Here is a 115,343-nt window from a genome sequence, read left to right on the forward strand (position 1 = left end):
ACTGAAGCAGGCTCATAGCGTGAAGAAGCCAGGAGAAGACCTGATTCACCATTCCGACCGAGGTTCTCAATATGCCTCCAAGGAGTACCGCAGTCAGCTAGAAAGCTACGGGATAACGCCCAGTATGAGTCGTAAAGCTAACTGTTATGACAATGCCTGTATTGAGGCATTTCATAGCATTTTGAAGCGTGAGTTCATTTACAGCAACCCAAAATTCAAGACGAAACAAGAAGCCCAGCAGAAGCTGTACAGGTATCTTGAGTTCTTTTACAACCGGACAAGGTCGAATAGCACAATTGGTTACATGTCTCCCGCCGAATTTGAGCAGCTATACTACCAGCGGGTGGCATAACTTAGGGACGTCCACTTTCTTGACAGAAGAGCAAAAATACATCTATTCAATGTCAAAATAGCTTGCCACCAATGGCAAGCTATTTGGCTTTTTTTTAAGTTAAATTGGCAAAAGCTAAGAATCCGCCCAAAGGTACAATCCAGATGAGCGGGATACAATTCCAGATCAATGATACTCTGTATCGCCGACGCGAAAAGGTAACCCATCCGCCAATTATTGCTGCGAGTAGTCCAACCGGATAAAGCAATATGGCGATAAAAATAAGCCAAGTTGTCACATTGCTGATCGCATCAGGATCGTCAAACATCATGACAGACATCCCCGCGATAAACAGCCAAACAAGTACAAATATGACGTAAACAATTTGTGACATAATTAATGTCCACAACATCTTGTTACGATTCAAGAAAATCCCCCCAATTCAGAACTTATGTATGATGAATACAACTCCTCAATCAGCATTATTTTACCATATTCCAAGTATGATTTCGCCTAGTTTCGACAATTTTCTTCAAATCCACCTCACACGAGAAAAGGGTCTGGAGCAGATATCCCTGCATCCAAACCCTATTTACTTTCAAACCTCAATTAAATATCATATTTTTCCCATAGAAAATCTCATCCATTTCCCACTTAACACTCTTCTCAATCTCTAGTTGCTCTTCTCTGCTCAGCGTATCCTTCGTGTACCCGAATAAATAGTTGTTCAGATCAAACTCTCGAAGCTTGCATTTGGTATGGAAAATATTCTCTTGATACACATTCACATCAATCATCTGATATATATCCTGGATCTCCATCGGAATATAATTTTGAATGGAGCTGATTTCGTGGTCGATGAACAGTTTGTGGCCGCTGATGTCACGGGTAAACCCTCTGACTCTGTAATCGATCGTCAAAATGTCGTTATCGAAAGAGCGGATAAGAAAATTCAACGCCTTCAGTGGCGATATTTCTCCACAAGTAGAAACATCGATATCTGCTCTGAATGTACTAATACCTTCATCTGGGTGATATTCGGGATACGTATGTACGGTGATGTGACTCGTATTGAGATGCATGACGACCGCATCAGGCAACGGTCCTGGCGATTCTTCGAACGATTCGTTCGGTTCCTGCTCGATCGGTCCTTCCGATACCAGCATGGTAACGCTAGCACCTTGGGGTACATAATCCTGCTTGGCGATATTCAACACATGGGCCCCAATAATGTCGGCAACGGTCTTCAATAAGGAAGTCAGACGGTCCGCATTGTATTGCTTGTCTATATAAGCGATGTAGGCTTCGCGCTCTTCTCTCGTTTTGGTGAAGCAGATATCGTACATGTTAAAGCTCAGCGATTTGGTTAAATTATTGAAACCATGCAGGGTAACCATCTGCTCCGAAGTTAGTTTCAAAAGTGTTCTCCCCCTAATTGTCATGCCATAAACAGCTAATCTTAGGATGGTACGTACGTGGCGTTTTTATCCATGTGAAAGTCATTAAATCCGCCACTGATCATGCTTTCAAATCTTGCCAAGGCATTGCTAGCCCACGCCAACGCTCTGGGACGAATTGAGTATCATTCACATAAATAGCTACTAAAAATACCGACACATCTTCAACCTTATCTACAATGAGTATTTCTTTTATTTCAGACGCTTTCGTAGGTACAATATGATTTGTGACATGCTTAAACTCATGCAAAGGAAGGAACATCGCCTCACTCTTCTTATACGAACATCTCGCTGGAAACCGCGGTGAGCTTCCTGAGTCATACTTAGATAAAAACACGCTGGATGCATGCTGATCTAATATGGCATACGCATCAAACTTCAAAACGGCAAACCCTTCCTCCGGCTCCCTCCGCGCATAGGTGTCCATCATTTTCTGGCAATCCCTTAGGGTTGGCCAAAAAAATACATGTCGATCTAGACTTGCGCGAAATTGCTCCTGCGTCGTTGAAGGATCAATCATAATATCTGGGATCCTCAGATGAGCATTGATCTTCACCGAATAATCATCATAATTCACCTTACACGCCTCTGATCTACGTTCACCAGTGGAATGCGGATTGAGGTGATGACTGGACCATAAAGTATCGAAATGTGCTATCGTCTGCAAATTACTTACTCTTGTAAAGTGGTAGAGGTACTTTCTGCCCTTGGCTTTGGTGATATCCGCAATAAGTGAATCTGTCATTGGCTTACGCTCCGAATTGGGGGTTAACTTTATTAGTTGATCGCTTATTTTTCTCAAATGAAGTCGATATCATGTCTCTCCAGTCCATATTGTATGGCCTGCAGCAAATACGAAAAAAAGCATTCCGTTCCTCAAACGAGGGCGGGCTGCTTTTTACGCGCCGAAACGCTTTATTTCTCTCGGATTATTTTGCACATAATCGTTATACGTCTCTCGCCAGAAATCTTCGTCTAACTCCTCAATCGATACTTCCAAGCTCATAGATTTACCCATCTGAACGGCATGATAGCGATAAGCATGGAAGAAATTACGTTCAATGGTGGTATAGGCAATGCCTATTGTCTCAATAGATCGTTTAGCTAATCCCATACCGACAATCGTCGAGACACAAGCAGCCATACATCTCGTAAGCAAATAGGCAATTACACCTTGCCAGCCTGTCAGCATGTAACCAACAATCGTTGAAATGATCGTGGGCAGAAAATAGCCATAGATCCGATTGAAGGCTGCCCCTAATTGAACGAAAGGAAATAAGATGAGGCCACTCGCGTTAAAATAGATCCCTGCTAACATGGCAATCAAAGTGAATAATCCGATTTGCTCAGGGCTTAACTGAAGTATGAAACACAACAACCCTGTTACAAAGCCTAATGCCGCGGACATTAAACTAATGTCTTCGGTTGTTTTTAAAATTTGCTTTGGCCTTATGTCAGGAAATAATCTTGCCATAAGACCAAAGCTGGTCGGCACATCAAGCCTAATCATTAGACCTTGAGGTGTATGAATAGTCATATCATTTAAGCTCTTTTCTTCCGGGTGACGACATCGAAGATAACCGCGATCGCCAAGACTGCCCCACGAATCATATATTGGTAGGAAATACCAATTCCCATCAAATTCATCCCACTCGATAAAGAGGCCATTACAATTGCCCCGATAATAGAGCCTGTCACTTTACCAACGCCGCCTGCTGCTGAAACACCGCCAACATAGGCCGCTGCAATCGCATCAAGCTCGAATAGTGTACCTGCTGTCGTTGTTGCGGATTGCAACCGAGCTGTAAAGAGGATACCGGAAAGCGCTGACAGCATACCCATCGATCCAAAAACGATGTAAGTGATCTTTTTCACACTAATCCCGCTTAAATTCGCTGCCTCTGGATTACTGCCGACGGCATATATATGTCTGCCTAGCACCGTGGAAGTTGTCAAGAAGTGATACACAGCAACAACGACCATGACAACAATGACGGTCCAGGAAAAGCCGTTATATCCAGCAAGAATCCAGGTAATATACGCAATAATCGCCGAAACGAAAATGACCTTCACCGTGAATATATTCGCAGAAACCACTTCGAAATTGTATTTAAGCTTATTATTTCGTTTTGAGAATTCGCTGTAAATATATAGAACGATCATGACTGCGCCAAGTATCAAGGAAAGTAGATTCAAGCCTCCTACCTTCGCAATCGCGGGAATAAAGCCGTTCCCAATGGCATTGAAATGCTCATCCTTAACAATAATCGTACCCGTTTTCTCCGTTACACGCAGTAGGGCTCCTCTGAAAATCAACATCCCCGCGAGGGAAGCAACAAAGGATGGAATACCGAACTGGGCTACCAACAAACCATTAAATAACCCTACAATGATGCCGAGTACCAAAATAATAGGAATTGTGATGTAGAAGGGAACTCCAGCTTGAGATAAGAGCACAGCCGAAATTGCACCCAAGAACCCAGCAGCAAATCCAACGGATAAATCAATATGTCGGATTACAATGACAAGTGTCATTCCCACAGCTAGAACCGCAATATACCCCGTTGCGTCTATCAGATTACTTATGTTTCGCGATGACATGAACAAGCCATCCGTCATGATGGAGAACGTTAGCATGATGATGAACAAGGCAATATACATTCCATATTCTCGAATATTCACCTTTATTAGCGATTTCGCTTCACTATAAAATTGCACTGGTCTTCCTCCTATTGCGTCGCAAGCTTCATAATCATTTCTTGATCCGCTTCCTCGATGGACAGCTCGCCCTTTATTTGACCTTCGGCCATGACATACACACGATCACTCATGCCAAGCACCTCACTGAGCTCCGAAGAAATCATAATGATACTCATCCCTTCGCTGATCAGTTTGTTCATAATCGTATAAATTTCAAATTTGGCTCCCACATCTATGCCGCGTGTAGGTTCATCCAAGATCAGTAAGCTCGGATTCACAAATAACCATTTGCCGAGTGATACTTTCTGTTGATTTCCCCCGCTCAAATTACCCACAATTTGTTCAACGGAAGGCGCTTTAATGTTCATTGACTGCTTATAATGATTAGAAATCTTAACTTCTTCGTTATTGTTGATGATGCCACTTTCAGAGATCTCATCCAAATTGGCAACGGAAATGTTTTGCTTAATATCTTGGATGAGGAACAATCCGTCCCCTTTTCGATCCTCCGTCACATACGCAATGCCTGCCTTGATGGCATCCTTCGGATGGTTAAATGTTTGTTTGACACCTTCCATTAGGAGCTCACCGCGGAGCTTATAAGCCTTGGGATTTCCAAAAATACTTTGCGCCAGCTCCGTTCGACCAGAACCCATCAAGCCAGCAATACCAACGATTTCACCCTTTTTAATGTGCAAATTCACATCTTTCACGACGTCACGACCCAGCTGAGGATCATAAGCCGTCCAGTTTTGGATTTCGAGAATGTTCGTACCGAAGGACTTTGTCGTTCTTTTCGGGTAAATATCGTCAATCTCACGACCTACCATGTTTTTGATAATGACATTTTCCGAAATTTCGCCTAGAGCAGCGTCTAACGTACAGATCGTTCTCCCATCTCGTAAAACAGTGATATGATCGGCAATCGCCGTTACTTCTTTGAGCTTATGCGAAATCATAATGCTCGTAATGCCTTGCTTTTTCAGCTCTCGCAGCAGATCGAGCAAGTTCTCGCTTTCCTTCTCATTGAGCGCAGCTGTCGGCTCATCGAGAATGAGCAGCTTCACATCCTTGCTTAATGCCTTGGCTATTTCAACGAGCTGTTGCTTCCCAACACCCAAATCCTTCACGAGAACTTCCGGGTTCACATCCAGTTTTACTTTATGAAGCATTTCTTTGGCTTGACGTATCGTTTGATTCCAGTCGACCATCATGCCTTTTCTCACTTCGTTGCCTGCATAAATATTCTCATACACGGTGAGGTCCGGGAAAAGTGCTAACTCTTGATAAATAATGGCAATGCCCGTCTTCACACTGTCACTGATTTTGGAGAAATGCTGGACTTTACCCTCGAACACAATATCTCCTGTGTAAGTTCCGTGAGGGTAAACACCGCTAAGCACCTTCATCAAGGTCGATTTGCCTGCGCCATTTTCACCTACCAAGCAATGAATCTCGCCTGTATTTACTTTAAAATTGACATTCGCAAGTGCCTTCACACCCGTGAATTCCTTGGAAATATTGTTCATTTCTAACATATATTCACTCATCATCAAGCGCTCCTTAGCCAAACGACTCTTGGAATAGAGGAATAGTGATAGACGTATCTATCACTATTCCGTCCAAGCTATGTGATCTTACACCTACAAACCTTTGAAATCGGCTGCTTGGTAGTACGCAGAATCAACGAGTGCGGATTTCACGTTCGCTTTATCAACGACGATAACATTCGTTTGTTTCGCTTTTACATCAATTTTACCGTTGTTGTAAGATCCGGTTGTTTCAGGTGTTTTACCATCAAGGATAGCTACAGCCATACCCATCGCGTCTTTAACTAGTGTACGAACATCTTTGAACACAGTCATGGATTGTTTGCCGTCAATCACGTATTGAATCGAAGCTTTCTCAGCATCTTGACCTGTGACGACGAACTTAGTTACAGCTTTATCTGCTCCAAATACATCCGCGATAGAACGAGCTGTGCCATCGTTTGGTGCCAGAATTGCAACATCGCCCTTCATGTCAGCTGCAGCAGCTGTCAAATGCGTTTGAGCTTTGTTTTTCGCTTCATTTGCATCCCAGTTTGTTGTTACTTGACCAATAATTTTACTCATTTGCTCACGAGTCAGCTTTGCCGTACCTTTCAGAGCAACAGCTTCACTGGAGTTTGCAATTTTGAATGTACCATCTGCAATTTTCGGTTGAAGTACTTGCCATGCACCTTCGAAGAACAAGAAGGCATTATTGTCAGATGCTGCGCCTGCATACAAGTACAACGGTTGACCTGGCTTAGCTTTATCAACCAAGTATTGTGCTTGTGCTTTACCTACAGCAATACTATCGAACGTCACATAGTAGTTAACAGCGTCTGTTTTTGTAATTAAACGGTCATAAGAGATAACTTGGATACCAGCCTTTTTGGCTGATTCTACAGCCGCTGCTGCAGCGTCACCGTCTTGCGGACAAATGATTAACACTTTGATTCCTTTTGCGATCAATGCATCTACATTTTCTTTTTCTTTCGCTGAGGAGCCTTGGCTGAATAAGATTTCCGTTGTATATTTCGAACCTTTCAATGCGTCTTTGAAGCGCTGTTCATCTTGAACCCATCTTGGCTCGTCTTTGGTAGGCAATACAATCCCAACACTTACTTTAGAGCTCGAGTTCCCACATGCTGCAACCATCACGGCTAGAAACATAACCACTAACATCAGAGAAATCGCTTTCACACTTCGTTTCATTTGTAATACCCCTCTCATTTGTTTTGGCTGTGCGCCAACTACAAACTGAGTATATCACCGGGATTTTCCAATGTAACCGCTTTATATTAGCACTTTTTTTAACATTGCTATACTATTTTGTTATTTGCTCCTGTTTCACATTTTTATATACTTCTTCTCGCAAGTGGAAACCATCTGCAATGATCGTAGCATCCATATTGGATTTATCGACAGCGATCGGTTCAAGTAAAATCGAAGGAACGTCAATCTTCTTATTGTTGACTTGTTTATCCGCATGGACATTTTCGCCTTTCGCCATCTTCACAGCAAGCTCGGCAGCCGTTTCAGCAAGCTTTTTAATCGGCTTGTAAACCGTCATCGTTTGCGTGCCTTCGACGATCCGCTGCGCGGCAGCAAGCTCTGCATCTTGCCCAGAAACAGGAATTAGACCAGCCATCTTCTGCGCCTTTAACGCTTGAATAACCCCGCCTGCTGTCGCGTCATTCGCGGCAACAACCGCATCCACTTTATTCTGATTCGCAATCAATGCCCGCTCCATGTTCGCCAGAGCATTCGCAGGCTTCCACTCTTTTGTAGCCTGATCAAATACAATGTTGATGTCCCCCTTCTCGACGAGAGGCTTCAGGATGTTCATTTGCCCTTTTTTGAACATGTGCGCATTGTTGTCTGTGTCCGCTCCTTCGATTAGGACATAGTTCCCCTTCGGTGCCTTCTTCACAATCGCTTTGGCTTGCAGTTCACCTGCTTTCTCATTATCGAAGGAGATATATAAATCAACATCCGAGCCCACGATCAAACGGTCATACGAGATGACTTTGATGCCTGATTTGTGTGCTTTCTCCACAATGGCTGCGGATACTTCTGCGTTATGCGGAACAACGACAAGTACATCTACACCTCGCGAAATCAAGTTCTCCGCTTGAGCAAGCTGTAAAGCATCATCGCCGTTCGCAGCTTGGACCTCGATACGTGCGCCTAACTTTTCTACAGCAGCTTTGAACAAATCTCGGTCCTTTTGCCAACGTTCTTCGAGCAAGGTATCGATGGATAATCCAACAACCACATTCTTGTCTTTTTGAACAATCCGATTGGGGCTTGGCTTACTATCGATCTGCTGGCTAGCTTTATCGGTTGGTGTAATGCTCACTCCAAAAAACGAACAAGCGGATAACAATACGGCCATCATGGCGGCAATGCCAACCACTTCGGTCTGCTTCATAGCATATTTCAGCGCAAACCCTCCTTAAAATTTTCGTGAGATGGCTTCATAAGCACTAACTTAAAGTTTTCGTCAGAAAACTGGCTTCGTAAGCATCAACTTAGCTGTGCTTCTTGTTCGACGGTCGAATTAACATTTTCCGATAATCGGTCGGTGAATGTCCAACTAGCTTTTTAAACACTCTGCTGAAATAATTCGGATCGTTATATCCCACTTCAAACGTGATTTCTTTGAGACTTTTATCTGTTTCCTGCATCAATTGTTTGGCGGTTTCAATGCGATATTCCGTGAGAAAATCAATATAATTCATCCCGAAATGCTCTTTAAATAGTTTGCTGACATAAAAAGGATTCCGATCCACCGTGGCAGCAATCCGATCCAGTGACAAATCCTCATGTGCATGCTTTTGTATGTATAGCTTCAACGTTTGTAGTACATCCGTTTCAACAACATCCCCAACCTGCACTAAGTTATGGATTAACAACCGGGATTCCGCCTTTAGCTGCATATAACTTGTCGTTGAATAGGGGAAATAAGGTGTATTGACCTCCATCCCCATTTCCTGCAGCATCCGAGTCACAATAATCAGCACTTCAAATATGCGTTGCTGCGACATGGCAACCCCTTGCTGAGCACCTTCAAACACATCAATCATTTTGGCAATCTGATCCCCTGCCGCCTCAAGGTTACCGCGTCTAACCTCTTCAAGCACATTTTTCTCCATCTCAAGGGTACGACCACCAATAGCCTGAATATCTTCTTGCGTCAAATTTTCATAAAAACAGTACCGAGCAGGCAGCGTTGTATCCATCGTAGCCAGCAATGCTTCATGATACGATTTGCGCATGTCCCGCACATCTTTACACACGCCTCCGATTCCAACAAAAAGACGATAGTCGCTCCTCAAATCCAGCGCTTGGATCCATTTCTTTGCGACGGCAATAGCTTGTGCACGATATGAGAATTCGCCTTCCATAAATACAATTAGGGGGACTTGATTACCTGACATTTTTCCCAGCCAGATCGGATTGGACACCTCTGGGAGCAACTCCGTTAATAGCATATAAACTTCTTCCAAATCACGAAACTGCTCAGTTTCCGCAGAGTCATATGCGAAATGCAAGGTCATCACGAAGCCATCTCGCCCTGTTGGAAGCCCGATTAAATCGATCATCTCGTTAAGTGAAGCGGATTGCACATAGTCGAATAACAACTGTTCCACGATATCAGCCTCCACCAGAGGCGTCATCTTCTGCAGCTTAATCTGCTCCTTACTTCGACTCGCCAGTTCTTGTTGAACAAGCTTAATCTCGCCCGCTACTCGGCCAATCGTCTCGAGCACAACAGAGATTCGGCTTGGCTTCAGCATATAATCATACACACCTAATTTAATCGCCTGCTGGGCAAATTCAAACGTATCAAATGCGGTAACAACGATGAACTTAATCGCCTTGTTGGACTCCCTAATCTTCTCTATCGCTTGAAGTCCATTAATGCCCGGCATTTTAATATCCATGGTTATCAGGTCTGGCTGTAAGCGATCTGCTGCTTCAATGGCTTCCCTTCCATTCGATGCTTGACCTACGACCTCGACGTCTGGGGAGCCCTCTTCAATAATTCTTTGCAACGCAATCCGTTCAATCGGTTCATCATCAACGATCAACAAACGAATCATACCATTTGCCCCCTCGGCAGCTTCAATGTAATACAAGTGCCAGCTCCTAGATGGGATTCAATCTCTATAATCTCTTCAACCCCATAAAACAGCTGCAGTCGATGAATCACATTCCAAATGCCAATTCCTGTGGAATGTCCTTTATAAACCGAATTTTCTGTATGTGATAATAGCCTATTCAACTGATCTTCTTCCATGCCTTGTCCCGTATCCTGCACCTGTACAATGACGTGATTTGCTTCCTGCTTTACTCGAATCGTCAATGTTCCGCCCTCTTCAGCCGGTTCAATCGCATAAATAAACGCATTCTCTGCAAGCGGTTGCAAAATGAGGATAGGTATCTCGATTCCAAGTGCTCCTTCATCAATTTCCCTTACGACATGCAACCGATCGCCAAATCGGGCCTTTTGAATCGTTAAATACTCCTCAAGCACCTCGAGTTCATCCTTTAATGACACGCGACTATCCAGCTTACGGAGATTATATCTAAGCATACCGGCGACAGAGCTAATTAATTCGCTTGTTTTGCCTGCGCCTGCCAAATAAGCTTCCTTAGACAGCATATTTAACGTATTAAATAGAAAATGGGGATTAATCTGACTCTGTAAGCTCTTTAACTCACTTTCCTTCAACATGAGCTTATGTCGATGTAGATCATATTCCAATTGGGCTTTACTCTGGATATCATCGATAAAATGACCAATTTTCAAACGCATACTGTCTAACGTCTTGGCCAAAAACGCCATTTCATCGTTATTGCCCATCTCAATTGGATTTTTGAAATTCCCTCGGGATAATTCGCGCGCTGACAGCGTTAATTTTAATAAAGGCTGCGTGACACTATTGACGAATCGATACGAAAACAGCAATAGCAGCAAGGATACTAGAGCCAGCGTCCAAAGGCCCATTTTTTTAATATTTTCACTACGCTTGATAATTTTTCTGTAGAAGGCATCATAAGTATTCTGCTCACCGCTGATTAACGTTAGTGTCGTCTCTGAGATATATTTGGAAATGTTGGATGCCTCATCAAACTGTTTCGCAGCATTTTCTTCATCATTATCCTTTTGAAAACGAACAGCCAAATCCATTGCTTCTGATTGACTTTCCAGCATGTTTTGTAAATTGTCGAGCAGCATCGTGTTGCTTAAATTACGTAACCAATTCATCTCTTGCTTTGTTCGCAGCAGGCTGCTGTTGTCGGAGACATATTGATTCAAGCTTTCTAACGTTGGAGACATGCGATATTTATTCAAGGTCGTTAAGGATTGCTGACTTAATTGCGAGGCTTGGTTCATTTGCATATAGCGCTGCAGAATTTCGTTATACTTTTCGACGGTTCGCTGATTATAAATGCTCATGGAGAGCCAAATAATTGCCATAATCACCCAGATCAGGATCGACAGCATCATCATTTTACTTCGAATGGTTTTCAAGGGCTTTCTCCTCTTCTCCAGATGAAGTCACCACACTGATTGGTGTGAAGTAGCTTTTCTCCAACGGCAGCTGTGTAGCATCTAGCCAACGTTTCATCAGATTTACGCTCAAAATACCCATTTCTTCATAATGCTGCGAGAGCCCCGCTTTCACCTGACCATTTTTGATGAGCATCACGGTTTGCGGGGAATCATCAAAGAGGAAAATCGGATATTCTTTGGCCCGCGAACGCGAATGTGCCGCTTGATTGATACTCTCGCCTGATTCTGTGGACAGACCAATAAAAGCACTCACATTCGGATTATGATTCAAAATATCATTTGTTTGCATTTTCGGCTGCGCCATTTCAGGATCGTTGGCAGCGACAACGAGTCTTATACCGTCGTATTTTTTGAAAACCTCGTTCAGACCTTTGAGCCGTAGTTCATCGGTTGAGGGAGATGACAAATTCTTAATAACACCGACTACGCCTTTACCACTCAGCTGGGTCGCAATGTACTCCCCCATAATGACACCTTCTTGATAATGGTCAGAACCAATATAAGACTTACGCAAGCTGCTCGGCGCGTCGGAGTTAATGGTGATGATCGGTATCCCTTTCTCCGTCGCCTTTTTCACCATAAGATCGAAATCCGGATGATCTACGCCTTCTACAACGATCCCACTCGCTTTGGAAGCGATTGCAATATCAATCTGCTTAATCAATCCTTCCAGGTTCGAACGGTACACACCCCAGAAATCGATTTGGATGTTATGTTCTTCGGCAGCCTTACGCGCTCCTTTTTGAATTTCATTCATCATGAAGCTGCCTTGTTCTTGTGAAATGATCACGATGCGATCAGAATGTTCATGCACCATCGGTTCCACCGCACTCGTCATACCCAAATCGCTTTGATATATCTTGAGCATATAGTAAAAAGAAAATGACAGCGTAACAAAAATGCTGGCAATGATCGCAATTAAAATCAATTTTTTCATACCCTCACCCACAGACTCTTCCAATTTCCAGTAATTCTATCATGATTTCGGGGATTCGAATAGAATCAAAATAAAATCCAGCAACGATTAGGTTGCTGGATGTATGATTTGCATAATCTGATGCAGGAATGCGCAGAACTGATTTCATGTTACCCAGGTTTTCCCTTGCAGAAATAGCTGCTTAATCGGTCATTCGAAGTACAATGCGACCGCGTCCATGCCCTGTTTGGCTCTTCTCATGTGCTTGTCGCACATCTTCCATGGCGAAGCTTTGCTCGATGTTGATTGTAAGCTTTCCTTCTTCGATAAGCTCCGAAATAGCTATCAAATTCTCTTTCGTGGCGATGCCTGGTCGAATCAAGGTAATATCGTGCTGTTTGGCTTTCTCCATCGGCGGTTGGCCCGCGATGGAAGCCAATCGTCCTCCTTGCTTTATCACTGACCAAGTACGAGCCAGTGTCTCTCCGCCGACGGTATCAAGTACGAAATCGACACCATTCACGATCTCTTCAAATTTTTCAGAGGTGTAATCAATAACCCTATCTGCCCCTAATGACGCCACAAAGGCCAAATTCGTCGGTCCCGCGGTAGCAATGACCTCTGCACCGAGCCGTTTCGCGAATTGAACCGCGAACAAGCCAACGCCGCCAGCGGCGCCGTGGATCAGGACCCGCTCGTTCGGCTTCACTTGGCCTTCCGAGACAATCGCGCGCCACGCTGTCGTGGCTCCTCCAGACAAAGATGCCGCTTCTTCATAGCTGATCGAAGCAGGTTTAAGTGCAATCGCATCCTCGGGCGCAGTCGTATACTCTGCGTAAGTCCCTTTCGTGCTGCGCCCAAAAACAGACTGTCCAATCTGCCAAGTGGACACCCCTTCTCCAACTGCTTCCACCACGCCTGAGAACGCAGTTCCCGGAATAAGAGGGAATTGTACCGGCATCGGAAACAGCCCTCGCCGTATTTTCCAATCAACAGGTAGAACGCCTGCCGCATGCACGCGAACAAGCACCTCGCCTGACTGTGGCAGCGGAACTGGAATTTGTTCCACTTGCAGAACCTCGACTTCGCCAAACGCATGGTAACGTATAGCACGCATCAGGTTATTGCCCCTATTTATCTCATTGTTATCTATCATCGTGGTCCTCTCCTCTTTTCAATTCAACTATGCTATATTTAATGTGTATACTCAGCAATTCAATTTATACTGAGTATACTCAGTACTTTCTTAACTGTCAAGGAGGACTATGAAACCAACCCAAGCAAACCAACCCGACCAAACGACGAACGCGATGGATTCCAGCCTTGCTTCAACTAACCCCACAGCTGGAGACGTCTTACAGCTTTTAATACGAACGACGCACCGTCTGCACACGCAATTTGAGGAGCACTTGTCTTTGCTCGGAATCCCGTCTTATTTAACGGGACCGCGTGTCCGTGTGCTTATTGCCATTGAAGAAGCAGGAAGCATTCGGATGTCCGATCTGGCAGCGAAATTAGGGATTAAAGCGCGTACCGTCACCCAATTCGTCGATGCGCTGGAGCAGGAAAACCTTCTCATTCGCACAACAGATCCCGATGATCGCCGAGCTACGTTCCTGCAGTTGACGGAAGCCGCGCCCCCATTGATAGCCAAAGCGCGCAAAGCTATGAGCCAAGCTTCAGATCAAATTTTGCAGATTTTGTCCCCAGAAGGACGCAGTCAACTTCAAACACTGCTGCTAAGTCTCAGTCCATAAGCCGAGTTGGATTTTCTGCAAAACCAATGGTAGAATATAGGGGATTGTCCAATTCACAATAAGAGGAGAATGGTAATGTCAGTTAATGCTTATTTAAATTTCCCAGGAAACACACGCGAAGTTGTAAATTTTTATGCAGACGCATTTAATCTGCCATCTCCAAAAATCATTACATTCGGCGATATGCCGCAAAACCCTGACTATCCGCTACCTGAAGAAGCTAAAAACGGTGTTATGCACACTCGTCTGGATATTAACGGAAGCCCGCTGATGTTTTCCGACACGTTCCCAGGTATGCCATACGTTGTAGGGAACAACATCAGTCTTTCTTATGTCAGCTCCAACGAAGAAGAAATTAAAAATGTATTTCATAAGTTGAAAGTTGGCGGCAAAGTAGCTATGGAGCTACAAGCAACGGACTGGAGTAAATTATACGGTCAAGTTGAGGACAAGTTCGGCATTCTCTGGCAGTTCAACCTTGATAGCGGCGAAACTTTTTAATCATATGTACCAAGCACGAAAAGGCCCCTGCTCATGGCAGTGGCCTTTTGTCATTTTACAAGATCGGTGAAATCAACTTCGAAATCGACTCCAGAAACCGGATTCGCAGCGACCGTTTTTCATATTCCTCAATGGTCAACTCCATACACCCCTCCATGTCCTTCCAGAAGGTGTTCTCCAGCTTCGTTGCCGTCTCTTCATGAAACATCAACGCATTCGTTTCAAAATTAAGCCGCAAGCTGCGAATATCAAAATTCGCTGTACCGACAGAGGCCACTTTGCCGTCTACGATAATCGTTTTGGCATGCAGAAAGCCGTAATCATATAGATAACATTTTACTCCAGCGCGTAATAACTCTCCGACATAATATAGAGATGCCCAATGCACGAAGAGATGGTCCGCTTTCTCCGGTATCATAATCCGTACATCAATCCCCGAAAGCGCGGCGATCCGCAAGGCATTCAACATGCTTTCTTCAGGAATAAAATAAGGCGTTTGCAGCAATATTCGGCTTTTGGCCATATAAATCAACTTAAGAAATGTATGCACAAAATGCGGCCATGTCTCATTCGGTCCACTCGCTACGATCTGCATCGGAACTTGTCCTTTCACCACATTATCCAATGTAGGGAAATAGCGAGAATCCACCTCTAACTCCTTGTCCGAAGCCAGATTCCAATCCAGAATAAACCGCGACTGTAAAGCACGTACTACATTTCCCGTCAGTTTTAGATGTGTATCCCGCCAGTAGCCGAACTTCGGGTTCAAGCCAAGGTACTCATTGCCAATATTAAATCCGCCTAAATAACCGATTTGACCATCAATGACCACAAGCTTGCGATGATTGCGATAGTTGACGCGGTAATTTAGAAAAGGGATTCTAGAAGGAAAGAATGCTGCTTTCTGTCCGCCAGCCTGGAGAAATCCCTTGAAAAACGAATCTTTCAACTTGCGTGAACCGATATCATCATATAAAAAGCGTACCGTCACGCCCTGCGCCGCTTTCCGTGTTAGTACCTCCATGACCCGCTGGCCCAGCGAATCATTCTTCACAATATAATATTGCATATGGATATGGTACTCCGCGGACTCAAGTTGACTAATCAAATCATTAAACTTCTCTACCCCGTCTGTGAAAATATGTACATCGTTATCCTGCGACAAGAAGGAATCGTTCGTTGCGACATTCAAGTAGATCAAATAGCGATAATCAGAAACCATCGGGCTGAGATAGGGAAAAGATCCATCCGTAAGCTGTTGACGCTGCTCGCCAATAACAGACTGCATACGCTCTAACATTCGTTTATTCCATTTATACAGCTTTCTGCGGCTCAAGTTTTGACCCAACATCACGTAGAGCAGGAATCCAAGAATAGGAATGAATAATAACACCATTAACCAAGACCATGTTGCGGCCACATTACGACGCTCTAAGAATACCACGGTGAGCGCCAGTAAAATGTTTACGACGAATACCAAGGTCAATACATGCGATAGCCAATCCACGCCCACAGCTCTCCACTCCAAACATCTAAAATCTGCTATTTCTATTATACCTGAATTTTCTAAATTACGAAAAAGACCCCCTCATTCTTTCGAATCAGGAGGCCCTCTTCCTTACCCTATGAGGTCATTTCATTGTAAAGTGCGATATATTGCTGAGCAGATTTCCGCCAACTAAAATCGCCTTTTTTCATATTCTGCTGAATCTTCATCCAACTGTCACGATCATTCTTATAAAAGAATACCGCGCGCCTGATGATATGCAGCATATCGTGTGCGTTGTAATGCGTGAAAGTGAAACCTGTGCCTTCCCCTGTAAACTCATTATACGGCTGCACCGTATCCTTCAGACCGCCCGTTTCCCGCACGATCGGCACAGATCGATACCGAAGGGCAATCAATTGCCCGATACCGCATGGCTCGAATTGTGAGGGCATTAAGAAGAGATCAGATGCCGCGTAGAACTGATGAGCTAACGCTTCATCAAAGTAAAGGTGCGCAGAGACTTTAGTAGGATGTGTGGATGCTGCGTTCCGAAACATTTGCTCGTAGACAGGCTCGCCAGTTCCAAGAACAACAAGCTGAATGTCTAGCGCTAGAATCTCACGCAGCACGTGCTGAATCAGATCTAATCCCTTCTGCTGTACAAGACGAGTTACCAGTACAATCATCGGGATGTCCCCGTTTACAGGCAGTCCTACGCGTTCCTGAAGTGCTAGCTTATTCTGCGTCTTCTTCTGCATAGAATCTCGGTAATTCACGACCAGGTTCTTGTCCGTCATCGGATCAAACACGTCGTAATCAATTCCGTTCACGATGCCAGTTAATTGATCTTTGCGGTGACGCAGGAGGCTGTCCAAAAATTCGCCGTAATACGGCGTTTGAATTTCCTCGGCATACGTCTGACTAACCGTCGTGATCTGATCCGAATACAACAGTCCACCCTTCAGGAAGCTGGCGCCCCCGTGCAGCTCTAACGCAGTGCCTGAGAAGTGGTCGTCCGACAAACCGAACAAATCCTTGAACACCTGTTGGCCAAATACACCTTGGTATTTTAAATTATGAACCGTCATCATCGTCTTGATCTCGCTAAAGAAAGGCAAATGCTGATAATGAGCCTTCAACAAAACAGGAATCATACCTGCCTGCCAATCGTGACAATGAATCACATCCGGTTGAAAGTCCAAGTAAGGAAGCGCCTCAATGACGCCTCGGCAGAAGAAGCCAAATCGCTCCGCTTCATCCCCATAGCCGTAGATACCAGGCCGATTGTAGTAAAACTCATTATCTACGAAATAAAAGGTAACTTCTTCATACACCAGCATTTCAATCCCGATATATTGCTTGCGCCAACCCAACTGAACATCAAATGATGTTACATGTGTCATTTCGTCTCTATATTTTGTAGGAATATCCCCATACTTAGGCAAAATAACCCGTACGTCAAGCCCTTGACGCGTCAGCTCCTTAGGCAAGGAGCCGATCACATCCGCTAAACCGCCTGTCTTTATAAATGGTACGGCCTCCGAAGCCGCGAACAGTATTTTCATCTTGCCTCTCCTCCGACTTCAATCGAACCAAATCTACTTGCGATTAGATGACTTTAGTTTTCGCTGCAATGAATGGTGCTTTATTATCACCCGTTAACACGCGGCCGCGGCTTATGAAGACATCCTTATCCAGAATCGCATTCTCGATAATAACGTTCTCCTCAATCTCGCAGTTTTGCAGGATGATACTGTTTTTCACGTAGGCCCCTTTGCGGATTTTCACACCGCGGAACAAGATGCTGTTCTCCACCTTGCCCTCAATCTGACAGCCGTTCGCAATGAGCGCGTTTTTGGCTGCAGCGGAGTCCAGATATTTCGCAGGCGGTTCATCCTTGACCTTCGTGTAGATGAGGTTTTTCTGGAAGAACAGCTCGCGCCAAATCGCAGGATTCAGTAGCTGCATGCTGTGTTTGTAGTAGCCTTGGATCGAGTTCACGATACCCAGATGCCCTTCAAACTTATAGCCATACACACTAAGCTTATCAATGTTTTTCATAATGCCGTCACGCACCAGATGATCATATCCTTGTGCTAAGCAGGATTCCACCATATCCAAGAGCAACGCTTTGCTCATGATATACATTTCCATGGAGATGTTGTTCGTCCGAAGTCGGCCTGTGTGATCTTCCATCAACGTAACTTGACCTGAGTCCTTCACAGCCATACGACGGAATTTCCCGTGAACTTCTTCATCCGTTTGCTTATAAATGACGGTGATATCCGCTTGCATATCCTCGTGATAACGCACTGCATCGTTCAAATCAAGATTGCACACCATGTGGCTGCGGGAAATAATGACGAACTCTTCTTTACCGCGGTAGAAATAGTCACGATGGCTATAGAATTGATACAAATCACCACGCGAGATCCCTGTAGGCTCATCGAGTACGGATGGAAGGACGAATAGCCCGCCACGCTTCCGGTCCAAATCCCACTCTTTTCCAGATCCAAGGTGATCCATCAGTGAACGATATTTGTGTTGTGTGAAAACAGCTACGTTATCGATCCCTGAATTCACCATATTGGATAATGCAAAATCGATTAACCGATACCGACCACCGAAAGGCACAGATGCCGGGCAGCGGAAATATGTCAGTTCCTCCAAATCATCCGGTTCATTGACTAAATTAATGACTCCCATCACGTGTTTCATCTGACATCATCCCTTCTGATTAGCGTAGCCTGATACCCGTTCGTTACCGCCAATAAGCACAATTTCACCATTACCGTCAACAACCGCACCATCTTCAACGACCGTATTTTCACCAATAATCGCTTTGATAATCGTAACGTTATTACCAATCTTAGCATTTGGCATGATGACTGAATCCTTAATATGACTACCTTCGCCAACTTGAACACCGAAGAATAAGACAGAATGATCGACATCGCCAAAGATGGCACAGCCTTCGTTCACCAATGATCGTTTAATATTCGCAGTAGGCGCTACGTATTGAGCAGGCTGGTACGGATTCTGAGAATACACGCGCCAGTCTTTATCATTTAATTTAAGCTCGTTATTCTCGTCCAATAGGTCCATATTCGCTTCCCATAAGCTATCAATAGTACCGACGTCTTTCCAATAGCCTTGGAATGGATAAGCAAACATTTTTGCTTCATCCTTCAACATCATCGGAATGATATCTTTACCAAAATCTTTACTGGATTCTGGATTCGCTTCATCTTCGAGTAAATACGATTTCAATGCTTTCCAGTTGAAAATGTAAATGCCCATCGAAGCTAAGTTGGAGTTCGCTTCTTTTGGCTTTTCAGCGAATTCTGTAATCTCTTGCTTCTCGTTTACGCTCATGATGCCGAAGCGGCTCGTTTCTTCCCATTTCACTTCGATAACTGCGATCGTTGCGTCCGCTTTTTTCTCTTTGTGATAGGAAAGCATGAGATCGTAATCCATTTTATAAATATGATCACCCGAAATGACCAAGACGTATTCTGGATCATATTGCTCAATAAACCCGATATTGCGATAAATAGCGTTCGCAGTTCCTTTGTACCAATCGCCGCCTTTTTGCTCCATGAACGGTGGCAGCACCGTAACACCGCCATACTTGCGGTCAAGATCCCAAGAGCTTCCAATACCAATGTACGTATTAAGCACCAGTGGCTGATACTGGGTAAGAACACCAACGGTATCAATTCCTGAATTCGTACAATTGCTGAGTGTAAAATCAATGATGCGATATTTGCCGCCAAAGTGAACAGCTGGCTTAGCTAAATTGTTCGTCAGTACGCCTAATCTTCGCCCTTCTCCTCCAGCGAGGAGCATGGCAACACATTCTTTACTGCGCATATTTGATTTCCCCCTTCAACTTCATCATTCTCTGATTGGAATTCACTCACACACTTGATATAGACAGCCGCAAGCGGCGGAATACATAACGATAAACTATACGGATGACCATGCATGGAACTTGCTCTACTTGTGATCGGTAACGTATTTCCTTGTCCGGAACCACCAAACTCAGCAGCATCGCTATTAAATACAACCTCGTATACACCTAACTTCGGAACGCCGATCCGATAATCCGGATGAACAACAGGTGTGAAATTACACACGAGAATCAATTCATCCTCCGGCAGATTCCCTTTTCGCATATAAGTGACAACACTTTGGCTCTCGTCATGGGGATTAATCCAAGCAAAGCCTTCTGGATCATGATCCAGCTGCCAAAGGGCTGGTTCTTTCAAGTAAAATTGATTGAGCGACTTCACGTAATGGTGCATCTGCTCATGCTTCTCGTAGCCATCTAACAGAAACCAATCCAGCTCCTCGAGATCCTTCCACTCGTCGAATTGACCGAATTCACTGCCCATGAAGAGCAGCTTTTTCCCTGGATGCCCCGACATGTAGCCATATAATACCCGCAAATTAGCAAATTTCTGCCAATAGTCTCCTGGCATCTTATGCAAGAGTGAACGCTTACCATGCACGACCTCATCATGTGAGAGGGGAAGTACATAGTTTTCGCTCCAAGCGTACATGAACGAGAAGGTGATCAGCTTGTGATTGTACCTGCGGTGGATCGGATCCAGCTTCATATACTTCAGCATATCGTTCATCCAGCCCATATTCCACTTATAGTTAAATCCAAGCCCACCCTCATAAACGGGAGCCGTCACCAGCGGCCAATCCGTGGAGTCTTCTGCCATCATCAAGGCATTTGGAAAATAAGAGAAAACGACTTCATTCAGCTTGCGAATAAACGCAACCGCTTCTAAATTCTCCTCGCCTCCATGTTGATTCCGGATAGGTGCTTCATCCCATCTGCCGAAATTGAGATGCAGCATGGAAGCAACAGCATCCACTCTTATACCATCCATATGATACATATCCATCCAAAATACGGCATTTGAGATTAAGAAGCTCTGCACCTCAGGTCTTCCGAAGTCAAAGGTGAGTGTCCCCCACTCCAGCTTCTCCGCTTTGCGAGGGTCTTCGTATTCATATAAGGGCTTCCCATCAAAAAGGCGCAATCCATGATTGTCCTTACAGAAATGGCCTGGAACCCAGTCCATAATAACCCCGATGCCCTTCTGATGACAGCGATCAACGAATCGCATGAAATCCTTTGGCGCACCATGTCGGCTTGTAACCGAATAGTATCCGGTTGCTTGATAGCCCCAAGATCGATCAAAGGGGTGCTCGGCCAGCGGCATGACCTCGATATGGGTATACCCCATTTGGGCCGCATAATCCACTAATTCACTCGTTAATTGTTCATAGGTGTACTGCTCTTCACTTAACCGGTCTTTCTTTCGCCAAGTGCCAAGATGCACTTCGTAAATGGAGAGCGGTTTATTGTAGGCTGGCACTTCTTTCTTCTGCAGCTGCCAGGCCTGATCCTGCCATTCGTATCCACCCAAATCAACAACCCTTGAAGCTGTTCCAGGTCTTAATTCAGAATAGAAGGCATAGGGGTCTGCTTTTAATAAAATCTGCCCCGTTTGGCTATGAATTTCGTACTTGTAATAGTCGCCCTCACTTGATTCCGGAATGAAGATCATCCAGAGGCCTAACGAACTAATCTTCTCCATACTATGCTCGCCGGATTGCCAATCATTGAAATCTCCAAGTACATACACGTTTCGTGCATGCGGTGCCCATACGGCGAATCGAACACCTTCATGCCCTTTTTCTTTGCTAACATGTGCCCCTAAGATACGATAACTGTGGAAAAGGGATCCTTCATGAAGCAGAAACAAATCCTCGGAGCTGGGTATACCTACATTTGCTCCCACATTATCCCCCCCTAATTCGACATGTCTTTTTTCTCTAAGATGCGTGTTGCAAATCGTCTCTACCTCTACAAATACAACAAACAGGTGATGAATTCCTTCAATTCGGTATGAATAAAAAAAAGGAAATCTCTTAACCTTCGGTGAATTATTGGTATGACATGAAATGAAAGGTGGATCACTCATAATGAAAGACAAAGTAAAAGGACTTATTGTAGGATTAACCATTGGTTCTGTTTTAAGTGGAACCGTAGCTTTTGCAGCAGGAACTCAGATTGAAGTGGCCTTCCGCAACCTGACGTATATGTTTGATGGTGTCGAAAAAGCGCCAACGGATGCCAAAGGCTTTATTTATGAAGGCACAACCTATGTACCACTGCGCTTCGTGAGCGACTCGCTCGGCAAGAAAGTGGAGTGGGATGACGCAACAAGTACCATTTGGATTGGCAATAATCCGAATCAAGTGGTTGCCTCATACAAAGGTGGGACTGTGACGAAGGGTGCGTTCGATGTGGTCTTTAACCTCAAATCACTGTTAGATAGTGCGTATGCAAGCTCCAAGGACAATATCGACTATCAGACAAGTGTTCTCAAGGAATTAGTAACCAACCGCATTCTCTACACCCGCGCATCTGAGGCTGACCGAGAGGCTGCTAAGCAAAGTGCTGCTGCACTGGTTGCTAGTTGGAAAAAGCAATTTGGCGAGGATAAATTTAATGCCGATTTGAAAAAAGCGAATGTGACAGAGAATGATATCCAGTATTATCTCGTGGGCAGTATGACTGCGAATAACTATGTGAAATCTAGTATTACGGATGCTCAGTTGAAAGCGCAGTATGATGCAACACTAGCAGTGAATAAAAATGCGTTTACGATCGCTTCTGTGCGTCATATTTTGATCGGACTGACTGACCCAGAGGGTAAATCCGTTCGTACAAAAGAAGAAGCTCTTACCATTGCCAAGGATGTTCAGCAAAAATTGAAGAATGGCGGAGACTTCGTTGCACTAGCTAAGCAATATTCTGATGATCCAGGTTCAAAGGATTCCGGCGGTCTTTATGCTGATGCAGATGTTAGTCAGTGGGTGGAAGGGTTCAAAAACGCAGCCATCAGTCAAACCGTTGGCGCTATCGGCGATCCTGTTGAAACCGAATATGGCTATCATGTACTTAAAGTGGAATCCCGCTCCGTGAAACCACTTGAATCGGTGAAAGAGTCACTGCGTGCGTCACTTGAACAAGCGCAATACCAACAATTCGCGGAAAAAGAACTGCCTGGATTGATTGAAAAGATCGATTTAGGTCAATAAATGGTGTACAATGGATGTTTAGTTAAGTCTCTAAGTTGAAGGATGGATTACAACATGTTTTATGCAAAAGATTGGGTTGATTATGAGCTGCTCGATACAGGCGGCGGCGAAAAGCTGGAACGCTGGGGTACGATTGTACTTCGCAGACCCGACCCGCAAATTATTTGGCCTCTACAGAAAGAAACACCGGCTTGGCGTCAAGCTGATGCGCATTATCACCGCAGCTCCAGCGGCGGCGGCCAATGGCAGCAGAACGCAGAGCTCCCAGAGCGCTGGACGATCACGTACGATCAGAAGCTGACCTTTTATATTAAGCCTACTAGCTTTAAGCATACGGGTCTGTTCCCTGAGCAAGCGGTCAATTGGAAATGGATGATGGACAAGATTAAAGGTGCCGGTCGTCCCATTAAAGTACTCAACCTCTTCGCTTACACCGGCGGGGCAACACTTGCATGTGCCCACGCTGGCGCTGAAGTGTGCCATGTGGATGCGTCTAAAGGGGTTGTGCAATGGGCGAAGGAGAATCTGCATCTCAGTGGTATGGGCTCCAGGCCTGTTCGATTTATTACGGATGATGTTTTCAAATTCGTTCAAAGAGAGCAGCGCCGCGGCAGCAAGTACGATGCCATTATCATGGATCCACCTTCCTATGGTCGTGGACCTAACGGTGAAACCTGGAAATTGGAGGATGACCTCTTCCCGTTCATCCAAACGTGTCAATCTATCTTGACGGACAATCCGTTATTCCTGTTGATCAATTCCTATACGACAGGTATCTCGGCTACCGTGCTTCAGAACATTTTGACGATGGCGATGAAAGACAAGCATGGCGGAACGATCTCCAGCGGTGAAATCGGCCTTCCGATCACGCATTCCGGACTTATGCTCCCTTGCGGTATTCTAGGACGCTGGGAGGCGTAAACGGTGGCAGGATTCAAAGATGGCTACGGCGCATCGCAAATACCGATTTTGTTCGAAGACAACCACATTCTCGTGGTTGAGAAGCCCGTCAACATGCCTACACAGGAAGATGAGTCTCGTGATCTTGACTTGCTGAACGCCTTGAAGGCAGATCTCAAGGAGCGCTACAACAAACCCGGCAATGTGTACCTCGGGCTTGTTCATCGCTTGGATCGTCCCGTTGGCGGCGTGATGGTCTTCGCCAAAACGTCAAAAGCCGCGTCCCGACTTTCGGACGCGGTACGAACAAGGCAGCTCGACAAGACGTACGTCGCTGTCGTGCACGGCAAACCCTCACAGCCGGCCGCTACGCTGCGCCACTGGCTGTTGAAGGATACGCAGACGAATACCGTCAGCGTAGTCAAGGCAGGCCAGCAGGACGCCAAGGAGGCGGTGCTGGACTATAAGCTGCTCGGCAGCCAAGACGGGCTCAGCTTGATCCAGATCAAGCTGCACACCGGACGGCCGCATCAGATTCGCGTGCAGCTGGCTGCCATTGGCTGCACGCTGTACGGGGACCAGCGCTACGGCAGCGCTGTGAACAAACCAGGCCAACAGCTCGCGCTGTGGGCCACGGCTCTTGCCTTTGAGCATCCTGTGCTCAAAGAGGCGATGCACTTCCGGTCGCTGCCGCCGGTGCAGCGGCCTTGGAATGAATTTACCATCCCCGAGCTATAAGGGGATGAAGCACTACCTCATTTAGTTCGCAACCTTACCCAATAAATAAATAAGCAATTTCTGATTATGAGCGGAAACGCGATTTAGGTACGAATCCAACAGTTCTTCACGGATTCCACGGCCTCTCTCGCATTCCGTTTTTCCTTTATCCGTGACGTGGATCCAGACAATTCGACGGTCCTTCTCATCGCGTACACGAATAATTAACTCCGCTTTTTCCATCCGGTCTAATAAGGTAGTTACGGCTGCAGGTGTCGTGGATAAGTATTCGATTAAATCCGAAGGCTTCATGCGTTCATGGACCAGGAGCAACTCAAGTACATTCAACTGTCCTTCCGTAATCGTAGGGGCTAAGCCTACCTCCATCTGATTTTTCAATTCCTTCGATAATTTTAGCCATAGCTTTCCGAATTCATCGGAATACATCCTCATCAACTCGCTTCCATTTTCACCTATTTACAGCAAGTATAGCACGCCTTTTCGCTAGTTTAAAGTTTAATGCCATTAATATTTTCTTACAAAAATTGCAAATTATATGGACATGCTGTGGTATGCTGAAGCCTGATGTCGAGCCTCCGCAGAGTTTGTCAACTCATGCGAGGAATGACAAGCGAATCGACTTCTTTTAACATGTTGCCCATTGCTCACATATACTGATCGAAGGTGTATTGCACCCTTGTAGACAACAGCGAGTCCCTGTTCTTTCGGATACTTGACATGCAAGGCTGCTGTTAACTAACTTTCAAGGAGTGATTAGTGTGGAAGCTTGGAAAGTAGAGTTAGGCAAAAAAGCGTTGGAAGCCGGCATGCTGAAAGACCCACAGTGGCTGGATCGATTAGACGAACCGATGCCCCTGTGGGTCTTATTAGAGTTAGCTTTTACATTGATAGAAAGACTGGATCCCCCGACGATTAGTTACGATTGAGGAAAGCGTAATATCTCGACAATTGATTCTGTTTTACTCACTGGAATGAGTGATTTACCTTGTGATTTGCGATCTTCCAACGGAGCTGTTTCTGTTGAGAAGCGGTGCTTCTCGCCAGTGCTCATCACAGCCGTAACCAAGTAATCCATTTTCACAATAAATGTCCGGATTAAGGCTGAACCGTTAGGTCTTACACGCTTACCTTCCTTGAATTCGAAGGTAATAATCCCCTTCCCGCCGCGACCTTGAATTGGATAATCCACAACGAGAGATCGCTTAGCATACCCGAGGTCCGAGATGACCAGTACTTCCCCTTCATCCCCATAAATCCACTCGGCAGACACGACTTCATCGTCTTCCTTGAGCTGGATGCCGCGCACACCCGCGGCCGCACGGCCCATCGGGTTTACTTCTTCCTCACGGAAACGAATGCTCATGCCCTGCTTCGTGACGAGAAGAATTTCCTTCGTATTATCACTCAGATGAACGTGCAGCACTTCATCTTGTTCGCCAAGCTTACACGCCACAATTGCGTTGGAACGGTTCGTCATGTACTCTTTAAGTTCTGTACGCTTGACTTGACCCTTCCGTGTAACGAACACGAGTGATTTCGTTGGATCGTCAAAGCCTTTCACTGGTATCACATTCACGATACGATCTTCCTTCGCAATCGGGATGACATTCACGATCGCGGTGCCGTTCTCTTTCCACTTGTACTCTGGCACTTGATGGACAGGCAATAAGTAATATTGCCCCTTCTTCGTGAAGATCAGCAAGCTTTCGATCGTGTTGACATCCAGCAAGAAGCGAAGATAATCCCCTTCTTTCATGCCTGTATTCTCAAGCTCACCACCCGAACGAGTGAAGGAAAGCTTGCTAGTTCGCTTCAAGTAGCCTTCATTGGACAAGGTGACAAGCACATCTTCAGCGGTTACAAGGACTTCAAGATTGACTTTCAATTCCTCGACTTCACCTTGAATCTCCGAGCGGCGATCGATCCCATATTTCTTGCGGATTTCGCCCATCTCATCTTTAATGACGCCTAGAAGCTTCTTCAAGCTGCCAAGAATCCCGCGCAAGTACGCAATCGTTTTCTCAACATCTTTCAATTCCTTCTCTAGCGTTGTTATTTCCAAATTCGTTAGACGGTATAATTGCAGGACGAGAATGGCATCAGCTTGTCGTTCCGAAAAATGAAACTTCTCTACGAGATTATTTTGTGCGTCCTGCCGATTTTTCGAGGCTTTAATCGTGGCAATGACCTCATCCAAAATGTTCAGAGCTTTAACAAGCCCTTCGAGGACATGCGCCCGATCTTCCGCTTTCTCCAACTCGTATTGCGAACGGAACGTCACAACCTCTTTCTGGTGCTCAATATAAGCTTCCAGAATCTCGCGGATACCGAGCTGACGAGGCGCTTTATTCACAATCGCAACCATGTTGAAGTTATAGGTAACTTGCAAATCAGTTTTCTTCAGCAAATAGGCCAAAATGCCTTGTGCATCCGCTTCCTTCTTGAGCTCGATAACGATACGAAGCCCATTCCGTCCACTTTCATCCCGCACTTCGGCGATACCCTCGATTTTCTTCTCCAGACGGATGTTCTCCATCGCGGTAACTAACCGAGATTTAACAACTTGATAGGGGATTTCCGTAATGACAATTTGCTGTCTGCCGCCGCGCATATCCTCGATCGCAGTTTTGGAACGGATATAGATACGGCCTTTACCTGTCCGGTAGGCCTCACGAATGCCTTCTTCCCCCATGATGATCCCTGAGGTAGGGAAATCTGGACCTTTGACAATCGCCATTAATTCGTCAACTGTAATTTCAGGTTTATCGATCATAGCCGTACAAGCGTCAATGATTTCACGCAGGTTATGCGGTGGAATTTCCGTCGCAAAGCCTGCAGAGATTCCGCTAACGCCGTTTACTAGCAAATTCGGATAACGGGCAGGTAACACAACCGGTTCTTTGGTTGAATTATCAAAGTTATCTTTAAACATCACGGTGCGCTTCTCTATATCGCGCAGTAATTCCATCGCGATTTCCGATAAGCGTGCTTCCGTATAACGCATAGCTGCCGGTGGATCATCGTCTAAAGAACCCCAGTTCCCGTGACCATCCACGAGCGTATGTCCCATTTTCCAAGGCTGTGCCATACGAACCATACCATCATAAATCGACGCATCACCATGAGGATGATAGTTACCCATAACATCCCCTACGGTTTTCGCTGATTTCCGATACGGTTTATCCGGCGTGTTGCCTGAGTCGTACATCGCGTACAACACACGACGTTGAACAGGCTTTAAGCCGTCTCTAACGTCGGGAATAGCACGATCCTGAATGATATATTTGGAATACCGTCCGAAGCGATCGCCAACGATCTCCTCCAGAAAGGCTGGTAAAAACTCTTCTATAATGCTCACTTTCTCGTCACCACTCTTTTTGGTCTACTCAACATATTCAGTAAAATCAACGTTTTCTATAATCCATCTCTTACGTGGATCTACTTTATCGCCCATCAATGTTGTCACACGACGCTCTGCTTTGGCGGCATCTTCAATCTGTACCTGAAGCAGCGTTCGACTTTCCGGATTCATTGTTGTTTCCCATAACTGATCCGGATTCATCTCGCCTAGTCCTTTATAACGTTGAAGCTCCGTATTTTTACCAAGTTCTTTGACTACAACCTGCAGTTGATCGTCCGTCCAAGCGTATTTATGACCACCATTTTTACCTTTTCTCGTCACTTTATACAGGGGAGGCTGCGCAATATATACTTTACCAGCATCTATTAATGGCTTCATATACCGGTAGAAGAAGGTTAATAGGAGAACTTGAATGTGCGCTCCATCCGTATCGGCATCCGTCATGAGAATAATCTTGCCGTAATTCGTCTCTTCTGCTTCGAACTCAGAGCCAACGCCTGCACCAATCGCTGCAATAATGGCCTTATACTCTTCATTTTTCAAAATATCCAACAGCTTAGCTTTCTCCGGATTCATCGGCTTGCCCTTCAACGGCAAAATCGCTTGATGCTTTGAATCGCGCCCTTGCTTCGCAGATCCACCAGCGGAATCACCTTCCACGATGAACAGTTCATTCCGTTGCAAATCCTTCGATTGCGCAGGAGTCAGCTTACCATTCAGGTTGGAGCTCTCACTCTTCCCTTTCTTGCCACTGCGAATCTCTTCACGTGCTTTACGTGCTGCTTCTCTGGCTCTCGATGCTTGTACAGCCTTTTTGAGCATCATTTGAGCAATTTGTGGATTTTCTTCAAGGAACACAGTCATTTTATCAGATACAACAGCGTCTACAGCACTTCGTGCAATAGCACTACCCAGTTGGTCCTTGGTTTGGCCTACGAACTCGACATCGCCCATTTTGATATTGATAACGACCATCATACCTTCTCTGAGATCCGTTCCGTCGAGGTTTTTATCCTTTTCCTTGAGAATGCCCCCTTTACGGGCATATTCATTCATCACACGGGTATATGCTGTTTTGAATCCTGTCTCGTGGGTTCCACCGCCGCGGGTAGGAATCGAGTTAACGAACGAAGCAATCGTCTCTGTATAGCCATCATTGTATTGCAACGCCACTTCAACTTCAATTTCATCCTTCTCAGAGGCAAAATGAATGACAGGATGCAGCACAGTCTTCTCTTCATTCAAAAAGGCTACAAACTGACTTGCTCCGCCTTCATATTGGAACGAATCCACTTTATCTGTACGTTCGTCCTTCAGGTTTACTTGAAGTCCGGAATTGAGGAAAGCAATTTCCTGCAAACGCTCAGCGAGTGTATCGTAATTGATCGTTGTTCCGCCTTGAAAGACTCGTTTATCTGGTTTAAACGTTACTTTAGTCCCTGTTCGGTTGGTATTACCGATAACCTCAAGTCCAGTAACGGGTTCACCGACATGTTCTATGCCTTTGTCATCTACCCAATATTCAAAGCGCATCTTATGTACTTTGCTATCGCGGTTAATCTCAACCTCTAGCCACTCTGAAAGGGCGTTAGTCACGGAAGCACCAACACCATGCAAGCCTCCAGATTTCTTATAGCCTGATCCACCGAATTTACCGCCTGCGTGGAGGATGGTAAAAACGACTTGCGGCGTAGGAACACCTGTCTTATGCATACCGGTAGGAATACCGCGGCCATTATCCTGAACGGTAACCGATTGATCTTTATGTATCGTGACATTAATTTTGGAACAATGCTTCGCCAGATGCTCATCGACTGCATTATCTACGATTTCCCAGATCAGATGATGAAGACCTGAGGAACTGGTACTGCCGATGTACATCCCAGGTCTTTTACGAACGGCAACAAGTCCTTCTAGGACTTGAATATCATCTGCTTCGTAATCCGTCACGGGTGTTGGGGCTTTCCCTTTCGCAAATTCTAGCTGCTCAGCCATTGGAGCCCTCCTTTTATCTCTTTTATCACTAATTTAAAATATCTTTGCGCGAAAATACAGTAAACGATACGATTAGTGCTACTATCGTCCAGACGCTTAACACACTAAGCGAGAACGCTAAATCCATACCTTGAATGGGTGGGATCCCTCCTGTCAAATACTTTGTCAGGTCCAGATTGACCATAAACAAATATTTGGCCGTTTCCCACGAGGAAACCATGTTGGAAAGAATGGTCCCTGATATTAATACGGCAAGCATGACCCCCATACCTGCTGCGGTTGATCGAATTAGTACAGAAAGCATGAGCGACATGATCCCTACGACAATTGCTGTAAACCATACTAAGCCGAACTCCATCAAGAGGAAGAACCATTGGTCCACGGCGCGCACTCGACTAAAATCGACATCCGCCCCCGTCAACTGTATGCCTGTGAAGATTGGCATGTTCCACCCGTTATAGCCGAAAACAACCCCTGAAATCAAGTAACAAATCAATCCCGTGGACAAAACAGTTAGCGAAGTGAAGAAGACAACGGTAATTAATTTACTCAATAGGATTTTCCAACGCCTGACCGGTCTTGTCAACAATAATTTAATAGTCCCCGTAGAATGCTCAGATGATACGATATCTGCCGAAATGACCATGATAATCAACGGAATAAATAGACCGACGGCATTTTTCACAAATTCACGTGTAAATGTAACCGCATTCGGTGAACTTGGATTCACATCTTTATCAAGATAATAATTGGCAATCTGAATTTGAACGCGAAGCTGCTGCTTCCACTCATCTGGTGTTCTTGCTGAACTGAGGCGTTTCTCCCAATCGGTTACTTTTTGCCTCTGGTCCGCTTTCCAATCCGATGTTCCAAATTGCTTCTGTGTATGTTGAGCAACTCGCATTTGAGCATAAGTGAACATGGGAATTAAAGCAAGAAGAATAAGTAGAATGACATAAAATCGCTTTTTCTTAATCATTTTGATCATTTCATTTTTAACTAAAGCATATAAACCTGTCAATGGTTTCACCCTCTTTTACTCTATTCGTTCCCCTTCAGTTAATCGCAAGAACAAATCTTCGAGTGTTGGATTTTTGATTTCTACCGCGTACAGGCTAACCCCTTGTTCAATCAGGCGTTGGCTCAGCTTGGGAATGTCCGCTTGATCCATTTGTGTTGAAATCTGTTTCACCGTTGAAGGTAAGCTTGTTAAGTTCTCCGACTCCACTGCGATCGCGGAAAGCACTAAATCTGATGACTGGATTACGCGTTCCGCTTCTGCACCAGGTGAAACCGTCCAAACAACCCTTCCGCCTTGAGCTATAAGCTCATCTACAGCTCCTACCTGAATCACTTCGCCATGACTAATGATGGCTACGCGATGACACATTTGCTGAAGTTCGCTAAGTAAGTGGCTGGAGACGAACAAACTAAGTCCATCCGCAGCTAATCGTTGAATAAACTCCCTCATTTCTTTAATACCCTGTGGATCAAGTCCGTTCGTTGGCTCGTCCAAAATCAGAAGACTTGGTCGCCCTAATAAAGCTTGAGCAATCCCTAATCGCTGGCGCATGCCAAGTGAATAGGTGCGAACTTTATCATGAATACGCTGATCCATCGAGACAATTTCCACAACTTCTTTTATACGACTGTCATCCACATCGGGCAGCATCCGGGCAAAATGCTCGAGATTCTCCCAACCTGTCAGATAGGAATACAGCTCAGGATTTTCAACGATACAGCCCACTTTTCTCATGGCTTCGTCATGTTCCTTATGAACATCAAATCCACAAATGTGTATAGTCCCTTCCGTAGGACGTATTAAATCCACAAGCATACGAATTGTCGTTGTTTTACCTGAACCATTGGGACCAAGGAAACCAAAGATTTCTCCAGCATACACATCGAAAGAAATGCCTTTGATGATTTCTTTGTTTTTTATACTTTTTTTTAAATTATTAACGGATAGAACGATCTTAGGCGAAGCTGCTATAGCCATCTTCCATGCCCCCTATTTTAAAATTTGGACAATCCGCTCCGCAATCCGTTCATAGCCGTCCCCATTGGGATGAAAATGATCCGCAGAAGATAAATATTTGATCAAATTTTGCTCAAATAGGTCGTAAGTAGGAACATTGAGCATCTGTGGATATTGATTCGTGAGCTTAAACACGCCGTTATTCCAGCGCTGCACGGTTAAAGAGCCCTCTCGTGATGGGTCAAGATCAAGGAACGGATGATATAAACCGATATATAATAGCGTTGCTTTCGGGTTCGCTTTGTTAATTGCAGAAATGATCTTCTCCATTTTGGCAAGTGCAGGGTCTACCCGCTTTTCTGCTGCCTCAGGATTAAATTCAGTTTGGTTATCCCCTTTGAAAAGCCCATCCCCTCCTGCAAAAATATCATTTCCACCTATGGTAAGCAAAATGATATCCGCTTGAGCAAGTGCATCTTGCGTCTTTTTTAATGCTAAATCCGCAAGAAGTTGGTCGCTTTTATAGCCAGGAATTGCTAGATTATTAAGAACAAAAACAGGCTTACCGCTTTCTTTTTCCAGCTTTTCTCGAACTCGGCCGACATAGCCTTTGCCCGTATTGTCACCTGTTCCTGCTGTAAGTGAATCCCCTAAGGCTACAATTTGCAGTTTGCTGCTGCTATCAATAATGGATGGTTTCGTTGTAACTGGAGTGGCGAGTTGCAAATCTCCAGAAGCTTTGGGAAACCATATTTGATTCGCCGCGTAAGCAAAGCCAACAGCGAAAACAATAGTAGAAATTGATGCGGTTAAACCAATGGCACCCCAGATGAAGCGAGATGTTTTCAATGCTGTCCCCTCCTGCGAATAATTGGCATATTTCCAATTTAAGAGTATAGCTTCTCGTCAAATTTTGCAAACATTGTCGCGAAGTGCAGAATAGGATTTGTTTGGATAGTTCTTTCGGAGGGTAAATGTGGGGGGGGAATTGGGAATAGGTGCGGTTGGACTGCTAAGAGAATGTGTGGAATGGCTCAATAAGGGCGATAGTTGGTTTTGATAATTCTACTTATTTGCACCATTGGTTAAATACACTGTATGAGTTCAAAATAGGTGAAAATTTCTGGTTTCATTGGATTTATCCAGTTGAATTCTAATAAATCCACTCCGAAAGCACATACATTTTAATGTTGAATGGATTGATCCAATCAAACTCAATTAATAACTGCTTTTTTTAGCAATCTAATGGATTTTTCCAATGAGGCAGAGACTCCTGTGTTTCAGGGATTCACTGAGGGCAGGTAATAGCCCCAAAAATTGCCGAATCGTTGGCAAGCTACCGTCTCCCCCATCCTCCAAAAAATAAAAGCTGCCCAACCACACTCAGGTGGTTAAGCAGCTCTCTTCCAAGATACCTACACAGCATCCTGCAAAAATTTATATTGGGCTTGGATCAAGCCGTAGTAGATCTTTTGTTCTTTCATGAGCTCATCATGATTGCCGATTTCCATCATACGACCGTGATCAAGCACGACGATTTTGTCCGCATTACGAATCGTAGATAGGCGATGCGCCACGATAAAGGACGTACGACCCGCCAGGAGTGTCTTGAGTGCCTCTTGGATTTTCAGCTCCGTATCTGTGTCAATACTTGCTGTCGCTTCATCCAGAATGAGCACACGCGGATTGGCTAGCAGCGCTCTAGCGAAGGAAATCAATTGGCGCTGCCCCATCGACAGAACATTACCGCGCTCTTGCACTTCTGTATCGTAGCCATTTGGCAACTGTGCAATAAAATCATGCGCATGAACAGCTTTCGCAACCTGCTCAATCTCATCGTCTGTGGCGTCTAAACGTCCAAAGCGTATGTTATCACGAATCGTGCCCGAGAAAATAAATGTATCTTGCAGCACGACACCGATTTGGGATCGCAGACTTTGTATCGTGACTTCACTGATGTTATGACCATCAATCTCAATACGGCCCTGATTGGGGTCATAGAAGCGACAAAGTAAATTCATGATTGTACTCTTCCCAGATCCGGTATGACCGACTAATGCGATAGATTGACCCGCTGATACATCCAAATTGATACCATTCAACGCAGGACGTCCAGGCTCATACTCGAAAACAAGATCCTTGAACTTCACATTCCCTTGCACGTGAGGTAAATCTTTCGCGCCCTCGATTTCAGCCACAGTCGGCTTCTCATCGATAAATTCAAAAATCCGCTCAGCCGAAGCCATCGCAATCAAAAGCTGTGAGTACATCTGCCCTAATCGCGTAATCGGCTCCCAGAAATACCCGATGTACGTAGCGAATGCAACAAGTAAACCAACGGTGATTTCTTCCTTTTGAATCAAATGCGCACCTAACCAGAACAAGATACAATAACCAATCGCACCCGTAATTTCGATAAGCGGACCAAACGATTGATTCAGCATCGAAGCGCGGTTCCACGACAATCGATTGGTCATATTCATCTTCGTGAAAAACTGAATATTCTCTTTCTCCTGTGTATACGCCTGTGTAACACGAATCCCTTGAATACACTCATTTAAATGGGCATTTAAGCGGGATTGCTTCATGGTTACGTCCTGCCATGAGCGGCGAATTTTGGTCCGAAGCTTCGTCGATATCATAAACATAATCGGAACCGTTACAATAATCGAAGCACCTAATTTAAAATTAAACGACAACAAAATAATGATGATACCGACCAGTTGAACAACATCGATCAATAAGTTGACGACACCGTTCGTAAATAAATCTTGCAACGAATTTACATAGTTCGTGACACGAACGAGCACAGACCCGGCAGGTCTCGTATCAAAGAAACGAAATGAAAGCTTCTGAATATGACTAAAGAGGTCATGACGCAGATCATAAATAACACGCTGCCCGATCATATTCGTATATTTGATACGAAATGTATTGGCTAGCCATTGAATCAAATACACACCGAGCATGATACCAACAATAAGTACAAGTAAGCTCGTATCCTTAGGAATAATGGCATTGTCAATGGCTTTACTGATGAGTAGTGGAACTGTCAATTTCGTAATCGCGCCTAAAAGCATCATGACAATGATAATCGGCAGCAATTGTTTTCGATAAGGCTTCATATAACTAAACAAGCGTTTTAATTGGCCCCAGTCAAAAGGCTTTTCGATCAACTCATCATCTTGATAAACGAATCGATGACCTGTTTGAGAATCTGGATTTGGTGAAGCTGCCTCAGCTTGCTTCGATGGATTACTCAATTTGACAACCTTCTTTCTGGCGTAGAGGCATGGAATATTGGTGCATCTACGGAGTCTGCCGCAATCCCCTCTTCACGGGCAACCGCTGCTTGATTCTTTGCAGTTTGGTTTTGCGGTCCATCTGAATATTGAATGTCATACGTTTGACGGTATAAACCATCCTGCTGTAATAGCTCTTGATGCGTACCTCTTTGAATAATTCGCCCTTTATCAAGTACAATAATTTCATCCGCGTGCTTCAAAGAGGAGATCCGATGTGCAATGATAAACGTCGTTCGACCTGCCATAACTTCTCCAAAGCCAGCTTGAATCTCATGCTCTGTTTCCATATCCACCGCACTTGTGGCATCGTCTAACACGAGAATTTTCGGATCTTTGATCAAGGCTCTAGCAATCGCAATCCGCTGCTTTTGTCCACCGGACAGTCCCAGTCCACGTTCACCTACAAGCGTGTCGTAGCCTTCAGGCAGTTCCGAAATGAAGTCATGCGCTTTGGCTAATTTTGCTGCACGGATAATCTCGTCCATCGTGACATCCTTGCGACCATAAGCGATATTGTTACGGATTGTGGATGAAAATAAGAACGTTTCTTGGAAAACTGTTGAAATTTGGCTGCGGTAGCTTTCAAGCTGTAAGGAACGAATATCTTTTCCATCCAGCATAACTTTGCCTTCTTTTACGTTATAAGCTCTCATTAAAAGTGAAATTACGGTTGTTTTGCCCGAGCCTGTGCTTCCTAAGAGTCCAATCACGGAGCCTGGAGGCGCATCCAATGTAAAATCATATAAGGCCGGTTGTTTTTCGGGATAAGCGAAAGTCACATGATCAAATCGGATATGCCCGTCGACCTTGGTCAGGGCTGCAGCGTTTTCGCTATCTTTGACATGCATGTAGTGATGAAGAACATCAAGAATTTTTTCGCCAGATGCTTTGGTTTGCGTAAAGTTATTAATGTGAAAGCCTAGTCCCCACATCGGCCCAATTATGTACCAAATAAGACTAAAGCAGGCTACCAATTCACCTAGTGAAATTGTTTCGTTTATGACCATGTAGCCGCCAGCGCCGAGTAAAATGACGACACTCAAGTTCGCAAGAATCTCCATGATCGGAAAATACTTCGCCCAAATCCCAGACGATCCAATATTCATGGATTTGTAATCTTCATTGCGTGCTGCAAACTTGGATACCTCATGCGGTTCGCGAGCAAAAGATTTAACGGTTCGGACACCCGTAATATTTTCTTGTACAGCCGTCGTCATCGTACTTAGGGACTGACGCACCATCCTGAAAGCTGGGTGAATTTTGCCCTCAAAGCGTACTGCCGTAAATGCCAGAAATGGCATTGTAATCATCGTAAGTAAAGCTAGCTTCCAGTTGATGGAGAACATCATGCCCATTCCAAAAACGAGCATCAACATGACATTCAGGAGTTGAGCAAAGCCAAAGCCAATAAATTGGCGAATCGCTTCCAAATCAGCTGTCAACCTGGACATCAAGTCTCCTGTTCTTGCTTGATCGTAGTACTGGAACGACAGATACTGCAGCTTGTTATAAAGCGCATTCCGTAAGTGGAAAGCAACACGGTTTCCTAGGCGACCCCCGCATAAACCATGCAAAAACTGGAACATCCCCTTCATTGAAACGACAACAACAACGATGAGTGCCAGTCGCGGCACAAGACCAAATTGTTTCTTGGTGATAACTTCGTCAATCAAATACCGAAGTAAATTGGGGTACACCAAGCCGAGCGCGGTAGCGATTGCAAGACATGCAATAGCTCCAAAAAACAGTTTTTTCTCTGGCCAAAAATATGGCTTCAGTTGCCTGAATACATCCACTTTGGGCCCTCCTTAAAAGGATAGATTTGAAACGCTTGTAATGTGTGAACACTTTATGAATCTTAACACCATCACTATATGTGAGCAATTCGAGGATACTTGGATTTAAACGCTTAAATAGGCATAAATTCACAAAATCGTGTAGTAATCCCCCCTATTCTTTTAAATCATCGGAATAACCGCCAATGAAAGCCTTTACATGAGCAAACCAAAAAAAGGGGCAACTAAGTTCCACAGAACCTAGTCCCCCTTTTGTTTAATGACTAAACAAATGCCTTCAACTGATGCTGTTTGGATATGAGTTCATCCAAATCAATCTTCATTTGGAGTGCATCGCGAAGCCCTTCTGCGTGTTCTTTGACCTGCTGCTCCATGATCGATTTCTGAGCAGCTAGCCAATTTTCCAATTGGATACCATAAGCTTGTTCAAGCTGGGCCGTTTGCCCCTCAATAAACGCAACTACTGGCGCATTGATCCGATTCTCCAATTCAGCTCTCAGCTTGCTTTTACCATCACCTTCGAAAAATTGCTTCGCATTCTTAAAATAACTCTGAAGCAGCTTCAAGCTCACTTCCGATGCTTCAAGCTTCGTCGTCACCTCAGGTGTCACAAAGGTATTGGGCTCGTAGGAAGCCTTCTCAAAGCCTTCTAACAGCAAGCTCAGCTCCTCGCCCCAGCGATTCATCCGTTTGGTACTGATAAGATTCATCCGATTCTCAACACGAAGTGTGGTAGCTAGAACTTCTTGTGATAGATCATGCCCAATCATACGCAGCAGCTCATTCCATGCAAATTGGAGTGCTCCTTTCGGATCTTTGGCTTCATCTCGGAACGTAGATGGATTGAATGCGAAATTATACAGCTCGCCAAATCGATACATCGTGCGTTGTTTGACGTAATACATCAACTCTTGAATTTCTTTCTTCAATTCCTTCTGCTCTGCATCATACCGGGTATCATCAAGCAGATCTAAGCCCTGCTGCTCCGACTCATCCAGCATGATCAACTGCAGCCTACGCTCTTCCTCACCTGATTGTGCACGCTCCAACCACTTCTGCATGGTCCCAATCGCACGATGTAGCTCTAAATTAGCCGAATGAATAGCCACATCACTGAGCTCGTTCAAGGTAAACTGGACAAATTGCTGCTCAAATGGCTGTATACCGGATTGTGCGATTAGGCTTTCGTTGCCGTTGATTTTACCTTCAGCCGCCAAATAACTGGAAATCGGATAAATGCGCGGATGACGAATACCATGCTGCACTAAATTCGTTTCCACGTGCTGTACGACACCAGCTAACTCCTCCGAGCTTGCCGCCAAATCAGATGCATTCACGATGAAAAACATTTTATCCATTTCAAAGCTATCCTTGACGCGGCCAAGCTGCAGCAGAAACTCGCGATCTGCCTGGGAGAAAGCATGGTTATAGTAAGTTACGAAAAGGATGGCGTCTGCATTTTTGATATAGTTAAAAGCAACACCCGTGTGGCGAGCGTTAATGGAATCTGCCCCTGGTGTATCAACGAAAATGATACCTTGATCCGTCAGTGGATTCGAATAATATAATTCAATAAATTCTACAAAACAGGACTTGTGTTCTTCCGCCACATAACCTGAGAATTCTTCCTTCGTGATTCGGAGCTCAGTACCCAAATTACCTGAGGCTGCTTCCCATCCTTTTTCTACGGCTTTCAGGAAAGAAAAATGTGGTTTTCCTTTAGCCGTCACATCAGCAGGTGAAAGCTGACCTATCCGCTTAAGAGCGGATGACATATCGTTTGCCTCAACACCTAGGATTTGAAGCGAATAGAGGACATCCTCCAGGATGGCGTCCGCTTTCTTCATCTTAACCTTGGCTGTGCCATGCGGCCATCCTGCCGTCGGCGGCATGATCTTGTTGATCGCCGCCGTCGTCGGGTTCGGCGACACCGGCAACACCCGTTCGCCAATCAACGCATTGGCGAACGAAGACTTGCCGGCGCTGAACGCGCCGAACAGCGCAATCGTGAACGTCCGCTGCCGCAGACGTTCCGCTTTCTCGCGCATGGAGCGCGCGAGCGACCTCATCGACGGCAGCCCGTCGATGAGGCTTGAGGCCGCCTGCAAGTCAGCGGCCTTGCGCTCCATGCGCTTGCCGTGTTCACCCGTGGTGAACACTGATGACAACTGTGAGACAGCAGCTGGCTCCGTAGGAGCCGCGTCGTCAGTGCCCGCAGCAGCCGACACTGCTATCGCGGCGGCCTGCAGGATCGTATCCATGGAGGTCACGTGCAGGTTAGCCCCGCTCAGCGGGGCTGCTGCCGGCTCCTCCATGGCCGTGAACTGCTGCGCATCCGGCAGCGCCGGCGCAGACGGTCTTTCCCAGCTGGCCATGCGCAGCAGCTGGGTCTCTGCCGCCGCCTCGGCTTCCTCGAGGCGGGCAAGCTCGCGGCAGGCGCTCAGCCGGCCGCTCAGGGCTTCAAGCTCAGCCGCTAGCGCAGCGGCGGCTGTACGTGAGCTATCGCGGACAGAATCCGCGATGAGGTCGATCACCGCAAACGCCAGTTTGCGGTACTGCAGCCTCAGCTCGCCAGCTAGCTGCTTCATGTAGTTCAGCGTGTACTCGCCGCCAAAAGACGCACCAGTATTCACCTGGGACGCAATCAAGGCGCCAGTTACTTCAACCTTCAGCGCTTCAATTTGTGCGATCAGCGCAGTGTCATGCTGGCCTTGCTCATTCGCAGCTTTTTTCAGTGCATCCCGCAAGTGCCAATCCAGCTGCGCTTCCACTTGCTCAGCCAAATCCGTTTGAAACGCTGTCAGCCGTTTCTCTTGCTCCGCAGCGGTCTGTGCCGCGCGGTTGAAAAATCCAACCTTAAAACCTGGCTTACGGCTTTCCAAGTAGGCGTTCGCATAATCCCGCGTTAAGGCAGGTGTTATATTAGCATTCTCTATAATGGCGCCAACATCTTTACGAAGTTCGGTAGTTAACTCGTCAGGCAAGTTTTTCAATCCAGTAAGCTCAGCTTGTTTGGCATTTGCAAGTGCTTGAACTTCCTCGACGTCACCTTCCTGGCTGATCGATTCCAGTAATTCCGCCTTTTGCGGTTCATGCTGCTCTGCCTGCCATTTGCTATGCTCAGCTGCCAAATAACGCGCAGAAGCGTCTATACTATAGCTGCGCAAGGTATCTCCGTGCTCAATAAGACGGCTCAAGAGCCATTGCAGCTTGGCGTACTCATTATGCGGATGAGCGGGCTCCTTCATCGTTACGAACAGTAAATCATCCGGCTCAATACCCCAATTTAAGAAAGCTTGCTTCGTTCCCGATTGATACTGTTCGAAAGGAAGCTCCCATTCCTTATGTTTATCGATCATATTGACAACCAAATAGAGCGGTTTACCCCACTCCTTCATTTTCTTCGTAAAAGCAAGATTCACTTCGGATTGCACATGATTATAGTCCATGACATAGAAGACCACATCAGCTAGATGTAAAGCTGATTCGGTGGATTGATGATGCGCATCATCCGTGGAATCAATACCCGGGGTATCTAACAAGGCTGTATCATCGCCAAGAAATGAAATCGGATACGTGATTTCTACCTTTTCGATATCCGTTCCATTCACACAATAAGCCTCAAGCTCGCTGAGTGGAATGGTCGTCGTTTTCCCTTGCGGGTTGAGCTTACCTTCCTGACTACGATGTGTCACATGCGCACCTGGCTGACCATTTCGAATGCTAACAATATTAGCACTTGTCGGAATAGGACTGGAAGGTAACAAGGCATGCCCACAAAGCTGATTAATGAGCGTTGATTTACCAGCAGAGAAATGCCCGCAGAACGCAATGTTCATGCGTCCACTATCGAGCTTATCCAGCAATTGCCCCATCTTCGTGGCATTATCTTGATCTCCTGCATGCGCAAGGACTTGCTGCATCTTCTTTAGCGCATCCGGCATGACCGCGATGCTTCTAACTACCAATTGCGTCATTCGTTCATTACGCTCCTCTACAATTCATTCTAAGGTATGCATTCCATGTCTACAGAAAAAAAATCTCCCAAAGGGAGATTCTGGACTTACGTGAGGGCAATTTTTTCTTTTTCCGGAAGGAAAATTTCAAAAACGTCACGATGTTGAAGAATCGTAATATCCGAATCCTTCACTTTCATCACGACAACCTCGGATTTTGTTTTCATTTTGTCTATGTAATTCTGAGGAACCTCACCGGATTCACTGACAGTTACACCTTCAATGACTTTTTCCTCATTATCGGCTAGTGGTGTGTTGATAACCTGCTCATAAATATCGGAGAACAATTCGAAGCTATTGGTATACACGGCGATGCATTTCATTTCAATCCCATCCTTTGTCTGCAATTCATTTGTTTGTAATAGTTTTCCTAGTTAGCTTTGGTTTCATACGTTTCTTTCCCTCGCGGCAGTTGTCCAATAACGGACATAACGTGCAATTGGGGTTTTGTGCCTTACAGTGATATCGACCAAAGAATATCAATCGATGATGTGTTTGCGTCCATTCGTCTCGTGGTACTTTCTTCATGAGCTTCTTTTCAACTTCAAGTACGGAATCATCCCAGCCGACAAGTCCTAAACGCTTGGAGACTCGTTCCACATGCGTGTCTACCGCAATAGCCGGTACGCCGAAAGCGTTCGAAACAACGACATTAGCTGTCTTACGTCCAACGCCAGGCAATTCAACCAATTGCTCATGCTTCTCAGGAATTTCACCACCGAACTTGTCCAGTAGCAATTGACACAGCTTATGAATATGACTAGCCTTGTTTCGAAATAGTCCGATCCTTCGGATATCTTGCTCCAATTCCTCTAACGGAACAGCCAGATAGTCTTCGGGACGTTTGTACTTCTCGAACAAGTCTTTGGTAACCTTATTCACGGTTTCATCCGTACACTGGGCTGATAGCAATACAGCAATCGTTAATTCAAATGGATTACTGTGGTTCAACTCACAATGAGCATCCGGATATAGTTCACCGATGGTATCCAGAATATGTCTTACTGTCTTCTGTGTCATAGCTGATCTTCCTTAGGGTCGTAATATTCTCCAGTTTAGCGAATTGTAAGGGCAGAATCAATCCTTGAAAGCGTCAAAATGCGAACATTTTCTAAAAAATAAACATTTTTTTTTGAAATTTAGAAAAAAACCGCCTGATTGAGAAGATTTGCTTCTCAAATACAGACGGATGTCCTCTAACTTTTGTTCAAAGTTCTACTTTTCAATCTCAACAATTTTATCGTCAAGGATGTAGAGCGTCAGTTTATCGCCAGTAACAAAAGTTGTTGGCTGCACAATGGAGGAACCAGTATGCAAGTAAGCTCTTGGAAACAGGGTATAAGCAGTCCGATCGCCAGCACCAGCAGCTTTCACGTTGATTTGGCTCAACGACGCGCTATATTGATCAAATTCGCGTTTAGAAGCTACAGCAACTTGGATAAGCAATTTATCATTGACATCCTTCATCAATTGAACACGGTCCCCTACTTTGATCGAGGAGAAGCTCCAATCCACGCCGCCATTTAGCTTTACACTATAGTTAGTACCTGCGTTAATCACTTGACTTTTCCCTGTGAAATCTTGAACCGTCAAGCTTGTGCCTGTTGCGTTCACGGCTGTTACTTTACCACGGATCGGCGTGACCAGCTCGGCTTTCGTTATTGTTAGCCCTTTGAAGCTCAATTTCACATAATCGTCAATCGCCAGGTCAGCGAACGCCGCACTACTTCCATCGGCTTTCACAAGAGGAACCCCGTCTAAAGAGATGGTATAGTTGGTATTCGATCCATCCATCAACGTAGCTTGCTTAAGATTGGAATTAGTTAAAAGGGTTTTAAAAACGGCCGTTTTGCTTGTGACGATTTTGGTTACTGTCGTTTGATCAAAGCTAAGAAGCAGACTTACATTATCCCCCACTTTTAAATCAGCAATCGTACTGTTCGGCTTATTTGCAAGTTCAACGATTGGTGTGAAATTCAGTTTAAATGTTAAGTTTTGTCCACTATCCGTTTTCAATGTAATATCGTTGGTCAGTAAATTCAATTGGGTTAACACGCCATCCAACTGAGTAGACATTTGAATACTCAAAACCTTTTTATTAGAAACAAGAACATCTACATATTTACCTGCCGTAAATATACTATTAAAGGAACTAAAAGGCAATTTGTTGCCAGCATACATAATCGATATTCCATCATTTAAAATATAAGCATTTGGGTTTCCAGCATTATCTGTAACGGTTAAAATTTTAGATGAGTCCTTATAGTCAATAATTTTCGCAAAATAAACATTCTCAATCGAGCGATTCGTGACTGTAATCGTTGTAACTTTATTATTTAGAACATCCAACTTCAATTGATCGCCAGCGGCCAAATCATAAATGCTCGCATTGGCTAGGCCATTAATTACAACACGTGTATTATTACTTAATTCAAAAGCATCTACCGTCTTGCCAGATGATTTATTAATCAAAATCGTGGATTGATCGTCCGTAAATTGTTTGAACGTTCCTTCCACACTCGTTCCAACATCCGCTTGCTTTTTAACAATAATCTTGACAATTTCACTATTCTTTACGGTGTATTCTACTGTATCGCCAACATGAATCGCATCCACATTGATTAACGTGTTATCAGCAAGCGTGGCGATTAAATTGCTCGAGAAGCCGAATGTCTCTGGCTCACCTGAAGCTGGCACAAGTAACGTCATTTGCATCGCATCTTTATTCAACGTTTGAATATCACCGATCGCTGTTTTGTTCACAGGAATTTGTTTAACTACAATCGACGTATATTTGTCACTCTCAACAAGCTGACTTTTCCGAATTTGGATTGTGCTGCCCGCAACGATCTCACCCAAGCTTAGACCACGTCCATCGCTATCTGTTACAGTAACATCTGATGCTAAATCGTAGCTTTCAAAATCGTCCAGGGTTGCTTTCATCGTTGTCAGGTTAAGCTTTAACAATTGCCCCTCATGTACGTCCATATGCAGCTCATCACTTAGAATTTCAACATAATAAGCGGTACCGTTCACTTGAACGAGCGATATTTCATATGTTTCTTGCAATTCTTTTGGCGAAATAGCAACATCATCTTGGTTTCCGAAAAATACGGTATTAGGCGATATCTTATATGTACTTGTATTTCCGTCTTTATCCATAAGACCAATACTGCCGCTTGTTAAACTGGTCAAATAGCCCTTCTTAGCACGCTCAGGCAAAGTAAGCGAATCCTTTTGAGAACGACTTAGGAAAGCTGCCATTTGCGCACGTGTTACAGCGCCTTTCGGTTGAAAAGAACCATTCTCGAACCCATTTACGACTTTCAAAGCTACTGCTGCATTAATGAAACCTAATGCACTGCTGCTGATCTGTGCGTTGTCGGTAAATGAAGTTGCATTCTTAGATAAGCTATCTGCCAACGAGGCTTTCCCGATGGCACGAATGACGACTTCAGCCACCCATTCTCTTGTTGCTTTTTGTTGTCCCCAAATGCCAACTGCCTTCGTACCTTGGCTTCGCAATTTTTCTTGCTCGGTTGAGATTAAGCCCTTCTGCAGCGCAAGAGACACATAGTTACGTGCGTATTTATCAACTAACATGAAATCAGGGAAAACCGTTTCAGACGCTAACGTATTCACTTCCGTTTGCAAACCCATCATCCGTGTAGCCATAATTAATACATCTTGCTGAGTTACAGAAGTCTCCGGTGAATAGATACCGTCCGCTACCCCTTCAATAACTCCCTCCAAGGCAAGCTTGGAGATGTGACGAATTCCCCAGTAATCGCTGCTCACATCCGAAAAGGACAGTCGAACATTTGAATTGGTGGATGTGGTTGAAGGTGTTGGATTTGCGGGTGCTGCAAGCACTGGCGTGCCTGCTAGACTTGTGATGATCAAAGAGCTTACGATAGCACTCGCCAATTTCTTATTTTTCATATTGAATTTAAACTCCTCTACGATTGCTATTTAGTTAGGTCGTTTAATTGGGTATGGAAGCTCCAGATGTCCCATTAAACTATCTACTTGCTTACCATCTTTAAGTACATACAAGGTTTTTACTTCTGGGAATTGGAAGATGGTTTTCTTTAACGCTTGTACAAATAACTCTTCTCCCGGAGCACCCAATTGCGTCTTGGGACCAAATGCCAAATCAAGCTTCATTTCACCTTTGGCCGCATCAAACTTCACACTTGTGAATTTCAAATCGTCAAATAACGGGATCGCTTTGGGATCTTCACTTTTTTGTAGAGCCTTGAGCGCAGCCTCATATGCGTCAGAATCCTTCTCTACGCTGATTGTTACCACTTTTTCTACCAGCTTCATTTCATCTTGATCACTGTAATAGGCCTTTACCTGCAGCTGCTTAAGCGGTGCACTTGTGGGCTTCGGTGTTATTGTTTGCGTAGAAGTTGTTGCAATCGGTGTAGAAGTAGCTTGCGGTGCCGTTGGAGCGGCTCCTGTTAGTTGACTTTTCTGGCCACAGGCCGTTACGGACAACGTGATGGCACTTACAAGGAGCGCTCCTTGAAATAGGCGACTTGTTTTGTTCATCTTTTTCACTCCTTAGCGTTATGCCTAGACATGTAGCCTAGTTTGTTCCGCTTCACATTCTCATTGCTTAATTAAGATTCAAATATTCCTTAATTGCAGCAACAAGAGAAGCAGCTAATTTGTCCTGGAATGCCTCTTTGTACATAGCGGATTCATCATTCTTATTGGACAAGTAACCAACTTCAAGCAAGACAGCAGGCATCGAGGTTTTGGTGATAACGCGAAAGTCACCCTCGCGAACCTTACGATCATTAAATCCTGTAGCTGGAACAGCATACTTATGGATAACATTGGCGAAAGCTAAGCTTTCCGGCCTGTTATAGTATGTTTCCGTTCCGGATACCGTTGCCTTTGCGCTATTCCCATGGATCGATAAGAATAGGTCCGCTGAGATATCATTTGCAAAAGAAACTCGATCATCTAATGGGATGAAGGTATCATCTGAGCGCGTCATCAGGACGTGAATTCGCTTATCTTTTACTAATAGCGCCTCTACCTTCTTCGCTGTTGCGAGTGTAAACTCCTTCTCGTGCCTACCTGTTATGGAAAGCGCACCAGGATCGTTATCTCCGTGACCGGCATCGATGATGACGGTTAACTTTCGCTCACCGATCGCAGCCCTCCACTGATTGGGAAGCTTTGATGTCTGAACTTGGTAGTCTGCTTGGCTGGTCAAATCCAGTATAATTCTTACCGTTGCCGGATTATCGTTGAAATTCGAGAAACGCACTTTGGAAACAAGCGGTTGCTTGGATGGCAGTTCAGCGGAATTCTTAACAAGCAATTTCTGCAGCGAGTCATCCAGAGTCGTGTTTGGGAAATCAAAAACTAGGCGTGAAGGATTGGATAAAGTTAACACCTTCGGAGTTAAGGTCCCATCCTTCGCAATGACAGTTAAGTCGGTTTCTGATAGCTCAATAGAAGTGATCACACGTGTCGAAGGGTCGGGAGTGGTTGAACCTGTGCCTGTTGTCGGCTTCGTTCCCGGAGGCTTCGTCTCTGGATTCGCCGTATTTCCATCAGGAACCACAACATCAATGGGACCTGACACTGGTTTTGAGTCGGAATCATCTTTTTTGAACATATGAACGGAAGAAGTAGCTCCTTCCCACTTAAATTCAATTCCTAGTACCTCTCCAATGAATCGCAGTGGCAGCATGGTAGAGCCATTTTCAATCTTAGGACCTACGTCTAATACTTCTTTCTTTCCATTAATCAGTGCTGTCGTCGTATCAATAACTAATTGAATATTGATATTATCCTTCTTTATCGTGACTTTCCGGGTAGCTTCCTCCCAAGTCACGATGGCGCCAATTTGTTCCACAATAATTCGCAATGGGACAATCGTAGTGCCATTAATGATTCGCGGCTGAACATCGACAGTTTCCAGCTGCTTCTCATTCATAAAAAGCTTAATCGGCTTTGGAGCTTCAGCACCTAAAGCCGTAGTTGGCAGCAGCAACAGACAAGCGAGCAAAAACAAACAAAATGCAGGAAATTTCATCATTCACCTCTATGTAATGTCGGAATTGGGGGATGTAACAACGCAGCCATACAGCCAACTCTATCAATCTAGCAGCTTTCTTAATATTATAGCAAAATTAACCTATTCCTGACAGCACAACCTCCTCTTCTTCGACATTCTAGTAAACTATTAGACGTAGCAAACTGCCAAAAGTTGCATATTCTTTCCTCCTAATATGCAAAAAATGAGAAAACTTTGCTTCTGCGGAAGCAAAAAAAAAGACGCATCCCCATTCAGGGGATGCGCCTTCTAGCATTAGCTTATTTGTAAGCTAAACGCTTTTGGTGAGCTTGCTCATACGCTGTGATTTTCGCTTCATGCTGAAGCGTCAATCCGATGTCATCCAAGCCTTGCAGCAAGAATTGACGACGGTGCTCATCCAAGTCGAATTGGATCTCAAGTCCGTACTCATCAGTCAGCTTGTTGTTCTCAAGATCAACATTCAGCTTGTAGCCTTCGTGCTTCGCCGTACGTTGGAACAGATCCTCAACTTGCTCTTCCGACAATTTGATTGGCAGAATGCTGTTTTTGAAGCAGTTGTTGTAGAAAATGTCTGCATAGGAAGGCGCGATGATGACGCGGAATCCGAAATCTTGAATCGCCCAAGGAGCATGCTCACGTGAGGATCCGCAACCGAAATTCGCTCTGGAAATCAGAACGGAAGCTCCTTGATAACGGTCTTGATTCAGCGGGAAATTCTCAATCACGTTACCTGCTTCGTCCCATCTCCATTCGAAGAAAAGGAATTGTCCGAAACCGGAACGCTCAATTCGTTTAAGAAATTGCTTAGGGATAATTGCGTCTGTATCCACGTTTACACGATCAACAGGACCTACTAGACCTGTATGTTGTTTGAAAGCTTCCATGTTCTCATTCTCCTTAAAGTTTTGCTACAGCAAAACTAGCTTCGTAAGATTTGCTTTATTCAGCCCAAAACTAAGCTTGTTGGTATTCTTTAATTTCCCAATCACGCACATCGTAGAAGTGACCTTTGATTGCTGCAGCAACAGCCATTGCCGGTGATACAAGATGCGTACGTCCGCCGCGGCCTTGACGACCTTCAAAGTTACGGTTGGAAGTAGATGCACAACGTTGTCCTGGTTGAAGAACGTCAGGGTTCATCGCCAAACACATACTACAGCCTGCATCGCGCCATTCGAATCCAGCTTCGGAGAAGATTTTGTCCAAGCCTTCTTTTTCAGCTTGAATTTTGACACGACCTGAACCCGGAACGACGATTGCCGTAACACTTGGATCTACCGTGTAGCCTTGTGCAATTTTAGCCGCTGCACGAAGATCTTCGATACGTCCATTTGTACAAGAACCGATAAATACATAATCTACTTTCAGATCTGTCATTGGCGTTCCTGGTGTTAAATCCATATATTCAAGCGCTTTTTCAGCAGCTTTACGTTCATTTTCAGTTTCAAAACTTTGTGGATCTGGAACTAATGCAGTAATACTTGTCCCCATGCCCGGGCTTGTTCCCCAGGTTACTTGCGGGATCAACGTGTCTGCGTCGAACTCCAATACCCAGTCATACGTAGCGCCTTCGTCTGTGACTAGATTGGACCATTCTGCTACTGCTGCATCGAAATCAGCACCTTGAGGTACATATTCACGACCACGCAGGTAGTTGAAAGTAGTAGCATCCGGAGCAATTAGACCTGCTCTTGCGCCACCTTCAATGGACATGTTACAAACCGTCATACGCTCTTCCATAGACAGACCACGAATAGCTTCGCCGGTGTACTCAATAACATAACCTGTTGCAAAATCAGTCCCATACTTCGCAATGACGCCAAGAATCAAGTCTTTTGCCGTAACGCCCGGCTTCAAGCTGCCATTGATACGAACTTCCAGGGATTTTGCTCTGGATTGTTGCAAGGTTTGTGTCGCCATAACGTGCTCAACTTCGCTTGTTCCGATACCGAAAGCAAGTGCACCGAAAGCACCGTGTGTTGAAGTGTGGCTATCGCCGCAAACGATCGTTTTGCCTGGGTGTGTAAGACCAAGCTCTGGACCCATTACGTGAACAACACCTTGGTCTAGACTGTCTAAGTCAAACAATGTAACGCCGAAGTCACGGCAGTTTTGTGAAAGTGTGTCGATTTGTTGCTTGGAGATCGGATCCGTAATATTGAAGCGATCTTTCGTAGGAACGTTATGATCCATTGTTGCAAAAGTTAAGTCAGGACGACGAACTTTACGACCGGAGATGCGAAGTCCTTCGAAAGCTTGCGGTGAAGTTACTTCATGTACTAGATGCAAATCAATATAAATAACGCTAGGCTTGCCATCTTCCTGGTTAATAACGTGATTATCCCAAATCTTCTCGAACATTGTCTTTTTACTCATATCCAGTCACCTCTTGTCATTATCCGCATTAGTTTTCTAATGTCTTACCCTCATATAGTACTTTAGCACGGATTACGTCATAGTTCCAAGATATAATAACTATAAGCTTGATAGATTAATCCTATGAAGGTGTTATACTTGACAATGTAATTGATAATGATTATCATTCTCCTTGTGATATCGAATTGGCCATCGATTCAAAAATAATTGTACATACAATGATTAGGAGGCTTTTTATGAAAACCATATTTAAACCACTTACTTTTTCAATCGCACTACTTCTATTATTCTTAACTACTGCATGCGGAAATTCAACGACAACAACGTCGACTTCACCAAGTGTAGCTGCTTCTGTGCAACCTTCTGCTGCACCAGCAGCTGATGCCGTCAAAACCATCACCCATGCAATGGGAACAACAGAAATTAAAGGTACGCCGAAGCGCATTGTCACTATAGAGTGGGCATATGCTGAAGATCTCCTTGCAGTAGGCATTCAACCAGTTGGAAACGCAGATAACAAAGGATATCAAGCATGGGTGAACGTAAAGCCTGTATTGGATGCTTCTGTTGTTGATGTTGGTACACGTCAAGAGCCTAATTTAGAAACAATTACAGGTTTGAAACCCGATCTCATTATTACAAGCGCAAATCGCTCTAGCAAAAACTATGATGCACTCTCCAAAATTGCACCAACCATTGTATTTAATCCCTACCCTACTGAAGGCAAAGGAAATCAATACGAAGAAATGGAAACAACTTTCAAAACCATTGCTGAAATTGTAGGCAAAAAGGCGGAAGGCGAGAAAGTGCTTGCTGATCTTGCCAAAACATATACCGATACAAAAGCTAAACTCGCTGCTGCGAAAAAAGAAGGTTCTGAATTTGCTCTAACGCAGGCTTTCAGCAATCAGAATAACGCGGATCTTCGCTTATTTACAGATAACTCCATGGTTGTTCAAATTATGCAAAGAATCGGTTTGAAAAATGTCTTCAAATCAAGCAAATTTGAGCTTTATGGTTTCTCAACGGCATCTGTAGAAGCTTTGCCTGCTGTGCAAACTGCTAACTTCTTCTATATCGTCCAAGACAACGATAATGTATTTGAGAAACAACTGAAAGACAATGCAGTTTGGAAAGGTTTATCTTTTGTTAAAGAAAACAAAACGTACAAACTGCCAGGCAACACATGGACGTTCGGCGGTCCATTATCGGCCAAAGTATTTGCTGAATTAGCGGCTGCATCATTGACGAAATGATTGAACATGCGATGAGAACGAAAACCAACTTTTTCGCTTCTATTCAGTGGAAATCTCTTCTTGTGTTTGGCGGAGGGCTACTTGCCCTCTGTCTCATCTTCTTCATTAACATTACACAAGGTGAAGCGAACATTTCTGTTGATACGGTTATTCAAGCTTTGATACATCCACAAGATACCCCCGACCATTCCATGGTGCGGGGGCTTCGCATGCCGCGTGCGGTCATAGGCATACTAGCTGGATCTGCTTTGGCCGTAACAGGTGCGCTCCTACAAACGGTGACCCGTAATCCGCTTGCTTCTGCGTCTACGTTAGGATTAAATGCAGGCGCCTATTTCATTATCGTGCTGGCATCTGTTTTCTTTCCAGGCTTAAAATCGGATCATTCGCTACTTCTTGCGCTATTCGGCGCTTGTGGTGCAGCACTCATGGCCTATTTCATGTCAGGAGGTCGGAAAAGCACTCCTTTGCGTATGGCTCTTGCCGGAATGATCGTGACTTTAGTGCTATCCGCTTTCACAAGCGGTCTTCAAATCATGTATGAGAACGAGACGAACGGCCTATTCATGTGGGGATCTGGCGCCTTAGGTCAGAATGATTGGCAAGGTGTACTGTTTGCATGGCCTTGGGTAGTCATTGGGCTCCTTGTCGCCTATGTATTTAGCCAGAAGCTTGATATGCTCGCATTAAGTGAAGAAACAGCTGTTTCTTTAGGTGAAAATATTAATTTCGTTCGTTTGGTTGCTCTTGCTACTGCGATTCTACTAGCCGGCGTTACCGTGAGTGTCGTGGGCCCTATCGGCTTCATAGGGCTCATCGCACCACATCTCGTACGTTTAATAGGACTGCAGCGTCATCGCTTGCTGCTTCCTGGTAGTGCACTTTGGGGGGCTGTCGTCATCCTGTCGGCAGATACGATTGCCAAAATGTTCCGTAGTATGCTTGGTGAGCTACCAGCAGGCTCAGTCACGGCATTGCTCGGCGCACCATGGCTTATATGGCTAGCGATTCGGGGTGGCCGTATGAGATCCTCGGCAGAAGGCAGTTCGATGAGCGTAGGGTATATCGGCAGTAAGATTCCGTATCACATACTTGTGCTTAGCTCTGCAGTTATTCTTATATGCTGTCTACTTTACGGTCTGACCGCTGGTGCGCTTAAGATTCCTTTGTCTGATGTGATTGCTGAACTTACAGGCAGAGGTGATGACATGTCCCGAAACGTTATTCTCAACTTACGCTTACCTCGTATTCTTGTAGCCGCGCTAGCCGGCGCTTCCTTAGCAGTCGCAGGCTCGATGATGCAGGGGGCCGTTCGGAACCCACTGGCGGATCCCTCCGTCGTTGGCGTGACATCAGGCGCTGGGATGGGCGCATTGCTCGTTCTTACAATCTGGCCATCCGCGCCAGGGTCGTGGGTGCCGATTGGGGCCATTATCGGTGCTCTGCTATCAGCGGGAAGTGTATACGCCTTAGCTTGGAAAAAAGGACTGAATCCTGTTGTACTCATTCTCGTCGGAATCGCTGTTTCGGCACTTGGCTCGGCAATCATCCAATTTCTTGTTATCCAATCCAAGATGGGTGCCGCTCCAGCACTTACTTGGCTGGCTGGCAGTACCTATGCAAGAGGCTGGAAGGAATGCATCCAACTACTGATTACCACGATCATTTTGATGCCAAGTGCATGGCTGCTAGGCCGTCGTGTAGACCTATTAGCTTTTGGAGACCACGTGTCTATAGGACTAGGCCTTAAGTTGCAGAAGACACGCTTGATTTCATCCACAATCGGTGTCCTTGTTGCCGCAATCGCCGTAGCTGCGGTCGGTACCGTAAGCTTCATTGGCTTACTCGCGCCACATGCTGTACGTCTCTTCTTGGGACAGCATCACCAGAAATCTGTTGTGCTTTCAGCCGTCATAGGCGCAATTCTTCTGACAGGCGCTGATATCATTGGCAAAACGATACTCATCCCCAAAGAGATTCCATCAGGAATCGTTGTCGCCATTATTGGCGCTCCGTATTTGTTATTCTTGATGTATCGCAGTACGATGCGGAAATAACCATATTTTTCCATAAAGGGCAGCGAAACTGGATATAATCAGTCGTCACTGCCCTTTATGGTTATTTATTCCTATATCCACCTTGTTTCAGTCCAAAAACCTTGATATGATTACTTTCAAGCTATTTAAAAGGAGACACTTCTTCGGATGGAATTACGTCAATTACAATATGCTATCCAGATCGCTATAGAACGAAATTTCTCACGTGCAGCTGAGAAGCTTCATATTGCCCAACCTTCTTTGAGCCAGCAGTTGTCCAAGCTGGAGAAGGAGCTCGGTGTCCTGTTATTTCAACGCAGCACCAATTCGGTGGAGTTGACACATGCAGGTTCCCTCTTTGTCGAGAAGTCTCAAAAAATTCTCGATATGATCGAGGGCCTCAAAAAGGAAATGGAAGACATTTCCCAAATGAAGAAAGGCCGACTCGTGATCGGCAGTATGCCAATCACAGGTTCGACCATTTTACCCTTCGTTGTCCCAGTCTTTCAAGCGGCCTATCCAGATATCGAAATTTCGCTCGTGGAAGAAACCTCATCTAATTTAGAAACGTTAACAGTGAATGGTCAGACCGATATTTCTCTTCTCTCTTTGCCGCTACGTGAAGAATCACTCGTCTATGAGTCCTTGCTGGAGGAAGAAATAATCCTTGCGGTTCCGCCGCTGCACCCATTAGCAACGAGCAAAGAACCAATTCGAATCGCTCAATTGGAGAAGGAATCCTTCATCGCTCTGAAAAAAGGTCAAGGCTTTCGTAAGTTAACACTTGAGCTGTGCCAAGATGCAGGGATAACACCTAATATTGTTTTCGAGTCGAGTAATATGGAAACAGTGCAATCTCTCGTTGCAGCTGGTATGGGGATCGCTTTCGTGCCTTACTTGATTTCTAAAAGAAGTTTAAGCGAGCTCTCACCTGTTAATGTCCCCCTTGAAGGAAGACCTACACGGAAACTTGTCATTGCTTATCGCAAAGGCCGCTATATATCCAAAGCAGCCGAGGCTTTTATCTCCACAATGAAAGAGGTTATGCAAACGATTCGTTAGCATAACCTACTAATTCAAAAGGAGTGGTTCCCTTGAGTCGAAATTTAATTATTTTCTTATGTATTGCGAGTTTAATGGATGCCGGATTAACAGATATGGGCCTTCGCCTACAATTAATTGGCGAAGCGAATCCAATCATGGCTTTCCTGTACGAGAACAGCTACCTTGCTTTCTACGTCATTAAAATCATTCTCCCCCTCTCTCTTTTCTTTATTGCAGCAAAAGTAGGCAAACGCCTGCTCATCAACAATTTGTTCCGCCTCTCTACGGTCATATATATGGGTATTCTCCTCTTGCATGCATTCTGGATCTCAACATCACTTTCTCAAAGCTTGAATATCTGAATTGTGCGCTGTAATTGCGTTACCATGCGCAGCATTTGCTCAGACTGAATAACAACAGCCTTTACGGAACGCGTTTGTTGTACCATGGAGGTAGATACCTGCTCTGTACCCGCGGCCGATTGCTGCGTAATGGCCGAAATATTTTCCATTGTGCCCGTAATGAATTGGGCTGCATTCAGCATCTTCTGACTCTCTCCTGTAAACTCACTCATCTTTTGCGTAATGAACTGGATGCTTTCTACCATCTCACCGAAAATCTTTTCCGTCGCTTCAATGGATTCTGTCTGTCTACGAGCAATTTCCTCATTGATCTGAATATTCTTCTGAGCCATTTTAATACTATTCTCGATGTTATGAACCATATGGAATACACCCTTCGCCGATTTCGACGACTCTTCAGCCAACTTGCGTACTTCTTGGGCAACAACGGAAAACCCTCTCCCATGCTCGCCTGCACGCGCTGCTTCAATAGAGGCATTTAAGGACAGCAAGTTGGTTTGTTCGGCAATCTCCGAAATCGTGCGAGTGATGGATGAGATTCCAGCTGCTTCTTTCACCAAATCATCGATTGTCCCCGATACATTACTCGTCGCAAGAACAATGTGAGAAACACTTTCGGATTGGCTCTCGACAGCGCGCATGCCTTTTTTCACCAGTTCCAGTGTTTGACCGCACCGATTGTTCATTTCATGCGTTGAATCGACGTAGTCCGTGATTTTGGTTTCGATTTCCTTTACGACGGAAAAGCTTTTGTATACGCCTGATGAGATCTCGTTAGCTCCCTCTGCTAGTGAAGTCACTGATCCTGTTGCTTCTACAATCATTGTATTAATGCCTTCGTTTTTGTGATAAATGTCACGACTTGAGTCTGCCACATGCTTGGAAATCGAAGCTGTTTCGTTCAGAAGCTCTTTCAATTTCACGATCATCGCATTAAAGGAGCGTCCCATGTCGCCTAACGCATCCTTCGAGGATGCATCAACCGTTTGTGTGAAATCTCCCTTGGCAATATTCATCGCCACACGTGTTACATTATCGATCGGCTCTGTTAATGCTTTCTCCAAGAACCGCACATAAGGAAAGCTAAACACCATCAAGATGAGGGATGATGATAAGGCAAAAATCACAGATACGTCTGCCGTTAACATAAGAATTAGAATAATAATGGTATAAAAGGCAACTACGGTATAATAGCCGAGCTGAAGCTTAGCACGAAACGATTGTGCAAGAAACCAGTTCATAGGAGTACGACCTCTCTTTTACGAAATGTAGTTTTACTGCCATAGGATGAGGTCCATGTACCACGTCATCAATGGGTCTCCGAAGCAAAAACAGATGAAACCAGCGACAGCGATAAAGGGACCATAGGGAATTGGTGAACGCCGATCCAGTTTACCTGAGGCGATAAGAGCCACACCGATGACGCTGCCAAGCAGCGCCGATAGAAAGATGCATAACAGCACAAGCTTGATTCCCATTACAAGTCCAACTAATGCCATCAATCGAATATCCCCAAAGCCCATAGCCGGCTTCCCCATCCAAGTTGCCACAAGAGATACGACGATCAGTGTGCCTCCTCCCACCACCAATCCTAATGCATAATGCCAAATTGGCAGAGGGTGAGCGAACAACCGCAAACCCGTAAATAGCAGCATGGCTGGATAGATGATTTTGTTGGGCAACAGCATGTAGGCCAAATCACTAACTGTAAGAATGAGAAGCACAGACACCAGTGGGTACGCAATCCATAGTTCATCTACACTGACCAAAAAGGGAAGTGAGGCAAATAAGATTCCTCCTGCCAACTCTCCGACGATATACACAGGCGATATAGATGTACCGCATGTGTGACACTTCCCTCTTCGGATGAACCATCCCAAGATTGGAATCAAGTCAATCGCGTTAAGTTGACGCCCGCAGCTTCCACAGCTGGATCTCGGGGATACAACGGATATGCCTTTGGGCACCCGAAGCCCCACTACATTAAAGAATGAACCGAACAAAGCACCCACTATGAACAATAGGACTGTGTAACTCCATGCTTCCCACCCCATCGCCAAACCCCCTCATGATGTCTATCCTAATTAACCTACTTTAGAAATCTGCTTTCTTGGCATATTCACGATTACTTACTGGGGCTGTCCCCAACTGAACCTGCAACCAGGCAGCTAATTGATTAAAACTCTCAATGGTTACTGTGATGGATTGCTTTTGCCCGCCTGCTGTTCCCATTTCAATCTCGATCTTATTCTCGGCTTCTGTACAAACGACCAGGTATTGGGACATCTCGCCGTTTAATTCCTCACTCCAATTACACATTACACTGCTCGTGAAATTTTTCATTGGTCCATTCCCCCTGAATAAATTAATGATCTTGCCGCCAGTCACAGCCTTAAAGCCTACTTTATTCGCGTCAGTTGGTTCTTGAGACTTGTATGTGGTGTTGATGGGAGCCTCTTCTTGTACTAACGGAGTTTCATTGACTAGATCTTTCATTTCATGGGCAGATTCAACAGTCGCAAGCGATTCCATTTCCATCGTTAAATCATTGAGATCTTCTAAGCTAAGCTCGATTGAACTCGCTTCCATATCCTCTACAATTTCTTCAATTGTCTGCTCGGCGGCTACGATGGTCTCCGATTCAGCAAATTCTTCGAACTGAACGGTAATCGCTTCTTCCTCTTGGGCATATTGTATTTCTTGTGTAAATTGTATTTCTTGCGCTTGTTGGACTTGTTGATCTTGTTGCACCTTTGCCTCTTGTTCCAACTGCCATTCTTGGTCCAAATCTCCTTGCATCGCTGCAGCAAGTCTCTCCATTTCTGAGAGACGATCCTCGGATTCGGTTGTCTGTGAAGGTTCTGAGATGTCGTGCATTTGTATGGCATCTGTAGATTCCAAAGCTACTTTTGACTCCTCAACTTCGGCAAATGCAAGCAATACCTCTAAGGCGTTGACGACCTGTGTTGGTTTTGCTGCAAATTTCCTCTCCTCCACAACTTGACTTTTGATTTCGGGTTCGGATACTGGTTCGGATTCAACAATCGTTTGTTGTAGTTCTACTACTTCAGGCACTGGCACTTCTTCATAGACAAGTTTACTAACAATTTCTTCATTCGGCTCGGCAATCGAAGCGACTTCATTCAAGATTTCCTCATCTTGCTTCGTAAGAAGTAATTCCTTAGGCTCTGAATAAGCTTGGTCAACTGCATTCAGACCTTCATCTTGGGCGTCAGCACCTTCGGCTATGTTAGCCTGCAATTCCAACTCTTCTTTCTCAAATGTCGCTGTCGCCTCTACTGCCTCGTTTTCTGCGGGAACGGCTTCCGTGCGCTGCATATCTTGCGGTATCAAATGGCCAATTACACGGGGAACACCATATTTACGAACAATTTCATTCACTCGATTTGGTTTAAACGGTTTCATGACATACCCGTTTGCCCCTGCCTTTAATGCATCTGAGATGAGATCCTGCTGACTCATAGCCGAACATATGAGAACAACAGCGGTAGGATTGAGCTTGCGAATTTCCTTCATCGCTTCAATTCCGTCCATTTCAGGCATCGTAATGTCCATGAGGACAATATCCGGCTGAAGTTCCTCATACTTTTGCACGGCCTGCCTACCATTCTCTGCTTCCCCGACCACCTCATGACCGTATTGCTTCAAAATATCAGTCAACATTTTCCGCATAAACTTCGTATCGTCAACGACTAGGATTTGGAATGACATTGAAGGTACCTCCTTTCAGAATGGTTAATCTGTAGTTACTTGATGTTATTTAACATTTTTAACGAATACGTTGAAATGGTCTGTCGGTTTGTCTAAAGTTGGAATCCCTTCTGGCGGTTTATCATACAAGTCGTCATCATAGAAAATTCGCAGCCTAGATTCCTTCGAATCATCCCCTTGTAAATCAGGTGCATCTTTATTCCAGGCGGAAGTACCTTGATACATTTTAACCGCTTTTCCTCCACCACCAAAATTTATGTCACCTCTGACAGCGTTCAGCTCCACCCCACGTTCGCCTCCATGTATACCACCTGTCAAATTCAGCTTTGACATGACGCCATACATGCGAATGCGATCTTTGCTATAGAAAAATGCACGTAACTTATCTTCAACCTTGTCACTAACCGCTTGGGAGTTATTACCTAAGACGATTTCACCCGACGCAATTAGAATGAGAGGTTTCGTGTCTTTCTCCCCTTCTACTAATTTGTTAATGGATGTCACTTCGTTCAGCTCCACATTACCATTCACATAAACGGTACCGTGAAGGGTGATTTCGCCTACAATTCTCAAATCACCATTGATATACATACTGCCTTGCGGAAAATTAAAGCCACTATTGATCGTCACATTGCCATCTACTGCAACAAATTTACCTGATTTTAACACAAGCTTCCCTCTTAGATCGGCGGCAACCAAGTTGGAATCGGGAGATTTCACATAGAGGGAGCCATTCGCTAACGTAAGCTCGGAGTCATTATTCTCCATGTTAAAAACCCCATTCTTGACGAACAAATTCACCTCTGTCGTTGGTGCAGCATTATCCTTGCCTGACACCTTATCTTTTACTTCTAACCATTGATCATTGTATAAGGTACTTTCAATAAAATTGGATACAGGTGTCGTTTCTAGCAGATCCGACCGATTCAGGGTTACATACTTGCTTGACGAAGCTAGCTTAGCGTCTAAATCGATTTTATCTGATACATACCCATTTATGTCTACTTCCCTATCCGCATCGAGTGTTGGATCTTCGAGCGGAAATTGCTGAGTTGTGAAATAGGAAGGTAGAACATTATCACTTGTTATTGACAGCGGGAACTCGTTCTCACCATCGGATTCAACGAAATTAAAATTCCCAGGCGGGTTCGTATCGCCATCCCCAATCACGCGAATGAATCCACGAATGGCGGGCCAGCCGGTCTTAATGCCGTATTTACTTCGAATCGAACCACTTGTTGCTCCGGAGAATATTGCTTCGTCCCTTATTTGTACATTGTTAGCAACATAAATGTCACCTGTAATAGAAGGAGCGCCATTCAGAATCAAATCATGCCCTGACGATACAGGATATCGAAACACAGGGTTAATCGTACTCACATATACAGTCATTTCTTTGGTTACGACTTTCTCAGGCCTACCCTCAATGATTCCTCTCGACCTTATCTCAAACTTACGTACATAAGGAGAATCAGGACTAGTAATGGGCTTAGCAGGGGATTCTTCCGGATAACTGGTTGCCTCCGCTGAGAGAATATCGACTTGATACTTCCCTTTTTGGGAAGCAATCACTTCCCCATTCCCGTCCTCCAGTTTGCCCACTTCCTCATCAATAAATTGCAGCATTGACGACAATTCCGACTGCACACTTTTCACACGACTCCGGTAGTTCGTTCCCCCAAGGGTCTCCCCATTTGCGACGGCTCTCCGGATCTGTGCAAGCGTGTCATCCAACCCTTTCTGCGCAAGCGCCTCTGCTTGTATGCCAGACTCTGAGGTAGCCGCTTGAATCGCGCCACCACGAAGAACACTCATCAGAATGAGACCCATCATTGTCATTAACACAACGGCTAGCAGGGCAATGACAAGTGCCGAACCTTCCTCTTTATGCAGCCTCGGTTGGAGGTCATTGATGTCTTTATTCATTGAGTTCACTCCATGCCTCCTCCGTTACCTTTAATCATTGCGAAATAGTGGAATTTGTGAATTGATAAGAAACTTTGGGCTGTCCGCCACCTTATACTGACCGGCGTTGCTTCTGGCATATTCAATCTTAACTTGAACACGGTCATGAGTCTTCTCACTCGCTTCGCTTAAGCTACCCGCAATAATGGTAAACTTACTTCCAAGTTGGAAAACATTCGTAACCTCTTTCGTAGCTGCATGCCTAGTTACAACTTTTCCTTCCTTCGGTATGACTTCCATTTCATAGAGATCAATATAATCTTCGGGTTTCTTGCTTCTTTTCGCATAACGAATGATCTTCTCGTCACTTCCCTCGTTCTGAACGTAGATCGCTTCTTTCAACTCCGAAATAATCTGGCTGTATAACACATCACCTTGATTTCGCATCTGGGTTTCCATCGTGACTCGTTTATACATCGACACGCCCATTAGCATAAAAGAGTACAGGATGGAGGCTACCATGCCGAAGATCAACATGGCCGCCAATAACTCAATCAAGGTCATCCCTTTCTCATTGCGCTGCATCTGGCGCTACCACCTTTTGATAAGATACGTATCGAGTGTCGTTGATAATTTTGCTGACGGTTCTTCAATAGACTCTTGACCCGACCAATACACCGTAACGAGCATTTGAGCTAAGTACGCATCCGAAAAAGGACGAAACGGGTCTGATGTCTCCCATCGAGCTGCGCGCTGAGATAACTCAACCAAGTAGTGATACGTTGTGCCATTAATCTCAGTTGACCTGAGTCTTCCTTTCATCAGCTGAGATCCATTACTTGACTGATCCCCAGTGAACTTAGGATTACTCGTAAGCAGCGTGGCAATGGCCTCATCATAGCCGGTCTTAAAGCTATCTCGCAGCTCCGCTGCCTTCAATCGAGCTAGATTGGCACCAATAATTTTGCGGCTCTCCTGCGCCGACTTATCAACGGCTGATGTGAAATATCCCATCAGCGTAACGCTGATAATCGACATAATCGTCACAGCAATCAAGATTTCCACGAGTGACATACCGTCTTCGTTAGGCCCCACTTGCTTCAAACGTTCATTGCGGCGCACCGTTAGTCCTCCTCACTACCTGACGGAATTCGCCAGTCTAATTGTTGTTTTGTTCAGTATCAAATTGAATCATTAACGGTTCTTGAACTTTTTCAACGCCTTTACTGTCAACAACCTTCAGAAATACATAATAGTTTGCTGAATAATTTTCTGAAGTTGTCTTCGATATGGTCACAGTCAACCGCTTCGCCGCCAATGGTTTCCAATCATTGGCTCCCGGTGTTTCTAATTTTTGTTTAATTACATAATACATGGATTTCACTGTATAACCGTCCTCTTTGTGATTACCAAAAGTACGATCCGAGACAGCGGATTTGTCATCTACCACGATTACACTAACCGGTTTATCCGATATTTCGCCAGCTATATAATTCACACCTTTGAGAGTAGCTGATGGACCTGGATTAATTGCGAAATACTCCGGCTTTTCAATTGTTGAAGATGTACCGCCAATGGAAGTAGCTTCGAAATGAATTTGATGCCAGCCTTGGCGTTTCTCAATCGTCTCCATGCCTGCCACATCGCTCAATTTAAACACATAGGTGTTGCCATTCTTGGTCATTTTCGATGAACTAGAAGAAATGGAAGCTGATTTGTTATCAAACCAGACTGTAACACTCGTTACTGGGGTTAACGTATCCGTTGCCGTAATCGTAATGGTGGCATCATTCGTTGGTTTCTTGATATCGATATCGTTACTCCAGCTAATGATCGGCCCTGTGCTATCCAAGGAAACATTGCTCGTTGCAATGGTACCCGCAATTGGGATAGCTGCGCTGCCACTGATCGCATTTGTAAAAGCGCGTGTCTTGAAATTCACACCATTGCCATCAGGAATGACGACACCGCTTGCTGTTTGTGATTGCCAATTGCCGCTATCAATGGAATTCTCATAACCAGCAATATAGGCCCCTTGGAAATCATCATTCGCGTATACCGTTGATTTAGGTAACTGATTACTTGAACCAGATACGGAACGAAGGGTTCCAGGGCCTTGATGCCAGCCAGTTTGATTAATCAGCTCGCCATTGCCATCAACGAGTTCATAAGACGTTGGCGCTGTTGGCTTCAAATCAAATTGTTCTGTCGTTTCATCCTTGTAGCTGACTCGCACGATCGAATGAAGATCTGGATCAACAAAACGGATATCCGTAATGGCTGAATTCTTATTCTTAATCGTCCATTGTTTTTGTTTATCACTAGCACGTAAGCGTTGAAGCTCTCCTTGACTATTCCCGATATACACATTGCCATATTTATCTACTACACGAACACTAACTGACAGCTGTGTATTGAAATTAATGTTGAACTGACGATTCGCATTACATGCATCCTTATAAGTTACCTTGGCATCTTGCAAGGGATAGTCACCTGCTGCCGTATCAGGTATTAATTTAATGGCTAAATTGATGATGTCCTGATTAGGATTAAACGGAAAATTAATGTCCCCCACATTGACCACAACTTCATGTGTAGCGGCTTCATACCTTACATTCGAAGGGTTTTCTCCTGGTGCCAGAATGAATCCAGCTGGGATTGGTTGACGAAGCGTAACGTTTTTAAGCTGAGCAGGTGCTTCCATCGTTGTGGCGATGTTATCGAATATGGTTGCTAGCTCACTCGCAGAACTCGCTTGATAAGCAGCCCCCTTCGTCTTGGTTGCGATATAATCCAACAATTCCAAGTCAATTTCGGCAGAACCAGGTGTAGCCAAGGCAATCGTATATACTTTAATGCCTAGTCCTGCTAAGACATCAGCGTCTGCTTTAGCCGCGTTCGCGGCACCCGTATTATCGGTTATCACCTTATTACGATCGTTCTCATTTGTCCAAACGGTTGCTCTACCGTCTGTTAACAAAATAATTTGTTTGACGGGCTTTGTTCCACTCGCCGTAAGCATATTCCTTGCTTTAGTTAAGCCATCATCAATATTCGTAGAGCCATTAGCAGTAAACTTATTAATTTCCTCTTGAACTTTGGTATAATCATCCGATAAATCTAGCACCTTTGACGCATCTGAGCTAAATTTAATGAGCCCTAATCGGTCGCCCATATTTACTGTCCTCAATTTATCAGTTAGGGTAGCGGAAGCACTCTTCAATATATCCATACGAATAGGCGTTCTATTATCATCTTTATACATATGGTAGGCCATACTCCCCGAAACGTCGGCTACGAAGGCAATATCAATCGCAGCTCGTGTTTGAGTTACCGTATGTGTACCACTTGGGTCTAGAGAGTAGTTAATCGTCACCAGTTGATTGCGTTCTACACTCGTTACCGGGACATTTCCCGAACCACTAATCGCCAAGCAACCATTGTCTGGCTCTGTCGCATACGCAGGAGTCGTTCCTACGACGGCAGGCAGCATGCTCGTAAGCAGCATCCCTGTCAGCAAGATCGCACTTTTCTTTTTCATTTTCTGATACCAATGCATGGATTAACTCCTCCCTATAACAAATGAATGATTCTCGAGATGACCTTGAAAGCTTCAGCACGAGTTAATGAGCCTTGCGGTCTAAACGAGCCATCCTCATAGCCGCCTACGATGCCTGCGTGTATCACATTTTGGAGTGACGTCTTATTAAAGTCAGTTAAGCTTCCGATATCATTGAACTCGCCTTGGCTTGCTCCAACCTTAACGGCATACTTTTGTAAAATGCGATCAACAAGTCCGACCATTTCAATGCGCGTAATAGGTGAATCTGGTGAAAAGTTCAAATCCACAGGTCTCACGTCAAGGAATCCCATTGCCTGAGCAGATGCAACCATGCTGGTTGACCAATGTTTTCCCATGTCCTCGTAGCCTTTAACTTGCGACTTCACAGGCTCAATGCCTAATGACTTAACAACAAGGGTCACAAACTCCGCTTTAGAAAGTGTTCGATTGGGACGAATCGTACGATCTTCATATCCATCAATAATGGATTTTTGCATAAGATCAAGAATATCATCCTTCGCCCAGTGGGTTTCTGCGTCGCTCGGAACTGAGCTTACCTTCGATTGTCTCCATGTCCGTAAAGTTGGTACAGCTTCCGGCATGTCAGGTAATTTCTTAACCGAACCGAGTGTTGGAGCAACAGCGCGATCAGGATCATCAAAAGCGATACCATACACATTCAATAAGCCGTTGGATGTGACCTTTGGAACCCCGCTTTGAGCTGCTTCTGCATCCGTTGGAATGTTCACCCAGGGAACCATGCCAAGATAAGCTTTGACCCTGTAAGTTTCTTGGGAGGCGCTTTCAAAGTACGAACGTATCGTCTCATCGACATCCGTAGCACGGAAATCTAGTTTTCCAGTAGGGTCTACGCCGATTTCATCCCAGAAGACGAGCAAGTCATTGGCATCACGTGCGATCGCTCCTGTCCAAATTTTCACATGTGTACCAGAAGCATCTGCTTTAGTAACAACGGCATATGGCTCTTTTGAAATAATCATGCCAACCTGCCAACCCGCAGGTGATAGCTTCATGGTTTCAAATTGATTGTAGCGCCCCACATAATCAAGACCTTTCAGGGCAGCGAATGGGTTACTGACTTGAACAGCAGCAGCCGTGTTAACCGTTGCTTCGCTTGCTAGGATTGCAGACGGTGACATGATGGATAATACAAGAAGTGCAGTTACAAGTGCATGCTTATTTCTTTTCATTTAATCTTCTCCTAACGTCATCTCATATTCTTTGATCGCATCTCGATGGATGATGCCCTCTTCAACAAGCTGTTTCAGGCTGGATACCATCGTTTGCATCCCGATTTGGCGGTTCGTTTGTATGACGGATTTGATTTGATAAATCTTTTCTTGCCGAATTAAGTTGGCAACAGCAGGTGTATTAATTAATATTTCCAGCGCCATCGCTCTTCCACGCCCATCCATTCGTGGTACTAGTCGTTGGGATAAGACACTAATGAGTACGGATGCGAGCTGTACGCGTATTTGTCTTTGCTGCTCTGTTGGAAATACATCGATAATCCGATCGACGGTTTGAGGTGCATCCGGGGTATGAAGTGTCGCGAGGACTAGATGACCTGTTTCAGCAGCTGTTATTGCTGTTTTAATGGTTTCTAAGTCCCGCATTTCACCGACAAGAATGACATCTGGATCTTGACGCAGTGCAGCTCTTAATCCATTTGAGAACGTTAATGTGTCGATACCGATTTCGCGCTGTGCGACTAGACAGTTTTTACTTGGATGAATGTACTCAATCGGATCTTCCAAGGTGATGATATGTTTCTTCTGGGTTTCATTAATGAAATCAATAATGGAGGCAAGTGTTGTTGACTTCCCGCTTCCGGTGGGACCCGTTACTAAGACCAGCCCTTGATGCTTATGAGCAAATTCCTGTACCAAATCAGGTAGATTTAAGCTAAAAAGGGAAGGCACTGTCGTCGATAAGACACGAAATACCATGTTAATATGTCGTTTTTGCTTGAACACATTTCCCCGATAACGAGATAGACCAGGAAGCTCGAACGAAAAGTCGACCTCTCCTTTTTTGGATAACGTTTCGTATTGCTCTTTCGTCAATATTTCTTTCGCCATTCGATGCGTATCCTCCGGCGAAAGCACAGAATCAACCACCTTCATCAATTTCCCATGAAGCCGCATAAGTGGTTCTGTGGTTGCATTAATGTGCAAGTCAGAAGCCTTCGATTCGTAAGAAACACGCAGCAGATCTTTCAGTGATAACGTGTCAGACGTGGATGGTGCTATCATACTCATCGTAATTCCTCCTGTATGGTCATGGTTTCTTCTAATAGAGTGGATTCGTTTTGCCTGCAGGCTTACTATATGGTACTGGCAGCGGTGCTTTGAAAAAATTCTGCAAACCTGGTGCGTAATACGAAACTAAAGATACATTGACAGTAATTTCTCGTTTCAATGCGTTTAGCTTCACAGGCGCTCCGCCCTTCACGGCAAACGTCAGCTTATCCACCTGCATCAAGCGATTCGTCGTTTGCAGCTCATCTAAAAAGCGGTGAATCTGCTGATAATCCCCTTTTGCCGTTGTATTGAGCTTAATTGGTATAGCTAGTGATAGCGACTGTGGAGCAACCGGTGTGACGGTTGTACTTCCTTTCGTGGGTGCTGGACTGCTCTGAGGTGTGCTTGCAGCAGTTGTAACTACAGGATCTGCCACCTTGCCAATTTCGAAATTATAGCTGGCTAGCGGCATCTTCGTGATGATCTCCAACATGCGAACCTCACGAATAAGTCCTTCGACATCCGGCACTTCAGGAACACGGCTGCGCGTTTTTGAGAGACTGACTTGCTCCGCAGCGCCTACTGCGCTTCCCCCTGAAGCCCGTTTGTTCAGGGCATCCAACTCTTGTTTCTTCTGTATCAAAAGATTTGCTTTGGACGCCTTTTCACTTTGAAGTGGTGAAATGAAGTTGATATACACCATCACGAGCGCCAACGCGAGGATGAAGGCCACGATGATTTGATTTCTAGTATTGCTGAGCATACTCATTCGTTCGATCAACCTTTCTTGTTGGCATCCGCCTTATACTGCAGCTCGAAAGTTGCTTGAATGACAGGCAGTGGTGGAATCGTAACCGCCGTTGCATTTTTATCCTCTGGCGCTGAAGCTACTTTGTTCATTCCGCTTGTAGAAATTAATGTAAACGAAGTTGATGCTTTCGTCGCCTGCATGAACGTGATGACATCTTCACTAGATGCAAAATTCCCAGTCACCTTAAGTTTGTTGCCATCTCCAAAAGAGAGAGCCGTTAGATTCGAATTGAGCGGCATAAGTGTTGAAAGCTTATCTAATACATCAGTCACTATAGGCTTACTCGCGATAAGTTGCTTCGGTATCGCAATGAAATCGGCAACGGCTCCAGCCGTTGGAGAATTGGCCAGCCTCGATTGACCTTCCTTAATTTGAAGATTAACTTGTTCTAATGCCGTATTCGTCTTTTTAATTTCAGACTTTGCGCTCGTATACATCCATCCCATGCCGCCAACCACCACTACGATCGCAGTTATAAATACATATTTAAGAATGGGACTTGTTCCTACTTGTTCTTCATGCCGCATTTGCAGCAAGTTAATCTCGATGGACTGAAGCTTCTGTACGCCTGCGCTCATCGTCACTAAGCCCCTTTCATCGCCAGACCAACTGGAACCGCGTAAGCTTGACATGTTGTGTCTTCATCTTTCAGAATGGCAGGCAACGGAAACGATGTAATCTCACCTGTGAAAGCACTTTCTAGATGCTCAGGAAGTGCAGTAATCCATTCATGATCGCCTACTAAATATACGAGCTCGACATGCTTCTGATCCGTGGAAACGGTGTATTGGAAATAATTTAAGACACGACCAAGTTCCATGGATAGGTTACGAGCATATGCAGCAAGCTGATCCGTTCCTGTGTCTAGGAAAAAACTCGTATTAATTTGAATAGATCGGAAAAATACAGGAATGCCATCCACGAATATGCTGACATCCGCATGATCTGGCTCGACATGCAGCAACATGAATCGATCCTTCATCGCGGAGCCGGTCAACCGTGTATGACGTACCAACATCCGGTGAAGGGCCAGCGGGGCCAAATCAACGGCCACAGGCACTAACCCTGATTGTTTGACAACATGCGCATAGCTTTCAACTACTTCACCTGGTGTTGCAAAAATGAGGACTTCCTCTTGCGCAGAGGATTTGGATGATTTCGCAGCGCCTTCCACAGAAGCCGCTGCCTCATCCTTTGGTGCGCCTAGTCTGACAAAGTCAAAAACGGGATTCTTGAATGGAAGTTGTTGTCCTCCATGTAATTCAACGTCGATCATGTTACGTAATGCTTTATCTTTTAAGGCCGAAAAGACTGATTTACGCAGTACCACATTGGAAAGCGGCACTGTCACATTGATAGGAGCACCTTGCAACCCTATTTGCTTCACTAAGGTTGAGATACGAGCAATGACCGAGTCTTCGTCCACGAATTTTCCGTGTTTAATACTGCCTCTATCCAGCGCTATCGAATGCCGCTGTGTCAGGGTAACTTGTCCATTCACGTTCATAATTTCAACTAGCTTCGCTTCTGTATCCGAAATTTGCATGCCGTATGTGTACTTGCTTGTTTTCTTTGCGAACATTGCGGTGACTCCTCTCGGTTATGCGTGACTATAAATGGGCGCGCCGCCTGAGGCGGCGCGCTTACGTTTGTGGTTATTCTACAACGTCTGTTGCAGTCAAGGCATCAAGTTCATCTTCTTTTTTAGCACTAATGTGAGGTGTAGTACCACCTATTTTTGTAAGTGTGACAGTATAAACATAATTTCCGTTTGCATCTGGTGCAACACTTACAAAAGAGCCATCAGGATCATATGTTTTAGTTTTATCAGATGGGTTTTTTGGTACAGTTTCCAGGAAGCCCTTCGTTTTTAAATCACTCAATTTGAATGATGTTGCCGCCGTAATAGATAATCCTTCGCCAGTGATTAGAAGTCTTGTTGAATCAATAACCATATGAGCATTTGTTTTATGAGCGTTGATTCTCGTGTTTTTAAGGATTCCGCCAATGGATGGAATCGCAATCGCTGCAATAATCGCGATAATGACAATAACTGCTAGTAACTCGATCAAAGTCAAGCCCTTTTGATTTTTGTTAAGCTCTTTCAAAGAAAATTTCGAAAATTTCGGGAAACGGAAGCTCATCTTTTGGTTGTTATTCATTGTCAATTCGTTCATTGCATTCCCACCTCTAGGTTTATTTTGGTTATGTACTTGCTCTTGCCAATCTGGTATTACGTTATGTTGTGATGCTGGTAAAGCCGGCGACATATTTGTCTATCACCTCCCTTCGAGTTAGTCTGAATTAGTTCAGGAAGTTATCGTACATTTTGAACATCGGGCTCATGATGGCTGCTACGATTACACCGACAATACTGGAAACGAACAGCAGCATGAGAGGTTCAATCACCGCCTTCAATCGATCTACACTCTGATCTACATCAGCTTCAAAAAAATCCGCAATCTTCGCCAGCATATTATCGACTTGACCGGTTTCCTCTCCGATGATGAGCATTTGTACGACCATCTTAGGGAATATACCGCTTTTCTTGATCGGCTCGGAAAGCATTTTACCTTGCTGCAAGCTGTCCTTCGCCTCTCGCAGTACCTTGGCAATAACACGATTGCCAACTACTTTCTCGGTTACATCCAATGCCTGTAACACAGGCACCGCACTCACAAACAGCGAGGACATCGTACGCGCCATTCGGGCAACAGCTGCCTTTTTGAGAATGATACCGAAGACCGGAATTTTAAACTTAATCGTATCGATCCAGAACTTCCCTTCCTCTCCAGCCGCAAAACTCCGATATAACAGAATCACGCCGACCAGACCAACCAAGAACATCCACCAATAATGCACGATGGCATCACTTGAACTCATAACGAATTTTGTAATCAGTGGCAATTCTGATCCCTGCTCCAGAAACATATCTGCGAAGGTAGGGACAATTTTCAGTAAGAGAAAAATGACGACGCCGATGGCGATGACCAGAACAACGATCGGATACGTCATCGCTGATTTGACCTTTTGAACCGTTTTGTGTTCTTTCTCGTAATGATCCGCCATTCGTTCCAACACTTCATCCAAGTTACCACCGGTTTCACCCGAAGCCATCATATTGACAAACATATCGGGAAATACCTTCGGATGCTCGCCCATCCCTTTGGATAAGGGGTGACCGCTGCGTATTTGCTCTGAAATATCGCCTAATGCAGCTTTCAAATATTTGGAGGTTGATTGATCTTCCAGAATCGAAACGGCTTGATCAATTTGAATCCCTGCACGGATCAACGTGGCGAATTGCCGACAGAAGATAACGAAGTCTTCTAGCTTGACAACGCGTCCAATGTGGATTTCCAGATCCATCGTCGTCTTCCGCTGCTCTTGAATGCTGCGAATGGTTATCCCGCGTCCCCGCAGCTCTGTAATGGCCAACTGCTTGTTCTGGGCTTTCACCATTCCCTTCAGCTTCTTGCCACTTTCATTGACGGCTTCATACGTAAAGTTCGCCAAGTTATTGTTCACCCCCAATCAAGACTTACTTCCTAGCTGTCTATTCGTCCGCCACGGCTTTCAACACTTCTTCAATCGTTGTGTGTCCTTGGCGAATCTTGAGCAAACCATCATAGAGCATATTTTTAAAGCCATTCTTAACCAAATGCTGCTCTAGCTCGCTGACCGGACGATTCTGCACGATCAGGCTGCGCAGTGCTTCGTCTACAACTAACAGCTCGTGAACGGCTATACGTCCTCTATAGCCTGTTTTATTGCATGTTCCGCAGCCTTTCCCCCTAGTAACCATGACTGGCTTATCTGTTGCTTTAGGAGAAGTCAGTGGAACCACGACACCTGTTCCCGTCCCAGCAAGCTGCTGCTCACTGCCACCGAGCAGTCCATGCGTTTCCAGCAGCTTGATTTCATCCTCTCTTGCAGGTACCTGTGCAGCGCATTCCCGGCATACTCGCCGTACTAAGCGCTGAGCGACAATACAAGAGAGCGAAGAAGCGATTAAGTAAGAATCAATTCCCATATCAACAAGCCGGCTTATCGTGCTTACTGCACTGTTCGTATGGATGGTGCTTAATACCAAGTGCCCTGTTAAGGAAGCACGCACTGCGATCTCTGCCGTTTCCGCATCTCGGACCTCCCCGACCATAACAATGTTCGGATCTTGTCGAAGAATGGATCGCAAGCCAGAAGCGAAGGTCAGACCAATCTGCGAGTTTACTTGTACTTGAGTGACGCCGTTCATCCGATACTCTACCGGATCCTCAACGGTAATGATTTTGACATCATCGCCATTTAATTGTCCGAGGGCTGAATAGAGCGTTGACGTTTTCCCGCTTCCCGTAGGTCCCGAAATCAGCATGATCCCATTCGGCTTTTGAATCATTCTGTCGAATTTCACCAAATTCGCTTCACTGAGTCCCAAATCGGCAATTTTCTTAACACCAGCTGATTGATCTAAAATCCGGAGAACAATACTTTCACCATGTACGGTTGGTAATGTAGATACCCGAATATCAATCCTGCGGTTATCTACTTGCATCTGGATCCGACCATCCTGCGGCAGCCTTCGCTCGGCGATATTCAATTTCGCAATGATTTTCAATCGAGCAGTCAATACACCTTGCATATGCTTCGGCAGTGCTTTCTCTGTACGAAGCACTCCATCAATTCGGTACTTCACGATCAGTTGTTTCTCTTGTGGATCAACGTGAATATCGGACGCCCTCTGCTGCACGGCGGATTGAATGATTTGATTGACTAGCTTTACAATTGGCGAGCCTTGATCATTGGCTTCCGATTCCTCGTCTTTGATCTCGATTTTATCCAAGTCGACCATCAGCTCATCGACGGAATCTTTCATGCCATAGTTTTTCGTAATGGCCTGCTCGACCTCGGAGCGAATGGCAATGACAGGCTGCACACTCATATTCGTCGCCATTCGAATTTCTTCAATGGCACCGTAGTTTAGCGGATCTACCATCGCTACCTTAATTTTGCCATTCTTGCGTTCGATTGGAATGACACAGTGCTTACGAGCAAGCGCTTCGGGTATTAATTGAACCGATTGCATATCAAGCTGCGTCTCAAACATGTTGACGACAGGAAACCCTAGCTGAAACTCTAGCACTTCGACTAGCTGTCTTTCAGTGATCAACCCTTTATCAATGAGAATCTCACCGATTTTCTTCCGTGTGTGCACTTGCTGCTTCAGCCCTTGTTCGAGCTGATCCTCCGTGATGAGTCCGTTCATGACAAATAGTTCACCTATGCGCATTGGGGGGTCCTCCCTTCTGTTGATAGAGTACGTAACGGATCTGTGCAACCTACTGATTTAAGGTGATTTAAGCTCTTCCGCTGTCGGCGCCTTCGCGATCACAATAGGACGTGGTGCGTAGAAATCTTTATATATCAGCTCGTTCTTGCCATCATTCTTCTCGTCAGCGAACACTTTAACCAGAAGTCCTGATTGACCTTCACTCCGTTTAGCATCACTTTGACCTGCTAGCGTAAAATCCGTCACAAAAATGCTTTCCGGTGCGAATACTTCTTTAGTAACCGTAATTTTAGGAGCTTTCCAATCGGTTTTCGGTTTTCCATTGAGTGTCACGACTGGTGTTTCACCGTTATAAATCACGCCTACCGTAATGGGAACGCCTAAAGAGTTATAGAACGTTAAATCTTTCTGCTCACCTTGAAAATCAACATCAAATCCAGCAGCTGCATAGGTCGGATTATCCTGATGTGCATAGCGCTCACCAACTTGCAACCCAGCTCGCAGTGCAGCTTCATACAATAATGAGGCCACTTGCGATAACTCTTCTGCCTTTTTCTCAGGCACCTTGCCTTTGCTAACTTCAGTCAACCATCCTTGATAGGAGAACAGCTTCCCTGGCTCAAGTTTGATCAATCCCGCTTGCTCCAGCCAGGCTTTCACATTCGCATTCACAGCGACAATACTTTGCGCTTGCGATATGACCTGTAAGCCTGTTGTTGCTGTTGTTGCTGTTGTTGCTGCTGGTGCTTGTGTACTTATTGGTGTACTTGCAGGTGCAGCTGTCGGCGATGCCGATGTCGTTGCTGCCAAACTTACAGTTGGCGTCGGTTTAACCGATGGCTTCGCATTTTCTTTCTCTGCCCCAGCTGCAAGCGCAATTCCTTTCGATGAAGCATTGTCGGTGGTTTTCCAGAACATCAAACTTTCCAGCTTCTGCTCGGAGTTCCACTCGATAAACCCTGCCGCCTGTAATCCATATACACTTCCAGAACCGACGACGCCTAGAAGAAGAATCCATTTAATAGGCTGCAGGATCAAGGCCTTTCTTCTTTGTCTCATAGCCTACCGTCCCTCAAAGCTCGACATTTTCCCTCCCGTTTCGGTGGGATGCCTCAAATATAGACGGTAATTTCTGTAGAGCAAATCATACATACTTATTAATTCGAATGACCTAATGCATGAACCATAATTCTTAAGCCACGTTAGACGTTTATAGGCTGTTTTGTAGGGATTTAAAGCTAGTTGGACGCATTGTTGGGGGACTCGAGTCGGGACTTCACGGCGCACGTCGTACTTAGGAAGCGGTTTCATCTAGTTCTTTCGGAGCGCGGATAGATAACTTACCTATCATTCTCGCTATATACCATTTGCATATGTAGCAGAAATAACGTGTTATTTCATCAAATTCCTTAAAAAATGGGTCTTCTTCATATGTTGCTTTACATCAAATTCATCATTATTCATTGTAAAATGTCGCCACCTCCGCGAATTCCTAGACTAATTAGCCTGCCCAATCAAAGAAAACCCGAGCTTACTCGGGCTTATCATGACATTTAGCTGATCTTTCTCACTCTACTTGCTAGTTCAAAGCAAACAGATATACAAAAAAAGCCCCTATCCCCACAAACATCGCATGAGATAGAAGCTTTTTTTTCTACAGTTTGAACAATTTCTTACCTTGATTCGTCAATATGTATATAGCAGATGTTACTAACCCTCAATTCCCATGTAACGCATATGTATATCTACTTCTCTTGTATCTCTATATCGCTCCAAGAACACTTAGGATCAACGAAGCTTTGGAATTTACTTTCAGCTTGCGATTGATCTTCGTTACATAGACACGTACGGTATTCTCACTTATCCCTAGAACCTTGCCGATTTGCTTATAATCATAATCCAGCAGCCAATATGTAGCGACTTCCTTCTCACGAAGCGTCAGCTTGAAAGCTTTCAGTCGTTCTTCCAGCATTTCCTCCACGAACCATGTTTTACTTTGCAGCTCCGTCTTCCTCAACTCATATTCCAGGAGAAGCGCAATCGATTTGATGCATGGATACATAAAAGGTGCAGAAATGTGTTGAAAAGCAGTCAACACTAAGTAACCCATGATTTGATTATCAGCAGTTTGTATAGGAACGCACATCGTCACCCAGTTGTGCATGGTATCTAGATAATGATCTTCACCACTGATCCAAACCGGTCGCTGAAGATCAATGGCTGCCGATACGGCATTTGTCCCCGCACTAGAGAGTGATAACGAAGATCCAATTCCGATATTATTTAAATTAGCTGCTTGCAGAATCGATCGTTCATCCCCATTAATGGTTAAAATGACCCCGTGATTATCCGTCACCATCAATAAATTAGGAAAGTAGAAGGTATTCGTCTTCAGATGCGCTTGCCGAAGGATGACATCCATGAGAACTTGGTTTTTAGCTAGTAGCCGTTCCATCATCTTGCCTTGCACGCGAAACCTCACGCGCGTCGAATCTCTTTGAACGCCATTCAGAAATGATTTCTCGTGCAGCTTAGCAATCTCCGCTTGTGAGATCCCGACTCTCTCTGTGAATTCATGCATTTGCGTCTCTTCAGCTAATCCTGTCATCAATCCCACTCCCTTTCTCTATATAGCTTTGAAATGAATTGGCATTTATGCTCTGAGTTAAATAGAAAACGATGTCTCATACCTCTGTTTCTATCAACACCTTACAAAATTATGTATTTTTCGCGCATGTGACACTAACTATAAGGCTCAAATCGAATGCTTGAAATAGTGCAAAGGTAGTAATTCTAAGAAGATAGTATACTTGCACTACAAAAAGACAGCGTTTGCATAATTATCTCGCGGATTAAGGATTTCTGGCACGTGCCATTCGTAGGATATATACTAGTTATGTGTCACAATTCTAGGTTATCTCGTGGGTGATCTAAGAATATCGTCTCACCCATTTACAATTGGGATACAATAATGAGAGCTATATTGACATCCAAACTTACATTTCATACCAATTTGATACTCAATTAGGAAAAGGAGCTTTAGGAAATGACGAAAAAACTACAAGGGACAGTAGCTTTAGTGACAGGAGCAAGTCGCGGCGGCGGCCGAGGAATCGCTTTAGCGCTTGGGGCAGCAGGTGCAACCGTTTATGTCACAGGTCGCAGCACACGAGCGCAATCGAGTAGAGATAATATAACAGGAACCATTGAGGATACAGCAGAGGAAGTTACAACTCGAGGAGGCTTGGGCATTGCAGTTCGCTGTGATCATACCGTTGATGAAGATGTTCAAGCACTCTTCACTCGAATTAAACAAGAGCAAGGGAAATTGGATCTCCTCGTTAACAATGCGTGGGGTGGCTATGAAAATAATGAGGATGGTGATTTCCTAAAACCTTTCTGGGAGCAGCCCATGGCTCGCTGGGATAAAATGTTTAACGCAGGGCTGCGCGCTCAGATGGTTGCCAGTCGCTATGCGATGTCTACCTTTTTTCTGGAGCAGAAGAATGGTCTCCTCATTAATACAGGTGTATATTCTGATATCGGCGGGGATTATCCCGTTAATGTCTTCTATGACACGGTGAAGCGAGCCGTCGTTACGATGACACGCGCCATGTCTCAGAATCTCGAAGCGAATCAGCTTCCTGTAACCGCGCTATCTCTGGCACCTGGATGGATGCGCACGGAAGCTGTACTTCAGCATTATGGCTTAAAAGCAGACGATCCTAACTTTATGAATGTTGAGGACCTTCATCTAACAGAATCCGTGGAGTATATCGGTAGAGCAGTCGTCGCCCTAGCCTCTGACCCTCAAGTAAGCCTTAAAGCTGGACAACTACTGGAGGTTGGCAACCTGGCAGAGGAATATGGCTTCACCGATATTGATGGCAGACGTATGCCGCCTTTTCGAGTCTAGGGATCCTTAATTAGCTCAGTTTTCTTCGATTTAGACTTATTCATGAACCATTTTTGAATAAAATTAGGCGGTTGGATGCGGCAATTGTGAAAAGCTGCAATTTTCCATTCGCCTTTTTCTTTGACGACAACGTTCGTGTTGATCGAATCTCGGTTTTTAGGCGCATTCTTCTGCCAACGCAGCTTAATCGCCCCTACTGCATGTGCTATAGCCATATCAGGTGTAACGAATCGAACATGCAGCGAACCACCTTCAACCATGCTTGAACCACGTAAAATACCATCAAAAAGTTCTTGATGAATATCCCCAATTGCTTGACGCCCCTTAATATGCTGTCCATTAAACGTCACATAGTCTGCATCTTCCGTAAAACATGCCCCAAACGCAAGACCGTCATGGTTATTCCATGCTCTGCTTAACGCTTCGAAGATGGCGAGAATTTCTTTCCGATCTTGCTGATTCCCTATTATCTTCATCTTCCATGCATCCTCTCATTATCGCTCGAATTCGTTATCTTCTACTATTGTGTCAGAATCGACATCCGCAAGCCATACCGCTAGAGTAGGAACACTTCCCCGTCTACAGACTGATTTCCACGCAAAATTCATACATTTATCCCTAACCATTTGAAGCTCGGAGGCATATTATATAAAAAAAACTTATCCTTTCCCAAATTAATTTTGATAAAGTGATGAGAATGCCTAGGAGGCAGAAGCCAATGACGCTCATAAGAGCAATTGAACAGACATTCTGTAAGTTGCAAACCCCAACATTGGAGCAATTGCGAGTGGCACTTCAATCCATAGAGCAAATGCTAATCTTCGTTCCTGATTACAAATCCGAGCCTCAGCAGCTGCCTTATGGCAGAAATGTTGTCTATAGCACGCCACATCTGGAAGTAATCGTCATTCACATTCCTGCTTCCCGTTCAACGGCGATCCACAACCATGGCTTGTCCATTGGCGCAGCTTATCTAGTCGGAGGAGGCTTAGTAAATTCAACCTTCTCCTTAGACGAAGACGGTTATCCGATCGCTCAGAAGGACGACTTCATTCAGGCTGGCGAATATTTCACGGCACCTGCAGAGCAAATTCACCAACTTAGCAATCCCTTTCATGAACCGGCCATCTCGATCCATGTATATACACCGCCGCTACGTGAAGTTAGACGCTATTTACCTTACAGTGAAGTTTTAGACTATGTTATCTAGAGAAAAACCCCTTGTAGGCTTGCGTCATTCGACGTGCTTACAAGGGGTTTGCTGTAGCAATTTAAGTTGAACATTCGCAATTAGAATTGAAGTGCGTTTTCGATAAAGGCTTTCAGTTCGGTAATCGGCATACGCGTTTGTTCCATCGTATCACGATCACGAACGGTTACTTGACCATCTGTTTCGGATTCGAAATCGTATGTGATACAGAATGGTGTTCCGATCTCATCATGACGACGGTATCTTTTCCCAATTGAACCTGTATCATCGTAATCGACCATGAAATGCTTCGCAAGATCTGCGAATACGGCTTGTGCACCTTCGTTCAATTTCTTAGAAAGTGGGAAAATCGCTGCTTTCATTGGTGCCAATGCTGGGTGGAAGTGAAGAACCGTACGGCTGTCATCACCTTCAAGCTTTTGTTCTTCGAATGCATCAATCAGAAGCGCCAACGTTACACGGTCTGCTCCAAGAGAAGGCTCGATGCAATAAGGAACGTAACGCTCATTCGTTTCTTGATCAATGTAGTTGAAATCTTCGCCGGAATGCGCCATGTGCTGCTTCAAATCGTAGTCCGTACGATCCGCGATGCCCCATAGCTCGCCCCAACCAAACGGGAATTTGTACTCGATATCTGTTGTTGCATTACTGTAGTGGGACAACTCGTCGTCATTATGATCACGAAGACGAAGATTATCTGCTTTGGCACCTAGTGAAAGCAACCAGTTATGACAGAAGCTTCTCCAGTACTCAAACCATTTCAAGTCTTCACCTGGCTTGCAGAAGAATTCAAGCTCCATTTGCTCGAATTCACGCGTACGGAACGTAAAGTTACCTGGCGTGATTTCGTTACGGAAGCTTTTACCGATTTGGCCGATACCAAATGGGAGCTTTTTACGCATCGTACGTTGCGCGTTTTTGAAGTTAACGAAGATCCCTTGTGCGGTTTCAGGACGAAGATAAACAACGTTAGAGCTCGCTTCTGTGACACCTTGGAACGTTTTGAACATCAGGTTAAACTGACGAATATCTGTAAAATCCTTGCTTCCGCAATCTGGACACACGATATTATGTTCCACGATTAACTTCATCATATCGTCAAACGTCATACCGTCGACGATGATTTCGATATCCTTCTCAGCCAGCTTGTTTTCGATCAATTTATCCGCACGGTGACGAGCTTTACAGCTTTTGCAATCGATCATAGGATCGTTGAAGTTTCCTACGTGACCTGATGCCACCCAAGCTTGCGGGTTCATCAGAATTGCCGCGTCTAACCCAACGTTATACGGGGATTCTTGAATAAATTTTTTCCACCAAGCGCGTTTAATGTTGTTTTTCAACTCAACGCCAAGCGGACCGTAATCCCATGTATTCGCCAAACCACCATAAATTTCAGAACCTGGGAATACGAAACCTCTGTGCTTCGCTAATGCGACAACTTGCTCCATTGTTACACTCATTGTTCAATCGCTCCTTAAGCTTCAAGTTAGTGGGTCTTCGCCCGTTGACAACCGTTTGGACATGAGCAGACATCAAAAAAGCTCAACATCCAAAGGCATCAAATAATGCCTAGGGACGAGAGCTTTAGCACCCGCGGTTCCACCCTAGTTGATACACCTGTTAAAGCATGTATCCCCTTTATCGTATTGGCTCCGGATAGCCTTTTCCTTGAGCTTCATGCTGGGCTTACACCATTCCCCAACTCGCTGAATATGAAGTAGTTCAAGTACTATTCATCCTTCACAGCCACAATTGATCATTCAATTGGTTTTAGTTTACAAAATATCGCTGCAAAAATCAACTTCCCATATAATGCGAGTTCTAAAAGTCGGATTTTCAGCGCCGAGAAGGTTGTGAGAACCTGAAGAAGGAGGAGCGGAGTGTAGGCAAAACCTACATGAGCACCGGAGTTCAAAGGTGAACGCAAGATTCGATGTCGAATTACTGCCTGGCTTGCTTCGCGATCAAAAGACGACTTTTAGAACAACCTCTAATATAAATGGGGCCGGCGATCTTCAAAAACAGGGATCTTGCCCCGTACACGCACAACTTCTTCCAAATCAATCGTTGCTCTGAGGATGGCTTCGCTTTCGTCACCTTCAACAAGCACCTCGCCCCATGGGTCGATGACCATCGAGTGACCGAAGAAATTCGTCGTTCCGCTAGTCCCTACGCGATTACAAGAAACCACGTACATCTGATTCTCAATGGCTCTTGCCATTAGAAGTGTACGCCAGTGATGCAGACGAGGATGCGGCCATTCCGCAGGCACGAACACAATCCGTGCACCGTCTAGCGCCAATTTACGTGAAAGCTCTGGGAACCGAATATCATAGCAAATCATCGCACCTGCAGGTACGCCTTCGAGCTCAAACAAACCCAATTTGTCCCCGCTATGCAGGAATTTCTCTTCATCCATGAGTCGGAAAAGATGGATTTTGGAATACTCTGCGATCTCGCGACCTTCGCGGTCCCACGCGTAAATTGTATTGAGCACACGCTCCCCTTTTTTATCCGCAATCGATCCACCAATTATATTTACGCTATGTGTACGAGCGAATCCACTCAAGAACGCTTTGGTTCTCTCACCATTCACATCAGCAAGTTGATGGATTTCAGTTAAGGCATAGCCTGTATTCCACATTTCGGGAAAAATTAGGACATCTGGCTTCTGATCGGCTTCCACAGCTTCGAGCAACAGCTTCTTTAAGTGAGCAAAATTCGCATCAGGATCACCGATCGTAATATCCATTTGAATAAGAGCAAGGTTAAGTAATTGGGTTTGGGACATTGGTGAGAACTCCTTCCGGCTAAAAGAAAATGCTTATGTGTACATATTAGTCGAAACGATCGCCTAACTCAACATTCACTTGTCCTTCTGTTCCTCATCCCAGGTTCCTGTCCGCCATGCCCGTCATTCCCGCCGTGCTCGCCACCAGATGGAGCTAGTTATTACGAATAGTCAGAAAAAAACGAACTAAACGGGATAATATCGCACATTATGCTGGATTAATTCGATTTTGCCGAACTAATATGCCAATTTTGCCCCTCACAACTGATTTAAGGTTATTTAAGACGGTGAAATCTAACTATTTCCACTATCTGTTCCCCAACACCCGAATTAAGCAGCCAACATCGAGCTAAACTATTGCGTTGGTTAAAAAAGCTTAGACTCCCCCTTAGCAATGCTAAGCGTCTTCCAATTCTGACTAGACCAATGTTTGCACAGCAGGACAATTTGCCCGACATGATACCCGTAATGAGAAACTTGACGTTGAATCGCCTGCAATACGGTATGTTTCTCGCCACGAATTCGCACGTTAAACAGCACATCCTCGGATGTCAGCGAGCGAAGTGTTGTGAATAGCACTTGCCAGCCTTCTTCCCAGAGGGCAATCAATGCTTCTCGGGAAAGGCTATCCCCTTCAAATTCGCCATCTCGATCTCGCGTCTCTTTTTCCCCATCGGAGGTTAGGAAATCGGTCCAACGGGACAACATATTCCCATGCATATGCTTGATGAGCACCTCAAGGGAATTCGATTCTTCATTTATAGTCTGATGGAAAAAGGTCTCCGCTGTTTGCGCAAATGCTTTATCCCCCAGCTTCTTCATACTTTGAAAAGCACGTATCGACTCCTGCAGAAAAACATCAGCGACTTGGGCATGATCTGTCATCTCATTCATCTCCTTCGTACATCGTTGCCTCCATCATATGACAATGTCAAAATGAAGTACAATCGATTATCTTCATCGACTATGAAAAAAAGATTAATCATGTTACATTTAGGGTATAGTTTAAAATCCCGACCTCCGGAGTGTGAATTAAACCGTGACAAACAAATCTTCAACATCTTCTCGATTTGCTATACAACCAGCCGAAAGAATGAAGGGTCTGCCGACACAATTTTTCGCAACGCTCGTTGGCAAAGCAAATGCTCAAATCGCTGCTGGCCATGATGTCATTAATTTGGGTCAAGGGAATCCAGACCGCCCGACGCCTCCGCATATCGTAGCTTCGATTCAAGAAGCTTCTGCGAATCCGTTGTATCATAAATATCCGCCCTTTAGCGGCTTTCCGTTCCTGAAACAGGCGATTGCGCAGCGCTATAAGGAAGATCATAACGTTGATCTGGATCCAGATACAGAAGTTGCGATCCTTTTCGGCGGCAAAACAGGACTTATCGAAATTGCTCAATGTTTATTGAATCCTGGCGATGTTTGTCTCGTTCCTGATCCTGGCTATCCCGACTATTGGTCTGGGGTAGCACTTGCTGGTGCTGAAATGGCTTTCATGCCGTTGCGTGAAGAAAATAACTTCCTGCCTGACTATTCGCAGCTGAAGCAGTCCGACTTGGACCGCGCCAAGCTCATGTTCATTAACTACCCGAACAACCCGACCGGTGCGACGGCTCCCGCTTCTTTCTATGAAGAAACGGTTACATTCGCTGAGAAAAATAGGGTCGTTGTAGCGAGTGATTTCGCTTACGGCGCCATTGGCTTTGATGGTCAGAAGCCGATCTCATTCTTGCAAACACCTGGTGCCAAGGAAGTAGGCGTCGAGTTCTATACGCTGTCCAAAACGTACAACATGGCTGGCTGGCGCGTAGGCTTTGCCCTTGGCAACAAAGAAGTGATACGCCTCATTAACTTGATGCAGGATCACTACTATTGCTCTTTGTTCGGCGGTATACAAGTTGCAGCAGCAACTGCTTTAACAGCCTCGCAAGACTGTGTAACAGAGCTGCGCGATGTGTACGAAAGTCGTCGGAATGCGCTTTACACAGCGCTTGCCGGCATTGGATGGAAGGCAAAGCCATCGCAAGGCTCGTTCTTCTCTTGGCTGCCAGTACCGAAGGGACATTCGTCACAAAGCCTTTCTGATCTTCTTTTAGAAGAAGCTAAAGTTGTCGTGGCTCCAGGTGTGGGCTTCGGTACTCACGGTGAAGGCTATGTTAGACTAGGCTTATTATCTTCCGAGGAACGGTTAGCTGAGGCTGTGCAGCGGATCGGGAAGTTAAACCTTTTTTAACTCCTATTTAACCAAAGATCCTTGAAAGCAAGCCATTTGCACCTTTACAAACTCTCGCGTACCATGCTATTCTAGATAGAATTAAAATTCCAAACAGCAACGTTATGATGGGAATAGTACGAATCGTGCCGCACGTAACCAGGGAGTAAGCTCCATTGACTGAGAGAGCTTGCCGTGAACCGAATCCGAACCCGCCCCTGAACCGTCAACGATGAGTTGAACAGAGCCCTACTGTTATACAGGGAATCTAAAGTTGAGCGCTTTCTATTTGATATGCGCTAATCTAAGGTGGTACCGCGGAAGCAACAGACTTTCGTCCTTATGTTTGAGGACGGGAGTCTTTTTTGTATCTACATAGTTGTAAACCGAAGGATGGGATGAATATGACTCAGCGAATCGTCGTCAAAATCGGCAGCTCCTCATTAACCTCAGATACGGGCGGCCTGAATCCGGATAAAATACGTTTTTTTGCAGCTGAGCTAGCGCAATTGCAGCGAAGCGGCAGTCAGGTGCTGCTCGTGACTTCAGGCGCAGTCGCCGCAGGGTTCACTTCCCTTGGCTACCGCACACGGCCCAAGGTGCTGCATGAGAAGCAGGCCGCCGCAGCCGTCGGCCAAGCGCTCTTAATGCAGGCGTACCATGAAGCCTTTGCGTCCCACAGCGTGAGCGTGGCGCAAATTCTGCTGACCCGGTACGACTTCTCCAACCGCAAGCGCGTGCAGAACGCGATGATGACGATTGACGAGCTCCTGCAGCGCGGCGTCGTCCCAATTATTAACGAGAATGACACCGTCTCCGTGGATGAATTGAAATTCGGCGACAATGATACGTTGTCGGCGTTGGTAGGCAATTTGGTCAAGGCGAACAAATTGATCATCATTACCGATATGGACGGCCTGTACACGGACGATCCTCGTAAGAACGCGAACGCGCAGCGCATCGATCGCGTAGACGCCATCAGCGATGAGCTGTTCAGCTTCGCTGGAGGCTCTGGGAGCGCGGTCGGCACCGGCGGCATGCGCTCCAAGGTCGAGGCCGCCCGCATCGCGATGCGCGGGGGCGTGCCGGTCTTCATCGGGCGCGTGCTGGAGCCCGATGATTTGAACCTTGCCGTGAGTGGTACCGGCAAGGGAACGTACTTTGACACGGCGCTGAACAATCTGCCGGTCAAGAAGCAGTGGGTCGGCTTCCACTCGCTGCCCCAAGGGCAAATCATCGTTGATCAGGGGGCCAAGGCAGCCCTGATCAACGGTGGGAAGAGCCTGCTCCCCGCTGGCATCATGGGAGCCGTTGGTGACTTCCACCCCGGCGACGTCGTCGAGGTGCTATGCAGTGATGGCGTGCTGCTGGGCCGCGGCGTCGTCAATTATGCGGCTTGGCAAGTGCAAGCCGCGGCAGGCCTATCCACCGACGAAGTCCAGAAACGTGTCGAGGTCACACGCATCGAAGTCATCCACCGCGATGAATGGGTGCCATTAACCTAATCTTTGATTCACAATAGAAAGTGAGGCTCTCCCTTAATCATGAGACAACAACGATTACTTAACCCTACTTTACGAGATGTACCGGGAGATGCCGAGGCAGCCAGTCACCGACTTATGCTGCGAGCAGGACTCATTCGCCAGTTATCCAGCGGTATTTATTCCTATTTACCATTGGGTCTTAAGGCCCTTCAACATATTCAAACGATCGTGCGGGAAGAGATGGACCGCGCTGGCGCGCAAGAAATGCTCATGCCTGCTCTCCATCCTGCCGAATTATGGAAAGCATCTGGTCGTTGGGATGTCTATGGTCCCGAATTGATGCGACTTGAGGACCGCAATGGTCGCGAGTTTGCGTTAGGCGCCACGCATGAGGAAGTAATCACGACACTCGTCAAGGATGAGATTCATTCTTATAAGAAACTACCTGTTACGTTATATCAAATCCAAACGAAATATCGCGATGAGCGCAGACCACGGTTCGGCCTGCTGCGTGGACGTGAATTTCTAATGAAGGATGCGTACTCCTTCGATCGCTCCGCAAGCGGACTTGATGCCAGTTATCAAGCGATGTTCGATGCTTATGTCAATATTTTCACACGGTGCGGCTTACAATTCCGAGCAGTTGAAGCCGATTCCGGCGCGATTGGCGGAACGGATACGCATGAATTCATGGCTTTGGCGGATGTCGGCGAGGATACAATCGTTCATTGCCCTTCCTGTCAGTATGCAGCTAATTTGGAGAAAGCCACTGGTAACATTTCTAATGCATCGGTATCGTCTAGCGACATGGCTAACACCCAACCGTCTAAAGTGCATACCCCAGGAGTAACAAGCATTAAACAATTAAGTCAATTCTTTCAGATTGAACCGCAGCAAATCATTAAATCCGTCGCCGTACAAGCGGATAGTTCTCCTGCAATTGTGCTTGTAAGAGGTGATCTCGAAATCAATGAAATCAAGCTGAAGCATGTTCTTGGCGTTCAAGAAATCACCATGCTGTCCGAAGTCGAAATCGCTGCGCTTGGTTCAAAGGCTGGATTTATTGGACCGATTGGACTTACAACTGTCAAGCTGATCGCCGACACATCGATTAAAGGATTAAAGAACGCGGTTGTTGGTGCTAATACAGCGGATTATCACCTTCAGCATGTTGACGTTCAGCGTGATTTAGGTGACATCACCTATGCAGATGTTCGCAACGTTGGTCAAGGCGAAAGCTGTATTCAATGCGGACATGAGCTCGATTTTGCAAAAGGTATTGAAGTCGGGCACGTATTCAAGCTCGGCACCAAATATAGCGAATCCCTCGGCGCAACCTTCTCGGATGAAAACGGACTCTCCGAGCCGATGATTATGGGCTGCTACGGAATTGGGGTATCACGCGTGTTGGCCGCTGTCATTGAACAGCATCAGGATGAGAAAGGCATTATTTGGCCTAATACCATAGCGCCATTCGCCATTCATCTCTTAACCGTTCAAGTTGGGGATGAGGCTCAGATGGCCTTGTCTGAGGAAATTTATAAGACTTTAACTCGCGCAGGCTTCGCTGTACTTTGGGATGATCGCGAGGAACGTCCTGGCGTGAAATTTAATGATGCCGATTTACTAGGCTTCCCATTGCGTCTTACCGTAGGAAAGAAAACAAGCGAACACATCGTCGAATGTAAAGAACGCCGGAACGGCACCGTCTATGAACTTAACGTGGAACAATTGTTAACGCATTGCCAAACCTTTTTCAACTAGGAGGTCTTCCCATGAGTGAAGTCATACATAAATCCAAGCTTGCCAAGCAAGCCGCCCAAGCAATGGGCAATCTTACGACTGAGCAGAAAAATGCGGCGTTGCTGCTGATGGCGGATGCGCTAATTACAGAGCAACAAGCGATCATCGAAGCCAACGCGAAGGATCTTCAGCGTGGCAAGGAACTAGATACAAGTGCCTCCCTGCTCGATCGTTTAGCACTAAACGAATCCCGAATTGCGGCCATGGCAGAAGGCCTGCGTCAAATCGCTGAGCTCCCAGATCCGATTGGGGATACGCTTGAGTCGTTTGACCGCCCGAATGGTCTGCGGATTCGCAAAATCCGTGTCCCCCTAGGCGTCATCGGTATTATTTATGAAGCAAGACCGAACGTAACGGTCGATGCGGCGGGCTTATGTCTCAAAACAGGCAATGCTGTCGTGCTGCGTGGCGGATCTTCTGCTCTCTTTTCGAATGAGAAAATTGTGGAAGTGTTGTATTCAGCCCTTGAGCGTTCAGCTCTTCCGGCTGATGCCCTCCAATTAATTCTTAGCGCGGATCGCAGTTCTGTCGACGAAATGTTAAAGCTCAATGGGCTGATTGATGTGCTGATTCCACGTGGCGGTCATTCACTTATTCAAAATGTTGTCAATAACGCCTCGGTCCCAGTCATTGAAACAGGCGCAGGGGTATGTCATACTTTTATAGATCAAAGTGCACAGCTCGATATGGCCGTTCGTATCGGGATTAACGCCAAAGCGCAACGCCCATCTGTTTGCAATAGCATGGAGACCTTGCTCGTACACGAAGCAATTGCTGAAAAACATTTAGCTGCGATTGCTGAAGCGTTCCAAGGTGTCAATGTTGAGCTGCGAGGTGACGAGCGTGCAAGAAGCTTAGTTCCAAGTATGCTGGTTGCTGAACAAGCGGATTGGGGAACGGAATACGGCGACTATATTTTATCCATAAAAGTTGTTAAGGATCTAGATGAGGCCCTCGCTCACATTCGGGACTATGGCACGATGCACTCCGAATGTATTGTGACGGAAGATGCTGCCAATGCAGAGAGATTCCTACAAGAAGTAGATGCTGCAGCGGTGTACCATAATGCATCGACGCGCTTTACCGATGGCTTTGAGTTTGGATTCGGAGCAGAGATCGGCATTTCTACACAGAAGCTTCACGCACGTGGCCCTATGGGACTGCCTGCTTTAACTTCGACCAAATACCGCATCTACGGAAGCGGACAAATACGCGAATAAGCCGTATATACTAAGGAGGAATGCCCGATGTCCACGATCATATCACAAGCCAAAATTGCCTTTGTAGGCGCAGGTTCCATGGCGGAAGCCATCGTCCGCGGTCTCATCCAGACGGAAGTTGCTAATCCAAAGCACATTTATATGATGAATCGCTCCGACCAAGACAGATTAGCATTTCTTCGATCGGAATACGGCCTGCAGGCAACATCTGATCCAGAGACGAAAGATGCTTTCATACGCGAAGCTGACGTTGTTGTTCTTTGCATGAAACCTAAGGATGTCGAATCTGCCTTTGCAGAGCTGCAACCTCTTTTGAACGAGGGACAGCTGCTCATTTCCGTCATTGCCGGCTTATCCATTAATAAAGCTGAAAAGCTATTGCAAACCAACATGCCTATCGTTCGCACCATGCCTAACACCTCCTCAACCATCGGTTTAGGGGCAACAGGAATGAGCTTCTCCTCTAAGGTTAATGATACATTCAAGCAGTTTGCCATCCAAATGTTTGAAGCTGTGGGAACCGTCACGATTGTGGAAGAAGATAAGTTGGAAGTTCTTACAGGTGTCTCCGGAAGCGGTCCTGCCTATGTATATTATTTCATGGAAGCGATGATTAAAGCGGGGATCGACGGCGGTCTCACCGAAGAAGATGCGAAGCAATTAACACTTCAAACGGTGCTTGGTGCCGCACACATGGTACAACATACGAAAGAAGATCCTGCGGAGCTGCGACGTAAAGTTACGTCACCTAATGGAGCTACGCAAAAATCCATTGAAGCATTGGATCGTTTTCAGTTTAGCGAAGCCATTGCACAAGCTGTATTTTCTTCCGCTGCACGAGCCAAGGAAATGGGCGAGCAAATTGCTACAACCAGTCCAGTAGGGAAATCGGTATAATACTTATGAATTAATTCTAGTTAAAGCAGGTGAAAGATTGTCATGAGTTCCTATTGTTTAGCAACCTATCGGAGTTTCGATGAGAAAGCCGATTTTCATAAAAAAGCAACAAGCATCGCTGTTGGTCTTACAGTGGGTAGTTGGACGGAGCTGCCTGAGGCTCAAAAGGCTTCTATGGAGAAGCATTTGGGCAAGGTCGTTGCCGTTGAAGTCCACGAGCCTGCTGCTGGTGAGCCAACTACTAATCGATATGCGGATATCACGATCGCGTATCCAGATGTGAACTATAGCCGGGATATCCCCGCGCTGCTAGTGACTGTGTTCGGCAAGCTGTCTATGGATGGCAAAATCAAGCTGATCGACCTCGCCTTCTCTTCCGATTTCCTCGCCGGGTTCCCGGGTCCGAAATTTGGGATGCAAGGTGTTCGTGATCTTCTTGGCGTACATGATCGCCCGCTGCTTATGAGCATCTTCAAGTCCGTTGTAGGGTATGAGTTGCCAGCGCTTCGCGAGCAGTTTTACTTGCAAGCCGCTGGTGGCGTCGATCTTATCAAGGACGACGAGATTCTATTCGAGAATCCGTTAACGCCGATGGAGAAACGCATAGCGATTTGTCTCGAAGCTGCTGAGCAAGCGACGAAGGAGACCGGACAAAAGCTGCTCTATGCGGTTAATTTAACGGGTTCAACGTCTAAACTTGCTACCCAAGCCAAGAAAGCAATTGCAGCCGGCGCAAATGCTTTGCTTTTCAATGTTTTGGCTTACGGCTTCGATGTGCTGCATGAATTAAGCTCGGATCCGGAAATTAATATTCCGATCATGGCTCATCCTGCTTTGGCTGGAGCTACATATCCATCGCCGCACTACGGTATCTCGCCTTCTGTCCTACTAGGCAAGCTTATGCGTCTTGCTGGTGCTGATTTGGTGCTATTCCCTTCGCCATACGGCTCCGTTGTGATGCCGAAGGAAGAGAATTTGGCCATTAAGCATGTTCTGTTAACTAAAGATTTACGTAAAGATTACACCTATCAGGCGCCGTCTGATGTAGAATTAAGATTAGCACCAAGCTTCCCGGTTCCTTCCGCGGGTATTCATCCTGGACTTGTTCCGCTCATTTTACGTGATTTCGGGCAGGATGTTATCGTGAACGCCGGAGGCGGTATCCACGGTCATCCGATGGGAACGATCGCGGGTGGACAAGCGTTCCGCCAAGCCATCGACGCGACATTACAAGGTAAATCACTGCGCGACTACGCCCTAACACATCCAGAGCTACAATCAGCTATAGACACATGGGGGATTAGAGTATGAGCAAGGAACGAATTATTTTTTGTGACTTTGACGGTACAATCACCGTTAACGATAACATCGTAGCAATAATGAAGCACTTCAATCCCGAAGGCTGGGAAGGCATTGTCGAGCAAATCGTGACGCAGCAAATTTCCATTCGTGAAGGTGTAGGGGCAATGTTCGATCTGCTGCCGACCTCGCGTAAGGCTGAAATTGTGGACTATGCCATCAACAATGCCACTATCCGCGATGGTTTTGACGCGTTTGTCTCCTACTGCAAGGAGCAGGGGATCACACTTTTGATCACAAGCGGAGGTATTGATTTCTTTATTTACCCGCTGCTTCGCGCATTCGATATTCCTGAGAATCATATTTATTGCAACGCCAGCTCTTTCGAAGGGGAAACCATCGAAATCCTATGGCCGAATCCTTGCGATGCCCATTGCGTAACCGATTGCGGAATGTGCAAAACAAGCATCATTCGATCTTACGATCCCGAGCGGTATGAGCGAATTATTATCGGAGACAGCATCACCGATTTCGAAGGTGCTAAGCTTGTGGATACGATTTTTGCCAGATCACATCTCATCGAGCGTTGTGATCAACTCGGTTATGCGTACCATCCCTTCGAAACATTCTTCGATATTATTAAGCAATTGGAGGCTGAACCGGTCAGATGAGTATTTTACTAGAAGAAAAACAGCGTGCATTCGCTGAATTGCGTGACATCAAAGCTAATCTAGCTGCACGTGGATGGTTTCCTGCGACTAGCGGTAACTTATCTGTGCGTGTTGGTGGTTTCGAACCTAGTGCCTTCACATTCGCTATCACATCAAGCGGTAGAGATAAATCCGTTCAAACCCCGGAGGATTTCCTTCTCGTCAATGAGAAAGGCTTGCCAACGGAAGCGACGAGCCTGAAGCCATCAGCGGAAACCTTGATCCACAGCGAGATTTACCGTTTAACGGGCGCTGGCGCCATTTTCCACGTGCATACGATCTTTAACAACTTAGCTTCCGAGCTATATGGTGATCGTGGGAGTATTCCAGTTGATGGCGTTGAGCTCATTAAAGCGTTCAATATTTGGGATGAAGAAGCTCAAATTGAGATTCCGATCTTGCCCAACTATGCCGAAATTCCACGCATTGCAGAGTTAGTCGAAGGTGCGATCGTACCGCGTATTCCAGGTATCGTTCTTCGCAAGCATGGAATCTACGCTTGGGGCGCCAATGCTTTCGAAGCGAAGCGTCATCTGGAAGCATTCGAATTCTTATTTGAATATGTGTATCGCTCGCATTTGTTGAAGAAGTAAATTGGGTGCTCACTATTAAGTCGATTTTTTCGACTTAGGCAGAGTCGCAGACCCCATTTCACTCTTGTAAGTCGATTTTTTCGACTTACACAGGGCTGCTGACTCCATTACTCCCCAGTAAGTCGATTTTTTCGACTTAGGCAGAGTCGCAGACCCCATTTCACCCTTGTAAGTCGATTTTTTCGACTTACACAGGGCTGCTGGCTCCATTTCTCCCCAGTAAGTCGATTTTTCCGACTTAACCGCGGCTTCAAAGAAAAAAACGTCTAATTCTTCCCCCTTAGGGCGAAGAATTAGACGTTTTTTATCTTTTATCTCGACTGCCTGAACCGCTGCGAGTATTCCTTCGCTTGGTCAACCGTCGATACGCGATTGCGGCTCCAGTCGAGCAGAATCCGATCAATGTAACGGAAGTGAACTTTTCCGGCAAAAACTGCTTCCTTCAAAGCCGTCATGATCAGCTCTTCTTTGTACATATCTTTATCTAGCCAATTGCTGATCGTTTCCAGCTCCATTGGCGTCAAAGGTCTGGCGAATTCATTCTCGATCGTCGTATAAATGTTCTTCACACGATCATCGGACGGAACTTGCGTTTGTGCCACAGCAGCAGCCTCAGCTATCGCTTTCAGCTGCTGCTCCGCAACACACTTCGCTAATTTCTTGTACAGCGGCGTCAGGTTATACTGCTCACTGCGAAACCCTGTCGTTTCGTTCGTATCCTCATCGATGGCGATAAACTGCTCTCGAATCAGCTTCTGCACACTAGCGATTACGACATCCGGTGAAGCTGACATCCGCTCCTGAATTTCATCCAATGTCGGGAAGTTGTTCCGTTCCTTTTCAACAAATGAAATAAAATGAATGAGCGTCATGACGTCAACCTCACTCAAGAGCAGTGTCCGGTAATGCTTGAGCAGCAGACTCGGTACCGCGACACTCCCCTCCATAAAGCTATTCAACAGGATCGCTTCGACCTTCAACTGTGTATTTGTTTGAGTACTCATGCGTCGATCCCCTTTCTCCCCATGGACAATGCCACTACTTAAGGGTATAGACGGTATAACAAACGCGGGAACGGAATCGTTTCACGCACATGATCCAAGCCGCAAATCCAAGCTACTGTACGCTCTAAACCTAAACCGAAACCAGAATGCGGCACTGTACCGTATTTGCGAAGATCCAAGTACCACTGATAGGCTTCTTGAGAAAGCTCGTGCTCCTTGAAACGCTGTTCCATCAATTCAGGGTCATCAATCCGTTGACTGCCCCCGATAATTTCGCCATAGCCCTCAGGTGCAATCATATCCGCACAAAGGACGACTTCCGGACGACTAGGATCTGGCTTCATGTAGAAAGCCTTAATCTCGGTCGGCCAATGCGTGATAAATACAGGCGTTTCATATTGAGCCGCAATCGCTGTCTCATGTGGCGCACCGAAATCTTCGCCCCATGCGAATTCATGCCCGTTCTTTTGCAAATAGTCGACGGCCTCATCGTACGTGATACGTGGGAAGCTGCCTTTGATCTTTTCCAACTTGGACGTATCTCGCTCTAAGGTTTCAAGCTCGGCTTGGCAGTTCTGAAGTACAGTTTGCACGATATGTGAAACGAATTGCTCTTGTACCTCAAGGTTTTCCACATGATCTACAAACGCCATTTCCGGCTCGATCATCCAGAATTCGATTAAATGACGACGCGTCTTTGATTTCTCCGCACGGAAAGTTGGACCGAAGGAATATACGCGCCCTAACGCCATAGCTGCTGCTTCCATGTAAAGCTGTCCGCTTTGTGTCAAGAATGCATCTTCATCGAAATATTTCGTGTGGAACAAGTTGGTCGTACCTTCACAAGAGGAAGGCGTCAAGATCGGTGGATCCACCAAATGAAAACCGCGGTCATTGAAGAACGATTGTACAGCTTTGATAATTTCAGCGCGAATCACAAGTACCGCACGCTGACGCGGGCTCCGAATCCACAGATGACGATTATCCATGAGGAAATCTACGCCATGCTCCTTTGGTGTAATCGGATACTCTTCGGTAACCTGAATGATTTCAACACCCGTCACATCTAGCTCGAAGCCGCCTTTACTGCGTGTATCTTCTTTGACTTTTCCTGTTATGTATAGCGAGCTCTCTTGTGTAAGTTTGGAAGCTGCCTCCCATACCTCTTCACTCACTTCACTTTTAACCACAACTCCTTGTATATATCCCGAACCGTCTCGCAGCTGCAAAAACTGAATTTTACCGCTGGAGCGCTTCTTGTTTAGCCAACAGCCGATGGTGACGGACTCGCCGACATGATGTTTTACTTCACCTATTGTACTTTTCATAATTATATCCTTCCTCCCTAGAACTGTAGATCTACTCTATTGTACACCATTTCACTATTTCCACGAAAGAATCAGTGGGTCATCTGTTGAACGAGACTATACGTGTCCTGTGCGATACCCCATTCCTCATTCGTTGGAATCACAAGCACTTCAATCCGTGAGCCTGGCTTCGTGATTCGCTTCTCTATACCTCTTCCTTGCGTGTTCGCTTCCCCATCAAAATCAACCCCAAGGAAGCTCAATCCCTCGCATACCGTCTGACGTAGAGGCGCGGAATTCTCGCCAACGCCAGCCGTAAAAACAATCGCATCGACACCATTCATCGCTGCTGCGTAAGCCCCGATGTACTTGCGAAGCCGATACGCATACATCTCAAAAGCTAGGCCAGCGTTCTTATCGCCCGCTTCCATCGCCTCCACGATCTCCCGCATATCGCTGGAGATGCCCGAGATCGCCTGCAGGCCGCTATGCTTATTCAGCATGGAGCTGACCTCGCCGATCGTCAAATCCTCCTTGCCCATCACATAGGGCACGATGGCCGGATCGAGATCGCCGCTGCGCGTGCCCATCATCAGCCCTTCGAGCGGGGTCATCCCCATGCTCGTGTCAACCGAATGGCCGCCCCATACAGCGGCGCAGGAAGCGCCATTACCTATGTGACAGGTAATGAGCTTCAACTGCTCCAGCGGGCGTCCTAGGAAGGCTGCGGCACGCTCGCTGACATACTTGTGCGACGTACCGTGGAAACCATAGCGGCGCACCTTGTGTTTCCGGTAGAGAGCCATCGGTACCGGATACAGGTAGGCCTTCGCCGGCATCGACTGATGGAAGGCTGTGTCGAAGACGACAGCCTGCGGTACGCCAGGCATGTTCACATCCACCGCGGAGATGCCCAGCATGTGCGCCGGGTTGTGGAGCGGCGCCAAATCGAAGAGACGCCGGATCTCCTTCTTCACCTCATCCGTGACGAGGACGGAGCTCTTGAACGATTCGCCGCCGTGAACGACACGATGGCCGACGGCATCGATCTGCGAGATGGCAGTCAGAACGCCATGCTCGGGATGGACAAGCACATCCAGCACTTTGCGGATGGCCGTTGTATGCTCTAGTATTTCATCTACCTTATGAAATTCGGGTTTATCCGCAGGCTCATGCATCAAGATCGCAGTATCCATGCCAATGCGCTCCACTCTACCTTTGGCAAGCACGTTCGCATTTTCCATATCATAAAGTTGATATTTCACGGAAGAGCTGCCGGCATTAATCACGAGAATGTTCAAATTCGGTCACCGTCCTTGTCATAACGGAAGAAGCCTTCTCCTGTCTTGGCGCCAAGGTGCCCTGCACGAACCATTTGCTTCAGCAAATACGATGGGCGATATTTGATATCGCCATATTCGCGGAACATTCCTTCTAACGCAGCTAAAACAGCATCAAGTCCGAAACGGTCGCACATCTCCAACGGACCATGTTTGAAGTCATAACCGATCCGCATCGCTTGATCAATATCCTCTGCTGATGCAACGCCCTCAGATAGGGTATGCAGCGCCTCATTAATCAAAGTACACATCAGTCTCGTCGTAATATACCCTGGCGATTCATTTACCTTAATACTCTTTTTCGAGAGCAAATCGTCAACAAACTGGCGAGTTAGGTTATAGGTTTCATCGGACGTTTTCATGGCGCGAACGATTTCCACAAGATTGACTTTGGCAACTGGATGTAGAAAATGCAGACCAATTACACGCTCTGGGTGTGACGTAATCGCAGCGATCTCCGTTACACTTAACGTTGAGGTATTCGTGGCTAGAATAATTTGAGGCGAGCAAATTTGATTCAGCTGGAAAAAGACATGCTTTTTCGCATTCAAATCTTCTGAAATCGTTTCAATAACAAGCTCGCAGGAGGCCATGTCCTGTATCGAGTCAGCTCTCCTAATTTTCGAGAGGATGGATTTCTTCTCCGCTTCCGTTAAAGCCCAACGCTCAATTTGCTTATCTAAGCTTACTGTAATCTGCTCGATCGCTCGGTCCAGCTTATCTGTTGATTTTTCGGCAAGCATCACATCAAGTCCTCGGGCTGCAAGCATTTCAGAAATACCCTGTCCCATTGTTCCGCCGCCGATTACACCAATTGTTCTGAACATCATAGCCTGTTTCTCCTTCTTCCATACATCTTCCTCACGGAAATTACACATGTTCATCGATCTTATGAAAGCTTCTTAATAAGTATATGTATAATTCATGTTTGAGGTAAAGACAAGAACCGCTGGCCTAATTGGCCAACGGTCATTATTATGCACTTTGAGACACCGAGGCGTCAAATAAGGTACGAAATGTATCTCCTGAGAGAACTTCTTCCTTCATCAAAATAGCAAACGAATGTTCAAACACACCACGTTGTTCTTCTAACATCTTTTTCGTGCGAAGCATTAACGCATCAAGAATAGCTGCATTTTCTTTCATCAACTGTTCCTTCGTCACCATCTCACGATCAATGATCCCTAAGCTCGTAAGACCCGCGTCCATCATGTTGCGAACCATCGAGAGCGATTGTTCGAAATCGTTACGAGAGCCGGTGCTGCGACCGCCGTATATCATTTCCTCCGCCGCTGCTCCACCAAGGGCAATCATAATCTGATCTTCAATATAATCCTTTGTATACAAATAATGATCCTGAGGCGGGTTATGACGTACATATCCTAATGCTTTCCCTCGCGGACTAACGGTAACCTGTGAAACGGATCCTGGACGAACTAGCTCTGCAATAATAGCATGGCCTAATTCATGATACGCCACACGCTCTTTCTCATCGTTCGCTGTTTCTTTATCTGTTCGTTCACCCATCATGACTTTATCGATCGCTGAAGCCAAATGAGGCTGCTCAATAGCTGGCTTATCTTCCCTCATGGCATAAATAGCTGCTTCGTTCAACACACCTTCAAGCTGTGCACCTGAGAAGCCAAAGGTTTGATCCGCTGTGAGATCCAAAGTAACACCTTCTGCAAGCGGCTTGTTCTTGGCATGAATCTGAAGAATTGCAAGACGACCCTTCTTATCAGGCAAATCCACTTCAATATGACGGTCAAAACGACCTGGACGCAGCAACGCACTATCTAGCATTTCCTTACGGTTCGTCGCAGCAACAATTAGAATACGCGGCGCATCATTCGTATGAATTCCATCCATCTCCGTCAACAATTGGTTCAATGTCTGGTCATACTCTCGCTGTTGACCGCCGTCTCGCTTACCACCGATGACATCAATCTCATCAATAAAAATAATGGCGTTATCCTTGCCCTCTTTGACTGCACGTGCTCTTGCTTCTTTAAATAAATCACGTACACGGCTCGCACCTACACCTACATACATCTCAACAAATTCACTACCTGAAGCCGCCATAAAGACGGAGTTCGTATAGTGCGCAGCTGCTTTAGCCATCAAGGTTTTCCCCGTACCCGGAGGACCTGTTAGAAGCAAACCTTTGAGCGGACGAATACCTAGCTTCTTAATTTCTTCATGTTTAATCAAGAAATCGAGTGCTTCCATTAATTCTTTCTTCGCACGATCTTGCCCGCCAATCTCATCAAAGGTTAAGAAAGACGGCGTCCGATTCTTGCTTTTTCGATCTCCGCCGCCTGCAGCTGCCCCGATGCCGCCGCGAGTTTTCATCATATAGAATAATGAAGCGCCTAGGGCACTTACGAAAATAATCGGAATTAAATTTACACCTTGAAATGCTAAAAAAACAAGCAGGACAGGAATAAAACCTATACCTATTTCTTTATATATTTTACTCATTCGGCCACACTCCGATCTGGGAGATTCTTGGCAGCATGATAAATTTCGTGGCATCACCATCTGTTAAGCGAATATATACGTTGTGTTCATCCATTTCACTGTCTACTTTCATACTTGGAACACCATTTGCATACTTCTGTAAGGTTGTTGGAATATCGGCATAATGCTTCGTTTCCATAGCTTGAGCTACCTCAAATAACGCTTTAGACCACCACTGATCCAGCTTATCTGACGATTGATTCTTAACGGAAATGTTCACAGAACGCTTCCCGATAATCGAAGCGCCTTCTTGCTTAATTAGTTCAACAACATTTCGTAAATTAGCGTCAGGCTTTAATGTCACTTCAATATCCACTTGATTGGAAGAAAGCTTAATTGTTGAGTCGGTCACACCTGGTGCAGTACTGATTATATGTGATAATGGATTTTCCATCGCAAAACTTGTATAGGCGAACCAGCCTCCAAAAAGTACTCCGGCCGAAATAATCACGCTCAAGACAACAGGTAAAAGGCGCAGCTTCATCTTCATGGATTCGCGTCCACCTTTCTGTAAAAAGTTATTTTCTTGCCTCAAAAGCTATACGATTAGTATATCACCGCATACACACTCAATGCCTTATGTAAACAGTGGAAACACGAAACCATACTTCCTCCCCATAAAAAAAGCTCAACCTTCTTATTGAAGGCTGAGCCGATACGTATCCAGAAATTTACCGTCTTTGAAGGCATAGTAGTCATAGAAATACCGAGTACCTCTATCATCCTTCGATTTATAAAACACTTCCCAAACATAGTCATTACCTAGCTTACCTGGCATAACCCGCTCGATTTGACTGCTAGGCGCCTTTTTCATAACAGCATCCCGAGCTTGCGCCTCCGTGAAGGCTTCTTCCGTCATCTCTGTATGAACTTCTTGGTCTGACACCCAAGCAATTAAGCTTTGTCCGAGCTTATTTTCCCCATATACAATCTGAAATGCTTCATCACCATAGAAAAAATCAACCTTCGAGGCTTTCGTCATCATACTTCCCTCATAGGCTTTCTCAACAGCTACGCGCTTCTCATCCCAGTGTTCGTTCTGCACATTGAGGTAAAATCGGCTCAGCACAACACCCAGCGTTGCTACAATAAAGATGCCAAGTGTAATCGTTCGCTTCGCATTCATGAACGCGGCGCACCTCCCCATGTCCACTTACTAGGCTAAGCATTAGCCTTTTAGTCTATCAAAGCATAATTCGAATTCACGTTTAATTTTCTCTTCATCTAGTGTTATGCAATCACCTTTACGCACGATCCATTTGCCATCTACACACACATCAACGACATCCTTAGCACAAGCGGAGTACACGATATGTGAGATGAAGTCAGTCTTCGGCAAGAAATGAGGTTGATCAATATCTAATGCAATGAAGTCTGCCTTCATGCCTGTCGCAAGATGACCAACATCATCCAACCAGATCGATTCTGCTCCCATGCGAGTTCCAAGCAACAACGCTTCCTTCGCTGGAATAGCTAATGGATCTCCAGAAACTCCTTTATGAATAAGGGCAGCCAATCGCATTTCTTCAAACATGTCCAAATTATTGTTGGATGCCGCGCCATCCGTACCTAAGGAAACCTTGACTCCTGCGCGCAACAACTCTGGTAAACGCGCAACACCGCTGGCAAGCTTCAAGTTACTGCCTGGGTTATGTGATACACGTACATCATATTGCTTAAGAATAGCAATTTCTTCATCGTTCAAATGAACGCCATGCGCGACCAGCGTAGGTCGTGTGAACACGCCTAGATTTTCCAAGTGAGCAACAGGTCTTGCTCCGTACTGCTCTACATTGCCTTCAACTTCGCGTCGTGTTTCTGACATGTGTGTATGAATAGGAAGATTTAGATCATGTGCAGCCTGAACAATACGCTCAATATAATCTGGTGGACATGTATATGGCGCATGCGGAGACATCATCGTTGTAATTCTTCCGTCCGCTTTACCATGCCAATTCTTAGCGAATTCCGTTGCTTCAATTAGCTTAGCTGTTTGTACGTCTGGCGGACAAAGTCCGATCACACCGCGGGTCAAGACACCACGCATCCCAGAATCTTCAACGGCAAGTGCAACTTCATTCATATGATCGTACATATCAACGAATGTTGTTGTACCCCCTTTGATCATTTCAAGAATCGATAAACGTGTTCCCCATTTGACATCCTGCGAAGTAAATTTCCCTTCCATAGGCCACATTTTCTCTTCTAACCACACTTGCAGAGCCAAATCATCACCGTACCCGCGCAGAAGCGACATTGCGGCATGACCATGCGTATTAACTAGCCCTGGCATGTACAACTTATTAGTACCGTCGATCACTTCATCATAATGTTCAAGAGGTTCTGGAACTTCTTCGCCGATGTATGTAATCTGACTGCCTTCGATAACCATGCAGCCTTTAATGGATGTTGTTGTGTCTTCCTTATTAGTAATAAAAATACCATTCGAAATTAATGTTTTTTTCATAGTAAAAAACCCTCTCTATGCTCATTCTATAAACAGCTAATACTCCATAAACTTTACATCTTCAAGCTTGTAAAATCAAGGAAGCTGATCGCTATTCCTTATCTGTTGATAATTTGTAAATTGTCACGGAATTTTCGTTGCTTTAGCCCTTATGAGTATGATACTTTAAACATTGTGAGTTTTTTCTACAATTTGGTCATATTCGTTTCACAAATTCGTTTAAAAACTTGTACATATAGTAAAAATTAGGAGGATTCTATGACAACGTTATTCACCAGAAAGAACGAAGTCGATTTCTTGCAACTTCTTATCCGTGCTGCAGAGAACGCCTTGCAAACAGCGCAACTGTTTCGTACAGCCATGATGGGTGATAAACCCCCAATTGAGTATGTCAAAGCGATTCATGATCTTGAGCATGCAGGCGACTCCATTACACATGATATCTTTAGAGGTTTGAACAAAGTATTTATCACTCCGATTGATCGGGAAGATATTATGGTTCTGGCTTCGAAGGTAGATGATGTTACCGATGGTATTGAAGCTACGATTGCTCGCTTCGACTATTTGAGTGTTTCCCATACGGATGCCTACATGAAAGATTTCTCAGGAGTTATCGTAGACTCATGTCAACATATGCTTGATGCCTTCAAGCTTTTAGCCAAGAAAAAGTATATGCAAATTCCGGAGCACACCGTTGCTATAAATAAATTAGAGAATGATGGAGATCGGTTGATGCGTGAAGGGATTCGCCAAATTTTTATCACGCGCAAAGATCCGTACGAAGATTTTAAACTCAAAGAAATTTACGAGCGTCTGGAAGAAACGACTGATGCCTGCGAAGATGTTGCCAATATTCTTGACAGTGTAGTACTTCGCTACTCCTAAGACACAAAATGTCTCTGTGTACGAAGAAAGTTTTCCACTTGGAAAACGCTAGGAGGAATTCATGTTAACTTATTTGATAATAATCGTTGCACTTGCCTTGCTATTCGACTTCATCAATGGATTCCACGATACAGCTAATGCGATTGCGACTTCAATTTCCACGCGAGCATTAAGCCCTCGAGTCGCTATTTTCATGGCTGCTTCACTTAATTTTGTTGGGGCTATGGTTTCATCGGAAGTAGCCAAAACAGTAGGCGGAAGTATTGCCAATCCTGCGAAGATCGAGAATGGGGTTGAAGTCGTTATTGCTGCTTTACTTGCGGCAATTATTTGGAACCTGCTTACTTGGTATTTGTCGATTCCCTCATCATCCTCTCATACTCTACTTGGTTCCCTAGCCGGTGCCGTTATCGCAGGAGCAGGATTCAATGGCGTGAATTGGAGCGGCTTTACGCAAATCATAATAATTTTGATTCTATCGCCGATTATTGCTTTCGTTCTAGGTTATCTCATCATGGTATTGATCAAATATATCGTGATTTGGTCCGGTAATACGTCCAGATCTAAGCTAAATCGTGGATTCCGTACGCTTCAAATCCTATCCGCTGGATTATTATCATACTCCCACGGAGGTAATGATGCGCAAAAAGCGATGGGGATTATCGTATTCGGTCTCGTTGCTGCCGGCGTGCAAGACGACTTAAATGTACCGCTGTGGGTTAAAATCGCTGCCGCTCTTGCTATGGGACTTGGTACATCCATTGGTGGATGGCGCATTATTAAAACCGTGTCTGGTAAAATTGTAAAAATTGAACCGATTAACGGTTTTGCTGCCGATTTAACATCTTCGATCGTCATTCAATTCTCAACTTTCATTGGTAAACCATTATCAACAACACATGTTATTTCCTCAGCGATTATCGGAACTGGCAGTGTGATGCGTTTCCATGAAGTCCAATGGGGTACTGTAGGTCGAATGTTAATCACTTGGATCATTACGATTCCGATCTCAATGGTACTAGCTTACTCGCTTTACTTTGCGATTTTCCGCCTAATCATGTAATAATCACAAAGGCACGACCCGCTGAACTTCCGCGTGTCGTGCCTTTTTCATTCTAATCTAGATAGTAGGCTAAGCTCTGAAGCTCTGTCGTAAAATCCGCATAATGGACTCGCACATCAGGTGGTACTTTAATGATAACTGGCGCAAAATTTAAGATGGCTTCGATCCCGCAAGCTACGAATTCATTAGCCACATTTTGTGCTTCCGCGGCAGGCACTGTAATGATACCGATCCGCACGCCAAGCTCAGCCAAAACAAACTTCATTTTATCCATTGGAAGCACCACCAAGTTATTAATAACTTCCCCCGTCTTGGATGGCATCGCATCGAAAAGCGCTACAATTTTCATATCATTTCGTAAGTACGTATTATAATTGCAAAGGGCTCTACCTAAATTTCCGGCTCCTACGAGGGCTACTTGGATATGTCGATCTAACTTAAGAATTTGCCGAATCTTCTCAATCAGATAATTGATATCATAGCCGATTCCTTTTTTACCAAACTCCCCGAAATAAGCCAAATCCTTACGAATCTGAGCAGGATTCAGATCCAGTTTCTGACCCAAATCCTGAGAAGACACGGTTGACACATTGTTCATTTGCAGTTCGTTCAAATAACGCAAATAAATCGGTAATCTGCGGACAACGGCTTCCGAAATTTTCTGTGTTTTCACGTCTTTAGGCTCCCCCCATCCACTGCTCTATCCTCGGTAGCATTTGTTCGCACGTCATATGCTCGATCTTCGGACCAGGCAACGAATAGAGGAAATGCTTGCCATAATACGTTTCAATAACACGTGTATCATAAATGATAACGATCCCTTTGTCAGACGCTCTGCGAACAAGACGGCCAAAGCCCTGTTTAAACCGTATAACGGCCTGCGGCACTGAAAATTTCATGAACGGATTCTCATTCCGTTTCTTAATATTTTCACATTTGGCTTCCACTAACGGATGATTAGGCGGCTGAAAGGGTAGACGAATGATCGCAAGGCAGCTAAGTGCATCCCCTGGAATATCCACACCCTCCCAGAACGAACTGGTGCCCAGCAGCACGCACATTTTGTTATCTTGGAACATGCGGGTCAGCTTGCTACGATTGCCGCTGTCAACGCCCTGTCCAAGCACAGTGATGCCATGTGGAGCCAACTTCTCCTTCATCCCTGCATGGACGAGCTTCAGCATTCGATTCGAGGTGCATAGAACCAGCATTCGGCCTTTCGTCACCTGTGCCACATCACTCAGAGAGTTGATCAGTGCTTCTATGAAAACAGGGTCGCCAGCTCCCTTAATGGTTGGAAAATCTCGCGGAATCACAACCAAGGCTTGCTCACGATAGTTAAAAGGAGATGGCAATTGAACCGTCTTCAGCTTCCCTGACTCTTCGTCCTCTGGAATGGCTAATCCAAGCTGCTCAGCAGAATATTGGAATGACTTATTCACAGAGAGTGTCGCTGAGGTCAGAATGATGCTATCTTTCGTTTCAAAGAAGTGCTGCTGCAGCAAACCGCTAACATCCGTCGGAACTGAATTCAGCTGCACTGATTTGGCCTTTGCATACGTGCCGGCTTCGATCCAGTAAACGTACCCTTCATCTGCCATTTTCATAAAGAAATGAAGCGCATCACGATGGGCGTACAGCTCTTTCACTGTTCCGTTCAGATCGGTCACGAGCCCTTGAACCCCAAGACCATCCTGCTGTTCCTTTAACTCATTTAACAATTTATCCAATGTCCGCAGCAAATCATTCGCGTTCAGATAAATGTTATCCTCCATGATCAGCAGCTCACGCCAGTTGGACGGCAACGTTTCAGGCTTCAATCGCAAAACGTACTGCGAGGTTTCCGATTGCGAAGGATCGCTGCCTGAAGAAACAAGTTCATATAATGCTTCACTTAAACGTTCCCAGTCCTCTTTGATTGAAATAATTTTGGGAAATAATCCATCAATCGTTTGACTCCATGCCGCTGCGCGCTCCCCAGCCTCATCCGATTTCTGTAATCGAAAACGAAGCATCGGAAGCTGCCCGCTTCGATTGTCCTTATACAGCCACAGTAGTGAATGATAGAAAGCCGAAGCATGCAGCTCAATCCCGAGATGCTTACTCGCCACTTCTTCAAAGTGATGCGCCTCATCAATCACAAGGTGCTTGTAAGACGGTAGAAGACGGTTCTCAGCCTTCATATCCGTAAAGAGGAGGGAATGGTTCGTGATGATCACATCAGCCGTATTGGCGTCATTACGCGCTCGATGATAGAAGCACTTCTTGTACCAAGGGCACATTCGGTTTAAGCAGGAATCCGTATCGCTTGCGACAGAGTACCAGAATTGAGCACCTTTGTTCCCAAAGTGCAATTCCTCTTCGTCCCCATGCTCCGTCTCACTTAGCCAAACAACCATTTGCGCTGCGGTGATTGGATCTTCCCTGCCATTCTCATAATCCCGGGTTGTCAGTTTTGTTTCAAATTTGCGCAAGCACAGATAGTGGCTTCTGCCTTTCAGCACAGCCGCTTTGAATGGCACTGGAAAGATTTCTTTTAATAAAGGAATATCGCGCTCCCGAAGCTGTTCCTGCAAATTAATCGTGTGCGTGGACACAACGACTTTCTTTTCGTATTTCAAACCGTAGTAAATCGATGGAATCAAATATCCGAGTGATTTCCCAGTACCCGTTCCCGCTTCGATCATCAAATGCTGATCAGCCTCAAGGGACTTTTCTACTTCCTGAATCATTTGATCCTGAGATTCTCGATCCTCGTATACCTCAAATCGTTGTTGGAGAGCAGATTTCAGACCTTGCTGGAACGCTGTAAAAGAAGTGCCCAACGCTTCCGTTACTTCGTATTCCGAGCGCTGTTCTTCTTCATCACCCCAATCCGTCACATTCAGTGTAAATTGGCGGAAGTAACGATTTGTATCCATATCAACACTTGTCACTGACTCTTTATATAAACAAATCTCATCGAGGAACCATCCTAAATCCGTGTTACCGTTTTCGAAAATCTGATTCAGCCTTTGCACTGTTAAGAGAGGCAAACCCAATAACCGATCCAAACAATGGATCCAAATGAGTGCCGTGACTTCCGCATCGCTGTCAGCCTGGTGTGGTCTTTCATGGTCGATGCCAAACAGGGCTGCTACCATACTTAGCTGGAGGCTAGAGATGGACGGGAATAAGATCCGAAGCATATCCATCGTATCTAGGACTCGTCCTGAGAATGGCGGATATCCTGTTCTCGTAAGGCCTCTTTGAAGGAACGACAAATCAAATGCCGCTTGATGCGCTACTAACACACAATCAAACAAAAGTGGAAACATATCAGACATTACCTGATCGAGTGACGGCGCATCAGCGACCATTTCATTGGTAATCCCCGTTAAGGTTGTAATCGAAGAAGGTATACTAATCCCTGGGTTCACCAGAGAAGTATACCTATCTGTAATTTCAAATTGATCTATGATGACGAGTCCAACCTGAATAATTTCGTCCCCAGGCTGACTTCCTGTCGTTTCAAAATCCAAAACTGCAAATTTCATAACGTCTATCTTCAATCCCTTCGTCCTGCTCTTCTCCTAGCATACCAAATCTGATTAGGAAAAGGGAATACCTTGTTTTGCCGTTTCGGGTTAGGACTCATCCAGATTGATAAGTGGCTCCATACAAGAGGGATCGGTGTGATACGCTTTTTGAAAATATTCGAAAGCCTTCTCTAGATTCTGATTCTGCACTTGAATACAGCCCATTGCGTTATAGGAGATAGCTTTCATCTTTGAATTGTCCGTCAGCGGAAGAAGGAATTTAAAGTGCTGATAAGCATCGCCAAACTCCCCTTTTCGCAGATGTCCCATCGCTAAGTAAACCCGAGCTAACAGGAAATCCGGCTGCCGCTCAATTAACACTTCGAATTCTTTGATAGCTTGATCATACATGTACAGCTTGTAGTATCCTTGGCCGCGCATGAATTCTTCAGTCTGCTTGCCGGATACGTCGAGCTCCATCAGTTCGTCATGTAAGGTTTTGGTACTGATCGGCACCGCCCCATAGAACTTTCCCAGCTTCTCCTCAAAAAGCAGCCACGCCTCGATGAATTCATCACTCATCGTTTTCAGCACTTGCAGTTGTTCGTCAAGCTCCGCCTTTTTCTCCACATCACTGTTCGGATATTCCTTCTGGATTTCTTCCAAAACCTCATTCATTGTGGAAAATAAATGCTTAAACATTTGGCATCCCCACCTTTGCTTCGAAAGCTTACCCTCATTCTTTGTAAACAGAGTCGATTTCATGCATGCATGGTAGATCAGCGCACATCTTACAGAACGGTCGAATGCTCTTCTTCCTTTAGCAACTGGGCAACTGTATTGTTGGCACCCATAATGGCAATCGTTGGATGATGCTTCTTGGCTTCTTCGTCACTCATCATGGCATAAGAAACAATGATAATGGTATCACCTGTTTGAACTAACCTAGCTGCCGCACCATTTAAACAAATTACACCCGTGCCGCGCGGCCCTGGAATAATATACGTTTCAAGACGAGCACCGTTGTTGTTGTTCACGATCTGTACTTTCTCACCTGGCAGCATATCCACGAGGTCAATCAAATCTTCATCAATCGTGATGCTGCCGATATAATTTAAATTCGCCTCGGTAACCGTGGCGCGGTGAATCTTTGCTTTCATCATTGTGCGAAACATAAGACGTCACTTCCTGACTTGTAGAATTAGATTATCAATTAATCGTGTTTTCCCGAACTTCACAGCCAATGCGATAATAAGAGATGAGGTAGAATGGCTATTTTCAAAAGGCTCTAAAGTTGGGTAGGATAGCACTTCAACATAATCGATAACGGCTAATGGTGCCGTTTGTATATGAGCTCTGACTAGTGTTTGAATCTCTAGTGAAGTAAAAGTTGCATCTGTGTGGGTTAGAATGAACTCTTTCGCTTTTTGTAAGGACTGTGACAATACCAACGCTTGCTGGCGCTCCTCCGCCGACAGATAAACATTGCGGGAACTCATAGCTAGCCCATCGTTTTCTCGCAAGGTCGGGCATGGAACGATTTCTACGTCCAGATTAAGATCCTGTACCATTTGCTCGATGACTGCAACTTGTTGCGCATCCTTTAAGCCGAAAAAGGCTTGATCGGGCTTTACGATATGAAATAGCTTGCTAACTACCGTTGCTACACCATCAAAATGACCAGGTCGTGAAGCCCCGCATAATCTCGTGGTAACTTCCGATACACTCACAGTCGTGAGGGTCGGTGATGGGTACATTTCGTCAACAGATGGCATGAACACAATATCTACACCCGCGGCCTCTGCAACAGCCAAATCGCGCTCCGCATTGCGCGGATACCGTTCAAAATCCTCACCAGGACCAAACTGCAAAGGATTTACAAATATACTTAACACAACCAATCCACTTTGGGAACGAGCTTTTTTGAGAAGACTGGCATGCCCTTCATGTAAAAAGCCCATCGTCGGCACGAAGCCGACGGATTGATCATTTTTGCGACGATAATCTTTGATACGTGATCTTAAATCGGCAATTGTCTGTACAACTTCCATTGTGTGGATCGCTTCCATGGCCAATCACTCCTTATCGCCGTATAGATATTGAACAACATCGTTATCCATATGAAATGTATTTTCTTGCGCCGGGAACGTCCGCGCCTTCACTTCTTTCACATATTCGCCAATACCTGTACGGATAGTTTCCCCGATATTTGCATAGGCTTTAACAAACTTTCTGGGAGCACTGTCAGAACCATACTGCAACAGATCATGATACACAAGTACTTGCCCATCACAATGCACACCAGACCCAATGCCAATCGTAGGAATCGAAAGCTGCTTCGTAATCCATGCCGCCAATTCATCCGTCACGAGCTCAAGTACAACCGCGAAAGCTCCAGCCTCTTCGATTGCCTTCGCATCACTCAGAAGCTTCTTCGCTTGCTCCGAGCTGCGCCCTTGAACACGGAAACCGCCCAATTGGTGTACCGACTGTGGCGTTAAGCCCAAATGGCCAACGACAGGTACGCCTGCATCTGTAATCGCTTTGACCGTAGCTGCGATCTCCGCGCCACCTTCTAGTTTAACCGCCTTAGCTCCGCCCTCACGCATCAAACGTCCTACGCCTTGCAAAGTAGCGTCCAAGCTGCCGTGGTAGGTTAAGAAGGGCATATCAGCGACGACAAACGTATTCGCGGCACCACGCACCGCAGCACGTGTATGATACACCATATCGTCCAGTGTAACTGGTAACGTGGAATCATACCCTAGCACGACATTCCCAAGTGAATCTCCAACTAGAATCACATCAATACCAGCTTCCTCTGACAATCGTGCTGAGGGATAATCGTAGGCCGTCACCATCGTAATCGGTACGCCATCTTGCTTCATTTTTCTCATCCTTGCTGTCGTTAGCGCCTTCCGTTGTTCCACAGTAATCCCAGCTTCCTCATATAAAATAAAAAACCTTTTAGCTAAGAGCTAAAAGGAGCGCATGCAGAAAGAATCAATGATCCCTCTGTCTCGGTCCTATAAGGCTCAGAGCAGAATCCAACATCTTGTTTCGGGTTATTTCATTGTCGTGGTAAGAACCGTCCGTGTATGGTTGAGGCCATTCAGCAGTAGTTATTACGTGATCAATGCAAGATCAGCTACAAGTGCAGTTCCTATAAGGATACCGCCTTATACTTCTATTATACCAAAGCTTGCTCCTAGAGGATACCCTTTATCTCCCACTACTTGAGCTCGATATCACCTGAATAGATTTTTATCCGCTCGCCTGCTGAGGTAATCACCGTCAACGCACCCGTATCATCTAAAGAATCCGCGATCCCTTCAATAAACCCAGCTGGTGTTTGAGTCCGAATCGGTCTCTTCAGCGTCACGCTCAAAGCCTCCCACAATAGACGAATTGGGGCGAAGCCCTTCTCTAAGTAAAGGGCATACATTTCCTCGAATTCCAAAAGAAAAGCTTGTACTAAGCCCTCACGCGAAACCTCACCGCCGGACTCAATGGCCAAAGAAGTTGCAATTGCACGCAGCTCTTCCGGATAGTCCTCCGCTAACAAATTCACGCTAATGCCGATCCCAGCGATAACATACTTCAGGCGCTCATCCTCACCGCTGCTTTCAAGCAAAATCCCACTGACCTTTTTCCCATGAATCAGAAGATCATTAGGCCATTTAATGCCGATCTCGACTTGGCATACTTTTTGAATCGCACGACACAGAGCAACAGCACTAAGCAGGGTTAACTGCGGCATGAAATAGACAGGAATTCGCGGAGTCAGAATAAGACTCATCCATATCCCCTTACCCGACGGAGAATGCCAGCTACGCCCCATTCGGCCTCTTCCTGCTGTCTGCCTTTCCGCAAGCACAATCGTGCCTTCTGTCGCCCCTGAAGCGACCAGCTTATGCGCAATTATCTGAGTGGAGTCAACTTCGTCATAAATATGTACTTTCTGGCCGAGCACTTTTGTTTTCATCCCATGCATCAGCTCGCTGAGGTTCCACTTCGCTGGCTTACTAATCAATCGATAACCTTTGCGCGAAGCGGCTTCGAATTCATAGCCTTCCGCACGGAGCTCCTCGATGTGCTTCCAAATCGCAGTTCGGCTCACACCGAGCCTCCGACTGATTTCCGCTCCCGATACATACGTCTCCGGAAACTGCTCAAAAAGCTCTAAAATTCGTTCATTCATACGACTTCACTCGCAATCATTTAGTGGTCTATAGGCAACAACACTTACATTTCACAAACCGACTGCATACTTCAACACTCACATTTCGCGAGCCGACTGCAGATTAACTGTATTTAATACAGCTAATTTGAAGGGAAATGCCGATTTATATCAATTTAACTGGATTTTATGAAGTTAATTTCATCCTTACCGTTCATTTTCGCCATATTCGAAAAATTTAACTGGCGTTTTTCCAGTTAATCACGTTTCTTTACGAAAATATAGAGAAATAGATGTAATTTTTCCAGCTATTTAGTAAAAAAGTTACTCAAGTGGATAAAAGAAAAACCGCACAGCGCTGCTACTTCGCAGCCTGCGCGGCGTGAATAAGAGCCTCGCGCTCATTCGGGATTTCCCCGAGCGCGGCACGCTCGAGCAGATCCTGCAGCAGCACGCCCATCCACGGGCCCGGCTGCCGGTCAAGTGCCACCGCCACATCCTTGCCGGATATGGCGAGTTCCTTCAGGCTGAAGCAGGGGACCTCCTTCAGCCAAACCTCCCCGCGCCGCAGCAGCGCCGGCGCAGTCTCAACCAAGAAGCGCGACAACTCGCCGCGCTTCCCTGGGGCCTGCGGCAGCTCGCGCAGCAGCCGCAGTAACGCGCGGGCTGCTGCATCGCCGCGGCGCACCGCGCCAAGCTTCCAGACCCGCTCCAGCGGAGCCGGGTCTTCAACACTCACCTGCGCGGCGACAGCCTCGCACAGGGCAAGCACTTCCGCGACCGCCGCGACGTCCGCGCGGGAGAAGGTCAGTTCCTGGAGAGCCGCGCGGACAACGTCCGCTGGCACCTCCAGGAGCATCAGCAGCATGGCCCAGCGGTCATGCTGCCCATCCAACGCGCTGACAGCGTCCAGCGTGTCATCCCAGGCGAGCCAGGCCTCAAAAGGCAGCGGAAGCTGCTTTTTGAGGTAGGCCAGGAGGCCGCTCGCCAGTATCAGCCGCACAGCCCGAGCAGGGGCTGGGCCTTCAACCATGCGCTGCAGCTCGCTGCGCACGCGCTCCATGGCAATGTGGCGCAGCAATGGCGCATTCGCCAGCAGCGCCTGCCAAGTGCTAGCCTCGATCTCTAGACCGTAGGTCGAGGCGAAACGAATGCAGCGAAGCATACGCAACGCATCTTCGCCAAATCGTTCCTCCGCAATACCTACGCAGCGGAGGACCCCAGCGGACAGATCCTCCTGTCCGCCAAACGGATCCTGCAGAACGCCTGCCCCATCCATGGCCATCGCGTTCATCGTGAAATCCCTTCGTTTCAAATCCTCGGTTAAATCCGAAATATAGGACACGGAGGCCGGGCGCCGAAAACCTTCGTACGCATCCTCCTTACGAAAGGTTGTAACCTCATAGGTGCTCTGAGCTATCAGAACCGTCACTGTGCCGTGTTGAAGGCCAGTCGGTACCGTACGTTGGAACAACTGAATAACTTGTTCAGGCAGCGCTGAAGTAGCAATGTCGATATCTTTGATAGCCCGTTTGAGAACAGCATCTCTCACACAGCCGCCAACCAGATACGCTTCATACCCAGCCTCTGTTAACTTCGCAAGAACAGCACTTGCTCCAGCATCATTTATGTTCATTTTACTTGCATCCAATGTAGTTCTCCTAGCTAGCTCGCATCCTTACTGACAGGACGAGGCTGAAATGCGATGTGATTCAGGGAGCTCTCTCCCTAACACGCGATAATAAATTTCTTCGTATTGAACCGTGGTAATATCGTTACAGAACGTATACCGCGCGCGATTCAAACAGTTTTGCGCGATTTGTTCGTACAACACTTGATTTTTCAACAGATTAATCGCGTAGGTGGCCATTTGGTCCGTATCGCCTACTTCAGCTAAATATCCTGTCTCACCATGTGTAATTAGCTCAGGAATTCCCCCGGCATTGGATCCAATTGTTGGCACACCGCAAGCCATCCCTTCCAAAGCGACAAGTCCGAAGCTTTCTTTCTCAGAAGGCAGCAGCATGAGGTCTGCAAGAGAAATGACTTGTGCCACATCATCCTGCTTGCCGCAGAACGTTACTTTATCCGAGAGACCTAGTTCCTTCACCTTCGAAATCATTTTCGAAAGATCCGGACCTTCCCCAACAAATAAAAGTCGAGACGGCACTTCCTTGCTAACCTTTGCGAATATATCTACAACATCCTGCACACGTTTCACTGGGCGGAAATTGGAAATATGGATAAGGATTTTCTCATCCGGTCGCGCGAATTCGCTTCTCAATTTCGATATATCTCGCGGGTAGTACACCCGTTTATCAACAAAGTTATAGGTCAGATCAATATCCCGATCAATGGCAAGTAATTCCCGTGTTTCTTTAATCAGATCCTTAGAAACAGCTGTAACGGCATCACTTTCATTGATCGCATATCGAATGAGATCCGAAATGGATTGATCCTGCCCCAGTACCGTAATATCGGTTCCGTGCAGTGTTGTAACAACCTTGAGGTTCGTACCTACCATTTGCTTCGCAAGTAAAGCACAAACAGCATGAGGAATCGCATAATGCACGTGCAGTAAATCAAGCTCTTCCATTTTGGCAACCTGAGCTAATTTACTTGCAAGTGAAAGGTCATACGGCGGATAACGGAAGACATAATATTGACTGACTTCCACTTCATGATAAAAAATGTTTTTATGAAATTTACCCAAACGAAACGGCATGCTGTGTGTAATAAAGTGAACCTCGTGTCCTTTTTCAGCAAGCAGCTTACCAAGCTCTGTCGCAACAACGCCTGAGCCGCCTAGCGTCGGATAACATGTAATACCTATCTTTAATTTATCTTTCATCTCCACACCTCTTTCCGATCAATCAAAATGTTCTATCACCAAAGGGAGTTTGGATACGAACCCTTCCGCGTACGTCAATTGACGCTTTTGACCCATGAGACGATCACGAGCTTCTACACGTTCGACATAACCTTGATTGAGTGGCGTCGCAACCGTGCCTGCACCTGTTACGAATTGTGACCGGTACGCACGCAGTGCTGCCATTTTTTTATCGTAAGTATCTGTTACATCTACAATTGCATTAGCTTCATACACATCATTAATAAAATAAAAAAAGAGTTGCTCCACATTCACAGCTTCGGAGTCAGGTAAATATTTACGCAGCTTTGCATTGAAGACAGCTTCTTGAACAAGCGTTGAACACGCAATATGATCGGGATGGCGGTCTTGCCAATACGGCGCGAATACAATTCTAGGACGAAACTTTCTAATCTCTTGTGTAATTCGTTCGATGTTAGCTGCGGTGACGAATAAACCGCGATCGGGTAATCCAAGATTCGTCCGGGCTGCAACCCCTAGGATCATCGCAGCTTCGGCGGCTTCTTCTAGCCTAGTCTCCACAGTACCATTGGATGACATTTCGGCATAAGTCAGCTCACAGAGTCCAACACGAAGCCCGCGCTGCGTATGTTTGGCAATGGTGGCTCCCATCCCAATCTCAGCATCATCTGCATGGGCACCAAATATGAGAATATCCAGATGTTCACTCATCTTATTCAATACCTGGCTTATATTTATGTACGAGTTCTCTCCAAGCAAAATCTCCGCGATCCAGCGCTCTTACAAGTAGCTCAGCTGTCGCAATATTCGTGGCACATGGAATTCCCTGTACGTCACAAAGGCGCAACAAAGCGATAATATCAGGCTCATGCGGTTGAGCCATTAAAGGGTCACGCAAAAAGATGATCAAATCCATTTCATTTTCTGCAACCAACGCACCTATCTGCTGATCCCCACCAAGTGGCCCTGACATAAATCGATGAATATTTAATTTCGTATTGGCCATGATTCGTGTGCCTGTCGTGCCAGTTGCATATAGTTTGTGACCCTCGAAAACATGCTCATAGGCAGTTACGAAATTCACCATCTCATCTTTTTTCCGATCATGGGCAATAAGTGCGATGCTTAACATCTGACTTCCACTCTCCTAGGGGTCTTTAATCTATAAAATGCTCAAATCCATAAATCATTCCGGTATATGTCATCACTTTACGAACCGCTATCGCTACACCTGGCATGTAGGCAGCACGATCATAAGAGTCATGTCGAATTTTAAGCGCTTGACCCTGCTCTGCCATAATAACTTCCTGTTGTGCAAATATCCCTGGCAAACGCACACTATGTATTCTGAATCCATTGTAATACCCACCGCGTGAACCTTCAATTGTTTCTTCTTCTTTCGGATTACCTTGCTTAATTTCTTCACGCACTTCAGAAATAAGCTCAGCCGTCTTCACAGCTGTTCCAGAGGGAGCGTCCAGCTTTTGATCACCGTGGTATTCGATAATTTCCAAATTCGGAAAATATTTCGAAGCTTGGGCGGCAAATCTCATCATAAGAATAGCCCCAATGGAGAAATTCGGTGCAATTAAGCCGCCAATTTGGCTATCTCGGCATAGCATGTCCAATTCAGCTATTGCCTGAGGGGTGAAACCCGTGGTCCCCATCACGGGGCGAATCCCTAGGCGAATCGCAAGATTTGTATGTGAAACCGCTGTTTGCGGCCCTGTAAAATCAACTAAAACATCCGGTTTAGATTCTATAAGTGTCTTCTCGATGTCGTTCCCCATCAGGATACCGCATTCTTCCATCCCAACCATTTTCCCCAGATCAATTGGACCGGAGGTACGACTGACCCCTGCAACTAATTCCATATCGGATTCACGCAGTACGGTCTTTACGACCTCCCGCCCCATTCTTCCACTTGCACCGATGACTGCTACTCGTATTCTACGCTCCATATTGTGACGATCTCCTTTATTTTTGTTTCGGGCCTATCTAAGTTTTCAACTTATTTTGATACATCGCTGCATGTTGCTTGGCGAGCTCGTGATGTGGCTCTAAACGAACTGCCTCCATGACAGTTTGATAAGCTCTTGTATAATCTTTTCGCATGGCGAAGGCTTCACCTAGAATAAGATACGCTTCAATCGCAAGTGGATCAAGCACTATCGCTTCTTTCAGCAGGAAAATAGCTCGTTCCGCGTGCGCAGACTGATTATTGAGTTGTCTTCTGGCTTGTTCAACCAGCTCGCGTGCATTCAACACTTGCAAATGAAAGCGAAACGCCTCATTGGTCGGCTCTAGTTCAATTGCTCTTGAAGCATGTTCCACCGCTTTGATCAGCTTATTACTTCTCGCGAAAGTAATGGAAAGCTTGTGGTGATAGGCAGCATTGTTTGGTTCTTCAGCTATCGCTTTTTCAAACCATTCAATGGCTTTTTCAAAATCATGCCCAAGTATGGATTCGTATGCTTTCTGTATTTGATTTTCTCCATTCATCTGCCCATCCTCCTTTGCCATAAGCGGTTTTCCCGATTAGTGGGGATGGTTTAGTTTATGAAGGTCAGGTAGTTTCGGTGTTAATTTTAGTCCAACGCCCTGCATCGCGGGTATTAAACTTATGCATAATTTTGTCATGAGCCTCGGTCAAATCAATGCCTAGTGAATTAGCAAAACAGATCGTGATGAACAAAATATCACCTAGCTCCAGTTCGATCGAGTTGTCCGCTTCTGTACTCTTTTTCGGCTTTTCACCGTAAGAATGATTCACCTCGCGCGCCAATTCACCGACTTCTTCCGACATTCTTGCCAGCATCGAGAGAGGACTGAAATATCCTTCCTTGAACTGGGAAATATAAGTATCAACCTCTTGTTGCAGGTCTTTAAGTGTACGTTCTGACATCGGCATCCTACTTTCCATCATCTTCACAAAGGTTATCCTCCTTATGTTAAACTAAACGAGAAAAGTTGACAAATTTTTTGTGAGATAAGTAAGTATCTTAAGCTTGGAGGAATAAGCATGATTTTCAAAGAAAGGTTTGCCGATCAATTCCTTAATGTGCTGGGAATCCTGATTGGAACCGCGATTTATGCGTTTGGTTTGCATTATTTTGTCATTTCGAATGAGCTAATGGAAGGCGGATTAACAGGTATTTCCCTTTTGCTCAAATACGTGTTTAATGTCCCCCCATCGTACTCAACGCTGATCTTTAATATCCCTTTATTCTATTTAGGATGGCGTAATTTCGGTAAAGGTCCCATGCTATATACGATCTTTGGTGTAGTGTGCCTGTCGTTCTTTCTTTGGGTCATGGAATGGTTGATTCACATGGGATGGATCATCCCTTTTCACACTACACAGGATTATTTCCTAGCAACTCTCTATGCTGGGATTACTCTTGGAACAGGACTTGGGCTTGTATTCAGATTTGGAGGAACAACAGGTGGTTCTGATATCTTAGCTCGCATTGGTCATAAAAAAAGAGGCTGGAGTGTCGGACAAGTCATCCTTTTTATCGATGTCGTCGTTATTGGCTCTTCATTCATTTATCTACCCAAAGAAAAGGTACTCTACTCTCTAGTTGCTGTTTTCGTCACTTCACGAATTATTGATTACATATCGGAAGGCGCTATTGCAGCGAAAGCTTTTACTATTATCAGTGAACAACCAACTGTCTTAGCCGAGTCCATCACCAAAGTCCTAGATCGCGGAGTGACTCTCTTCCCTGCAAGAGGTGCCTACTCGGGTAACACCAAAGAAGTCGTCTATTGTGTCGTATATCGCCATGAAACAAGGCGACTTCGCGAGTTAATCCATGCCGTTGATCCACGCGCGTTCATTATTGTTGGGGATGTGCATGAGGTCATAGGAGAAGGGTTTA

The 115,343-nt window shown here is 45.5% G+C and carries 99 protein-coding genes and 1 pseudogene (1 of these 100 running past the window's edge); 24 read left to right on the forward strand and 76 right to left on the reverse strand.

What is annotated here, in order from left to right; all coding sequences use genetic code 11:
• Positions 1-352, forward strand: a 352-nt coding sequence (locus tag AC58QC_RS12895; protein WP_497415555.1) for a transposase, incomplete at its 5' end; no start/stop codon positions are given.
• 94 nt (positions 353-446) lie between these two features.
• Here AC58QC_RS12895 and AC58QC_RS12900 read toward each other — a convergent pair.
• The 12 genes from AC58QC_RS12900 to AC58QC_RS12955 all read right to left on the reverse strand — a co-directional run bounded on the left by AC58QC_RS12900 (position 447) and on the right by AC58QC_RS12955 (position 13,673).
• Positions 447-758 carry a hypothetical protein gene (locus tag AC58QC_RS12900; RefSeq protein WP_497415556.1) on the reverse strand — a complete coding sequence of 104 codons (312 nt, stop codon included), beginning with the start codon at positions 756-758 and terminating at the stop codon, positions 447-449.
• Between the two features lie 178 nt (positions 759-936).
• A complete protein-coding gene (gene speD, locus AC58QC_RS12905; protein ID WP_497415557.1) occupies positions 937-1,749 on the reverse strand; it encodes an adenosylmethionine decarboxylase in 813 nt (270 codons plus the stop codon).
• A 100-nt stretch (positions 1,750-1,849) separates the two neighbouring features.
• Entirely contained in the window at positions 1,850-2,533 is a 684-nt protein-coding gene (locus AC58QC_RS12910; RefSeq protein WP_497415558.1) for a DUF7002 family protein, read from the reverse strand.
• A 153-nt stretch (positions 2,534-2,686) separates the two neighbouring features.
• The gene (locus tag AC58QC_RS12915) at positions 2,687-3,325 is read right to left on the reverse strand and encodes a hypothetical protein (RefSeq protein WP_497415559.1); all 639 of its coding nucleotides are present in this window, start codon (positions 3,323-3,325) and stop codon (positions 2,687-2,689) included.
• Positions 3,326-3,330: 5 nt separating this feature from the next.
• Positions 3,331-4,506, reverse strand: a complete 1,176-nt coding sequence (locus AC58QC_RS12920) for a sugar ABC transporter permease (protein ID WP_497415560.1) — start codon at positions 4,504-4,506, stop codon at positions 3,331-3,333.
• Between the two features lie 11 nt (positions 4,507-4,517).
• Complete coding sequence (locus AC58QC_RS12925) at positions 4,518-6,038, reverse strand: ATP-binding cassette domain-containing protein (protein WP_497415561.1); 1,521 nt, start codon at positions 6,036-6,038, stop codon at positions 4,518-4,520.
• Positions 6,039-6,131: 93 nt separating this feature from the next.
• Positions 6,132-7,229 (reverse strand): sugar ABC transporter substrate-binding protein, encoded by a 1,098-nt coding sequence (locus tag AC58QC_RS12930; RefSeq protein ID WP_497415562.1) that lies wholly within the window; start codon positions 7,227-7,229, stop codon positions 6,132-6,134.
• A gap of 112 nt (positions 7,230-7,341) precedes the next feature.
• Complete coding sequence (xylF, locus tag AC58QC_RS12935) at positions 7,342-8,448, reverse strand: D-xylose ABC transporter substrate-binding protein (protein ID WP_497415563.1); 1,107 nt, start codon at positions 8,446-8,448, stop codon at positions 7,342-7,344.
• A 100-nt stretch (positions 8,449-8,548) separates the two neighbouring features.
• Entirely contained in the window at positions 8,549-10,159 is a 1,611-nt protein-coding gene (locus tag AC58QC_RS12940; RefSeq protein WP_497415564.1) for a response regulator, read from the reverse strand.
• Entirely contained in the window at positions 10,120-11,559 is a 1,440-nt protein-coding gene (locus tag AC58QC_RS12945) for a sensor histidine kinase (RefSeq protein ID WP_497415565.1), read from the reverse strand. The genes AC58QC_RS12940 and AC58QC_RS12945 overlap by 40 nt, the downstream gene beginning before the upstream one ends.
• Positions 11,540-12,538 carry a sugar ABC transporter substrate-binding protein gene (locus tag AC58QC_RS12950; protein WP_497415566.1) on the reverse strand — a complete coding sequence of 333 codons (999 nt, stop codon included), beginning with the start codon at positions 12,536-12,538 and terminating at the stop codon, positions 11,540-11,542. Before AC58QC_RS12950 ends, AC58QC_RS12945 begins: the two co-directional genes overlap by 20 nt.
• 181 nt (positions 12,539-12,719) lie before the next feature.
• Positions 12,720-13,673, reverse strand: a complete 954-nt coding sequence (locus tag AC58QC_RS12955) for an NADP-dependent oxidoreductase (protein WP_497415567.1) — start codon at positions 13,671-13,673, stop codon at positions 12,720-12,722.
• A 109-nt stretch (positions 13,674-13,782) separates the two neighbouring features.
• On the opposite strand from AC58QC_RS12955, the gene AC58QC_RS12960 reads away from it, so the two are divergent.
• Together AC58QC_RS12960 and AC58QC_RS12965 are read left to right on the forward strand one after the other, a co-directional pair.
• Complete coding sequence (locus AC58QC_RS12960; RefSeq protein ID WP_497415568.1) at positions 13,783-14,274, forward strand: MarR family winged helix-turn-helix transcriptional regulator; 492 nt, start codon at positions 13,783-13,785, stop codon at positions 14,272-14,274.
• Positions 14,275-14,349: 75 nt separating this feature from the next.
• On the forward strand, positions 14,350-14,775 hold the full coding sequence (locus tag AC58QC_RS12965) for a VOC family protein (RefSeq protein ID WP_497415569.1): 426 nt from the start codon (positions 14,350-14,352) through the stop codon (positions 14,773-14,775).
• Positions 14,776-14,830: 55 nt separating this feature from the next.
• Here the strand turns inward: AC58QC_RS12965 and cls are convergent, their stop codons facing one another.
• The 5 genes from cls to glgB all read right to left on the reverse strand — a co-directional run bounded on the left by cls (position 14,831) and on the right by glgB (position 22,086).
• Complete coding sequence (gene cls / locus AC58QC_RS12970; RefSeq protein WP_497415570.1) at positions 14,831-16,282, reverse strand: cardiolipin synthase; 1,452 nt, start codon at positions 16,280-16,282, stop codon at positions 14,831-14,833.
• Positions 16,283-16,398: 116 nt separating this feature from the next.
• Positions 16,399-17,829 carry a glycogen synthase GlgA gene (gene glgA / locus AC58QC_RS12975; protein WP_497415571.1) on the reverse strand — a complete coding sequence of 477 codons (1,431 nt, stop codon included), beginning with the start codon at positions 17,827-17,829 and terminating at the stop codon, positions 16,399-16,401.
• 43 nt (positions 17,830-17,872) lie between these two features.
• On the reverse strand, positions 17,873-18,982 hold the full coding sequence (gene glgD / locus AC58QC_RS12980) for a glucose-1-phosphate adenylyltransferase subunit GlgD (protein ID WP_497415572.1): 1,110 nt from the start codon (positions 18,980-18,982) through the stop codon (positions 17,873-17,875).
• Positions 18,983-18,988: 6 nt separating this feature from the next.
• Entirely contained in the window at positions 18,989-20,137 is a 1,149-nt protein-coding gene (locus AC58QC_RS12985; protein ID WP_497415573.1) for a glucose-1-phosphate adenylyltransferase, read from the reverse strand.
• Entirely contained in the window at positions 20,080-22,086 is a 2,007-nt protein-coding gene (gene glgB, locus AC58QC_RS12990; protein WP_497415574.1) for a 1,4-alpha-glucan branching protein GlgB, read from the reverse strand. Before glgB ends, AC58QC_RS12985 begins: the two co-directional genes overlap by 58 nt.
• 184 nt (positions 22,087-22,270) lie before the next feature.
• Between glgB and AC58QC_RS12995 the strand changes: the two genes are divergently transcribed.
• The 3 genes from AC58QC_RS12995 to AC58QC_RS13005 are packed head-to-tail and all read left to right on the forward strand — an operon-like array spanning position 22,271 to position 25,030.
• Entirely contained in the window at positions 22,271-23,392 is a 1,122-nt protein-coding gene (locus AC58QC_RS12995) for a peptidylprolyl isomerase (protein ID WP_497415575.1), read from the forward strand.
• A 54-nt stretch (positions 23,393-23,446) separates the two neighbouring features.
• Positions 23,447-24,313, forward strand: coding sequence for a class I SAM-dependent methyltransferase (locus AC58QC_RS13000; protein ID WP_056620772.1), 867 nt, complete (start codon positions 23,447-23,449; stop codon positions 24,311-24,313).
• Between the two features lie 3 nt (positions 24,314-24,316).
• The gene (locus AC58QC_RS13005; RefSeq protein WP_497415576.1) at positions 24,317-25,030 is read left to right on the forward strand and encodes an RluA family pseudouridine synthase; all 714 of its coding nucleotides are present in this window, start codon (positions 24,317-24,319) and stop codon (positions 25,028-25,030) included.
• A 21-nt stretch (positions 25,031-25,051) separates the two neighbouring features.
• Here the strand turns inward: AC58QC_RS13005 and AC58QC_RS13010 are convergent, their stop codons facing one another.
• Positions 25,052-25,456 carry a MarR family winged helix-turn-helix transcriptional regulator gene (locus tag AC58QC_RS13010; protein ID WP_497415860.1) on the reverse strand — a complete coding sequence of 135 codons (405 nt, stop codon included), beginning with the start codon at positions 25,454-25,456 and terminating at the stop codon, positions 25,052-25,054.
• Between the two features lie 332 nt (positions 25,457-25,788).
• Here AC58QC_RS13010 and AC58QC_RS13015 point away from each other — a divergent pair, with 332 nt between their 5' ends.
• Positions 25,789-25,956, forward strand: coding sequence for a hypothetical protein (locus tag AC58QC_RS13015; RefSeq protein ID WP_497415577.1), 168 nt, complete (start codon positions 25,789-25,791; stop codon positions 25,954-25,956).
• On the opposite strand, the gene gyrA is transcribed toward AC58QC_RS13015, so the two are convergent.
• The 15 genes from gyrA to leuC all read right to left on the reverse strand — a co-directional run bounded on the left by gyrA (position 25,947) and on the right by leuC (position 49,921).
• Positions 25,947-28,388, reverse strand: coding sequence for a DNA gyrase subunit A (gene gyrA, locus AC58QC_RS13020; protein ID WP_497415578.1), 2,442 nt, complete (start codon positions 28,386-28,388; stop codon positions 25,947-25,949). The genes AC58QC_RS13015 and gyrA overlap by 10 nt on opposite strands.
• Before the next feature lie 24 nt (positions 28,389-28,412).
• Positions 28,413-30,386 (reverse strand): DNA topoisomerase IV subunit B, encoded by a 1,974-nt coding sequence (parE, locus tag AC58QC_RS13025; RefSeq protein WP_497415579.1) that lies wholly within the window; start codon positions 30,384-30,386, stop codon positions 28,413-28,415.
• A 28-nt stretch (positions 30,387-30,414) separates the two neighbouring features.
• Positions 30,415-31,407 (reverse strand): DUF2705 family protein, encoded by a 993-nt coding sequence (locus AC58QC_RS13030; RefSeq protein WP_497415580.1) that lies wholly within the window; start codon positions 31,405-31,407, stop codon positions 30,415-30,417.
• Positions 31,408-31,422: 15 nt separating this feature from the next.
• Positions 31,423-32,385 carry an ABC transporter ATP-binding protein gene (locus tag AC58QC_RS13035; protein ID WP_497415581.1) on the reverse strand — a complete coding sequence of 321 codons (963 nt, stop codon included), beginning with the start codon at positions 32,383-32,385 and terminating at the stop codon, positions 31,423-31,425.
• 12 nt (positions 32,386-32,397) lie between these two features.
• Positions 32,398-33,213: a GDSL-type esterase/lipase family protein gene (locus AC58QC_RS13040; protein ID WP_497415582.1), complete on the reverse strand. Its 816-nt coding sequence runs from the start codon at positions 33,211-33,213 to the stop codon at positions 32,398-32,400.
• A gap of 566 nt (positions 33,214-33,779) precedes the next feature.
• On the reverse strand, positions 33,780-35,627 hold the full coding sequence (locus tag AC58QC_RS13045; RefSeq protein ID WP_497415583.1) for an ABC transporter ATP-binding protein: 1,848 nt from the start codon (positions 35,625-35,627) through the stop codon (positions 33,780-33,782).
• Positions 35,624-37,465 (reverse strand): ABC transporter ATP-binding protein, encoded by a 1,842-nt coding sequence (locus AC58QC_RS13050; protein WP_497415584.1) that lies wholly within the window; start codon positions 37,463-37,465, stop codon positions 35,624-35,626. The genes AC58QC_RS13045 and AC58QC_RS13050 overlap by 4 nt, the downstream gene beginning before the upstream one ends.
• Positions 37,466-37,728: 263 nt before the next feature.
• The gene (locus AC58QC_RS13055; protein WP_497415585.1) at positions 37,729-41,442 is read right to left on the reverse strand and encodes a dynamin family protein; all 3,714 of its coding nucleotides are present in this window, start codon (positions 41,440-41,442) and stop codon (positions 37,729-37,731) included.
• An 86-nt stretch (positions 41,443-41,528) separates the two neighbouring features.
• Entirely contained in the window at positions 41,529-41,804 is a 276-nt protein-coding gene (locus AC58QC_RS13060) for a hypothetical protein (protein WP_028554377.1), read from the reverse strand.
• Between the two features lie 25 nt (positions 41,805-41,829).
• Entirely contained in the window at positions 41,830-42,501 is a 672-nt protein-coding gene (gene nth, locus AC58QC_RS13065) for an endonuclease III (RefSeq protein WP_497415586.1), read from the reverse strand.
• Positions 42,502-42,696: 195 nt separating this feature from the next.
• Positions 42,697-45,423, reverse strand: coding sequence for an S-layer homology domain-containing protein (locus tag AC58QC_RS13070; protein ID WP_497415587.1), 2,727 nt, complete (start codon positions 45,421-45,423; stop codon positions 42,697-42,699).
• Positions 45,424-45,453: 30 nt separating this feature from the next.
• Positions 45,454-46,038 carry a GerMN domain-containing protein gene (locus AC58QC_RS13075; RefSeq protein ID WP_497415588.1) on the reverse strand — a complete coding sequence of 195 codons (585 nt, stop codon included), beginning with the start codon at positions 46,036-46,038 and terminating at the stop codon, positions 45,454-45,456.
• Between the two features lie 67 nt (positions 46,039-46,105).
• On the reverse strand, positions 46,106-47,542 hold the full coding sequence (locus AC58QC_RS13080; RefSeq protein ID WP_497415589.1) for an N-acetylmuramoyl-L-alanine amidase family protein: 1,437 nt from the start codon (positions 47,540-47,542) through the stop codon (positions 46,106-46,108).
• A 281-nt stretch (positions 47,543-47,823) separates the two neighbouring features.
• Complete coding sequence (leuD, locus tag AC58QC_RS13085) at positions 47,824-48,429, reverse strand: 3-isopropylmalate dehydratase small subunit (protein ID WP_497415590.1); 606 nt, start codon at positions 48,427-48,429, stop codon at positions 47,824-47,826.
• Between the two features lie 70 nt (positions 48,430-48,499).
• Positions 48,500-49,921 carry a 3-isopropylmalate dehydratase large subunit gene (leuC, locus tag AC58QC_RS13090; RefSeq protein ID WP_497415591.1) on the reverse strand — a complete coding sequence of 474 codons (1,422 nt, stop codon included), beginning with the start codon at positions 49,919-49,921 and terminating at the stop codon, positions 48,500-48,502.
• A gap of 236 nt (positions 49,922-50,157) precedes the next feature.
• Here leuC and AC58QC_RS13095 point away from each other — a divergent pair, with 236 nt between their 5' ends.
• The 4 genes from AC58QC_RS13095 (at position 50,158) to AC58QC_RS13110 (ending at position 54,619) form a co-directional block, all read left to right on the forward strand.
• Positions 50,158-51,177 carry an ABC transporter substrate-binding protein gene (locus tag AC58QC_RS13095; RefSeq protein WP_497415592.1) on the forward strand — a complete coding sequence of 340 codons (1,020 nt, stop codon included), beginning with the start codon at positions 50,158-50,160 and terminating at the stop codon, positions 51,175-51,177.
• A gap of 11 nt (positions 51,178-51,188) precedes the next feature.
• On the forward strand, positions 51,189-53,234 hold the full coding sequence (gene fhuB, locus AC58QC_RS13100) for a Fe(3+)-hydroxamate ABC transporter permease FhuB (RefSeq protein ID WP_497415593.1): 2,046 nt from the start codon (positions 51,189-51,191) through the stop codon (positions 53,232-53,234).
• A 147-nt stretch (positions 53,235-53,381) separates the two neighbouring features.
• Positions 53,382-54,275 (forward strand): LysR family transcriptional regulator, encoded by an 894-nt coding sequence (locus tag AC58QC_RS13105; RefSeq protein ID WP_497415594.1) that lies wholly within the window; start codon positions 53,382-53,384, stop codon positions 54,273-54,275.
• A gap of 32 nt (positions 54,276-54,307) precedes the next feature.
• Positions 54,308-54,619 carry a DUF5658 family protein gene (locus tag AC58QC_RS13110; RefSeq protein ID WP_497415595.1) on the forward strand — a complete coding sequence of 104 codons (312 nt, stop codon included), beginning with the start codon at positions 54,308-54,310 and terminating at the stop codon, positions 54,617-54,619.
• On the opposite strand, the gene AC58QC_RS13115 is transcribed toward AC58QC_RS13110, so the two are convergent.
• From AC58QC_RS13115 to AC58QC_RS13195, 17 genes and pseudogenes are all read right to left on the reverse strand, one after another.
• Entirely contained in the window at positions 54,601-55,860 is a 1,260-nt protein-coding gene (locus AC58QC_RS13115) for a methyl-accepting chemotaxis protein (protein WP_497415596.1), read from the reverse strand. The genes AC58QC_RS13110 and AC58QC_RS13115 overlap by 19 nt on opposite strands.
• Before the next feature lie 33 nt (positions 55,861-55,893).
• Positions 55,894-56,673, reverse strand: a complete 780-nt coding sequence (locus AC58QC_RS13120) for a prepilin peptidase (RefSeq protein ID WP_497415597.1) — start codon at positions 56,671-56,673, stop codon at positions 55,894-55,896.
• Positions 56,674-58,000: 1,327 nt separating this feature from the next.
• A pseudogene (locus AC58QC_RS13125) lies at positions 58,001-58,351 on the reverse strand (response regulator); the annotation flags it as partial.
• Positions 58,352-58,396: 45 nt separating this feature from the next.
• Positions 58,397-60,286, reverse strand: coding sequence for a hypothetical protein (locus AC58QC_RS13130; RefSeq protein WP_497415598.1), 1,890 nt, complete (start codon positions 60,284-60,286; stop codon positions 58,397-58,399).
• A 21-nt stretch (positions 60,287-60,307) separates the two neighbouring features.
• Positions 60,308-60,841 carry a PulJ/GspJ family protein gene (locus AC58QC_RS13135; protein ID WP_497415599.1) on the reverse strand — a complete coding sequence of 178 codons (534 nt, stop codon included), beginning with the start codon at positions 60,839-60,841 and terminating at the stop codon, positions 60,308-60,310.
• Positions 60,842-60,847: 6 nt separating this feature from the next.
• Complete coding sequence (locus AC58QC_RS13140) at positions 60,848-61,378, reverse strand: type IV pilus modification PilV family protein (RefSeq protein ID WP_497415600.1); 531 nt, start codon at positions 61,376-61,378, stop codon at positions 60,848-60,850.
• A 37-nt stretch (positions 61,379-61,415) separates the two neighbouring features.
• The gene (locus AC58QC_RS13145) at positions 61,416-63,815 is read right to left on the reverse strand and encodes a vWA domain-containing protein (RefSeq protein WP_497415601.1); all 2,400 of its coding nucleotides are present in this window, start codon (positions 63,813-63,815) and stop codon (positions 61,416-61,418) included.
• A 14-nt stretch (positions 63,816-63,829) separates the two neighbouring features.
• Positions 63,830-65,029, reverse strand: coding sequence for an S-layer homology domain-containing protein (locus AC58QC_RS13150; protein ID WP_497415602.1), 1,200 nt, complete (start codon positions 65,027-65,029; stop codon positions 63,830-63,832).
• On the reverse strand, positions 65,030-66,100 hold the full coding sequence (locus tag AC58QC_RS13155) for a type IV pilus twitching motility protein PilT (RefSeq protein WP_497415603.1): 1,071 nt from the start codon (positions 66,098-66,100) through the stop codon (positions 65,030-65,032).
• Positions 66,101-66,131: 31 nt separating this feature from the next.
• Entirely contained in the window at positions 66,132-66,851 is a 720-nt protein-coding gene (locus AC58QC_RS13160; RefSeq protein ID WP_497415604.1) for a hypothetical protein, read from the reverse strand.
• Between the two features lie 8 nt (positions 66,852-66,859).
• On the reverse strand, positions 66,860-67,525 hold the full coding sequence (locus AC58QC_RS13165) for a PilN domain-containing protein (RefSeq protein ID WP_497415605.1): 666 nt from the start codon (positions 67,523-67,525) through the stop codon (positions 66,860-66,862).
• A complete protein-coding gene (gene pilM / locus AC58QC_RS13170; RefSeq protein WP_497415606.1) occupies positions 67,477-68,475 on the reverse strand; it encodes a type IV pilus biogenesis protein PilM in 999 nt (332 codons plus the stop codon). The genes AC58QC_RS13165 and pilM overlap by 49 nt, the downstream gene beginning before the upstream one ends.
• A gap of 73 nt (positions 68,476-68,548) precedes the next feature.
• On the reverse strand, positions 68,549-69,163 hold the full coding sequence (locus AC58QC_RS13175; protein WP_497415607.1) for a prepilin-type N-terminal cleavage/methylation domain-containing protein: 615 nt from the start codon (positions 69,161-69,163) through the stop codon (positions 68,549-68,551).
• Positions 69,164-69,197: 34 nt separating this feature from the next.
• The gene (locus AC58QC_RS13180) at positions 69,198-70,409 is read right to left on the reverse strand and encodes a type II secretion system F family protein (RefSeq protein ID WP_497415608.1); all 1,212 of its coding nucleotides are present in this window, start codon (positions 70,407-70,409) and stop codon (positions 69,198-69,200) included.
• A gap of 40 nt (positions 70,410-70,449) precedes the next feature.
• Complete coding sequence (locus tag AC58QC_RS13185) at positions 70,450-72,180, reverse strand: GspE/PulE family protein (RefSeq protein ID WP_497415609.1); 1,731 nt, start codon at positions 72,178-72,180, stop codon at positions 70,450-70,452.
• Positions 72,181-72,237: 57 nt separating this feature from the next.
• Entirely contained in the window at positions 72,238-73,239 is a 1,002-nt protein-coding gene (locus tag AC58QC_RS13190) for a VanW family protein (RefSeq protein ID WP_497415610.1), read from the reverse strand.
• A gap of 703 nt (positions 73,240-73,942) precedes the next feature.
• Positions 73,943-74,788: a helix-turn-helix transcriptional regulator gene (locus AC58QC_RS13195; protein WP_497415611.1), complete on the reverse strand. Its 846-nt coding sequence runs from the start codon at positions 74,786-74,788 to the stop codon at positions 73,943-73,945.
• Between the two features lie 438 nt (positions 74,789-75,226).
• Between AC58QC_RS13195 and AC58QC_RS13200 the strand changes: the two genes are divergently transcribed.
• Positions 75,227-76,096 (forward strand): SDR family NAD(P)-dependent oxidoreductase, encoded by an 870-nt coding sequence (locus tag AC58QC_RS13200; RefSeq protein WP_497415612.1) that lies wholly within the window; start codon positions 75,227-75,229, stop codon positions 76,094-76,096.
• Here AC58QC_RS13200 and AC58QC_RS13205 read toward each other — a convergent pair.
• Positions 76,093-76,572 (reverse strand): SgcJ/EcaC family oxidoreductase, encoded by a 480-nt coding sequence (locus AC58QC_RS13205; protein WP_497415613.1) that lies wholly within the window; start codon positions 76,570-76,572, stop codon positions 76,093-76,095. The genes AC58QC_RS13200 and AC58QC_RS13205 overlap by 4 nt on opposite strands.
• 242 nt (positions 76,573-76,814) lie before the next feature.
• Here AC58QC_RS13205 and AC58QC_RS13210 point away from each other — a divergent pair, with 242 nt between their 5' ends.
• On the forward strand, positions 76,815-77,306 hold the full coding sequence (locus AC58QC_RS13210) for a cysteine dioxygenase (RefSeq protein ID WP_497415614.1): 492 nt from the start codon (positions 76,815-76,817) through the stop codon (positions 77,304-77,306).
• A gap of 80 nt (positions 77,307-77,386) precedes the next feature.
• Here the strand turns inward: AC58QC_RS13210 and AC58QC_RS13215 are convergent, their stop codons facing one another.
• The 3 genes from AC58QC_RS13215 to AC58QC_RS13225 all read right to left on the reverse strand — a co-directional run bounded on the left by AC58QC_RS13215 (position 77,387) and on the right by AC58QC_RS13225 (position 80,985).
• Positions 77,387-78,769 (reverse strand): glycine--tRNA ligase, encoded by a 1,383-nt coding sequence (locus tag AC58QC_RS13215; protein ID WP_497415615.1) that lies wholly within the window; start codon positions 78,767-78,769, stop codon positions 77,387-77,389.
• Between the two features lie 530 nt (positions 78,770-79,299).
• The gene (locus AC58QC_RS13220) at positions 79,300-80,100 is read right to left on the reverse strand and encodes a carbon-nitrogen family hydrolase (RefSeq protein ID WP_497415616.1); all 801 of its coding nucleotides are present in this window, start codon (positions 80,098-80,100) and stop codon (positions 79,300-79,302) included.
• A gap of 366 nt (positions 80,101-80,466) precedes the next feature.
• Positions 80,467-80,985 (reverse strand): DUF1572 family protein, encoded by a 519-nt coding sequence (locus AC58QC_RS13225; protein ID WP_497415617.1) that lies wholly within the window; start codon positions 80,983-80,985, stop codon positions 80,467-80,469.
• Positions 80,986-81,139: 154 nt separating this feature from the next.
• On the opposite strand from AC58QC_RS13225, the gene AC58QC_RS13230 reads away from it, so the two are divergent.
• From AC58QC_RS13230 to mtnB, 8 genes are all read left to right on the forward strand, one after another.
• Positions 81,140-82,339, forward strand: a complete 1,200-nt coding sequence (locus tag AC58QC_RS13230; RefSeq protein ID WP_497415618.1) for a pyridoxal phosphate-dependent aminotransferase — start codon at positions 81,140-81,142, stop codon at positions 82,337-82,339.
• Between the two features lie 383 nt (positions 82,340-82,722).
• Positions 82,723-83,823 carry a glutamate 5-kinase gene (proB, locus tag AC58QC_RS13235; RefSeq protein WP_497415619.1) on the forward strand — a complete coding sequence of 367 codons (1,101 nt, stop codon included), beginning with the start codon at positions 82,723-82,725 and terminating at the stop codon, positions 83,821-83,823.
• A 39-nt stretch (positions 83,824-83,862) separates the two neighbouring features.
• On the forward strand, positions 83,863-85,566 hold the full coding sequence (locus AC58QC_RS13240) for a proline--tRNA ligase (protein WP_497415620.1): 1,704 nt from the start codon (positions 83,863-83,865) through the stop codon (positions 85,564-85,566).
• An 11-nt stretch (positions 85,567-85,577) separates the two neighbouring features.
• On the forward strand, positions 85,578-86,825 hold the full coding sequence (locus tag AC58QC_RS13245; protein ID WP_497415621.1) for a glutamate-5-semialdehyde dehydrogenase: 1,248 nt from the start codon (positions 85,578-85,580) through the stop codon (positions 86,823-86,825).
• Between the two features lie 27 nt (positions 86,826-86,852).
• Positions 86,853-87,722, forward strand: coding sequence for a pyrroline-5-carboxylate reductase (gene proC / locus AC58QC_RS13250; protein ID WP_497415622.1), 870 nt, complete (start codon positions 86,853-86,855; stop codon positions 87,720-87,722).
• 42 nt (positions 87,723-87,764) lie between these two features.
• On the forward strand, positions 87,765-89,033 hold the full coding sequence (locus AC58QC_RS13255) for a 2,3-diketo-5-methylthiopentyl-1-phosphate enolase (RefSeq protein ID WP_497415623.1): 1,269 nt from the start codon (positions 87,765-87,767) through the stop codon (positions 89,031-89,033).
• Complete coding sequence (locus AC58QC_RS13260) at positions 89,030-89,692, forward strand: 2-hydroxy-3-keto-5-methylthiopentenyl-1-phosphate phosphatase (RefSeq protein ID WP_497415624.1); 663 nt, start codon at positions 89,030-89,032, stop codon at positions 89,690-89,692. The genes AC58QC_RS13255 and AC58QC_RS13260 overlap by 4 nt, the downstream gene beginning before the upstream one ends.
• Positions 89,689-90,324, forward strand: a complete 636-nt coding sequence (gene mtnB, locus AC58QC_RS13265) for a methylthioribulose 1-phosphate dehydratase (protein WP_497415625.1) — start codon at positions 89,689-89,691, stop codon at positions 90,322-90,324. The genes AC58QC_RS13260 and mtnB overlap by 4 nt, the downstream gene beginning before the upstream one ends.
• A 311-nt stretch (positions 90,325-90,635) precedes the next feature.
• Here the strand turns inward: mtnB and AC58QC_RS13270 are convergent, their stop codons facing one another.
• From AC58QC_RS13270 to AC58QC_RS13305, 8 genes are all read right to left on the reverse strand, one after another.
• The gene (locus tag AC58QC_RS13270; RefSeq protein WP_497415626.1) at positions 90,636-91,328 is read right to left on the reverse strand and encodes a DnaD domain-containing protein; all 693 of its coding nucleotides are present in this window, start codon (positions 91,326-91,328) and stop codon (positions 90,636-90,638) included.
• A gap of 38 nt (positions 91,329-91,366) precedes the next feature.
• A complete protein-coding gene (gene asnS / locus AC58QC_RS13275; RefSeq protein ID WP_497415627.1) occupies positions 91,367-92,656 on the reverse strand; it encodes an asparagine--tRNA ligase in 1,290 nt (429 codons plus the stop codon).
• A gap of 71 nt (positions 92,657-92,727) precedes the next feature.
• Positions 92,728-93,936 (reverse strand): acetate kinase, encoded by a 1,209-nt coding sequence (locus AC58QC_RS13280; RefSeq protein WP_497415628.1) that lies wholly within the window; start codon positions 93,934-93,936, stop codon positions 92,728-92,730.
• Positions 93,933-94,805, reverse strand: a complete 873-nt coding sequence (locus AC58QC_RS13285) for a 3-hydroxyacyl-CoA dehydrogenase family protein (protein ID WP_497415629.1) — start codon at positions 94,803-94,805, stop codon at positions 93,933-93,935. The genes AC58QC_RS13280 and AC58QC_RS13285 overlap by 4 nt, the downstream gene beginning before the upstream one ends.
• A gap of 145 nt (positions 94,806-94,950) precedes the next feature.
• Positions 94,951-96,456: an AAA family ATPase gene (locus AC58QC_RS13290; protein WP_497415630.1), complete on the reverse strand. Its 1,506-nt coding sequence runs from the start codon at positions 96,454-96,456 to the stop codon at positions 94,951-94,953.
• Positions 96,449-96,985 carry a hypothetical protein gene (locus AC58QC_RS13295; protein ID WP_497415631.1) on the reverse strand — a complete coding sequence of 179 codons (537 nt, stop codon included), beginning with the start codon at positions 96,983-96,985 and terminating at the stop codon, positions 96,449-96,451. The genes AC58QC_RS13290 and AC58QC_RS13295 overlap by 8 nt, the downstream gene beginning before the upstream one ends.
• Before the next feature lie 147 nt (positions 96,986-97,132).
• A complete protein-coding gene (locus tag AC58QC_RS13300; RefSeq protein WP_497415632.1) occupies positions 97,133-97,621 on the reverse strand; it encodes a cell wall elongation regulator TseB-like domain-containing protein in 489 nt (162 codons plus the stop codon).
• Between the two features lie 42 nt (positions 97,622-97,663).
• On the reverse strand, positions 97,664-98,962 hold the full coding sequence (locus tag AC58QC_RS13305) for an amidohydrolase (RefSeq protein ID WP_497415633.1): 1,299 nt from the start codon (positions 98,960-98,962) through the stop codon (positions 97,664-97,666).
• Between the two features lie 258 nt (positions 98,963-99,220).
• On the opposite strand from AC58QC_RS13305, the gene AC58QC_RS13310 reads away from it, so the two are divergent.
• Both AC58QC_RS13310 and AC58QC_RS13315 read left to right on the forward strand, forming a co-directional pair.
• Entirely contained in the window at positions 99,221-99,847 is a 627-nt protein-coding gene (locus tag AC58QC_RS13310; RefSeq protein WP_497415634.1) for a DUF47 domain-containing protein, read from the forward strand.
• 61 nt (positions 99,848-99,908) lie between these two features.
• Positions 99,909-100,910: an inorganic phosphate transporter gene (locus tag AC58QC_RS13315; RefSeq protein WP_497415635.1), complete on the forward strand. Its 1,002-nt coding sequence runs from the start codon at positions 99,909-99,911 to the stop codon at positions 100,908-100,910.
• 52 nt (positions 100,911-100,962) lie between these two features.
• Here AC58QC_RS13315 and AC58QC_RS13320 read toward each other — a convergent pair whose 3' ends face one another.
• The 14 genes from AC58QC_RS13320 to AC58QC_RS13385 all read right to left on the reverse strand — a co-directional run bounded on the left by AC58QC_RS13320 (position 100,963) and on the right by AC58QC_RS13385 (position 114,364).
• A complete protein-coding gene (locus AC58QC_RS13320) occupies positions 100,963-101,583 on the reverse strand; it encodes a redox-sensing transcriptional repressor Rex (RefSeq protein WP_497415636.1) in 621 nt (206 codons plus the stop codon).
• A 4-nt stretch (positions 101,584-101,587) separates the two neighbouring features.
• Positions 101,588-104,446: an ATP-dependent DNA helicase DinG gene (gene dinG / locus AC58QC_RS13325; protein WP_497415637.1), complete on the reverse strand. Its 2,859-nt coding sequence runs from the start codon at positions 104,444-104,446 to the stop codon at positions 101,588-101,590.
• 90 nt (positions 104,447-104,536) lie between these two features.
• Positions 104,537-105,130, reverse strand: a complete 594-nt coding sequence (locus tag AC58QC_RS13330) for a tetratricopeptide repeat protein (protein ID WP_497265826.1) — start codon at positions 105,128-105,130, stop codon at positions 104,537-104,539.
• Between the two features lie 89 nt (positions 105,131-105,219).
• Positions 105,220-105,603, reverse strand: a complete 384-nt coding sequence (panD, locus tag AC58QC_RS13335) for an aspartate 1-decarboxylase (protein ID WP_497408436.1) — start codon at positions 105,601-105,603, stop codon at positions 105,220-105,222.
• Between the two features lie 6 nt (positions 105,604-105,609).
• Entirely contained in the window at positions 105,610-106,479 is an 870-nt protein-coding gene (gene panC / locus AC58QC_RS13340) for a pantoate--beta-alanine ligase (RefSeq protein ID WP_497415861.1), read from the reverse strand.
• A 24-nt stretch (positions 106,480-106,503) separates the two neighbouring features.
• Entirely contained in the window at positions 106,504-107,358 is an 855-nt protein-coding gene (gene panB, locus AC58QC_RS13345) for a 3-methyl-2-oxobutanoate hydroxymethyltransferase (protein ID WP_497415638.1), read from the reverse strand.
• A gap of 302 nt (positions 107,359-107,660) precedes the next feature.
• A complete protein-coding gene (locus AC58QC_RS13350; RefSeq protein WP_497415639.1) occupies positions 107,661-108,629 on the reverse strand; it encodes a biotin--[acetyl-CoA-carboxylase] ligase in 969 nt (322 codons plus the stop codon).
• Positions 108,630-108,969: 340 nt separating this feature from the next.
• Entirely contained in the window at positions 108,970-110,259 is a 1,290-nt protein-coding gene (locus AC58QC_RS13355; protein ID WP_497415640.1) for a CCA tRNA nucleotidyltransferase, read from the reverse strand.
• Between the two features lie 27 nt (positions 110,260-110,286).
• Entirely contained in the window at positions 110,287-111,459 is a 1,173-nt protein-coding gene (bshA, locus tag AC58QC_RS13360; protein ID WP_497415641.1) for an N-acetyl-alpha-D-glucosaminyl L-malate synthase BshA, read from the reverse strand.
• 18 nt (positions 111,460-111,477) lie between these two features.
• Positions 111,478-112,170, reverse strand: coding sequence for a bacillithiol biosynthesis deacetylase BshB1 (bshB1, locus tag AC58QC_RS13365; RefSeq protein ID WP_497415642.1), 693 nt, complete (start codon positions 112,168-112,170; stop codon positions 111,478-111,480).
• A gap of 1 nt (position 112,171) precedes the next feature.
• Entirely contained in the window at positions 112,172-112,591 is a 420-nt protein-coding gene (locus AC58QC_RS13370; protein ID WP_056614270.1) for a methylglyoxal synthase, read from the reverse strand.
• A gap of 25 nt (positions 112,592-112,616) precedes the next feature.
• Complete coding sequence (gene dapB / locus AC58QC_RS13375; RefSeq protein ID WP_497415643.1) at positions 112,617-113,420, reverse strand: 4-hydroxy-tetrahydrodipicolinate reductase; 804 nt, start codon at positions 113,418-113,420, stop codon at positions 112,617-112,619.
• Between the two features lie 37 nt (positions 113,421-113,457).
• A complete protein-coding gene (locus AC58QC_RS13380) occupies positions 113,458-113,961 on the reverse strand; it encodes a tetratricopeptide repeat protein (RefSeq protein ID WP_497415644.1) in 504 nt (167 codons plus the stop codon).
• A gap of 64 nt (positions 113,962-114,025) precedes the next feature.
• Complete coding sequence (locus tag AC58QC_RS13385) at positions 114,026-114,364, reverse strand: nucleotide pyrophosphohydrolase (protein ID WP_497415862.1); 339 nt, start codon at positions 114,362-114,364, stop codon at positions 114,026-114,028.
• A gap of 117 nt (positions 114,365-114,481) precedes the next feature.
• On the opposite strand from AC58QC_RS13385, the gene AC58QC_RS13390 reads away from it, so the two are divergent.
• Positions 114,482-115,343 carry the 5' portion of a YitT family protein gene (locus tag AC58QC_RS13390; protein ID WP_497415645.1) on the forward strand. 11 nt of this gene lie beyond the right edge of the window, so the window shows 862 of its 873 coding nt (coding positions 1-862); the start codon lies at positions 114,482-114,484; its stop codon lies off the right edge, out of view.

It is taken from the genome of Paenibacillus sp. J22P51 (assembly GCF_059692215.1).

Coding starts and splice junctions, on each gene's coding strand:
- AC58QC_RS12910 (WP_497415558.1), bottom strand. CDS start 2,533: ATGACAGATTCACTTATTGCGGATATCACCAAAGCCAAGGGCAGAAAG.
- AC58QC_RS12915 (WP_497415559.1), bottom strand. CDS start 3,325: ATGACTATTCATACACCTCAAGGTCTAATGATTAGGCTTGATGTGCCG.
- AC58QC_RS12925 (WP_497415561.1), bottom strand. CDS start 6,038: ATGAGTGAATATATGTTAGAAATGAACAATATTTCCAAGGAATTCACG.
- AC58QC_RS12930 (WP_497415562.1), bottom strand. CDS start 7,229: ATGAAACGAAGTGTGAAAGCGATTTCTCTGATGTTAGTGGTTATGTTT.
- xylF (WP_497415563.1), bottom strand. CDS start 8,448: ATGAAGCAGACCGAAGTGGTTGGCATTGCCGCCATGATGGCCGTATTG.
- AC58QC_RS12950 (WP_497415566.1), bottom strand. CDS start 12,538: ATGAAAAAATTGATTTTAATTGCGATCATTGCCAGCATTTTTGTTACG.
- AC58QC_RS12955 (WP_497415567.1), bottom strand. CDS start 13,673: ATGATAGATAACAATGAGATAAATAGGGGCAATAACCTGATGCGTGCT.
- AC58QC_RS12960 (WP_497415568.1), top strand. CDS start 13,783: ATGAAACCAACCCAAGCAAACCAACCCGACCAAACGACGAACGCGATG.
- AC58QC_RS12965 (WP_497415569.1), top strand. CDS start 14,350: ATGTCAGTTAATGCTTATTTAAATTTCCCAGGAAACACACGCGAAGTT.
- glgA (WP_497415571.1), bottom strand. CDS start 17,829: ATGAAAATACTGTTCGCGGCTTCGGAGGCCGTACCATTTATAAAGACA.
- glgD (WP_497415572.1), bottom strand. CDS start 18,982: ATGAAACACGTGATGGGAGTCATTAATTTAGTCAATGAACCGGATGAT.
- AC58QC_RS12985 (WP_497415573.1), bottom strand. CDS start 20,137: ATGCGCAGTAAAGAATGTGTTGCCATGCTCCTCGCTGGAGGAGAAGGG.
- AC58QC_RS12995 (WP_497415575.1), top strand. CDS start 22,271: ATGAAAGACAAAGTAAAAGGACTTATTGTAGGATTAACCATTGGTTCT.
- AC58QC_RS13000 (WP_056620772.1), top strand. CDS start 23,447: ATGTTTTATGCAAAAGATTGGGTTGATTATGAGCTGCTCGATACAGGC.
- AC58QC_RS13010 (WP_497415860.1), bottom strand. CDS start 25,456: ATGTATTCCGATGAATTCGGAAAGCTATGGCTAAAATTATCGAAGGAA.
- parE (WP_497415579.1), bottom strand. CDS start 30,386: ATGGCTGAGCAGCTAGAATTTGCGAAAGGGAAAGCCCCAACACCCGTG.
- AC58QC_RS13035 (WP_497415581.1), bottom strand. CDS start 32,385: ATGGCTATAGCAGCTTCGCCTAAGATCGTTCTATCCGTTAATAATTTA.
- AC58QC_RS13055 (WP_497415585.1), bottom strand. CDS start 41,442: ATGACGCAATTGGTAGTTAGAAGCATCGCGGTCATGCCGGATGCGCTA.
- AC58QC_RS13060 (WP_028554377.1), bottom strand. CDS start 41,804: ATGAAATGCATCGCCGTGTATACCAATAGCTTCGAATTGTTCTCCGAT.
- nth (WP_497415586.1), bottom strand. CDS start 42,501: ATGACACAGAAGACAGTAAGACATATTCTGGATACCATCGGTGAACTA.
- AC58QC_RS13070 (WP_497415587.1), bottom strand. CDS start 45,423: ATGAAAAATAAGAAATTGGCGAGTGCTATCGTAAGCTCTTTGATCATC.
- AC58QC_RS13075 (WP_497415588.1), bottom strand. CDS start 46,038: ATGAACAAAACAAGTCGCCTATTTCAAGGAGCGCTCCTTGTAAGTGCC.
- AC58QC_RS13080 (WP_497415589.1), bottom strand. CDS start 47,542: ATGAAATTTCCTGCATTTTGTTTGTTTTTGCTCGCTTGTCTGTTGCTG.
- leuD (WP_497415590.1), bottom strand. CDS start 48,429: ATGGAAGCTTTCAAACAACATACAGGTCTAGTAGGTCCTGTTGATCGT.
- leuC (WP_497415591.1), bottom strand. CDS start 49,921: ATGAGTAAAAAGACAATGTTCGAGAAGATTTGGGATAATCACGTTATT.
- AC58QC_RS13095 (WP_497415592.1), top strand. CDS start 50,158: ATGAAAACCATATTTAAACCACTTACTTTTTCAATCGCACTACTTCTA.
- fhuB (WP_497415593.1), top strand. CDS start 51,189: ATGAGAACGAAAACCAACTTTTTCGCTTCTATTCAGTGGAAATCTCTT.
- AC58QC_RS13105 (WP_497415594.1), top strand. CDS start 53,382: ATGGAATTACGTCAATTACAATATGCTATCCAGATCGCTATAGAACGA.
- AC58QC_RS13115 (WP_497415596.1), bottom strand. CDS start 55,860: ATGAACTGGTTTCTTGCACAATCGTTTCGTGCTAAGCTTCAGCTCGGC.
- AC58QC_RS13120 (WP_497415597.1), bottom strand. CDS start 56,673: ATGGGGTGGGAAGCATGGAGTTACACAGTCCTATTGTTCATAGTGGGT.
- AC58QC_RS13135 (WP_497415599.1), bottom strand. CDS start 60,841: ATGCAGCGCAATGAGAAAGGGATGACCTTGATTGAGTTATTGGCGGCC.
- AC58QC_RS13145 (WP_497415601.1), bottom strand. CDS start 63,815: ATGCATTGGTATCAGAAAATGAAAAAGAAAAGTGCGATCTTGCTGACA.
- AC58QC_RS13150 (WP_497415602.1), bottom strand. CDS start 65,029: ATGAAAAGAAATAAGCATGCACTTGTAACTGCACTTCTTGTATTATCC.
- AC58QC_RS13155 (WP_497415603.1), bottom strand. CDS start 66,100: ATGAGTATGATAGCACCATCCACGTCTGACACGTTATCACTGAAAGAT.
- AC58QC_RS13160 (WP_497415604.1), bottom strand. CDS start 66,851: ATGAGTATGCTCAGCAATACTAGAAATCAAATCATCGTGGCCTTCATC.
- AC58QC_RS13165 (WP_497415605.1), bottom strand. CDS start 67,525: ATGTCAAGCTTACGCGGTTCCAGTTGGTCTGGCGATGAAAGGGGCTTA.
- pilM (WP_497415606.1), bottom strand. CDS start 68,475: ATGTTCGCAAAGAAAACAAGCAAGTACACATACGGCATGCAAATTTCG.
- AC58QC_RS13175 (WP_497415607.1), bottom strand. CDS start 69,163: ATGTCGCCGGCTTTACCAGCATCACAACATAACGTAATACCAGATTGG.
- AC58QC_RS13185 (WP_497415609.1), bottom strand. CDS start 72,180: ATGCGCATAGGTGAACTATTTGTCATGAACGGACTCATCACGGAGGAT.
- AC58QC_RS13190 (WP_497415610.1), bottom strand. CDS start 73,239: ATGAGACAAAGAAGAAAGGCCTTGATCCTGCAGCCTATTAAATGGATT.
- AC58QC_RS13195 (WP_497415611.1), bottom strand. CDS start 74,788: ATGACAGGATTAGCTGAAGAGACGCAAATGCATGAATTCACAGAGAGA.
- AC58QC_RS13200 (WP_497415612.1), top strand. CDS start 75,227: ATGACGAAAAAACTACAAGGGACAGTAGCTTTAGTGACAGGAGCAAGT.
- AC58QC_RS13205 (WP_497415613.1), bottom strand. CDS start 76,572: ATGAAGATAATAGGGAATCAGCAAGATCGGAAAGAAATTCTCGCCATC.
- AC58QC_RS13210 (WP_497415614.1), top strand. CDS start 76,815: ATGACGCTCATAAGAGCAATTGAACAGACATTCTGTAAGTTGCAAACC.
- AC58QC_RS13215 (WP_497415615.1), bottom strand. CDS start 78,769: ATGAGTGTAACAATGGAGCAAGTTGTCGCATTAGCGAAGCACAGAGGT.
- AC58QC_RS13220 (WP_497415616.1), bottom strand. CDS start 80,100: ATGTCCCAAACCCAATTACTTAACCTTGCTCTTATTCAAATGGATATT.
- AC58QC_RS13225 (WP_497415617.1), bottom strand. CDS start 80,985: ATGACAGATCATGCCCAAGTCGCTGATGTTTTTCTGCAGGAGTCGATA.
- proB (WP_497415619.1), top strand. CDS start 82,723: ATGACTCAGCGAATCGTCGTCAAAATCGGCAGCTCCTCATTAACCTCA.
- AC58QC_RS13240 (WP_497415620.1), top strand. CDS start 83,863: ATGAGACAACAACGATTACTTAACCCTACTTTACGAGATGTACCGGGA.
- AC58QC_RS13245 (WP_497415621.1), top strand. CDS start 85,578: ATGAGTGAAGTCATACATAAATCCAAGCTTGCCAAGCAAGCCGCCCAA.
- proC (WP_497415622.1), top strand. CDS start 86,853: ATGTCCACGATCATATCACAAGCCAAAATTGCCTTTGTAGGCGCAGGT.
- AC58QC_RS13255 (WP_497415623.1), top strand. CDS start 87,765: ATGAGTTCCTATTGTTTAGCAACCTATCGGAGTTTCGATGAGAAAGCC.
- AC58QC_RS13260 (WP_497415624.1), top strand. CDS start 89,030: ATGAGCAAGGAACGAATTATTTTTTGTGACTTTGACGGTACAATCACC.
- mtnB (WP_497415625.1), top strand. CDS start 89,689: ATGAGTATTTTACTAGAAGAAAAACAGCGTGCATTCGCTGAATTGCGT.
- AC58QC_RS13270 (WP_497415626.1), bottom strand. CDS start 91,328: ATGAGTACTCAAACAAATACACAGTTGAAGGTCGAAGCGATCCTGTTG.
- asnS (WP_497415627.1), bottom strand. CDS start 92,656: ATGAAAAGTACAATAGGTGAAGTAAAACATCATGTCGGCGAGTCCGTC.
- AC58QC_RS13285 (WP_497415629.1), bottom strand. CDS start 94,805: ATGATGTTCAGAACAATTGGTGTAATCGGCGGCGGAACAATGGGACAG.
- AC58QC_RS13290 (WP_497415630.1), bottom strand. CDS start 96,456: ATGAGTAAAATATATAAAGAAATAGGTATAGGTTTTATTCCTGTCCTG.
- AC58QC_RS13295 (WP_497415631.1), bottom strand. CDS start 96,985: ATGAAGATGAAGCTGCGCCTTTTACCTGTTGTCTTGAGCGTGATTATT.
- AC58QC_RS13300 (WP_497415632.1), bottom strand. CDS start 97,621: ATGAATGCGAAGCGAACGATTACACTTGGCATCTTTATTGTAGCAACG.
- AC58QC_RS13305 (WP_497415633.1), bottom strand. CDS start 98,962: ATGAAAAAAACATTAATTTCGAATGGTATTTTTATTACTAATAAGGAA.
- AC58QC_RS13310 (WP_497415634.1), top strand. CDS start 99,221: ATGACAACGTTATTCACCAGAAAGAACGAAGTCGATTTCTTGCAACTT.
- AC58QC_RS13315 (WP_497415635.1), top strand. CDS start 99,909: ATGTTAACTTATTTGATAATAATCGTTGCACTTGCCTTGCTATTCGAC.
- dinG (WP_497415637.1), bottom strand. CDS start 104,446: ATGAAATTTGCAGTTTTGGATTTTGAAACGACAGGAAGTCAGCCTGGG.
- AC58QC_RS13330 (WP_497265826.1), bottom strand. CDS start 105,130: ATGTTTAAGCATTTATTTTCCACAATGAATGAGGTTTTGGAAGAAATC.
- panD (WP_497408436.1), bottom strand. CDS start 105,603: ATGTTTCGCACAATGATGAAAGCAAAGATTCACCGCGCCACGGTTACC.
- panC (WP_497415861.1), bottom strand. CDS start 106,479: ATGGAAGTTGTACAGACAATTGCCGATTTAAGATCACGTATCAAAGAT.
- AC58QC_RS13350 (WP_497415639.1), bottom strand. CDS start 108,629: ATGAATGAACGAATTTTAGAGCTTTTTGAGCAGTTTCCGGAGACGTAT.
- bshA (WP_497415641.1), bottom strand. CDS start 111,459: ATGAAAGATAAATTAAAGATAGGTATTACATGTTATCCGACGCTAGGC.
- bshB1 (WP_497415642.1), bottom strand. CDS start 112,170: ATGAGTGAACATCTGGATATTCTCATATTTGGTGCCCATGCAGATGAT.
- AC58QC_RS13370 (WP_056614270.1), bottom strand. CDS start 112,591: ATGTTAAGCATCGCACTTATTGCCCATGATCGGAAAAAAGATGAGATG.
- dapB (WP_497415643.1), bottom strand. CDS start 113,420: ATGGAGCGTAGAATACGAGTAGCAGTCATCGGTGCAAGTGGAAGAATG.
- AC58QC_RS13380 (WP_497415644.1), bottom strand. CDS start 113,961: ATGAATGGAGAAAATCAAATACAGAAAGCATACGAATCCATACTTGGG.
- AC58QC_RS13385 (WP_497415862.1), bottom strand. CDS start 114,364: ATGTCAGAACGTACACTTAAAGACCTGCAACAAGAGGTTGATACTTAT.